Annotated in this window: 116 protein-coding genes, 4 tRNA genes and 1 pseudogene (2 of these 121 running past the window's edge); 97 read left to right on the top strand and 24 right to left on the bottom strand. The window is 71.0% G+C overall.

Features of this window, described 5'->3' with window-relative positions; genetic code table 11:
• On the bottom strand, positions 1-382 hold the 5' portion of the coding sequence (locus JNO44_RS20580; protein ID WP_205365595.1) for a hypothetical protein. It extends 107 nt beyond the left edge of the window; 382 of the gene's 489 nt are visible here — the first part of the coding sequence; its start codon is at positions 380-382; its stop codon lies off the left edge, out of view.
• A 119-nt stretch (positions 383-501) separates the two neighbouring features.
• Positions 502-1,731, bottom strand: coding sequence for a fumarylacetoacetase (fahA, locus tag JNO44_RS20575; protein ID WP_205365594.1), 1,230 nt, complete (start codon positions 1,729-1,731; stop codon positions 502-504).
• A gap of 808 nt (positions 1,732-2,539) precedes the next feature.
• Between fahA and JNO44_RS20570 the strand changes: the two genes are divergently transcribed.
• The 4 genes from JNO44_RS20570 to JNO44_RS20555 all read left to right on the top strand — a co-directional run bounded on the left by JNO44_RS20570 (position 2,540) and on the right by JNO44_RS20555 (position 7,039).
• Complete coding sequence (locus JNO44_RS20570; RefSeq protein WP_039635241.1) at positions 2,540-3,553, top strand: polyprenyl synthetase family protein; 1,014 nt, start codon at positions 2,540-2,542, stop codon at positions 3,551-3,553.
• Positions 3,554-3,811: 258 nt separating this feature from the next.
• The gene (locus JNO44_RS20565; protein WP_205365593.1) at positions 3,812-5,077 is read left to right on the top strand and encodes a LolA family protein; all 1,266 of its coding nucleotides are present in this window, start codon (positions 3,812-3,814) and stop codon (positions 5,075-5,077) included.
• A gap of 134 nt (positions 5,078-5,211) precedes the next feature.
• A complete protein-coding gene (locus JNO44_RS20560; RefSeq protein ID WP_205365592.1) occupies positions 5,212-6,231 on the top strand; it encodes an ABC transporter ATP-binding protein in 1,020 nt (339 codons plus the stop codon).
• Entirely contained in the window at positions 6,218-7,039 is an 822-nt protein-coding gene (locus tag JNO44_RS20555; protein ID WP_205365591.1) for an ABC transporter permease, read from the top strand. Before JNO44_RS20560 ends, JNO44_RS20555 begins: the two co-directional genes overlap by 14 nt.
• Here the strand turns inward: JNO44_RS20555 and rarD are convergent.
• The 6 genes from rarD to JNO44_RS20525 form a co-directional block, all read right to left on the bottom strand.
• Positions 7,029-8,051, bottom strand: a complete 1,023-nt coding sequence (gene rarD, locus JNO44_RS20550) for an EamA family transporter RarD (protein ID WP_205365590.1) — start codon at positions 8,049-8,051, stop codon at positions 7,029-7,031. The two genes, JNO44_RS20555 and rarD, sit on opposite strands and share 11 nt — an antisense overlap.
• Positions 8,052-8,241: 190 nt before the next feature.
• On the bottom strand, positions 8,242-9,336 hold the full coding sequence (locus JNO44_RS20545) for a 2-oxoacid:ferredoxin oxidoreductase subunit beta (protein ID WP_189857168.1): 1,095 nt from the start codon (positions 9,334-9,336) through the stop codon (positions 8,242-8,244).
• Entirely contained in the window at positions 9,329-11,281 is a 1,953-nt protein-coding gene (locus JNO44_RS20540) for a 2-oxoacid:acceptor oxidoreductase subunit alpha (RefSeq protein ID WP_205365589.1), read from the bottom strand. Before JNO44_RS20540 ends, JNO44_RS20545 begins: the two co-directional genes overlap by 8 nt.
• A 307-nt stretch (positions 11,282-11,588) precedes the next feature.
• Entirely contained in the window at positions 11,589-12,248 is a 660-nt protein-coding gene (locus JNO44_RS20535) for a response regulator transcription factor (protein WP_067358626.1), read from the bottom strand.
• 335 nt (positions 12,249-12,583) lie between these two features.
• Positions 12,584-13,912: a sensor histidine kinase gene (locus JNO44_RS20530; protein ID WP_205365588.1), complete on the bottom strand. Its 1,329-nt coding sequence runs from the start codon at positions 13,910-13,912 to the stop codon at positions 12,584-12,586.
• Between the two features lie 184 nt (positions 13,913-14,096).
• Complete coding sequence (locus JNO44_RS20525) at positions 14,097-15,368, bottom strand: sensor histidine kinase (RefSeq protein WP_205365587.1); 1,272 nt, start codon at positions 15,366-15,368, stop codon at positions 14,097-14,099.
• Positions 15,369-15,516: 148 nt separating this feature from the next.
• Between JNO44_RS20525 and JNO44_RS20520 the strand changes: the two genes are divergently transcribed.
• From JNO44_RS20520 to JNO44_RS20455, 14 genes are all read left to right on the top strand, one after another.
• Entirely contained in the window at positions 15,517-16,653 is a 1,137-nt protein-coding gene (locus tag JNO44_RS20520) for a secretion protein snm4 (protein ID WP_205365586.1), read from the top strand.
• Between the two features lie 1,020 nt (positions 16,654-17,673).
• Positions 17,674-18,825, top strand: a complete 1,152-nt coding sequence (locus tag JNO44_RS20515; protein ID WP_235093630.1) for a hypothetical protein — start codon at positions 17,674-17,676, stop codon at positions 18,823-18,825.
• A gap of 262 nt (positions 18,826-19,087) precedes the next feature.
• Entirely contained in the window at positions 19,088-19,489 is a 402-nt protein-coding gene (locus JNO44_RS20510; RefSeq protein ID WP_073442664.1) for an NADH-quinone oxidoreductase subunit A, read from the top strand.
• Positions 19,480-20,145: an NADH-quinone oxidoreductase subunit B gene (locus JNO44_RS20505; protein ID WP_205365585.1), complete on the top strand. Its 666-nt coding sequence runs from the start codon at positions 19,480-19,482 to the stop codon at positions 20,143-20,145. The genes JNO44_RS20510 and JNO44_RS20505 overlap by 10 nt, the downstream gene beginning before the upstream one ends.
• Positions 20,142-21,287, top strand: coding sequence for an NADH-quinone oxidoreductase subunit C (locus JNO44_RS20500; RefSeq protein WP_205365584.1), 1,146 nt, complete (start codon positions 20,142-20,144; stop codon positions 21,285-21,287). The genes JNO44_RS20505 and JNO44_RS20500 overlap by 4 nt, the downstream gene beginning before the upstream one ends.
• Positions 21,284-22,249 carry a complex I subunit 1/NuoH family protein gene (locus JNO44_RS20495; RefSeq protein ID WP_205365583.1) on the top strand — a complete coding sequence of 322 codons (966 nt, stop codon included), beginning with the start codon at positions 21,284-21,286 and terminating at the stop codon, positions 22,247-22,249. Before JNO44_RS20500 ends, JNO44_RS20495 begins: the two co-directional genes overlap by 4 nt.
• A 55-nt stretch (positions 22,250-22,304) precedes the next feature.
• The gene (locus JNO44_RS20490) at positions 22,305-22,841 is read left to right on the top strand and encodes a 4Fe-4S binding protein (RefSeq protein WP_240167597.1); all 537 of its coding nucleotides are present in this window, start codon (positions 22,305-22,307) and stop codon (positions 22,839-22,841) included.
• Positions 22,838-23,428, top strand: a complete 591-nt coding sequence (locus JNO44_RS20485) for an NADH-quinone oxidoreductase subunit J family protein (RefSeq protein ID WP_205365582.1) — start codon at positions 22,838-22,840, stop codon at positions 23,426-23,428. Before JNO44_RS20490 ends, JNO44_RS20485 begins: the two co-directional genes overlap by 4 nt.
• On the top strand, positions 23,428-23,814 hold the full coding sequence (gene nuoK, locus JNO44_RS20480) for an NADH-quinone oxidoreductase subunit NuoK (protein WP_067349927.1): 387 nt from the start codon (positions 23,428-23,430) through the stop codon (positions 23,812-23,814). Before JNO44_RS20485 ends, nuoK begins: the two co-directional genes overlap by 1 nt.
• Positions 23,811-25,862 (top strand): NADH-quinone oxidoreductase subunit 5 family protein, encoded by a 2,052-nt coding sequence (locus JNO44_RS20475; RefSeq protein ID WP_205365581.1) that lies wholly within the window; start codon positions 23,811-23,813, stop codon positions 25,860-25,862. The genes nuoK and JNO44_RS20475 overlap by 4 nt, the downstream gene beginning before the upstream one ends.
• A gap of 113 nt (positions 25,863-25,975) precedes the next feature.
• Positions 25,976-27,619: a complex I subunit 4 family protein gene (locus tag JNO44_RS20470; RefSeq protein ID WP_205370115.1), complete on the top strand. Its 1,644-nt coding sequence runs from the start codon at positions 25,976-25,978 to the stop codon at positions 27,617-27,619.
• Complete coding sequence (locus JNO44_RS20465) at positions 27,619-29,193, top strand: NADH-quinone oxidoreductase subunit N (RefSeq protein ID WP_205365580.1); 1,575 nt, start codon at positions 27,619-27,621, stop codon at positions 29,191-29,193. Before JNO44_RS20470 ends, JNO44_RS20465 begins: the two co-directional genes overlap by 1 nt.
• 200 nt (positions 29,194-29,393) lie before the next feature.
• Positions 29,394-30,263 carry a zinc metalloprotease HtpX gene (htpX, locus tag JNO44_RS20460; protein WP_039635276.1) on the top strand — a complete coding sequence of 290 codons (870 nt, stop codon included), beginning with the start codon at positions 29,394-29,396 and terminating at the stop codon, positions 30,261-30,263.
• 119 nt (positions 30,264-30,382) lie between these two features.
• Complete coding sequence (locus JNO44_RS20455) at positions 30,383-30,775, top strand: YccF domain-containing protein (protein ID WP_205365579.1); 393 nt, start codon at positions 30,383-30,385, stop codon at positions 30,773-30,775.
• Between the two features lie 3 nt (positions 30,776-30,778).
• Here the strand turns inward: JNO44_RS20455 and JNO44_RS20450 are convergent, their stop codons facing one another.
• On the bottom strand, positions 30,779-31,531 hold the full coding sequence (locus JNO44_RS20450; RefSeq protein ID WP_205365578.1) for a hypothetical protein: 753 nt from the start codon (positions 31,529-31,531) through the stop codon (positions 30,779-30,781).
• 129 nt (positions 31,532-31,660) lie between these two features.
• Positions 31,661-32,149 (bottom strand): YajQ family cyclic di-GMP-binding protein, encoded by a 489-nt coding sequence (locus JNO44_RS20445; RefSeq protein WP_039635280.1) that lies wholly within the window; start codon positions 32,147-32,149, stop codon positions 31,661-31,663.
• 188 nt (positions 32,150-32,337) lie between these two features.
• On the opposite strand from JNO44_RS20445, the gene JNO44_RS20440 reads away from it, so the two are divergent.
• Together JNO44_RS20440 and JNO44_RS20435 are read left to right on the top strand one after the other, a co-directional pair.
• Positions 32,338-32,419: transfer RNA gene (locus JNO44_RS20440), tRNA-Tyr, on the top strand.
• A 108-nt stretch (positions 32,420-32,527) separates the two neighbouring features.
• Positions 32,528-32,956 (top strand): annotated as a pseudogene (locus JNO44_RS20435) (zinc-binding dehydrogenase); the annotation flags it as partial.
• A gap of 202 nt (positions 32,957-33,158) precedes the next feature.
• Here the strand turns inward: JNO44_RS20435 and JNO44_RS20430 are convergent.
• Together JNO44_RS20430 and JNO44_RS20425 are read right to left on the bottom strand one after the other, a co-directional pair.
• Positions 33,159-33,821, bottom strand: coding sequence for an NAD(P)H-binding protein (locus JNO44_RS20430; RefSeq protein ID WP_205365577.1), 663 nt, complete (start codon positions 33,819-33,821; stop codon positions 33,159-33,161).
• A gap of 47 nt (positions 33,822-33,868) precedes the next feature.
• Positions 33,869-35,122: an amidohydrolase family protein gene (locus JNO44_RS20425; RefSeq protein ID WP_205365576.1), complete on the bottom strand. Its 1,254-nt coding sequence runs from the start codon at positions 35,120-35,122 to the stop codon at positions 33,869-33,871.
• A 181-nt stretch (positions 35,123-35,303) separates the two neighbouring features.
• On the opposite strand from JNO44_RS20425, the gene JNO44_RS20420 reads away from it, so the two are divergent.
• The 6 genes from JNO44_RS20420 to JNO44_RS20395 all read left to right on the top strand — a co-directional run bounded on the left by JNO44_RS20420 (position 35,304) and on the right by JNO44_RS20395 (position 37,848).
• Positions 35,304-35,376 (top strand) — tRNA-Thr (locus JNO44_RS20420).
• A gap of 47 nt (positions 35,377-35,423) precedes the next feature.
• Positions 35,424-35,496, top strand: a tRNA-Met gene (locus JNO44_RS20415).
• A gap of 89 nt (positions 35,497-35,585) precedes the next feature.
• Positions 35,586-35,750 (top strand): 50S ribosomal protein L33, encoded by a 165-nt coding sequence (gene rpmG, locus JNO44_RS20410; protein ID WP_004571794.1) that lies wholly within the window; start codon positions 35,586-35,588, stop codon positions 35,748-35,750.
• 85 nt (positions 35,751-35,835) lie between these two features.
• Positions 35,836-36,288 carry a MaoC family dehydratase N-terminal domain-containing protein gene (locus tag JNO44_RS20405; protein WP_067349949.1) on the top strand — a complete coding sequence of 151 codons (453 nt, stop codon included), beginning with the start codon at positions 35,836-35,838 and terminating at the stop codon, positions 36,286-36,288.
• 1 nt (position 36,289) lies between these two features.
• The gene (locus JNO44_RS20400; protein ID WP_039635291.1) at positions 36,290-36,724 is read left to right on the top strand and encodes a MaoC family dehydratase; all 435 of its coding nucleotides are present in this window, start codon (positions 36,290-36,292) and stop codon (positions 36,722-36,724) included.
• Positions 36,725-36,783: 59 nt separating this feature from the next.
• Positions 36,784-37,848 (top strand): UDP-N-acetylmuramate dehydrogenase, encoded by a 1,065-nt coding sequence (locus JNO44_RS20395; RefSeq protein WP_205365575.1) that lies wholly within the window; start codon positions 36,784-36,786, stop codon positions 37,846-37,848.
• 27 nt (positions 37,849-37,875) lie between these two features.
• On the opposite strand, the gene JNO44_RS20390 is transcribed toward JNO44_RS20395, so the two are convergent.
• Together JNO44_RS20390 and JNO44_RS20385 are read right to left on the bottom strand one after the other, a co-directional pair.
• Positions 37,876-38,904 (bottom strand): adenosine deaminase, encoded by a 1,029-nt coding sequence (locus tag JNO44_RS20390; protein ID WP_205365574.1) that lies wholly within the window; start codon positions 38,902-38,904, stop codon positions 37,876-37,878.
• A 123-nt stretch (positions 38,905-39,027) separates the two neighbouring features.
• Positions 39,028-40,263: a pyridoxal phosphate-dependent aminotransferase gene (locus tag JNO44_RS20385; protein ID WP_039635299.1), complete on the bottom strand. Its 1,236-nt coding sequence runs from the start codon at positions 40,261-40,263 to the stop codon at positions 39,028-39,030.
• A gap of 181 nt (positions 40,264-40,444) precedes the next feature.
• Between JNO44_RS20385 and JNO44_RS20380 the strand changes: the two genes are divergently transcribed.
• From JNO44_RS20380 to truA, 47 genes are all read left to right on the top strand, one after another.
• Positions 40,445-40,517: transfer RNA gene (locus tag JNO44_RS20380), tRNA-Trp, on the top strand.
• A gap of 107 nt (positions 40,518-40,624) precedes the next feature.
• Positions 40,625-40,921 (top strand): preprotein translocase subunit SecE, encoded by a 297-nt coding sequence (gene secE, locus JNO44_RS20375; RefSeq protein WP_205365573.1) that lies wholly within the window; start codon positions 40,625-40,627, stop codon positions 40,919-40,921.
• A 71-nt stretch (positions 40,922-40,992) separates the two neighbouring features.
• Positions 40,993-41,886, top strand: coding sequence for a transcription termination/antitermination protein NusG (gene nusG / locus JNO44_RS20370; protein WP_205365572.1), 894 nt, complete (start codon positions 40,993-40,995; stop codon positions 41,884-41,886).
• Positions 41,887-42,053: 167 nt separating this feature from the next.
• A complete protein-coding gene (rplK, locus tag JNO44_RS20365) occupies positions 42,054-42,488 on the top strand; it encodes a 50S ribosomal protein L11 (RefSeq protein ID WP_004941595.1) in 435 nt (144 codons plus the stop codon).
• 109 nt (positions 42,489-42,597) lie between these two features.
• Positions 42,598-43,314 carry a 50S ribosomal protein L1 gene (gene rplA / locus JNO44_RS20360; protein ID WP_067349967.1) on the top strand — a complete coding sequence of 239 codons (717 nt, stop codon included), beginning with the start codon at positions 42,598-42,600 and terminating at the stop codon, positions 43,312-43,314.
• 168 nt (positions 43,315-43,482) lie between these two features.
• Positions 43,483-44,340, top strand: coding sequence for an SCO4651 family lipoprotein (locus tag JNO44_RS20355; RefSeq protein ID WP_328285852.1), 858 nt, complete (start codon positions 43,483-43,485; stop codon positions 44,338-44,340).
• Positions 44,341-44,647: 307 nt separating this feature from the next.
• Positions 44,648-45,178, top strand: a complete 531-nt coding sequence (rplJ, locus tag JNO44_RS20350) for a 50S ribosomal protein L10 (RefSeq protein ID WP_039635310.1) — start codon at positions 44,648-44,650, stop codon at positions 45,176-45,178.
• A gap of 107 nt (positions 45,179-45,285) precedes the next feature.
• Complete coding sequence (rplL, locus tag JNO44_RS20345; RefSeq protein WP_039635312.1) at positions 45,286-45,672, top strand: 50S ribosomal protein L7/L12; 387 nt, start codon at positions 45,286-45,288, stop codon at positions 45,670-45,672.
• 629 nt (positions 45,673-46,301) lie between these two features.
• Positions 46,302-49,787 (top strand): DNA-directed RNA polymerase subunit beta, encoded by a 3,486-nt coding sequence (gene rpoB / locus JNO44_RS20340; protein WP_073442700.1) that lies wholly within the window; start codon positions 46,302-46,304, stop codon positions 49,785-49,787.
• A 98-nt stretch (positions 49,788-49,885) separates the two neighbouring features.
• Positions 49,886-53,785, top strand: coding sequence for a DNA-directed RNA polymerase subunit beta' (locus JNO44_RS20335; RefSeq protein ID WP_205365571.1), 3,900 nt, complete (start codon positions 49,886-49,888; stop codon positions 53,783-53,785).
• A 142-nt stretch (positions 53,786-53,927) separates the two neighbouring features.
• Entirely contained in the window at positions 53,928-54,476 is a 549-nt protein-coding gene (locus tag JNO44_RS20330) for a DUF1707 and DUF4190 domain-containing protein (protein WP_420882665.1), read from the top strand.
• 346 nt (positions 54,477-54,822) lie between these two features.
• On the top strand, positions 54,823-55,194 hold the full coding sequence (rpsL, locus tag JNO44_RS20325) for a 30S ribosomal protein S12 (RefSeq protein ID WP_003948652.1): 372 nt from the start codon (positions 54,823-54,825) through the stop codon (positions 55,192-55,194).
• A 2-nt stretch (positions 55,195-55,196) separates the two neighbouring features.
• A complete protein-coding gene (rpsG, locus tag JNO44_RS20320) occupies positions 55,197-55,667 on the top strand; it encodes a 30S ribosomal protein S7 (RefSeq protein WP_018538761.1) in 471 nt (156 codons plus the stop codon).
• A 39-nt stretch (positions 55,668-55,706) separates the two neighbouring features.
• Positions 55,707-57,827: an elongation factor G gene (gene fusA, locus JNO44_RS20315; protein WP_067349975.1), complete on the top strand. Its 2,121-nt coding sequence runs from the start codon at positions 55,707-55,709 to the stop codon at positions 57,825-57,827.
• 157 nt (positions 57,828-57,984) lie between these two features.
• Positions 57,985-59,178 carry an elongation factor Tu gene (gene tuf, locus JNO44_RS20310; protein ID WP_205365570.1) on the top strand — a complete coding sequence of 398 codons (1,194 nt, stop codon included), beginning with the start codon at positions 57,985-57,987 and terminating at the stop codon, positions 59,176-59,178.
• Positions 59,179-59,601: 423 nt separating this feature from the next.
• The gene (rpsJ, locus tag JNO44_RS20305) at positions 59,602-59,910 is read left to right on the top strand and encodes a 30S ribosomal protein S10 (protein ID WP_003948644.1); all 309 of its coding nucleotides are present in this window, start codon (positions 59,602-59,604) and stop codon (positions 59,908-59,910) included.
• Between the two features lie 14 nt (positions 59,911-59,924).
• On the top strand, positions 59,925-60,569 hold the full coding sequence (gene rplC, locus JNO44_RS20300; protein ID WP_067349978.1) for a 50S ribosomal protein L3: 645 nt from the start codon (positions 59,925-59,927) through the stop codon (positions 60,567-60,569).
• 8 nt (positions 60,570-60,577) lie between these two features.
• Positions 60,578-61,228: a 50S ribosomal protein L4 gene (rplD, locus tag JNO44_RS20295; RefSeq protein ID WP_039635352.1), complete on the top strand. Its 651-nt coding sequence runs from the start codon at positions 60,578-60,580 to the stop codon at positions 61,226-61,228.
• Positions 61,228-61,551: a 50S ribosomal protein L23 gene (gene rplW, locus JNO44_RS20290; protein ID WP_039635354.1), complete on the top strand. Its 324-nt coding sequence runs from the start codon at positions 61,228-61,230 to the stop codon at positions 61,549-61,551. Before rplD ends, rplW begins: the two co-directional genes overlap by 1 nt.
• Before the next feature lie 40 nt (positions 61,552-61,591).
• Positions 61,592-62,428, top strand: coding sequence for a 50S ribosomal protein L2 (gene rplB / locus JNO44_RS20285; protein WP_016571056.1), 837 nt, complete (start codon positions 61,592-61,594; stop codon positions 62,426-62,428).
• A gap of 12 nt (positions 62,429-62,440) precedes the next feature.
• Positions 62,441-62,722, top strand: a complete 282-nt coding sequence (gene rpsS / locus JNO44_RS20280; RefSeq protein ID WP_043264896.1) for a 30S ribosomal protein S19 — start codon at positions 62,441-62,443, stop codon at positions 62,720-62,722.
• Between the two features lie 44 nt (positions 62,723-62,766).
• A complete protein-coding gene (gene rplV, locus JNO44_RS20275) occupies positions 62,767-63,114 on the top strand; it encodes a 50S ribosomal protein L22 (protein WP_039635356.1) in 348 nt (115 codons plus the stop codon).
• Entirely contained in the window at positions 63,114-63,938 is an 825-nt protein-coding gene (gene rpsC / locus JNO44_RS20270; RefSeq protein WP_039635358.1) for a 30S ribosomal protein S3, read from the top strand. Before rplV ends, rpsC begins: the two co-directional genes overlap by 1 nt.
• 5 nt (positions 63,939-63,943) lie before the next feature.
• Positions 63,944-64,363: a 50S ribosomal protein L16 gene (gene rplP / locus JNO44_RS20265; protein ID WP_016571059.1), complete on the top strand. Its 420-nt coding sequence runs from the start codon at positions 63,944-63,946 to the stop codon at positions 64,361-64,363.
• Positions 64,363-64,587 carry a 50S ribosomal protein L29 gene (gene rpmC / locus JNO44_RS20260; protein WP_067349986.1) on the top strand — a complete coding sequence of 75 codons (225 nt, stop codon included), beginning with the start codon at positions 64,363-64,365 and terminating at the stop codon, positions 64,585-64,587. The genes rplP and rpmC overlap by 1 nt, the downstream gene beginning before the upstream one ends.
• On the top strand, positions 64,587-64,868 hold the full coding sequence (gene rpsQ, locus JNO44_RS20255) for a 30S ribosomal protein S17 (protein ID WP_006604882.1): 282 nt from the start codon (positions 64,587-64,589) through the stop codon (positions 64,866-64,868). The genes rpmC and rpsQ overlap by 1 nt, the downstream gene beginning before the upstream one ends.
• Before the next feature lie 171 nt (positions 64,869-65,039).
• Positions 65,040-65,408, top strand: a complete 369-nt coding sequence (rplN, locus tag JNO44_RS20250; RefSeq protein ID WP_003998823.1) for a 50S ribosomal protein L14 — start codon at positions 65,040-65,042, stop codon at positions 65,406-65,408.
• Positions 65,409-65,411: 3 nt separating this feature from the next.
• Positions 65,412-65,735 (top strand): 50S ribosomal protein L24, encoded by a 324-nt coding sequence (rplX, locus tag JNO44_RS20245; RefSeq protein ID WP_039635367.1) that lies wholly within the window; start codon positions 65,412-65,414, stop codon positions 65,733-65,735.
• The gene (rplE, locus tag JNO44_RS20240) at positions 65,735-66,295 is read left to right on the top strand and encodes a 50S ribosomal protein L5 (protein WP_018538751.1); all 561 of its coding nucleotides are present in this window, start codon (positions 65,735-65,737) and stop codon (positions 66,293-66,295) included. Before rplX ends, rplE begins: the two co-directional genes overlap by 1 nt.
• 5 nt (positions 66,296-66,300) lie before the next feature.
• On the top strand, positions 66,301-66,486 hold the full coding sequence (locus tag JNO44_RS20235; protein ID WP_003956452.1) for a type Z 30S ribosomal protein S14: 186 nt from the start codon (positions 66,301-66,303) through the stop codon (positions 66,484-66,486).
• A 239-nt stretch (positions 66,487-66,725) separates the two neighbouring features.
• Complete coding sequence (rpsH, locus tag JNO44_RS20230) at positions 66,726-67,124, top strand: 30S ribosomal protein S8 (protein WP_039635369.1); 399 nt, start codon at positions 66,726-66,728, stop codon at positions 67,122-67,124.
• 21 nt (positions 67,125-67,145) lie between these two features.
• Complete coding sequence (rplF, locus tag JNO44_RS20225; protein ID WP_018538749.1) at positions 67,146-67,685, top strand: 50S ribosomal protein L6; 540 nt, start codon at positions 67,146-67,148, stop codon at positions 67,683-67,685.
• A 3-nt stretch (positions 67,686-67,688) separates the two neighbouring features.
• Positions 67,689-68,072: a 50S ribosomal protein L18 gene (gene rplR / locus JNO44_RS20220; protein ID WP_039635373.1), complete on the top strand. Its 384-nt coding sequence runs from the start codon at positions 67,689-67,691 to the stop codon at positions 68,070-68,072.
• Between the two features lie 46 nt (positions 68,073-68,118).
• Positions 68,119-68,721 (top strand): 30S ribosomal protein S5, encoded by a 603-nt coding sequence (gene rpsE, locus JNO44_RS20215; RefSeq protein WP_039635375.1) that lies wholly within the window; start codon positions 68,119-68,121, stop codon positions 68,719-68,721.
• Positions 68,721-68,903: a 50S ribosomal protein L30 gene (gene rpmD, locus JNO44_RS20210; protein WP_039635378.1), complete on the top strand. Its 183-nt coding sequence runs from the start codon at positions 68,721-68,723 to the stop codon at positions 68,901-68,903. The genes rpsE and rpmD overlap by 1 nt, the downstream gene beginning before the upstream one ends.
• Position 68,904: 1 nt before the next feature.
• Positions 68,905-69,360, top strand: coding sequence for a 50S ribosomal protein L15 (gene rplO, locus JNO44_RS20205; RefSeq protein ID WP_073442714.1), 456 nt, complete (start codon positions 68,905-68,907; stop codon positions 69,358-69,360).
• A gap of 228 nt (positions 69,361-69,588) precedes the next feature.
• Complete coding sequence (gene secY / locus JNO44_RS20200) at positions 69,589-70,902, top strand: preprotein translocase subunit SecY (protein ID WP_205365569.1); 1,314 nt, start codon at positions 69,589-69,591, stop codon at positions 70,900-70,902.
• Positions 70,902-71,555, top strand: coding sequence for an adenylate kinase (locus tag JNO44_RS20195; RefSeq protein ID WP_205365568.1), 654 nt, complete (start codon positions 70,902-70,904; stop codon positions 71,553-71,555). Before secY ends, JNO44_RS20195 begins: the two co-directional genes overlap by 1 nt.
• 116 nt (positions 71,556-71,671) lie before the next feature.
• Positions 71,672-72,508 (top strand): type I methionyl aminopeptidase, encoded by an 837-nt coding sequence (map, locus tag JNO44_RS20190; protein WP_205365567.1) that lies wholly within the window; start codon positions 71,672-71,674, stop codon positions 72,506-72,508.
• 186 nt (positions 72,509-72,694) lie between these two features.
• Positions 72,695-72,916, top strand: a complete 222-nt coding sequence (gene infA / locus JNO44_RS20185; protein ID WP_003956442.1) for a translation initiation factor IF-1 — start codon at positions 72,695-72,697, stop codon at positions 72,914-72,916.
• 60 nt (positions 72,917-72,976) lie between these two features.
• Entirely contained in the window at positions 72,977-73,090 is a 114-nt protein-coding gene (gene rpmJ, locus JNO44_RS20180) for a 50S ribosomal protein L36 (RefSeq protein ID WP_003956441.1), read from the top strand.
• A gap of 197 nt (positions 73,091-73,287) precedes the next feature.
• On the top strand, positions 73,288-73,668 hold the full coding sequence (rpsM, locus tag JNO44_RS20175) for a 30S ribosomal protein S13 (protein ID WP_039635397.1): 381 nt from the start codon (positions 73,288-73,290) through the stop codon (positions 73,666-73,668).
• 64 nt (positions 73,669-73,732) lie between these two features.
• On the top strand, positions 73,733-74,137 hold the full coding sequence (rpsK, locus tag JNO44_RS20170; RefSeq protein ID WP_004571845.1) for a 30S ribosomal protein S11: 405 nt from the start codon (positions 73,733-73,735) through the stop codon (positions 74,135-74,137).
• A 27-nt stretch (positions 74,138-74,164) separates the two neighbouring features.
• A complete protein-coding gene (rpsD, locus tag JNO44_RS20165; RefSeq protein WP_073442720.1) occupies positions 74,165-74,791 on the top strand; it encodes a 30S ribosomal protein S4 in 627 nt (208 codons plus the stop codon).
• 116 nt (positions 74,792-74,907) lie between these two features.
• Entirely contained in the window at positions 74,908-75,930 is a 1,023-nt protein-coding gene (locus JNO44_RS20160) for a DNA-directed RNA polymerase subunit alpha (RefSeq protein WP_003956430.1), read from the top strand.
• A 217-nt stretch (positions 75,931-76,147) separates the two neighbouring features.
• Positions 76,148-76,615 (top strand): 50S ribosomal protein L17, encoded by a 468-nt coding sequence (gene rplQ / locus JNO44_RS20155; protein WP_067350007.1) that lies wholly within the window; start codon positions 76,148-76,150, stop codon positions 76,613-76,615.
• A gap of 85 nt (positions 76,616-76,700) precedes the next feature.
• Positions 76,701-77,552, top strand: coding sequence for a tRNA pseudouridine(38-40) synthase TruA (gene truA / locus JNO44_RS20150; protein ID WP_039635404.1), 852 nt, complete (start codon positions 76,701-76,703; stop codon positions 77,550-77,552).
• Positions 77,553-77,607: 55 nt separating this feature from the next.
• Here truA and JNO44_RS20145 read toward each other — a convergent pair whose 3' ends face one another.
• Positions 77,608-78,471: a hypothetical protein gene (locus tag JNO44_RS20145; RefSeq protein ID WP_205365566.1), complete on the bottom strand. Its 864-nt coding sequence runs from the start codon at positions 78,469-78,471 to the stop codon at positions 77,608-77,610.
• 337 nt (positions 78,472-78,808) lie between these two features.
• On the opposite strand from JNO44_RS20145, the gene rplM reads away from it, so the two are divergent.
• The 3 genes from rplM (at position 78,809) to glmM (ending at position 81,306) form a co-directional block, all read left to right on the top strand.
• Positions 78,809-79,252, top strand: coding sequence for a 50S ribosomal protein L13 (gene rplM, locus JNO44_RS20140; protein ID WP_039635408.1), 444 nt, complete (start codon positions 78,809-78,811; stop codon positions 79,250-79,252).
• Positions 79,253-79,294: 42 nt separating this feature from the next.
• Positions 79,295-79,807, top strand: a complete 513-nt coding sequence (gene rpsI, locus JNO44_RS20135; RefSeq protein ID WP_205365565.1) for a 30S ribosomal protein S9 — start codon at positions 79,295-79,297, stop codon at positions 79,805-79,807.
• A gap of 140 nt (positions 79,808-79,947) precedes the next feature.
• Complete coding sequence (gene glmM, locus JNO44_RS20130; protein ID WP_205365564.1) at positions 79,948-81,306, top strand: phosphoglucosamine mutase; 1,359 nt, start codon at positions 79,948-79,950, stop codon at positions 81,304-81,306.
• A 75-nt stretch (positions 81,307-81,381) separates the two neighbouring features.
• Here glmM and coaA read toward each other — a convergent pair whose 3' ends face one another.
• The gene (gene coaA / locus JNO44_RS20125; protein ID WP_205365563.1) at positions 81,382-82,380 is read right to left on the bottom strand and encodes a type I pantothenate kinase; all 999 of its coding nucleotides are present in this window, start codon (positions 82,378-82,380) and stop codon (positions 81,382-81,384) included.
• Between the two features lie 179 nt (positions 82,381-82,559).
• Here coaA and JNO44_RS20120 point away from each other — a divergent pair, with 179 nt between their 5' ends.
• The 8 genes from JNO44_RS20120 (at position 82,560) to JNO44_RS20085 (ending at position 90,485) form a co-directional block, all read left to right on the top strand.
• A complete protein-coding gene (locus JNO44_RS20120) occupies positions 82,560-82,817 on the top strand; it encodes a hypothetical protein (RefSeq protein WP_205365562.1) in 258 nt (85 codons plus the stop codon).
• Between the two features lie 72 nt (positions 82,818-82,889).
• Positions 82,890-84,737, top strand: a complete 1,848-nt coding sequence (glmS, locus tag JNO44_RS20115; protein ID WP_205365561.1) for a glutamine--fructose-6-phosphate transaminase (isomerizing) — start codon at positions 82,890-82,892, stop codon at positions 84,735-84,737.
• A 3-nt stretch (positions 84,738-84,740) separates the two neighbouring features.
• On the top strand, positions 84,741-85,109 hold the full coding sequence (locus JNO44_RS20110; protein WP_205365560.1) for a holo-ACP synthase: 369 nt from the start codon (positions 84,741-84,743) through the stop codon (positions 85,107-85,109).
• A gap of 45 nt (positions 85,110-85,154) precedes the next feature.
• Positions 85,155-86,585: an NAD(P)H-hydrate dehydratase gene (locus JNO44_RS20105; RefSeq protein WP_205365559.1), complete on the top strand. Its 1,431-nt coding sequence runs from the start codon at positions 85,155-85,157 to the stop codon at positions 86,583-86,585.
• A gap of 319 nt (positions 86,586-86,904) precedes the next feature.
• A complete protein-coding gene (gene alr, locus JNO44_RS20100; RefSeq protein WP_205365558.1) occupies positions 86,905-88,092 on the top strand; it encodes an alanine racemase in 1,188 nt (395 codons plus the stop codon).
• Complete coding sequence (locus JNO44_RS20095; protein ID WP_205365557.1) at positions 88,089-89,396, top strand: alpha/beta fold hydrolase; 1,308 nt, start codon at positions 88,089-88,091, stop codon at positions 89,394-89,396. Before alr ends, JNO44_RS20095 begins: the two co-directional genes overlap by 4 nt.
• Before the next feature lie 83 nt (positions 89,397-89,479).
• The gene (tsaE, locus tag JNO44_RS20090; RefSeq protein ID WP_205365556.1) at positions 89,480-90,016 is read left to right on the top strand and encodes a tRNA (adenosine(37)-N6)-threonylcarbamoyltransferase complex ATPase subunit type 1 TsaE; all 537 of its coding nucleotides are present in this window, start codon (positions 89,480-89,482) and stop codon (positions 90,014-90,016) included.
• A gap of 178 nt (positions 90,017-90,194) precedes the next feature.
• Positions 90,195-90,485 (top strand): hypothetical protein, encoded by a 291-nt coding sequence (locus tag JNO44_RS20085; RefSeq protein WP_205365555.1) that lies wholly within the window; start codon positions 90,195-90,197, stop codon positions 90,483-90,485.
• A gap of 33 nt (positions 90,486-90,518) precedes the next feature.
• Here the strand turns inward: JNO44_RS20085 and JNO44_RS20080 are convergent, their stop codons facing one another.
• Positions 90,519-91,097 (bottom strand): hypothetical protein, encoded by a 579-nt coding sequence (locus JNO44_RS20080; protein ID WP_205365554.1) that lies wholly within the window; start codon positions 91,095-91,097, stop codon positions 90,519-90,521.
• A 131-nt stretch (positions 91,098-91,228) separates the two neighbouring features.
• Here JNO44_RS20080 and tsaB point away from each other — a divergent pair, with 131 nt between their 5' ends.
• The 4 genes from tsaB to JNO44_RS20060 all read left to right on the top strand — a co-directional run bounded on the left by tsaB (position 91,229) and on the right by JNO44_RS20060 (position 94,093).
• Positions 91,229-91,906 carry a tRNA (adenosine(37)-N6)-threonylcarbamoyltransferase complex dimerization subunit type 1 TsaB gene (gene tsaB, locus JNO44_RS20075; RefSeq protein ID WP_205365553.1) on the top strand — a complete coding sequence of 226 codons (678 nt, stop codon included), beginning with the start codon at positions 91,229-91,231 and terminating at the stop codon, positions 91,904-91,906.
• A gap of 44 nt (positions 91,907-91,950) precedes the next feature.
• Complete coding sequence (locus tag JNO44_RS20070) at positions 91,951-92,478, top strand: GNAT family N-acetyltransferase (protein WP_240167981.1); 528 nt, start codon at positions 91,951-91,953, stop codon at positions 92,476-92,478.
• A 2-nt stretch (positions 92,479-92,480) separates the two neighbouring features.
• The gene (tsaD, locus tag JNO44_RS20065; RefSeq protein ID WP_189857238.1) at positions 92,481-93,608 is read left to right on the top strand and encodes a tRNA (adenosine(37)-N6)-threonylcarbamoyltransferase complex transferase subunit TsaD; all 1,128 of its coding nucleotides are present in this window, start codon (positions 92,481-92,483) and stop codon (positions 93,606-93,608) included.
• Between the two features lie 116 nt (positions 93,609-93,724).
• Positions 93,725-94,093, top strand: coding sequence for a hypothetical protein (locus tag JNO44_RS20060; RefSeq protein ID WP_205365551.1), 369 nt, complete (start codon positions 93,725-93,727; stop codon positions 94,091-94,093).
• Positions 94,094-94,145: 52 nt separating this feature from the next.
• Here JNO44_RS20060 and JNO44_RS20055 read toward each other — a convergent pair whose 3' ends face one another.
• A complete protein-coding gene (locus JNO44_RS20055) occupies positions 94,146-95,342 on the bottom strand; it encodes a class I SAM-dependent methyltransferase (RefSeq protein ID WP_205365550.1) in 1,197 nt (398 codons plus the stop codon).
• Positions 95,343-95,406: 64 nt separating this feature from the next.
• Positions 95,407-96,843, bottom strand: coding sequence for an FtsW/RodA/SpoVE family cell cycle protein (locus JNO44_RS20050; RefSeq protein WP_205370109.1), 1,437 nt, complete (start codon positions 96,841-96,843; stop codon positions 95,407-95,409).
• A gap of 408 nt (positions 96,844-97,251) precedes the next feature.
• Between JNO44_RS20050 and groES the strand changes: the two genes are divergently transcribed.
• Both groES and groL read left to right on the top strand, forming a co-directional pair.
• Positions 97,252-97,560, top strand: coding sequence for a co-chaperone GroES (gene groES / locus JNO44_RS20045; protein WP_016571324.1), 309 nt, complete (start codon positions 97,252-97,254; stop codon positions 97,558-97,560).
• A 135-nt stretch (positions 97,561-97,695) separates the two neighbouring features.
• A complete protein-coding gene (groL, locus tag JNO44_RS20040) occupies positions 97,696-99,321 on the top strand; it encodes a chaperonin GroEL (RefSeq protein WP_205365549.1) in 1,626 nt (541 codons plus the stop codon).
• Positions 99,322-99,415: 94 nt separating this feature from the next.
• Here groL and JNO44_RS20035 read toward each other — a convergent pair whose 3' ends face one another.
• Positions 99,416-100,426, bottom strand: a complete 1,011-nt coding sequence (locus JNO44_RS20035) for a hydroxyacid dehydrogenase (protein WP_205365548.1) — start codon at positions 100,424-100,426, stop codon at positions 99,416-99,418.
• A gap of 230 nt (positions 100,427-100,656) precedes the next feature.
• Here JNO44_RS20035 and JNO44_RS20030 point away from each other — a divergent pair, with 230 nt between their 5' ends.
• The gene (locus tag JNO44_RS20030; RefSeq protein WP_205365547.1) at positions 100,657-101,430 is read left to right on the top strand and encodes an SDR family NAD(P)-dependent oxidoreductase; all 774 of its coding nucleotides are present in this window, start codon (positions 100,657-100,659) and stop codon (positions 101,428-101,430) included.
• 70 nt (positions 101,431-101,500) lie between these two features.
• On the opposite strand, the gene JNO44_RS20025 is transcribed toward JNO44_RS20030, so the two are convergent.
• Positions 101,501-102,172, bottom strand: coding sequence for an MOSC domain-containing protein (locus JNO44_RS20025; protein WP_240167596.1), 672 nt, complete (start codon positions 102,170-102,172; stop codon positions 101,501-101,503).
• Between the two features lie 78 nt (positions 102,173-102,250).
• Here JNO44_RS20025 and JNO44_RS20020 point away from each other — a divergent pair, with 78 nt between their 5' ends.
• On the top strand, positions 102,251-103,162 hold the full coding sequence (locus JNO44_RS20020; RefSeq protein ID WP_205365545.1) for a LysR family transcriptional regulator: 912 nt from the start codon (positions 102,251-102,253) through the stop codon (positions 103,160-103,162).
• Positions 103,163-103,230: 68 nt separating this feature from the next.
• Here JNO44_RS20020 and JNO44_RS20015 read toward each other — a convergent pair whose 3' ends face one another.
• The gene (locus JNO44_RS20015) at positions 103,231-103,563 is read right to left on the bottom strand and encodes a WhiB family transcriptional regulator (RefSeq protein ID WP_018538710.1); all 333 of its coding nucleotides are present in this window, start codon (positions 103,561-103,563) and stop codon (positions 103,231-103,233) included.
• Positions 103,564-103,945: 382 nt separating this feature from the next.
• On the opposite strand from JNO44_RS20015, the gene JNO44_RS20010 reads away from it, so the two are divergent.
• The 4 genes from JNO44_RS20010 to JNO44_RS19995 all read left to right on the top strand — a co-directional run bounded on the left by JNO44_RS20010 (position 103,946) and on the right by JNO44_RS19995 (position 108,300).
• Entirely contained in the window at positions 103,946-104,557 is a 612-nt protein-coding gene (locus JNO44_RS20010; RefSeq protein ID WP_003948568.1) for a response regulator transcription factor, read from the top strand.
• A 279-nt stretch (positions 104,558-104,836) separates the two neighbouring features.
• Positions 104,837-105,412: a sigma-70 family RNA polymerase sigma factor gene (locus JNO44_RS20005; RefSeq protein ID WP_018538709.1), complete on the top strand. Its 576-nt coding sequence runs from the start codon at positions 104,837-104,839 to the stop codon at positions 105,410-105,412.
• 170 nt (positions 105,413-105,582) lie between these two features.
• Entirely contained in the window at positions 105,583-107,085 is a 1,503-nt protein-coding gene (gene guaB / locus JNO44_RS20000) for an IMP dehydrogenase (protein WP_205365544.1), read from the top strand.
• 99 nt (positions 107,086-107,184) lie between these two features.
• On the top strand, positions 107,185-108,300 hold the full coding sequence (locus JNO44_RS19995) for a GuaB3 family IMP dehydrogenase-related protein (protein WP_205365543.1): 1,116 nt from the start codon (positions 107,185-107,187) through the stop codon (positions 108,298-108,300).
• Between the two features lie 60 nt (positions 108,301-108,360).
• Here JNO44_RS19995 and JNO44_RS19990 read toward each other — a convergent pair whose 3' ends face one another.
• On the bottom strand, positions 108,361-109,608 hold the full coding sequence (locus JNO44_RS19990) for a nucleotide sugar dehydrogenase (RefSeq protein ID WP_205365542.1): 1,248 nt from the start codon (positions 109,606-109,608) through the stop codon (positions 108,361-108,363).
• 246 nt (positions 109,609-109,854) lie between these two features.
• Here JNO44_RS19990 and JNO44_RS19985 point away from each other — a divergent pair, with 246 nt between their 5' ends.
• Entirely contained in the window at positions 109,855-111,564 is a 1,710-nt protein-coding gene (locus tag JNO44_RS19985; protein ID WP_205365541.1) for a glycerol-3-phosphate dehydrogenase/oxidase, read from the top strand.
• Positions 111,565-111,600: 36 nt separating this feature from the next.
• Here the strand turns inward: JNO44_RS19985 and JNO44_RS19980 are convergent, their stop codons facing one another.
• Positions 111,601-112,709: the 3' portion of a serine hydrolase domain-containing protein gene (locus tag JNO44_RS19980; RefSeq protein WP_205365540.1), read on the bottom strand. Its footprint extends 157 nt past the window's final position; 1,109 of the gene's 1,266 nt are visible here — the last part of the coding sequence; its start codon lies off the right edge, out of view; it ends in the stop codon at positions 111,601-111,603.

The raw sequence follows: 112,709 nt of genomic DNA, 5'->3' as shown, positions 1-112,709 counted from the left end.
GCGTCTTGCCGTCCGCGCCCGGCTTGAGGGTGCCCATGGTGCGGGTGGTGTCGCCGTCGGTGCACTTGAGGACGGCCATGGTCATCCCGGCCATCTTCTCGACCTTGCCCATGCAGGCGGACTTGTGTCCGTTGCTGAACGCGACGGTGCCCTTGGCGACCACCAGGACCAGCGGGCTGGCCGGCGTGCCGCCCTTCCAGGCGCCCTCGACCGCGGTGGGGTCCGCGGCCTTGCCGTCGCCGCCGCCCGCGGTCGACGGGGCGTCCTGTGGCGCCTTGCTCGGGGTGGTCGCGTCCTTGCCGCTGTCGCCGCTGCTTCCGCAACCGCTGAGCAGCAGTGCGGCGATGGCGGCCGCCCCGGCGAACTGCGCTGCCTTGCGCACGTACGTCTCCTCCGTTGTGGGACAGGTGACGCGAGGCTAGCAGCGGGCCGGGGCGGACGGCGGCCGAGCGGCGCGGGGCGGACGGCGTCCGGCGCCGCCTTGAGGGGCCGGGCGGTCGGTCAGGCCGGGCGGCCGGCGGGCAGTTCCGCGGCGGGCAGCACCCGTCCGGTGACCTCGCCGAGCCCGATCCGGGCGCCGTCCGGGCCGGGTGCCCAGGCGGTGAGGGTGATCTCGTCGCCGTCCTGGAGGTAGGGGCCCTTGCCCTGGGTGAGCTCCAGCAGGCAGCCGAGCTGGTCGGGTTCGGGCCCGGAGACGGTGCCGGAGGCGTAGAGGTCGCCGGTGCGCAACGACGCGCCGTTGACGGTCATGTGGGCCAGCTGCTGGGCGGCCGTCCAGTACATCGCGGCGAACGGCGGGCGGGAGATCACCTCGCCGTTGAGCCGCACCTCGATGCGCAGGTCGAGGCCGCCCGGCTCGGCGGCGGCGTCGTTCAGGTACGGCAGCGGTGCCACGTCCCGGGCGGGCGGCGCCGTCCGGGACGCGTCGAAGGCGTCCAGCGGGGTGATCCAGGCCGAGACGGAGGTCGCGAAGGACTTGCCGAGGAACGGGCCGAGCGGCACGTACTCCCACGCCTGGATGTCGCGCGCGGACCAGTCGTTGACCAGGCAGACGCCGAAGACGTGCTCCCGGAAGGCGTCCAGGCCCACCGGCGCGTGCAGCGCGGAGGGTGTGCCGACGACGAAGCCGACCTCGGCCTCGATGTCCAGGCGGGTGGACGGGCCGAAGACCGGCGCGGGATCGGCCGGGGCCTTGCGCTGGCCGTGCGGTCGCACCACGGGGGTGCCGGAGACCACGACGGTGCCGGCCCGGCCGTGGTAACCGATCGGCAGGTGCTTCCAGTTGGGCGGCAGCGCGGCGCCGTCGGGGCGGAAGATCCGGCCGACGTTGGTGGCGTGGTGCTCGCTGGAGTAGAAGTCGACGTAGTCCGCGACCTCGAAGGGCAGGTGCAGGGTGACGTCGTCGAGCGGGCGCAGCAGCGGGGCCACCGCGGTGCGGTGCGCGGGGTCGGTCAGCGCGGCGCGGACGGCCGCGTGGACCGCCTGCCAGACGGGACGGCCCGCGGCCAGCAGGGGGTTGAGGGAGGCGGCGGTGAGCAGGGCGGCGTGCGGCGCGGGGACGGTGCCGGGCAGGGCGTCCGGCAGGGCGGCCAGGTCCAGGACGTGGCGGCCGTAGCGGACGCCGAGCCGGCGCAGGTCGGGCGCGTCGGCGGTGCTGAACACGCCGTAGGGGAGGGTGTGCGGGCCGAAGGGGTCGCCTTCGGGCAGGTCGAACGGGCTCTGCTCGGGCATGGACACTGCTCCTCGCGTTCGTCGTCGCCGGTGGGCGGCCGGCCGGGGGCTCCCCGCGCGAACCGGGTGGAGAGCGGGGACGGGCGCCCCGTGGACCGGTGGGTCCGTCGATCAGGGTACGACCGGTGGCGATCAACGGGGCGGCCCGCGGCCGGGAACGGACGGTCGCGGGCCGGGAAGCGCCGGGAAGCGCAGGGCGGGCCGGCAGGGTGGGGCACGTCGGTTCGCCGAAGAGGGGAAATGCCTTGCTGCACCGCTCAATTCAGGCTTGCGGGGGTTTGTTGGGTTCGTTGGGTCTGCGGGGCTGGTGGGGGTCTCCTCTGCCTCCTCTGCCTCCTCTGCCTTCTCTGGCCTCTCTGTCCTCTCTGTTGTGTCTTCTCTGCCTTCTCCGGTTTCCGGGGTTTGCGGTCGAAGCGGGCGGCGCGGGGGCGGACGCGGCTACCGGACTCGGAAGGGGAGTCCGGGGCCCAGAAGGGAGTAGCTCCCTCCGCTTGTTACTGGAGAGAGTGAACGGCGCGGCCCGCCCGACGGCGCGTGGTGGCCTCCACCAGGGGCAGTTCGCCCGATACTGCTGTGACATCAGAGGCTCTTGAGGCACCTCACGCCCCTGCCGCCCTATTTCTCCCGGAGAAATGCCGCACCGGGCGGTGGATCAAGAACGTACCTTCGGGGCGGCTTCTGTGCTGGCCGAGTGGTTCGGGGGGCGGGCGCTCGTGGTGATCCAACCGTGACCGGATACGCTGGCCAATGGTGGAGACAGCGACAGATCGACATTCAGTTTGATCGTCAGCAGACAGGAGTATCCCTCGTGACCGTCGTCGGGCCCATTGGGCTGAGCGTGCGGGACAAGGCTCTCGAAGCCGATGTCCAGGCCGGATTGGCGGCTGTCGAGGAGGGCCTGCTGGAGGCCACCAAGAGCGACGTGCCGTTCATCACCGAGGCCGCACAGCACCTGGTGCGCGCCGGGGGCAAGCGGTTCCGACCCCTGCTGGCGATGCTGGCCGCCCAGTTCGGCGACCCCTTCAGCCCCGGTGTGGTCCCCGCGGCCGTCGTCGTGGAGCTGACGCACCTGGCGACGCTCTACCACGACGACGTGATGGACGAGGCCGAGGTGCGCCGCGGAGTGGCCAGCGCCAACGCCCGCTGGGGCAACTCCGTCGCGGTGCTGACCGGCGACTTCCTCTTCTCCCGCGCCTCGCACATCCTCGCCGACCTCGGCCCGGAGGCGGTCCGGATCCAGGCCCAGGCGTTCGAGCGCCTGGTGACCGGCCAGATCCTGGAGACTGCGGGGCCGCGCGACGGCCGCGACCCGGTCGAGCACTACCTCGACGTCATCGCGGGCAAGACCGGCTCGCTGATCGCGGTCGCCGGCCGCTTCGGCGCGATGATGTCCGGCGCCGACGAGACCACCGTCAACATCCTCACCCAGTACGGCGAGCGGCTGGGCACCGCCTTCCAGCTGGCCGACGACGTCCTGGACATCGCCAGCGACTCCCACGAGTCCGGCAAGACGCCCGGCACGGACCTGCGCGAGGGCATCCCGACGCTGCCGGTCCTGCGGCTGCGGGAGCTCGCCGAGAGCAGCGCCGGCACCGCCGAGGACCGCGCCCTGTGCGAGCTGCTGGCCGGCGACCTCACCGACGACGCCCGGCACGCCGAGGCGCTGGCCGGGCTGCGCGCCCACCCGGCGCTGGAGCAGGCCCGCCGGGACACCGTGCGCTACGCCGAGGACGCCCGCGCGACGCTGGCGCCGCTGCCGGAGTGCATGGCGAAGACGGCCCTGGAAGAGCTGTGCGACACGGTGGTGCACCGCGCGGGCTGAGCCCGACGGCAGCCGCCGACGCGGCGTCCCCTAGGGCTTTCCCTCGGGACGGTGCGACCGGCGGTGTACGAGGCCGGGTTGTTCGTGGCCGGGTGTCATCCCTCAGCAGTACGTGGAGTTGGCCCTGCGGGTTGACGCCGGGATCCGCGGTTTTTGGTGGGATGGAGAACACCACGAAGCGGCGGGGCGGGCCATCATGGTCCGGCGGGTGGACGAGTGGACGACACAGCACCGCCGCACACGACGGAGGTAGGCCAGATGCCACGGAACGAACCGACTGAGGTCACCGGGGAATGGGACGGGGAGCGCTCCTCGAAGCGCCGTAAGGCGATGCGGTACGCCGTACCGGTCGCGGTGGCGGGGGTGACGGCCGCGACGATCGGGCTGGTCCCGGCGTTCGCCGGATCCGGGTCTCCGGACCTGCCGAAGATCTCCGCCCAGGACCTGATAGCGAAGATCGCCAAGTCCGATGTCCAGCAGCTGTCCGGCACGGTCCAGGTCACCACGGACCTCGGCCTGCCCGCCCTGCCGGCTGGCATGGGCGCCGGCGGCTTCGGCGGCGGGCAGGGCCGGGACGGCGCGGGCGGTGCCGCCTCGCCGCAGAGCAAGCTGACCGAGCTGGCCTCGGGCACGCACACCCTGCGGGTCGCCGTCGACGGCCCCGACAAGCAGCGGGTGTCGATCGTCGGCAACTCCGCCGACTACACCCTCATCCACAACGGCAAGGACGTCTGGGCGTACGACAGCGGCAGCAACAGCGCCGTGCACCACACCGCCCCCCGGGACGCCCACCACGGTGCGCACCGCGGCGCCCCCGAGGGCCTCTCCAAGGGCCTGCAGAACGCCACCCCGCAGGACCTGGCCAAGGAGGCCCTGAAGGCCGCCGGGGACACCACCTCGGTGACGGTCGGCGACACCGCCAAGGTCGCCGGGCGGGACGCCTACCAGCTCGTCATCAAGCCCAAGCAGGCCGCCTCCACGGTCGGCTCGATCCGGGTCGCGGTGGACGCCGCCAACGGCGTCCCGCTGAAGTTCACCCTCACCCCCAAGAGCGGTGGCCCGGCCGCGATCGACGTCGGCTACACCCGCGTCGACTTCGCCCGCCCGGCCGCGGACACCTTCGCCTTCACCCCGCCCAAGGGCGCCAAGGTGGTCAACGGCGACCGGGCCGCGGAGCAGGCCGCCCGCGAGCACGGGAAGGAGCTCAAGGGCCTCAAGGACCACAAGGGCCTCGACGGCCACAAGGGCCCGAAGGGCGGCGGCTTCCAGGTCATCGGCAAGGGCTGGACGTCCATCGCCACGCTCAAGACCCCCGCCGGGCCCGGCGGCAAGGACCAGCTCGCCAAGGGCGACGCCGGCAAGTTCCTGGACAGTCTGGGCAGCAAGGTGACCGGCTCCTTCGGCTCCGGCCACCTCTTCAGCACCCGTCTGGTCAACGCCCTGATGACCGACGACGGCACGGTCTACGTCGGCGCCGTCGACAAGCAGGCCCTGATAGCCGCTGCCGACGCCGCGAAGAAGTAGGGGGCCCACGGCGGCGGCCGGGCCGCGCCGCACCTCCCGACGGGGGGAGCGGCGCGGCCCGGCCGCGGTCCGCGCGCTCCGCCGCACGGCCCCGAGGGGCCGCCGTACGCCAGGAGTTGGGGGGGGGGGAGACCGTGCCAGCACCACCCGCCGCGGACCAGGGGCGCGCGACGCCGGACGCCGAGCACCGGGTGATCGAGACCCGTGGGCTGACCAAGACCTACCGAGGCGGCCGGCCCGCCGTCGACGGGCTGGACCTCGCCGTGCCGCGCGGCAGCGTCTTCGGCTTCCTCGGCCCCAACGGCTCGGGCAAGACCACCACCATCCGGATGTTGATGGGCCTGATCGAGCCGACCGCCGGCACCGCCCGGGTGCTCGGCCAGCCGATGCCCGGCGCGGTCCGCCAGGTGCTCCCCCGGGTCGGCGCGCTCATCGAGGGCCCGGCGCTCTACGGCTTCCTCAGCGGACGGGACAACCTACGGCGGTTCGACGCCGCCGACCCGGCCGCCGATCCCCGCACCCGCAGCGAGCGGGTCGGTCGGGCGCTGGACCGGGTGGGCCTGGCCGCCGCGGCCGGCAAGAAGGCGCGCGCCTACTCCCTGGGCATGAAGCAACGCCTGGGGCTGGCCGCCGCCCTGCTCCAGCCCCGCGAGCTGCTGGTACTGGACGAGCCGACCAACGGCCTGGACCCGCAGGGCATGCGGGAGATCCGCGCCCTGGTGCGGGAGCTGGCGGCGGACGGCACCACCGTCTTCCTCTCCTCCCACCTCCTCGACGAGATCGAGCAGGTCTGCACCCACGCCGCGGTGATGGCCCGGGGTCGGCTGGTCACCCAGGGGCCGGTCGCCGGTCTGACCGCGGCCGTCCTCGGCCCGGGCGGCCACGGCCGCCTGGCGGTGACCACCCCCGATCCGGCCGATGCCGTCCGGGTCCTCAAGGAGCACGGCCTGACCGGTCTGCGGGCCGACGGGGACCGGGTCACCGGCGAACTGCCCGAGGCGCCGCCGGACGGCCCGGCGCCCCCGGACCCGGCGGAGCTGAACGCCGCGCTGGTCCGCGCCGGCGTCCGGGTCCGGGCCTTCGGCACCCAACGGCCCTCCCTGGAGGACGCCTTCGTCCGACTGACCGGGGAGGGATTCGATGTTGCGGGCTGACCTGCTGCGCAGTGAGATCGCCACGACCTTCCGGCGCTGGCGCACCCTGGTGCTGCTGGCCGTGCTGGCGGGCGTCCCCGTGCTGGTGGGCGTCGCCGTGCGGATCCAGACCGGGCGGCACGCTGGGGGCGGCGGCGGTCCGGCGTTCCTCGCCGGGATCGCAGGCAACGGCCTCTTCCTGGTCTTCACCGCCCTCGCGGTGACGCTGCCGGTGTTCCTGCCGATGGCCGTCGGGGTGGTGGCCGGCGACGCCCTCGCCGGCGAGGCGCACACCGGGACGCTGCGCTACCTCCTGGTCGCCCCCGCCGGCCGTACCCGCCTGCTGTGCGCCAAGCTCGTCACGGTCGTGGCGTTCTGCCTGGCGGGCACCCTCGTCGTGGCGCTGTCCGCGCTGGCCACCGGGGCGCTGCTGTTCCCCCTGGGCAAGGTGACGCTGCTCTCGGGGACGTCCATATCCTTCGGCGAGGGGCTGCTGCGGGCGCTGGCCATCGCGGGCGTCGTGGCGCTCTCCCTGCTCGGGGTGGCGGCCCTCGGCCTGTTCGTCTCCACGCTCACCGACAGCGGCGTCGCCGCCATGGCGACGACCGTCGGCCTGGTGCTCACCGCCCAGATCCTGGACGGCATACCGCAGCTCCAGGCCATCCAGCCGTACCTCTTCCCGCACTACTGGCTGTCCTTCGCGGACCTGCTCCGCGACCCGGTCTATCTGGACGGGATCCTGCGGAACCTCGGCCTCCAGGCGCTCTACGCGGCGGTGTTCGGCTCGGCGGCCTGGGCGCGGTTCACCACCCGCGACATCACGGCCTGACGGATCCCGGCGCGTCCGGCTCCGGGGCGGTCCGGTCCGCGGCGGCGGGCCCGGCCTGCGTGGCCTGCGCCGCCTGCGCCGCGACCGCTTCGCCGGCCCGCGCGCCCGCGGCGGCCAGCTCGGATCGCGCCCGCCGGGCGGTCCGCAGCGCGTCCCAGGTCAGCACCACCAGTGCCGCCCACACCAGCGCGAAGCCGGCCCAGCGCTCCGGCGGCATCTCCTCGTGGAAGACCGTCAGGCCCAGCAGGAACTGGAAGGTCGGCGCCAGGTACTGGAGCATCCCGACGGTGGTCAGCGGCAGCCGCACCGCCGAGGCGCCGAAGCAGATCAGCGGCACCGCGGTCGCGATCCCGCACCCCGCGAGCAGCAGCGCCTGCCCCGTCCCGCCGGTGACGAAGGAGGACTCGCCGTGCACCCCGAGGTAGATCAGGAAGCCCAGCGCCGGCAGCGCCTGGAGGGCGGTCTCGGCGCTGAAGCCCTCGATCCCGTCGAGCTTGATGCCCTTCTTCACCAGCCCGTACGTCGCGAACGACAGGGCCAGCCCGAGCGCGATCCAGGGCATCCGGCCGTAGGCGATGGTCATCACCACGACGGCGACGGCGCCGACGCCCACCGCGGCCCACTGCAGCGGCCGCAGCCGCTCGCGCAGCACCAGCACCCCGAACGCGATGCTCACCAGCGGGTTGATGAAGTATCCGAGCGAGGCTTCGAGGACGTGCCCGGCGTTGACCGCCCAGATGTAGAGGTACCAGTTCAGCGAGATCACCACGGCGCAGACCAGGACCAGCCCGAGCCTCTTGGGCTGCCGCAGCAGCGGGCGTATCCAGGACCAGCGGCGCAGCGCGGCCAGGATGACCAGGGCGACCGGCAGCGACCACAGCATCCGGTGGGCGAGGATCTCGGACGGCGCGGCGGCGCCCAACAGGTGCCAGTAGAGCGGCAGCAGACCCCACATGGTGTAGGCGGCGAGGCCGTATGCGAGGCCGGCTCGCTGGTCGGTTCGAGGCGGCAAGGGGCCCTCCTGGTCGTGCGCGGTCGATGCTGTGCAAGGTAGCGCCGTCCGCCGTTCCTGTCATGTCCGTTTCGTAAGACGGTCATGACAGGAGTGTGAAGGGCTCGGAACGCACGCGCGGGTGCCCGCGGAGAACGCCGCAAGGCGCTCCCCACGGACACCCGCGGGAGGGGTCCGGCCGGTGCGTCGGCTAGCCGACGACCGTCCAGGTGTCGTTGCCGGTCAGCAGGGCACCCAGGTCGCCCTTGCCCTTCTGCTCGACGGCGGTGTCCAACTGCTCGGCCATCAGCGTGTCGTAGACCGGCCGCTCGACGTCGCGCAGCACACCGATCGGGGTGCGGTACAGGGTGTCGGGGTCGGCCAGCCGGGAGAGGGCGAACGCCGTGGTGGGGGAGGAGCTGTGCGCGTCGTGCACCAGGACCCCGTCGGTGCCCTCCTCGGTGACGTCGATGACCTTGAGGTCGCCGGTGGCCGCATCGCGGACCACGCCCTTGGAACCGAGGCCGTCCGGGGCCGGGGTGCCGAACCGGATCGGCTGCCCGTGCTCCAGCCGGATCACCGCCTCCTGGGCCTGCTCCTTGTCCTTGAGGGCCTCGAAGGCGCCGTCGTTGAAGATGTTGCAGTTCTGGTAGATCTCCACCAGCGCCGCGCCGGGGTGCGCGGCGGCCGCGCGCAGCACCGAGGTGAGGTGCTTGCGGTCGGAGTCGACGGTGCGGGCCACGAAGGTCGCCTCGGCGCCCAGCGCCAGGGAGACCGGGTTGAACGGTGCGTCCAGCGACCCCATCGGCGTCGACTTGGTGATCTTGCCGACCTCGGAGGTGGGGCTGTACTGGCCCTTGGTCAGCCCGTAGATCCGGTTGTTGAACAGCAGGATCTTGAGGTTGACGTTGCGCCGCAGGGCGTGGATGAGGTGGTTGCCGCCGATGGACAGCGCGTCGCCGTCACCGGTGACCACCCAGACCGACAGGTCGCGGCGCGAGGACGCGAGCCCGGTGGCGATGGCCGGGGCGCGGCCGTGGATGGAGTGCATCCCGAAGGTGTCCATGTAGTACGGGAAGCGGGAGGAGCAGCCGATGCCGGAGACGAAGACGATGTTCTCCTTGGCCAGGCCCAGCTCCGGCATGAAGCCCTGGACGGCGGCGAGGACGGCGTAGTCGCCGCAGCCGGGGCACCAGCGCACTTCCTGGTCCGACTTGAAGTCCTTCATGGACTGCTTCGCCGTGGCCTTGGGCACCAGGGAGAGCGCCTCGATCTGCGCGGGCTTCTCCGAGACCGTGTCAGTCATTGATGGCCTCCTTAAGGACCTCCGCGAGTTGCTCCGCCTTGAACGGCATCCCGCTGACCTGGGTGTGCGAGCGCGCATCGACGAGGTACTTGGCGCGCAGCAGAGTGGCGAGCTGACCGAGGTTCATCTCCGGCACGACCACCTTGTCGTAACGCGCCAGGACCTCGCCCAGATTCCCCGGGAAGGGGTTGAGGTGGCGCAGGTGCGCCTGGGCGATCCGCTGCCCCGCGCCGCGGACCCGCCGGACCGCCGCGGTGATAGGCCCGTAGGTCGACCCCCAGCCCAGGACGAGGGTGCTCGCGCCCTGTCCGGTCTCGTCCACCGGGTCGTCCACCTCGACGTCGGGGACGGTGACGCCGTCCACCTTCGCCTGGCGGGTGCGGACCATGAAGTCGTGGTTGGCCGGGTCGTAGGAGATGTTGCCGGTGCCGTCCTGCTTCTCGATGCCGCCGATGCGGTGCTCCAGGCCGGGCGTGCCGGGGACGGCCCAGGGCCGGGCGAGGGTCTCCGGGTCGCGCTTGTACGGCCAGAACACCTCGGTGCCGTCCGCCAGCTCGTGGTTGGGGCCGGTGGCGAACTGCACCCGCAGGTCGGGGAGTTCGTCGACCTCGGGGATCCGCCAGGGCTCCGAGCCGTTGGCCAGGTAGCCGTCGGAGAGCAGGAAGACCGGGGTGCGGTAGGTGAGCGCGATCCGGGCCGCGTCCAGTGCCGCGTCGAAGCAGTCGGCGGGCGTCTTCGGGGCCACGATCGGCACCGGGGCCTCGCCGTTGCGCCCGTACATCGCCTGGAGCAGGTCGGCCTGCTCGGTCTTGGTGGGCAGGCCGGTGGAGGGCCCGCCGCGCTGGATGTCCACGATCAGCAGCGGGAGCTCCAGGCTCACCGCGAGGCCGATGGTCTCGGACTTCAGCGCCACGCCCGGGCCGGAGGTCGTGGTGACCGCCAGCGAGCCGCCGAACGCCGCGCCCAGCGCCGCGCCGATGCCCGCGATCTCGTCCTCCGCCTGGAACGTCCGCACACCGAAGTTCTTGTGCTTGGACAGCTCGTGCAGGATGTCGGAGGCCGGGGTGATCGGGTACGAGCCCAGGTACAGCGGCAGGTCGGCCTGGCGCGCGGCGGCGATCAGGCCGTACGACAGCGCGAGGTTGCCGGAGATGTTGCGGTAGGTGCCGGTCGGGAAGGCGGCGGTGGCCGGCGCGACCTCGTAGGAGGTGGCGAAGTCCTCGGTGGTCTCGCCGAAGTTCCAGCCCGCCCGGAAGGCGGTGACGTTCGCCTCGGCGATGTTCGGCTTCTTGGCGAACTTCGCCCGCAGGAACTTCTCGGTGCCCTCGGTCGGCCGGTGGTACATCCACGACAGCAGGCCCAGCGCGAACATGTTCTTGCTGCGCTCGGCCTCCTTGCGGGAGAGCCCGAAGTCCTTGAGCGCCTCGATGGTCAGCGTCGTCAGCGGCACCGGGTGGACGTTGTACGCCGACAGCGAGCCGTCCTCCAACGGGTTGGAGTCGTAGCCGACCTTCGCCATCGGGCGCTTGGTGAACTCGTCGGTGTTGACGATGATCTCCGCGCCGCGCGGCACGTCGCCGATGTTGGCCTTCAGCGCGGCCGGGTTCATGGCCACCAGGACGTTCGGCGCGTCACCGGGGGTGAGGATGTCGTGGTCGGCGAAGTGCAGCTGGAAGCTGGAGACGCCCGGGAGGGTTCCGGCAGGGGCCCGGATCTCGGCGGGGAAGTTGGGCAGCGTCGACAGGTCGTTGCCGAACGACGCCGTCTCGGAGGTGAAACGGTCACCGGTGAGCTGCATACCGTCACCGGAGTCGCCGGCGAACCGGATGATCACCCGGTCCAGGCGCCGGACTTCCTTGCCCGGGCCGCCGTCGCCGGACGTGCGCTGTTCCCCGACTAGCGCTCCGTCGGCCTGTTCGGCTGTGCTACTGACCTGGCTGGTCACTGCTTCGGACCTCCCTCAAGGGGTGCGGCGTCCCCGCCGGACGCAGGGCGTGGGACGGGTCGTACCGACCGGTTGTCCCATAACCATCGTACTTGGGTAAGGGTGCCCTTCCCTGGTCCGGCCATATCGTGGACGTCAGGATGAGACACCGTTCTGTCATGGTTTGTCATCGAATCACTGCCCTCGTCGCCCCCGCCCCCGTGACGCACCGACCTCGTCCATTGGTGCTAGGACCATCGTTCTACGTCCTGCCCCTCAGCTGCTGGTGGATCGGTACATCGCGGATATCTGACAGGGTGTCAGGTCGCTAGGAATTGAGGTAGGTGAGGACCGCGAGCACCCTACGGTGATCCCCGTCACTCGGCGTCAGCCCCAGCTTCAGGAAGATGTTGCTGACGTGCTTCTCGACCGCGCCGTCGCTGACCACCAGCTGCCGGGCGATCGCCGCGTTGGTCCGCCCCTCGGCCATCAGCCCCAGCACCTCGCGCTCCCGCGGCGTCAGGTGCGCCAGCACGTCCTGCTTGCGGCTGCGGCCCAGCAGCTGCGCCACCACCTCCGGATCCAGCGCGGTGCCGCCGCGGGCCACCCGGACCACCGCGTCCACGAACTCCCGCACCTCGGCGACCCGGTCCTTGAGCAGATAACCGATGCCCCGGCTCGACCCGGCCAGCAGCTCGGTCGCGTACTGCTCCTCCACATACTGCGACAGCACCAGCACGGCGACCCCGGGGTGGTCCCGCCGCAGCCGGAGCGCGGCCCGCACGCCCTCGTCGGTGTGGGTCGGCGGCATCCGCACGTCCGCCACCACCACGTCCGGCGGGGCGCCCGCGGCGGCCAGCTCGGCGACCGTCTTCACCAGCGCCTCGCCGTCGCCCACGCCCGCCACGACCTCGTGCCCGCGGTCGGTCAGCAACCGCGTCAGCCCCTCCCGCAACAGCACCGAGTCCTCGGCGATGACCACCCGCACCCTGTCCTCCACGACCGACACGTCCCCCACGACCTCGTTTCCCCACGTTTCCTACGGTCCAGCCTGCCGTCCCCCAGCATTCCAGCATCCGGAACGCGGCGGGCGGGTGAGGGGGAGAAGAGGAACGACGCGGGGCGGCGCGGAAAACGGGGGAGGAAAAGGAGAGGAAGGGGAGGGGAGAGGAGAGGACGGGGGTGGGGCGGTGGCCGGGGAAAGGCGGGTGGGGCCGGACCCCCGTCCCGGCCCCACCCCGATCGTGTCCTCCGATCGTTCTCCCTGGTCGCTCCCCGTTGGTCGTCCGCCGGTCGTCCGGTGATTCGGTCGCCGGTCGCCGATCAGCCGCGCCAGGGCAGCTCGGCGGTGACCGTGGTCGGGCCGCCCGCCGGGGAGTCCACGACCAGCAGGCCGTCGACGGAGCCCAACCGCTCGGCGAGCCCGGCCAGCCCGCCGCCGGCCTCGGTGCTCGCCCCGCCCCGGCCGTTGTCCGACACCATCAGCATCAGCTGGTCCGCGGTGTGCCAGACGTCCACCGCCGCACGGTCCGCCCCGCTGTGCTTGGCGACGTTCTGGAGCAGTTCGGAGACGGTGAAGTAGGCGATCCCCTCGATGGCCGGGGCCGGGCGGCGGTCCAGGTCCACCTCGACGGTGACCGGCACCGTGCACCGGCCGGCCAGCGCGGACAGCGCCGGGCCCAGGCCGCGGTCGGTGAGGATCGCCGGGTGGATGCCGCGGGCCAGGTCGCGCAGCTCCTGGAGCGCGACCTTCACCTCGCCGTGCGCCTCGTCCACCATCCGCGCCGCCGCCTGCGGGTCCGCGGCCAGCTTCTCCTTGGCCAGCCCGAGGTCCATCGCCAGCGCCACCAGCCGGGCCTGCGCCCCGTCGTGCAGGTCGCGCTCGATGCGCCGCAGGTCGGCGGCGGCGGTGTCCACCACCACCCCGCGGTCCGACTCCAGCTCGATGACCCGGGTGGCCAGCGGCGACGGCCCCAGCAGCCCGCGCACCAGCAGCCGGTCCACCTGCGTCAGCCCGCGGAACACCCACGGCCCGGCCAGCACCATCAGCAGCCCGAACACCCCGCTCACCATGGCCGCCACCGTCGGGCTCACATACAGGACGGTGGTCCCGTCCCCCCACAGCTGGATCCCCGGCAGGGAGGCGTACGAGGGGGCGAGCCAGTACCAGAACGGGAAGCTCAGCAGCGCCCAGCCCACCGACCAGAACGTCACCGAGCCGACGAACGCGAACAGCGCCCACGGGAAGTGCACGAACGCATAGAGCAGGTGCCGCCAGGACGCCCCGCTCTTGAGGACCGCCCCGACCCACGCCATCAGGCCGGGCTTCGAGGGGCGCAGCGGCTCCGGGGCGGCCACGTCCAGCCCCAGCAGCGCCCGGGCCCGGGCCCGCTCCAGGGCGCCCAGCCCACGGGCGCCGGCCAGCCCGCCGGCCAGCACCGGGATGCCCAGGAACGTGATCAGCAGGCCGGCGCTCGTCGAGACCACGGCGACCGCGTAGCCGAACATCACGCTGGCCACCGGGAGGCTCAGGCAGAGGTGGAGGAACTCCCGCCAGGTGCGCCCGGCGAAGGGGGCGCGCAGCCCCACCGGCACCCGGTGGCCGCGGGGCCGCGGTGGGCGGGTGGGGTGCGCGGAGTACGCGGTGTCCATGTCTGTCTCGTCCGTCCGTTCTGCCGTGGCGTCCGTGCCGGCGATTCCGGCGGTTCCGGCGGTTCCCGACCGGCCCTGGCCGGCTCCCTCCAGGGTCGGCGACGGGCGCCGCCCGGGCCATGAGGGTGCTCGCAGTCTTCCGCCGGGGGTTTTCCCCACCCCGGCGGAAGGGGCCGCGCCCCGCTCAGCGTCGGCCCGCGCCCGGTGCCGCCCCCGTCTCCGGCCGCGGGCGCCACGGCACCTCCGCCGTCACCCGGGTCGGCCCGCCCGCCGGCGAATCCAGCACGAACAGCCCGTCCACCGACCCCAGTCGGTCCGCGAGTCCGGCCATCCCGCTGCCGCCGTCGAGCCGCGCGCCGCCCCTCCCGTCGTCCTGCACCTGGAGCAGCAGCTTTCCCTCCCGTCGCCCACCACCGCCCTTGCCCGAGGGCCCTGCGGGCCCGCCCCCCTCCACCCGCCACACCTCCACCGACGCCTGCCGTGCGCCGCTGTGCTTGGAGACGTTCTGCAGCAGTTCGGAGACGGTGAAGTAGACGATCCCCTCGATGGCCGGCGCGGGGCGTTCGGCCAGGTCCACGGAGACGGTGACCGGCACCGTGCAGCGCCCGGCCAGCGACGTCAGCGCCGGGCCCAGGCCGCGGTCGGTGAGGATCGCCGGGTGGATGCCGCGGGCCAGGTCGCGCAGTTCCTGGAGCGCCAGCTTCACCTCGCCGTGCGCCTCGTCCACCATCGCCGCCACGCTCTCGTCGGCCTGTCCCTCGGCGAGCTTCTCCTTCGCCAGGCCGAGGCCCATGGCGAGCGCCACCAGCCGGGCCTGCGCGCCGTCGTGCAGATCCCGTTCGATCCGCCGCAGGTCGGCGGCGGCGGTGTCGGTGACCGTCATCCGGTCCGACTCCAGCTCCGCGATCCGCCGCTCCAGCTCGTCGGAGGGCGGCAGCAGCCCGCGCACCATCGCCCGGTCCACGTTGGACAGCCAGCGGGCCAGCCACGGCAGCACCGGCCAGCCCACGAACAGCGAGACCAGGACGAGGGAGAAGGTGAGGATGCCCCACGGCAGCCGGATCACCGTGAACAGCGCGTGCCGCCAGGCCACCGGGTCCTTCAGCCGCGCCCACAGCCACCCGAAGAACCCGTGCTGGCTCAGTCGCAGCGGGCTCGGTTCGGCCACCGCCACCCCGAGCCAGGCCCGCGCCCGGGCCCGTTCCAGCTTCCCGTAGAACCGACAGGCCGTCAGGCCCAGGGCCAGCAGCGGCAGTCCGACGACCGTGACGGAGAGCCCGAGCCCCAGCACCAACCAGACCACCAGCACCACGAACGCCGTCACGCTCAGGGGGAGGTTGGCCAGCAGATATCCGATCTCCCGCCAGGTCCAGCGGTCGAGCGGCGCCCGCGGGGGTGGGAGCGGCGCCCCGTCGGCGGCGTCGGTGTCGGCAGCGAGCTGGGAACTTTCCGTCATACGCCCCAGCTTGCCGGGCCCGGCACCGCTCTGCCATGGGGGCCGTCGGGTGGCGGGCGGGGGGTTTCCCCCACCCTCCGCCCGGGCGGCCCGGGTTGGCGCGCGACGCTGTGGACAGGGCGCGGCACCGGGACCGTATGGTGTTGCGGTGCAGAACGGCCGCGTGGACATGACGAGTGCGACGCCGGGTGCGGACGCGGGCCCCGGACAGCGCGGCGGCAGCGGCCGGACCGCGGCCCCGACGGCGCCCGCCGCGGCGCCCACCGGCCCGGCCGGCCCCCAGGACGGCCCGCGTTGGGACGACCGCGGCCGGACCCGGACCGCGGTCACCGCGAGCGTGCTGCTCGCCGCCGTCGCCGGGATCGCGGCGGGCACCTGGTACGGCGCCGGCGCCGCCCTCTGGCTGGGCGGCACGGCCGTCCTGGCCGCGGGCGGCGGCGCGGCGCTCACCGCGGCGCCCGCCCGGCGCGCCGCCGGCACCGCCCTGCTGCTCATCGGCGGCACCCTCGGCATCGTCGCCGCCTGGCAGGCGGCCCCCGGCGGCGCCGCCCGGCTCGCCGCCACCGGACTCGTCGCCGCGGTCGCGCTGGCCCTGCTCGGCCTCCGCACCGGCCTCGGCCGCGGCGGCCTCACCGGCGCGGCCACGCTCGCGCTCACGGTGGGCACCTGGGAGCTGCTGCTGGCCCTGACCGACCCGGTCCGCACCGGCGTCGCCCTCGGATTCCTCTCCGTCCTCGCCCTCGGGTCGCTGCCCTGGCTGGCGCTGCGCGCGGCCGGGCTGACCGGGTTGGACGACCGGCACGCCGGCACCACCACGGTCGGCCGTCACCGGGCGGCCGCCGCGCTGGCCGCCGCCCACCGGGGACTGGCCCCGGCCACCGTGGTGCTGGCGGCCTCGGCCGGCGCGGCCGGTGTGCTCGCGGCGGGCGCGCCCGGACTCTGGACGGTGCTCACCGCCCTGTTGCTGGCCGTCGTCCTGTTCTCCCGGGCCCGCGCCTACCCCCTGGCCGTGGAGGTGGTCGCGCTGCTCGCCGCCGGAACGGCCGTCTGCGTGCGGCTGGTCCTGCTCTGCGCGACGGACGGCGGCGCCCCGGCGCTCGCGCTCGCCGCGCTGTGCCTGCTGGTCGCCCTGCCGGTGGCGGCGCTCGCCGTCCGGCTGCCGGAACCGCTGCGGAACCGGCTGCGACGCTGGCTGGATCTGGTGGAGTCGGTGAGCATGGTGGCGCTGATCCCCGTGGGCCTCGGCGCGTTCGGGCTCTACGGGCTGCTGCTGGGCGGTTCCTGACGGGAGCGGGGCAACGGGCGAGGAGGCACGGAGCGGGCAGCGACCGGAGCGGTCGGGAGCAGTGGGGAACGGCCGGACGCGGTCGGGAGCGGTCGGGAGCGACTGAAAGTGGCCGGAAGTGATCGGAAGCGGTCGCGGGAGGGGAGGGTCGGTGCCGGCGGAGACGATGAGGTCGGCGGGGGCGACGCGGACGGCGGGGATGGCGGGGACGACGGGGACATCCTGTGAAGACCCGGCGGCGGTGGAACGTTCCGGCCGGCCCGGGGAGTTCGGAACGCAGGGCGAAGACCGGGAGGAGGTGAGGGCCGGATGACGACGGAGAGCACGGCACAGCCGGCGGCTGTGGCGGGTACGCCGGCAGTGGGCGGTGTTGCCGAGCCGGGTGGTCCTGTCGGTTCGGGTGGTTCTGTAGGCGCTGGTGGTGCGGTGGTGGCCGGCGGGGCGCCGGGCGCGCTGCCCGCGGCCGTACCGATGCCGCCGGCTGCGCCGCCCCCGCCCCCGCCCCCGCCCCCGACGCCGACCCAGCCCCAGCCCCTGACCCCGATGTCGACCCCGGCCCCGGCCCCGCCCTCGATGTCGCCGCCCCGGACGATGCCCGCGGCGGCCGAACCGTCCCCGTTCGACCCCGCGCCGACGACCGCGCCCGCGTCGGAGCCCGCGCCCGCAACGGCGCCCGCTCCGGTTGCCTCCGCGCCGGCTCCCGCCGCCGCTGCCCCGGCCGTGCCGCCGGCGTCCCCGCCCCCGCCGGCCCCTCAGGTCGCCTTGACCGGTCAGATCATCCAGGCCGGCCAGGTCATCCAGACCCCATCGGCCCCATCAGCACTATCAGCTCCATCGGGCACATCAGTTCCTCCGGCACCTCCGGCCGCCCCGGTCCCGCCGGCTGTCGCCCCGATCCCGCCGGCCGTTGCCCCGCTGCCGTCGGTCGCGCCCGCCCCTGGGGCCGCCCCGGGCCCCGGAGCCGCGCCCGCCCCCGGGCACTACGGGCGCTCCGGGCTGCCCGCGCGGACGCCGGTCTCCGTGCCGCTGCTGCCGCCCGAGTTGGCCGACGGACAGCCCCGGCCGCGCCGCGGCGACCCAGTGGCCCGGCGCGCGGGCCGGGCCCTGCGCCGGGTGTTCGCGTCCTCGCCCGCCGCCGAGACCGCCGCCCTGACCCGGGCCGCGCACGCCATCCAGCAACCGGTCTCCAGCGGTCGGCAGATCGCGGTGTCCAGCATCCGCGGCGGTGCCGGCAAGTCCACCGTCGCCGCCCTGCTCGCCCTGACCTTCGCGCACTACCGCCCCGACCCGGTGCTCGCCGTCGAGGCCGACCCGGCGCTGGGCACGCTCCCGCACCGGCTCGGCGCCCGCGAGGTCCGCTGGTCGGGCAGCGACCTCGCGCAGATCCTCGATCCGTCGATGCTGATCACGGACCTGACGGGCTATCTCCTCCCGTTCGCCGGCGGCGGTTGGCTGCTGCCCGGCAGCCAGGGCGCCATCGGCACCCGGCTGGACCTCGACACCTACCGCGTGGTGATGACCTCGCTGCGCCGCCACTTCGCCGCCACGGTGGTGGACTGCGAGACGCTGCCCGCCGAGGTGGCCCGCACCGCGCTGGTGACGACCCAGGCCCGGGTCCTGGTCACCCCGGCGACCCCGGAGGGCGTGGCCGCCACCCGTTCGGTACTGGACTGGGTCGGCGGTCTGCACCCCGGTCTGCTGCCGACCACGGTCGTGGTGCTCACCCACTCCTCGCCGGACAGCGGCGTCGACGCCCGCAAGGCCGCCGGGCATCTGGGCGCCGGCGGCGCGGCGGTGCTGCCGCTGCCCTACGACCGCCATCTGGCGGCGGGCGGCGCCATCCGCAGCGAGCTGCTGGGCGCCCGCACGCAGGAGGCGGCGGCGCGGATCGCGGCCGAGGTCATGGACCGTGCGGTCTCCCGGGACCCGGCCCGGCGCCGGCCGCCGCACCCGGTCCCCGCGCAGCAGCCGCACGCGGCACCGGCCGTGCCCCGTCACGCCCCGCCCCCGGCAGCGGCCCAGCCCCCGACCGCACCGCCGCCCCAACCCCCGGTGCACCAGCAGCACCCACAGCACCAGCCCCCACACCCGTCCCCGTACCAGCCCCACCCCCAGGCGCCCCCGCCGTCCGCCGACCCGCGCGCCGCGTACGGCGGCGGCACCCCGCGCTGACCGACGGGCCGCCGACGCACGGCGGCGCCCGCCCACCCGGTCCGCCGACCGGACGCCGGCCGTCCGATTCGTGAGACACCTGGTGAGACAACCTGGCCCGCCGTCTACGCTGCCGGCCACCCAGGAAGGGCGAAGCGGGGCCACCCCCACCGTCAGCGATGACACGGCTGCCCTACGCGGCCGGGGCAGGGCCTAGACTCCCGTCCGTACAGATCGTGTAAAAGTCGTTTCAAGAAGCGCAGTCAGGGAGCGAGGGGCGGACGTGCCGGACACGACCGTACGCACCACCGTCGCCGCGGACTATTTCCTGGGCTATTCGGCCGTCGGGATCATCGCCGTGGTCGGGGTGCTGTTCGTCGCCGTGGCCTTCGGGGCCGGGCGGCTGCTGCGTCCCGTGGTGCCCACGCCCGAGAAACTGCTGACGTACGAGTGCGGCGTGGATCCGGTCGGTGAGGGCTGGGCGCACACCCAGGTCCGCTACTACGTCTACGCCTTCCTCTACGTCGTCTTCGCCGTCGACTCGATCTTCCTGTTCCCCTGGGCGACGGTCTTCGCCGCGCCCGGATACGGCGGTGTGACGCTGGTGGAGATGTTCGTCTTCCTCGGCTTCCTCGCCGTCGGCCTGCTCTACGCGTACAAGAAGGGCGTCCTGGAATGGACGTGACCCCCGCTTCCGCCGGCTCCGAGACCGCGCCCGGGAGCGTCGCCCCCGAGTTCCTGCCGGAGCCGCGGCGCCTCGGCGCCCTGGCCCGGCTGGCCCCCGAACCCATGAAGGTGGTCCTCAACTGGGGCCGCCGCTACAGCCTGTGGGTCTTCAACTTCGGCCTGGCCTGCTGCGCCATCGAGTTCATCGCCGCGTCCATGGCCCGGCACGACTTCATCCGTCTCGGCGTGATCCCGTTCGCGCCCGGACCGCGCCAGGCGGACCTGATGGTCGTCTCCGGCACCGTCACCGACAAGATGGCGCCCGCGGTCAAGCGGCTCTACGAGCAGATGCCCGAGCCGAAGTACGTCATCTCCTTCGGCGCCTGCTCCAACTGCGGCGGCCCCTACTGGGATTCGTACGCGGTCACCAAGGGCGTCGACCAGATCATCCCGGTGGACGTCTACGTGCCCGGTTGCCCGCCCCGTCCGGAGGCGCTGCTCCAGGGCATCCTCAAGCTCCAGGAGAAGATCGCCCGCGAGTCGCTCGGCGAGCGCTACCAGCGTGCCGCCCGGCCGTCCGCCGCGGCCCTCCGCAGCGGCCTGGTGACCCCGCCGGCCGCCCCGGCGCCGGACGCGTCCGGTACCGCCGGTACCGCGGGGGAGGGACTCCAATGACCGAGCAGCCCCAGCAGCCGGCCGACCCGGCCGAGCCGCCCGCCGAGGAGCAGCAGACGGTCGGCTGGCTGCCGCGCCCTGCCGGCGCCCTCTTCGGCGCCGGTGCCACCGCGGAGCTGGCCTACGACCTGCTGACCGTCGACGTCCCGGCGGACGCCTGGATCGGCGCGCTGACCGTCGCCCGCGACGAGCTCGGCTGCACCTACTTCGACTGGCTGAGCGCCGTCGACGAGCCCGGCACCGGCTTCCGGATCTGCGCCCATCTCGCCGATGTCGCCCGCCCGGGCGCCGTCCGCCGGCTGATCGTCCGCACCACCGTGCCGCACGACACGCCCGTGCTGCCCACCGCCGTGGGCGTGTTCGCGGGCGCCGGCTGGCACGAGCGCGAGACCCACGAGATGTTCGGCGTGGACTTCACCGGCCACCCGCACCTGGTGCCGCTGCTCCTGCCGGACACGTTCGAGGGCCATCCGCTGCGCAAGGACTTCGTCCTGGCGGCCCGGGTCGCGAAGGCGTGGCCGGGGGCCAAGGAGCCGGGGGAGCCTGCGGCGGGCGCAGCGCACGGCGGGCCCAAGCGGCGGCAGATGCTGCCGCCGGGGGTGCCCGACCCCAACGAGTGGGGCCCGCTCAAGGGCCAGTTGCCGCCCGCCCCGGCGCGGCCGGCCCGCGGTGCCCGGGCGGCGGGGGCCGCAGGCGAGCGCCCGGCCCGGCGCACCCGTTCCGCGAGCGCGGGCTCGGCGAGCCAGCAGGCGGCGGCGACCGAGGCGCCAACCACCGAGGCGCCAACCACCGAGGCGGCGGCCGGCGCCCCGGCCGAACGCCCGGCCCGCGCCGCGCGCCCGGACCGGCCGCCCCGTCGCAACCGGTCGGTGAGCCAGGGCTCGGCCAGCCAGCAGGCGGCCGCCGCGCCCGAGCCCACCGCGCCCCCGGACGCCGCGCCCAAGGACGCCGCAGCCGAGGGCACCCCGGCCGCCCGGCGCCCCGCCGCGCCACCGCGCTCCGCCGACGCGCCCTGGCACCACGCCCGCCCGGCCTTCGAGGAAGCGGAGGCCGCCGGGAAGCCCGCGCCGGCCCCCGAGCCCGGACCGGCCGACGCACCGCCCGCCCAACGGCCCGAAGAGGAAGGAGGCGACACCCCGTGAGCGACACCCTCGCGCTGGTGCTGCGCCTGCTCGCCGTCTTCGTCGTCTTCCTGGTCTTCCCGCTGGTCATCGGCCAGACCGAGCACAAGGTCATGGCCCACATGCAGGGCCGCCTCGGCCCCATGTACGCCGGTGGCTTCCACGGCTGGGCACAGCTGGTCGCCGACGGCGTGAAGTTCGCGCAGAAGGAGGACGTCGTCCCGACCGGCGCCGACCGGCGGATCTTCCAGCTCGCGCCCGCGGTCGCCCTGCTGCCCTACCTCCTGGTCATGATCGCCATCCCGATCGGGCCGGGAAACGCCGTCGGGCAGGCGCTCGATGCCGGCGTCTTCTACGTGCTCGCCGTGATGGGCGTCGGCGTGCTCGGCTCCCTGATGGCGGGCTGGGCCTCGGCCAACAAGTTCTCGCTGCTCGGCGGTCTGCGGACGGCCGCGCAGCTGCTCGCCTACGAACTGCCGATGCTGCTGGCCGCCGCGTCCGTCGCGATGGCCGCCGGCACCCTGGCGCTGCCCGGCATCCTCGACGCCTTCCACTGGTGGTGGGTGCCGTGGCAGATCATCGGCGGCGTGGTGTTCTTCACCGCCGGGCTCGCCGAGCTCCAGCGACCGCCGTTCGACATGCCGGTCGCCGACTCGGAGATCATCTTCGGCGCGTACACCGAGTACACCGGACTGCGCTTCGCGCTCTTCCTGCTCGCCGAGTACGCCGGCATCGTCGTGCTCAGTGCGCTGACCGCGGTCCTCTTCCTGGGCGGCTGGCACGGTCCGTTCGGCGCCGACGGCCTGGGCTGGCTGTGGACGCTGGTCAAGACCGTGGCGCTCTGCTTCGTCGTCATCTGGCTGCGGGTCACCTACCCGCGGCTGCGCGAGGACCAGCTGCAAAAGCTCGCCTGGACGGTCCTGATCCCGCTGGCGCTCGTCCAGATCGCCCTCACCGGCGTCGTCAAGGTGGTGATCTCCTAAAGTGGGTATCCCCGGTTCCGGCCTCGCCAAGGGTCTGGCCGTCACGCTCCGCACGATGACGCGGAAGTCCGTCACCGCGCAGTACCCGGACGTCCAGCCCGACCTCCCGCCGCGCACCCGCGGCGTCATCGGGCTGTTCGAGGAGAACTGCACGGTCTGCATGCTGTGCGCCCGCGAGTGCCCCGACTGGTGCATCTACATCGACTCCCACAAGGAGACGGTGCCGCCGGCCGCCCCCGGGGGCCGGGAGCGCAGCCGCAACGTCCTGGACCGCTTCGCGATCGACTTCGCGCTGTGCATGTACTGCGGCATCTGCATCGAGGTCTGCCCCTTCGACGCGCTGTTCTGGTCGCCGGAGTTCGAGTACGCCGAGACCGACATCCGCGAGCTCACCCACGAGCGCGACAAGCTGCGCGAGTGGATGTGGACGGTGCCCGAGCCGCCCGCGCTGGACCCGGCGGCCGAGGAGCCCAAGGAGATCGCCGCCGCCCGCAAGGCCGCGGACAAGCTCGCCGCCCAGCAGGCCGCCGCCGCCCCGCAACCGCCCCCGGTCAGCACCGCTGACCCGACCGACACCCAGGAGGGAACGTGACGCTCGCCGCCGCAAGCCACGGCTTCCTCTCGCCCACCGGCGTCGAGATCGCCTTCGTCCTCGTCGGCATCGCCACCCTCGGCGCCGCCCTGATGACCGTCGGCTCCCGGCAGTTGGTGCACGCCGCGCTGTGGCTGGTGGTCGCCCTCGGCGGGATCGCCGTGGAATACCTCCTGCTCACCGCCGAGTTCATCGCCTGGGTGCAGGTGCTGATCTACGTCGGGTCGGTGGTCGTGCTGCTGCTGTTCGGGCTGATGCTCACCAAGGCGCCCATCGGCCCGTCCCCGGACGCCGATTCCGGCAACCGCTGGGTCGCGCTGACGGTGGCCGGAGCCGCGGCCGCGGCCCTGGTCTGGGTCGTCGTCGACGCCTTCCGCGCCACCTGGATCGACCTCGACGGGGCCGCTCAGGGCTCCGCAGAGGCCGCCGGGCGCAGCCTGTTCCGCTTCTGGGTGCTGCCCTTCGAGGCGCTCTCCGTCCTGCTGCTCGCCGCGCTGGTCGGGGCGGTCGCGCTGTCCCGCCGGGGCGGCGGCGCGAAGGGCGCCGCCGAGACCTTGGCGCCCGCCGCGCGGGAGGGGCGGCTCTGATGCATCTCGCGTACCCGGCGGTCCTCGCCGTCCTCCTCTTCTGCACCGGCCTGTACGGCGTGCTCGCACGCCGCAACGCGATCCTGGTGCTGATGTCCGTCGAGCTGATGCTCAACGCCGTCAACCTCAACCTCGTCGCCTTCGACGTCTGGCTGCGCGACACCCTGCACGCCGGCCAGGCGCTCACCCTCTTCACCATCGCCGTCGCCGCCGCCGAGATCGGCATCGGGCTGGCGATCGTGCTGCTCGTCTACCGCAACCGCGGCAGCTCCGACATCGACCGGCTCCGCGACCTCGCCGAGCGGCCGTCCGGGCCGGACGGCGCGGGCAGCGCGGACGCACCACGGCAGCCGCAGCCGGACACCGGGGCGGAGGCCACCGCGTGACTCTCACGACCACCGCCGTACTCGCCCCCCTCCTGCCCTTCCTCGGGGCCGTCGTCGGCCTCCTCCTGGGGCGCCGCTCGCCCGGCTTCGTCCGGCCGCTGGCCGTCCTGCCGACGCTGGCCGCGGCGGTGCTGACCGTCGCCGTCGCCGTCGGCCAGGGCGGCGGCCCGGCCACCGACGTCGCCACCCGGCTCACCCCGACCGGCTCGCTCCCCATCGACCTGGCGCTGCACATCGACGGCTTCGCCGCGCTGATCGGCGTCCTCGTCGGCGTGGTGGCGACCTGCGTGCAGATCTACTCCACGGCGTACCTGCGCGACGATCCGCGCTACCCCTCCTACGCCGCCCTGGTCTCGCTCTTCACCTCCGCGATGCTGCTGGTCGTCTACACCGGCGACCTGATGGTGCTGCTGGTCGGCTGGGAAGTCATGGGCATCTGCTCGTACTTCCTCGTCGGCCACTACTGGGAGACCGAGGCCGCCCGCGCCGCCTCCCTGAAGGCGTTCCTCGTCACCAAGCTCGGCGACGTGCCCTTCCTCTTCGGCATCTTCGCGCTGGCCGCCGACGCCGGGACCTTCCGGATCACCGGCATCCTGGGCCACGTCGCCCGCGACGGCCTGCACCACCCGACGCTGATCGCGCTGCTGCTGCTGGCCGGCGTCGCCGGCAAGTCGGCGCAGTTCCCGCTGCACACCTGGCTCCCGGACGCGATGGCCGGCCCGACGCCGGTCTCCGCGCTCATCCACGCCGCGACGATGGTCGCCGCCGGCGTCTACGTCGTCGCCCGCCTGCTGCCGGTCTTCGCCGCCTCCGCCGCTGCGCTGGTCGTGCTCGCCGTGATGGCCGCGGTGACCATGGTCGGCTCCGCCCTGGCCGCGCTCGCCCAGGACGACATCAAGCGCGTGCTGGCCTATTCGACCGTCGGCCAGCTCGGCTACATGACCGGCGCGCTGGCCGTCGGCGACCGCGGCGCGGCCGTCTTCCACCTCCTGTCGCACGGTGCGTTCAAGGCCCTCCTCTTCCTCGGCGCGGGCGTGATCATCCACGCCGCTGGCACCAACTCGCTGGCCGCCATGTCCCGGATGGGCGGCCTGGCCCGGCGCATCCCGGACGCCTTCTGGACGGTCACCGTCGCGCTGCTCGCGCTCGCCGCCATCCCGCCGTTCGCCGGCTTCTTCTCCAAGGAAGCCGTCCTGGGTGCCGCCGAGCACGCCGCTACCGGCCACGCGGCCGGCATCCCCGGCGCCGCCGGCTGGACCGTCCTGCTCTCCGGACTGCTCACCGCCCTCCTCACCGCCGCCTACGCCACCCGGCTGTGGCTGCTGACGTTCTGCGGGACCGGCCCCGAGGCCCCCGATCACGGCCCGCAGCCGCGCGCGATGACCGCCGTGCTGTGGGTGCTCTTCCTCCCCACCGTCGGCTTCGGCCTGACCGCCACCTTCCTGCCCGCCTGGTTCGACGGGCGCTCGCTCACCCCGACCCTCACCACCTCCGTGCTGGGCACCGGTGTCGCCCTCGTCGGCGGCCTGATCACCTACGCCGCCTGGCGCCACGCCCACCCGTCGCCCGGCCACCGCCCCTCACCGAGCCGCTCCGCGGCGCCCCCTTCGCCTGCCCTCGCCACCCGCACCCCGCTCGGCGCGGTGGCCGTGGCGGAGGACGCCACCCCCGCGCTCGCCGAGGAACTGGCCATCGTCACCCACCCCCCGGCCTACGGCGACGCCGCCGGCGCCCCGGACCCGGCCGACCCCGGTCGGCTCCTGCTGGGCCCGCTGCACCGCCATGCGGCCGCCGGCTTCCACCTCGACGCGGTCTACTCCGCGCTGTTCGTCCGGCCCGTCCGCGCCGCCGCGGAGCTGGTCCGCTTCCTGGACCGCGCCGTCGTCGACACCTACGTCAGCGGCGCGGGCACCGCCCCCCGCTGGCTGGGCGCCGCCGTCCGCCGTGCCCAGACCGGCAACGTGCAGACCTACCTCGGGGCGCTGTTGGCCGGCGCGCTCGTCCTGGGCGTCGCCGCCGTCCTCGTCGCCACGGGCACGGGAGCCTGACCGTGCCGCCATCCCCCGGGGGCCGACCCCCGCACCCCCAGCCGACAGTCCTCGCGGCCTGCCTCGCCGGAGCCGAACCCCGCAGGAGGGCCTGACCCGTGAACCACACCGCCCTGCAGATCCTCCTCGCGGGCTCCGTCGTGCTCCCCCTGATCGGCGCGCTCGCGGCGCTGCTGCCGGCCCCGCCCGGCCTGAAGGGGAAGAACCCCGACCAGGCCGTGCTGCGCCACGGCGTGACCGTCACCGGCGTGGTGTTCGCCGCGACCCTCGCGCTGGCCGTCGGCTTCGACCGCGGTCACCCGGCGCGTATGCAGGCCACCACCGACCTCAGCTGGATCCCGGCGCTGGGCATCCGTGTCCACCTCGGCGTCGACGGCATCTCGCTCCCCCTCGTCGTCCTGACCGCGCTGCTGACCTTCCTCTGCGCCCTCTACAGCTACTTCAACATGCCAACGGGCCCGTCCCCCAAGGCATTCGTCGCGCTGATCCTCGTCCTGGAATCCGGCACCCTCGCGACCTTCGCCGTCCTGGACCTGATGCTCTTCTTCCTCGCCTTCGAGATGGTCCTCATCCCGATGTACTTCCTCATCGCCCGCTGGGGCGGCGCCGGAAGGCAGGCGGCGGCCTGGAAGTTCATCCTCTACACGCTGCTCGGCTCCGTCGTCATGCTGCTGGGCCTCCTCCTCATCGGCGTGAAATCCGGCACCTTCGACATGGTCGCACTGGCCACTGACAACGGCCCGAAAGCCCAGCTCAGCCATACCGTGCAGCTCGTCGCGGTGCTCGCCGTCGGCATCGGACTGGCCGTCAAGTCCCCGATGTGGCCGCTGCACAGCTGGCTGCCGGACGCGCACACCGCCGCCCCCACCGTCGGCTCGGTGCTGCTGGCCGGCGTCCTGCTGAAGATGGGCACCTACGGCTTCGTCCGGATCGCGCTGCCGATCACGCCCGACGGCATGCACACCTTCGCGCCCTACCTCGCCGCGCTGGCCGCCGTCGGCATCGTCTACGGCTCGCTGGCCTGCCTCGCCCTCGTCCGCACCGGCGCCAAGGGAGACCTCAAGCGCCTGATCGCCTACAGCTCCGTCGGCCACATGGGCTTCGTCCTGCTCGGCATCGCCAGCATGACCCCCACCGGCGTCAACGGCGCGCTGTTCGCCAACATCGCCCACGGCCTGATCACCGGCCTGCTCTTCTTCCTCGTCGGCGGCCTCAAGGACCGCCTGGGCAGCACCGACCTGGACACCCTGTCCCGCCCGTCGCCCGGCCACCGCCCCTCAACGAGCGGCTCTGCCGCGCCCCTTCCCGTCGCCACCGGCGCCGCCCTCTACGGCCGCGCGCCCCGCTTCGGCGGCCTGCTCGCCTTCGCCGCCGTCGCCTCCCTGGGCCTGCCCGGACTGGCCGGCTTCTGGGGCGAGATGCTGGCGATGTTCGGCGCCTTCCGCCCGGCCGCCGGCCTCAGCCGCCCCGCGTTCCTGACGTTCATGGCGCTGGCCGGCCTCGGCACGCTGCTGACCGCCGCGTACCTGCTGCTGGTCGTCCGCCGGGTCTGCATGGGCGGCACCCTGAAGGCCCCGACCTCCCCGCAGGACACCGGCGGGCCGGCCGCCGCCCCCGCCCTCCCCGACCTCGCGCGCTACGAATACGCGGCCTGGAGCCCCCTGGCCGTCCTCACCGTCCTCGCCGGACTGTGGCCCGCGGCCCTCCTCGGCCTCACCAACCCGGCCGTCCAGCAGCTCCTCGGAGGCGGTAAGTGATGAGTCAGGTCACCTCGCTGGTCCAGTCCGTCGACTGGCTCGCCATCGCCCCGCCCACCCTCACCGCCGCCGTCGCCCTGGTGGTGCTGGTCGCCGACCTCTTCCTGCCGACCGCCCGGAAGCCCCTGTTGGGCTGGCTCGCCACCGCCGGCCTGGCCGCCTCCGCGCTCCTGCTGCTGCCCCTCCTGGACGGCCGCCGCCGCACCTTCTGCCTCGCCCACCCGTCGCCCGCCACCACCCCGGGCGGAGAGCGCTCCGCGCTCGCAGCGACCATGCCCGACGCGTGCAGCTACGTGGCCGACCACTTCACCCTGATCGTCCAGTTCCTGGTGCTCGGTGGCGCGCTCCTGACGGCGCTGCTGTCCATCGACACCCTCAAGGACCACGACCTGCCCGCCGGGGAGTACTGGTTCCTGCTGCTCTCCTCCGCGGCCGGCGCCGCCCTGCTGCCCGCCTCCCGGGACCTGGCCACCCTGGTCATCGCCCTGGAGGTCGCGTCGCTGCCCGCCTTCGCCCTGGTCGGTCTGCGCCGTGGCGACCGGCTCTCCTCCGAGGCGGCACTGAAGTTCTTCCTCTCCTCGGTGGCCGCCACCGCCGTGATGCTCCTCGGTGTCAGCTTCGTCTACGCAGCCACCGGGAGCCTCCACCTCTCCCGGGTGGCGCACGCCCTGGCCGCCCTCCCCGACCCCCGCCTGGCCACCCTGGCCAGCGCCGGCGTCGCGCTCACCCTCGTCGGCTTCGCCTTCAAGACCGCCGCCGCCCCGTTCCACTTCTGGGTGCCCGACACCTACGTCGGCGCGCCGCTGCCGATCGCCGCGTACCTCTCCGTGGTCGGCAAGGCCGTCGGCTTCTCCGGCCTGATCCTGGTCACCGTCCAGGGCTTCCCCGCCTACGCGGACGTCTGGGGCCCGGCGCTGGCCGTGCTGGCCGCGCTCACCATGACCGTCGGCAACGCCGCCGCCCTCCGCCAGGACCCGGACCGCGCCCACAGCGCGGTCCGCCTGCTCGCCTGGTCCTCGGTCGGCCAGGCCGGCTACCTGCTGGTCCCGATCGCCGCGGCCGGCTACACCCACGCCCCCGCGCACGCCATCGGCGCAACCGTCGCCTACGCCCTGATGTACGCCGCGGTGAACCTCGGCGCCTTCGCTGTCGCCGCCCTGGTGGCCCGCACCAGTCCCGCCAACCGCCTCGCCGACTACCGGGGCCTCTACCACCGCCGCCCCCTGGTGGCGCTCGCCCTCGGCTTCTTCCTGCTGTGCCTCGCGGGCCTGCCGCCGGGCATCATCGGCCTGTTCGCCAAGGTGACGGTCTTCTCCGCGGCGGTCGACGCCGGGCTCGGCTGGCTCGCCGTCGTCATGGCCGTGAACGTCGTGATCGCGCTCTACTACTACCTCCAGTGGACGGCGGTCCTCTTCCGGCCCGCCGAGACCCCGGCCGGCGAGCCCGCCGGAGCGCCCCGCGCCCCGATCCCGGCTGCCCTCACCACCGCCCTGGCCCTCGCCACCGTGCTGGGCGTCGCCCTCTCCGGCGCCCCCCAGCTCGTCCTCCGGTTCGCCGCCGGCGCCCTCCTCTAGGGCCTGTCCCGCCGTACGGCGGACGGCAGCCCCGTCCGCCCACCGGCCACCCCTCCGGCCGCGCCCCGCCCGCCCTCCGACCAGGCACGGGCCGGGGAACCACCCCCGCCCCTCTCGCGTTGACCAGTGAGTAAGGGTCCACTGGAGAGTGGAGAAACGAAGCAAAGGGTTCCCCTGCCGCACCACTTGGAGGGCGTACCGTGCACCGCCGGCACAACGGGCTCAGGACCGCCGTACTCCTCGGGGGACTGTCCGCACTCATCATCGTCATCGGCAGTCTTTTCGGCCGTACGGGCCTGATCGTCGCGGTCCTGGTCGCCGTGGGCACCAACGCCTACGCGTACTGGAACAGCGACAAGCTCGCCCTGCGCGCGATGCGGGCCCGCCCGGTCAGCGAGTTCGAGGCGCCCCAGCTCTACCGCATGGTCCGCGAGCTCTCGACCGCCGCCCGCCAGCCCATGCCGCGGCTGTACATCTCCCCGACCCAGGCCCCCAACGCCTTCGCCACCGGCCGCAATCCGCGCAACGCCGCGGTCTGCTGCACCGACGGCATCCTGCGGATCCTCGACGAGCGCGAGCTGCGCGGCGTGATCGGCCACGAGCTCAGCCACGTCTACAACCGCGACATCCTGATCTCCTCCGTCGCCGGCGCGCTGGCCTCGGTCGTGATGTTCCTGGTCAACTTCGCCTGGCTGATCCCCGTGGGCCGCTCCGACGATGACGACGAGGGCCCGGGCCTCCTGGGCACGCTGCTGATCATGATCCTCGGCCCGGTGGCGGCCTCGCTGATCCAGCTCGCCGTCAGCCGCTCCCGCGAGTACCAGGCCGACGCCTCCGGCGCCCAGCTCACCGGCGACCCGCTCGCCCTGGCCTCCGCGCTCCGCAAGCTGGAGATCGGCACCCAGCAGCTCCCGCTGCCCCCCGAGCCCCGATTGGAGACCGCCGGCCACATGATGATCGCCAATCCGTTCCGCCGCGGTGAGGGCCTCTCCCGCCTCTTCTCCACCCACCCGCCGATGCGCGAGCGCATCGCCCGGCTGGAGCAGATGGCCGGCCACCACCGCCCCTGAGGCCGATCGCCGACCGCCCCTTGGGGGACAGGTGCGCGAAACACGCAACGTTTCCCGCGGCCGGCGGCGTCTAGGACGGCGGAACCACTCCCCGACCTGCCCCTGGAAGGCTGCCGATCATGAAGTTCATCCTCAACATCCTCTGGCTGGTCCTCAGCGGCTTCTGGATGGCGGTCGGCTACGTCATCGCCGGAATCATCTGCTGCGTCCTCATTGTCACGATTCCATTCGGGATTGCGTCGTTCCGCATCGCGGGCTACGCCCTGTGGCCGTTCGGCCGGACGGCGGTGGAGCGTCGCGACGCCGGCGCCGGTTCGGCGATCGGCAACCTGATCTGGATCATCTTCGCCGGGTGGTGGCTGGCCCTCGGCCACATCGTCACCGGCGTCGTCCAGTGCGTGACGATCATCGGGATCCCGCTCGGCATCGCCAACTTCAAGATGATCCCGCTCTCCCTGCTGCCGCTGGGCCGCGAGATCGTCCCCACCGACCAGCCGTTCGCCACCCGCTGACCCTCAGGCCGGCAGGGCGCGCACCAGCCCCCTCGGGGCCGTGAACCGCCGGAAGCCCAGCGGCTGCACGCCGTCCAGCCCGCCGAGGAAGCGCATCATCGGCCCGCCGTCCCGCAGCCGGGTGTCCACCACCCGCTGGTGGGACTGCGGGTCGGCCCATTCGCTGTAGTCGACGACCCGGGTGCCGTCCTCGGAGAGGTGGAAGTACGAGGCGATCGCGCCGTCCCCGGCCCGCCGCCCGTCGGCCCGCTCCAGCAGCCCGTCGACCAGCCGTCGCGCCGTGTCCTCCCCGGCCGTCCGGAACGCCGTCCGCACCACGCACCCGGGCGCCGGTGGCTCCCCGCCCGGCGGCAGGCTCGCGTAGAGCCGGAACGTCCCCGGCCCGCCGGTGCCGACGCCCCCGACGCCGTCCAGCAGCGCGGCCAGCCGGTCCGTCAGCCCCGCGGCCCCGGTCCGCAGGAACTCCCGGCGCGCCGCATGGCTGGTCCACTGGCCGTAGTTGAGCACGCTCCGCCCGTCCGTCCCGGCGAACAGCACCCGGGACAGCAGCCCGTCCGGCAGCGGCGCCTCCGCCCAGAGGCGGGCCACCCCGTCCATCACCGCCCGCTGCCGCTCCGGGCCGCCCGTGTCCCACTCGCCGATCAGCACCGCCCCGGCGTCCGGCCGTCGGACCTCGGGAAACACATCGCCCCGGAACCCGGCCGGCGACGACGCGGGCGCGGAAGGAGGCGTGGGGAAAGGCGTGTCGGCAGTCATGCGACCACCCTGCGACCTCAACCAGGCTTGAGGTCAACCCCCGTGTCCCGCAACGCCGTTGGGGCGGCGCGCTCCCGTGTCGCGCCGCCCCAACGGCTCCCGCCCGTCACCCGCCCTCGGCGGGGATGCTCAGCGGTAGTTGACGAACTGGATCGCGAAGTCCAGGTCCTTGCCGCGCAGCAGCTGCTGGACGGCCTGCAGGTCGTCCCGGCTCTTGGAGGTGACGCGCAGTTCGTCGCCCTGCACCTGCGCCTTGACGCCCTTCGGCCCCTCGTCGCGGATGATCTTGGCGACCTTCTTCGCGTTCTCCTGGGAGATGCCCTCCTCCATCGAGGCGGAGATCCTGTACTCCTTGCCCGACGCCTGCGGCTCGCCGGCGTCCAGCGCCTTGAGCGAGATGCCGCGCTTGATCAGCTTGGACTGAAAGATGTCCAGGACGGCCTTCACCCGCTCCTCGGCGCTGGCCCGCATCTCGATCTTCTCGCCCGACCACTGGATCGACGCGTCCACGCCCTTGAAGTCGTAGCGCTGCGAGATCTCCTTGGCGGCTTGGTTGAGGGCGTTGTCGACCTCCTGCCGCTCGACCTTCGAGACGATGTCGAAACTGGAGTCGGCCATGGTGGATTGGCTCCTCGTAGGTAGATCCATCAGAGATGCGGCCCTTCCCGGACCGCCTGCCAAGCCTAGCCACCCGGCCAAGATCCAGCGCTCCCGAATCGAGTGGCAAAGCACCCCCTGTCATCGGGTATGGTTTACGTCGTTGCCAGGGAACACCGCCCCACAGCGGGATCCCGGACGACACCCCCGGCGGTGTGCCCGAGCGGCCAAAGGGAGCAGACTGTAAATCTGCCGGCTTCGCCTTCCCAGGTTCGAATCCTGGCGCCGCCACAGCCATGAAGAACCCCTGAATCGTAGGAATACGGTTCAGGGGTTCTTTGCGTTGCCTCCCCCCGGTCCCGTCTTTCGGGTGGCGGCGCGGCCCGCAGGACGCGGCGGGTGAATTTTCCGCGTCCGGTGCGGCGCGCCGCCGGCCAGGTCTTACGGCCTCCCGGGCGCGCTTTCGTCGGCTCGTTCGGCGCCGACGCCGCCGTCGACTACTCGGCCGACGACTGGCCGGAGCGGGTCCGCGAGGTCGCGCCCGGGGGAGTGGACCTGGTCCTGGACTCCGTCGGCGGCGAGATCCTGCGGCAGAGCCTCGACCTGTTGGCGCCGTTCGGTCGCGTCGTGGTCTACGGGGCCGCCGGCAGCGAACTGCTCGACGTCCCCGTGACCAGCCTCTTCGCGCTCCGGACGGTCGTCGGGTTCTCCCTGCTGGCCTGGCGCGCGGCGGCCCCGGAACGGGCCCGCGCGGAGATGACCGAACTGGCCTGCCACGCGGCGTCCGGACGGCTGCGCACCGCCGTCCATGCCCGGTTCCCGCTCGCCGACGCGCCCGCCGTGCACCGGCTCATCGAGGAGCGGTCGCACCTCGGCCGGATCCTGGTCCTGCCGCAGCGGGGCCGGCCGCGGGCGCCGGACGCCGCTGGGGCGCCGCCCGCCGCCACCGGGTCCCCGGACGGCCCGGTGGCCGCCACGGGGCGGCGGAGACGCCCTCAGGCCCGCGCGGGGACATCCGCCGCCGCGGGCCTCAGTGCGACGCCACGTTCCGCACCGCGTCCGCCACCGGCACGTCCCCGCCGATCAGTTCCAGCGTCCGGCCGGCCGTGTCCGGCTCCTCCAGCAGCGCCGCCAGCACGACCGCCACGTCGTCCCGCGACACCGCCCCGCGCCCGGTCGCGTCGGCCAGCGTCACCTGGCCGGTACCGGGATCGTCGGTGAGCCGGCCCGGACGCAGGATCGTCCAGTCCAGCCCGGCCCGGGCCCGTACATCGGCGTCCGCGGCGCCCTTGGCCCGCAGATAGGCCGCGAAGACCGGATCGGTGCCCTCCGGGGGCTCCCGGTCCGCGCCCATCGCCGAGACGACCACGAAGCGCCGTACGCCGGCCGCCTCGGCGGCGTCCGCGAACAGCGTCGCCGCGCCGCGGTCCACCGTGTCCTTGCGCGCGGCGCCGCTGCCCGGCCCGGCGCCCGCCGCGAAGACGGCCGCGTCCGCCCCCTCCAGATGCCGGGCGACATCGCCCACCGACGCCGACTCCAGGTCGCAGACCACCGGTTCGGCACCCGCGGCCAGCAGATCGCCGGCCTGTTCCGGCCGCCGGACGATCCCCGCGACCTCGTCCCCGCGCGCATGCAGCAACCGCTCCAGCCGCAGCGCGATCTGACCATGTCCACCTGCGATGACAATGCGCATGCTGCCGACCGTACGCCCAACCGCCCCGCCACACCCGGGGACAGGGCCTAGCGCTGCGACTGGCGGGGCAACTCCAGTGCCACGTCCACCGAATCGCAGTACTCGCGCACCGCACTGGTGCGCGCCACCACGCGCCCCCGGTGCACCACGATCCGGCTGTACGCCAACGAGAGCACCCCGGCGATCCGCTCCCCGCGCACCGCCAGCAACTCCGCCGGGAAGCCTGCCTCGACGCGCACCTCCGGCAGCCCCAACGTGGCCCGCGCCGCCGAACTCACCGTCTCGTACGCCGCCTCGGGGGTGGCCTCCCCCAAGGACGCCAGCAGGTACGCGGCCTCCAACGGGTCGCCCCGGCCCACCGGATTGGCCGCGTCCCGCAGCGCCCCGCTGCCCGCCGCCACCCGCACCCCGGCCGCCCGCAGCAGCCGCACCGGCGCCGGCCGCGACACCCGGGTGCCGTTGCGCTCCAGGCCCGTGCAGTCGCCCTGCGGCAGACAGACGACGGTGACGTCGGCGGCCGCCAACTGCTCCGCGACCCGGGCCGCCACGCTCCGCGGCATCCGTGCCATCCCGGCACACGGCCCGATCGCCACCCCCGGCCGCAGCCCGCCGCACATCGTCGCGACGCGCGCCAACCGCGCCGGGTCGTCGCCGTCGGTGTGCAGGTCCACCGGGCAGCCGTGCTCGCCGGCCACCTCCAGGACGGCCTCCACGTACCCGGTCGGGTCGGGGTCCAGGTCCGGGCAGCCGCCGATGACCGTGGCGCCCATCTTGACCGCGTCCCGCAGCATCGCCAGCCCGTTCGCGCCGGCCACTCCCGTCAGTACCCGCGGCACCGCCACCGCCGCCAGGTCCGCCAGCCCGCGCAGCGCCCGGCGGGCCTGGAGCACCGCCTGCAGCGCCCCCAGTCCCTGGACGCCGCCGATCCGCACATGGCTGCGGGAGGCCGTGGCCCCGTGCCCGAGCTGCAGCAGCGCCGCCTCGGTGGTCCGGCGCTGGACGTCCTCGGTGGAGTCGGAGGCCGGCCCGTCGGCGTCCGCGGTCAGTGCGGTGTCGCAGTGCGCGTGCGGCTCGGCCGGGGCCGGCAGCAGCAGATAGCCGGCGAGGTCCACCCGGGCGCCCTGCGAAGCGAGGCTGCCGGCCGTGCCGACCGCTTCGATGCGCCCGCCGCCGAGCCGGACGTCCACGGTGCGGCCGTCGGCGAGCCGGGCGCCGCACAGGACCAGCGCACCGGAATCCGGCCGGCTGTACCGGCCGGCACCCCCAGGCTTCCCCGGCTGCGGTGAACTGCTGTCGGACATCGCGCTCCTCGAAGCCACGGCGTGCAAGATCACGCGGTGTGGATCCGAGCCTAGGGCGCCCCCCGGAGAGCTTCGCGCAGGCGCGGAATAGTCGTACTGACGTGGTGCGGGGGGCTGCTGGGGCGCGACGCGGATTCGGATTTCACGTTTGGCGGCGGGCCGTGTAATGTCTTCATCGCTCGCCCCAATAGCTCAGTCGGCAGAGCGTCTCCATGGTAAGGAGAAGGTCTACGGTTCGATTCCGTATTGGGGCTCTGGTGTGTGAGGTACCTCGTCCTCGGACGGGTGACTCGCGCATCGCAGCGGTGTAGCTCAGTCGGTAGAGCAAGCGGCTCATAATCGCTGTGTCACCGGTTCAAGTCCGGTCACCGCTACTAACAGTAGCCGATTGTGGGGTCGGTCCTCCGGTCGGCTACTCTTCTATGCGTTCAAATCGACTATCCGTCCGTCAAGGAGCACTCACGTGGCTGCCACCGACGTCCGCCCGAAGATCACGCTGGCCTGCGTGGAGTGCAAGGAGCGGAACTACATCACCAAGAAGAACCGGCGCAACGACCCGGACCGCCTTGAGATGAAGAAGCACTGCCCGCGCTGCAACGCGCACACCGCGCACCGCGAGACGCGATAACTCAGGCTCGTCTGTGAGGCCGTCCCCATTCCCTGGGGGCGGCCTCGCGGCATTAGCACCGTCAGTTCAGGGAGGTTGCGAGCCCATGGCGCTCGACCAGTCATTCGTCGGACGCACGTACCCGCCCACCGACCCGTACGAGGTCGGGCGGGAAAAGATCCGCGAATTCGCCGAGGCGATCGGTGACACCAACCCCGCCTACACGGACACCGAAGCCGCCAAGGCCCTCGGTCACCCCGATGTGATCGCGCCGCCGACTTTTGTGTTTGCCATCACATTCAAGGCTGCCGGGCTGGTCGTCGCGGATCCGCAACTCGGCCTGGACTACAGCCGGGTGGTCCACGGCGACCAGAAGTTCGCCTACCGGCGTCCGGTGCGCGCCGGCGACCGGCTGACTGTGACCTCCACCATCGAAGCGATCCGGTCCATGGCCGGCAACGAGGTCATCGACATCCGTGGCGAGGTGCACGACGAGGCCGGCGAACACGTTGTGACCGCCCTCACCAAGCTCGTCGCCCGGCCCGCTGAGGAGTCCTGAGATGACCGCGAAGATTGCCTACGACGACGTCGAGGTCGGCACCGAACTCCCCGCGCAGACCTTCCCTGTGACCCGCGCCACGCTCGTCCAGTACGCCGGCGCCTCCGGGGACTTCAACCCGATCCACTGGAACGAGAAGTTCGCCAAGGAGGTCGGACTGCCGGACGTCATCGCACACGGCATGTTCACCATGGCCTCGGCGGTCCGGGTGGTCACCGACTGGGTCGGCGACCCGGGCGCGGTCGCCGAGTACGGCGTGCGCTTCACCAAGCCCGTCGTGGTGCCCAACGACGGGACCGGTGCGCTGATCGAGGTCAGCGGCACGGTCGCGGCCAAGCTCGACGACGCGGAGCGGACCGTCCGCGTCGACCTCACCGCCAAGAGCGCCGGCCAGAAGGTGCTGGGCATGTCCCGCGCCGTGGTCCGGCTCGCCTGACGCAGCCGCGTGGGGCGGCCGGCCCGATGCCGCCGGACCGCCCCCGTACCCTTGGGCGCGTGCAGGAACTCCACGTAGAGCACGGTGCTCCCCTCGCCCCGCTGACCACCTTCCGCCTCGGCGGCCCCGCGACCCGGCTCGTCACGGCCACCACCGACGACGAGGTGGTCGCGGCCGTCCGCGAAGCCGACGAGGCAGGCAGCCCGCTGCTGATCATCGGCGGCGGCAGCAATCTCGTCATCGGCGACAAGGGCTTCGACGGCACCGCCCTGCGCATCGCCACCCGCGGTGTCGCCGTCGACGGCACGTCCCTGGAACTCGCCGCGGGCGAGAACTGGTCCGACGCCGTCGCCCGCACCGTCGAGGCCGGACTGGCCGGCGTCGAGTGCCTGGCCGGCATCCCCGGCTCGGCCGGCGCCACCCCGATCCAGAACGTCGGCGCCTACGGCCAGGACGTCTCCGAGACCCTCACCGAGGTCGTCGCCTACGACCGCCGCACCGGCGAGACGGTCACCCTCGCCAACGAGGAGTGCGGCTTCTCGTACCGCCACAGCCGCTTCAAGCAGCACCCCGACCGGTACGTCGTGCTGCGGGTCCGCTTCGCCCTGGAGGACGCGGACGGACTCTCCGCGCCCCTGAAGTACGACCAGACGGCCCGCGCCCTCGGGGTCGGCACCGGGGACCGGGTGCCGCTCGCCGTCGCCCGCAAGACCGTCCTGGCGCTCCGGGCCGGCAAGGGCATGGTGCTGGACGCCGAGGACCACGACACCTGGTCGGCCGGCTCCTTCTTCACCAACCCCGTCCTCAGCGAGGCCGAGCACGCCGACCTCGTCCGGCGGGTCCACGACCGTCTCGGCCCCGACGCCGCGCCGCCCGCCTTCCCGGACGGCGACGGCCGGGTGAAGACCTCCGCGGCCTGGCTGATCGACCGCGCCGGCTTCACCAAGGGCTACGGCAGCGGCCCGGCCCGGATCTCCACCAAGCACACCCTCGCCCTCACCAACCGTGGCCGGGCCACCACCGAGGACCTGCTCGCGCTGGCCCGCGAGGTCCGCGACGGCGTCCACGACGCCTTCGGGGTCACCCTGGTCAACGAACCGGTGACGGTCGGCGTCAGCCTGTAGGGGCCGCGGAGGGCCGCCGGCGGCCCGCTACGGCGCCGGGGCGGCCAGCCAGGCGTCGATGTCCGCCAGCACCGCCCGCCGCACCTCCTGGGGCGCCCGGGAGGCCCGCACGGACTGCCGGGCCAGCTCGGCCAGCTCGGCGTCGTCGAAGGCGTGCGAGGTGCGGGCGATCTCGTACTGGGCGGCCAGCCGCGAGCCGAACAGCAGCGGGTCGTCGGCGCCCAGCGCCATCGGGACGCCCGCCTCGTAGAACGTCCGCAGCGGCACGTCCTCCGGTTTGCCGTAGACGCCCAGCGCGACGTTCGACGCCGGGCACACCTCGCAGGTCACCCCGCGGGACGCCAGCCGGCGCAGCAGCACCGGGTCCTCCGCGGCCCGCACCCCGTGCCCGATCCGGGTGGCGTGCAGATCGTCCAGGCAGTCCCGGACACTGGCCGGCCCGGACAGCTCGCCGCCGTGCGGCGCCGACAGCAGGCCGCCGTCCCGGGCGATGGCGAAGGCCCGGTCGAAGTCCCGGGCCAGCCCCCGGCGTTCGTCGTTGGAGAGCCCGAAGCCGACCACGCCGTGGTCGGCGTAGCGCACCGCCAGCCGGGCCAGCGTGCGGGCGTCCAGCGGGTGCTTCATGCGGTTCGCGGCGACCAGCACCCGGATGCCCAGCCCGGTGTGCCGGGAGGCCAGCTCCACCGCGTCCAGGATGACCTCCAGCGCCGGGATCAGCCCGCCCAGCCGCGGCGCGTACGAGGTCGGGTCGACCTGGATCTCCAGCCAGCGGGAGCCGTCCTTGACGTCCTCCTCCGCCGCCTCCCGCACCAGCCGCTGGATGTCCTCGGGCGAGCGCAGACACGACCGGGCGATGTCGTAGAGCCGCTGGAAGCGGAACCAGCCGCGCTCGTCGGTGGCGCTCAGCCGGGGCGGCGTACCGCTGGTCAGCGCGTCCGGCAGGTGGACGCCGTACTTGTCGGCGAGGTCCAGCAGCGTCGCCGGCCGCATCGAGCCGGTGAAGTGCAGGTGCAGATGGGCCTTCGGCAGTTGACGCAGATCACGAACACGCTCCATCCGCAGATACTGCCGCACCCGCGCGCCCCGGCATAGGCCCCGCCCCGAACGAAGGGACCACCGGAAAGGCGTGCGGGGCCGGACGCCCGTCCGACCCCGCACGCCTCGGCGGCCACCGCCCCGCTACTTGGCCTCGGCCAGCAGCTTCTGGATCCGGGAGACGCCCTCGACCAGGTCCTCGTCGCCCAGCGCGTACGAAAGCCGCAGGTAGCCGGGGGTGCCGAACGCCTCGCCCGGGACGACGGCGACCTCCGCCTCCTCCAGGATCAGCTCGGCCAGCTCGACGCTGGACTGCGGGCGCTTGCCGCGGATCTCCTTGCCCAGCAGCCCCTTCACCGACGGGTAGGCGTAGAACGCGCCCTCCGGCTCCGGGCACAGCACGCCGTCGATCTCGTTGAGCATCTGCACGATCTTGCGGCGGCGCCGGTCGAAGGCGACCTTCATCTCCTCGACGGCCGTCAGGTCGCCGCTGACGGCGGCGATGGCCGCGGCCTGCGCCACGTTGGAGACGTTGGAGGTGGCGTGCGACTGGAGGTTGGTGGCCGCCTTGATGACGTCCTTGGGGCCGATCGCCCAGCCCACCCGCCAGCCGGTCATCGCGTACGTCTTCGCCACGCCGTTGACGACGATGCACTTGTCGCGCAGCTCCGGCACCACGACCGGCAGTGACGAGAACTCCGCGTCGCCGTAGACCAGGTGCTCGTAGATCTCGTCGGTCAGCACCCACAGGCCGTGCTCGGCGGCCCAGCGGCCGACCGCCTCGACCTGCTCGCGGGAGTAGACCGCGCCGGTCGGGTTCGACGGCGAGACGAACAGCAGCACCTTGGTGCGCTCGGTGCGGGCCGCCTCCAACTGCTCGACGGACACGCGGTAACCCGTGGTCTCGTCGGCGACCACGTCGACCGGCACGCCGCCGGCGAGCCGGATCGACTCCGGGTACGTCGTCCAGTACGGCGCCGGCACGATGACCTCGTCGCCCGGGTCCAGGATGGCGGCGAACGCCTCGTAGATGGCCTGCTTGCCACCGTTGGTCACCAGGACGTTCGCGGCCTCGATCTCGAAACCGGAGTCGCGCAGGGTCTTCGCGACGATCGCGGACTTCAGCTCGGGGAGGCCGCCGGCGGGGGTGTAGCGGTGGAACTTCGGGTTGCGGCACGCCTCGACCGCCGCCTCGACGATGTAGCCGGGCGTGGGGAAGTCGGGCTCACCGGCGCCGAAGCCGATCACCGGGCGCCCGGCGGCCTTGAGGGCCTTGGCCTTGGCGTCGACGGCGAGGGTGGCGGACTCGGAGATCGAACCGACCCGGGCGGAGACCCGGCGGTCGGTGGGGGACGATGCGGAGGGAGTGGCAGCGCTCATAGAGGCATCGTCGCAGACCGCCGTCGGGCCCGATACACGGGTTTGTGGGGCGGTGGGCGAGGTTCCTGTTCGACGCCCGGCCCCGAAGCACGTACACTCGCTGACCGTTGGCTCCCATCGGGTCACCGCAGTGCACGACGTAATGCAGTCGTCCGCATGCGGTAAGTTGGGGGAACCACAAAGGGTCGTAGCTCAATTGGTAGAGCACTGGTCTCCAAAACCAGCGGTTGGGGGTTCAAGTCCCTCCGGCCCTGCTACACGCACTTCATCACCGAGTGCGTGCATGCGTACGTACGAAATGCACCGCCGTGCGGCCGGGCCGGACGCGGCACGGCCACGACCCGGATTCAGGTGAGGACGAGTGACGGACGCCCTGGGCTCCATCGACATGCCTGAGCGCGGTCGTTCCGAAGACGACACCACGGAATCCCAGAAGAAGCCCCGCCGCGGCGGTAAGCGCGGCAAGAAGGGGCCTTTTGCGCGTCTCGCGCTCTTCTACCGCCAGGTCATCGCGGAACTGCGCAAGGTCGTCTGGCCCACGCGCAGCCAGCTGTCGTCGTACACCACCGTGGTGATCATCTTCGTAGCCATCATCATTGGTCTCGTAACCGTGATTGACTTGGGAATCAACCGAGTCGTCGGGTACGTCTTCGGCTGATCCCGCGGAGGGTGCCTCTGCGGGCGGCCCTTCGCACGTTCAACCCCTTGAAGCAAGGAAGAAGCAGCCACGTGTCTGACCCGAACCTGAACGACGCCGCCAAGCCCGTCGCGGCTGCAGAGGCCGAGGTTGACGAGGCCGTCTCGGCCGAGGTCGAGGGGGAGGCTGCGGCCATCGCTGACGAGGAAGCCGCCGCGGAGATCGTCGCGGGCGCGGACGACGTCGACGAGCTGGACGCCGAGGACGCCGACGCCGGCGAGCCCGCCGAGTCGGCCGCCGTGCACGTCGAATCCGCCGACGAAGAGGAGGCCGACGAGGCTTCCGAGGACGTGGAGGAGCAGGAGCCGGTCGACCCGGTGGCCGCCCTCCGTGACGAGCTGCGCGGGCTCCCCGGCGAGTGGTACGTCATCCACACCTACGCGGGCTACGAGAACCGCGTGAAGACCAACCTCGAACAGCGCGCCGTCTCGCTGAACGTCGAGGACTACATCTTCCAGGCCGAGGTGCCGCAGGAAGAGGTCGTTCAGATCAAGAACGGCGACCGTCGCACCGTCCGCCAGAACAAGCTTCCGGGCTACGTTCTGGTGCGCATGGACCTGACGAACGAGTCCTGGGGCGTCGTCCGCAACACCCCGGGTGTCACCGGCTTCGTCGGCAACGCCTACGACCCGTACCCGCTGACCCTCGACGAGATCGTCAAGATGCTCGCCCCGGAGGCCGAGGAGAAGGCCGCCAAGGAGGCCGCCGCGGCCGAGGGCAGGCCGGCGCCGTCCCGCAAGGTCGAGGTCCAGGTCCTGGACTTCGAGGTGGGCGACTCCGTCACCGTCACCGACGGTCCGTTCGCGACGCTGCAGGCCACGATCAACGAGATCAACGCCGACTCGAAGAAGGTCAAGGGCCTGGTCGAGATCTTCGGTCGCGAGACCCCGGTCGAGCTGAGCTTCGACCAGATCCAGAAGAACTAGGTTCTTCCGGACCACCAGCCACCGACCAGGTCAGACCGGCGTAGAGCCGGTCTGACCTGCGCGGTTTTTGGCCGCACGACAGTACCCGTTATCGTGGTGCGGTATGCCTCCATCCGGATGATCCGGATTGTGGGGCGAACCACCTCTCACTAGGACCCGGAGAGAGCATGCCTCCCAAGAAGAAGAAGGTCACGGGGCTGATCAAGCTCCAGATCCAGGCCGGTGCCGCGAACCCGGCTCCGCCGGTCGGCCCCGCGCTGGGTCAGCACGGCGTCAACATCATGGAGTTCTGCAAGGCCTACAACGCCGCGACCGAGTCGCAGCGTGGCATGGTCGTGCCGGTGGAGATCACGGTCTACGAGGACCGTTCCTTCACCTTCGTCACCAAGACTCCGCCGGCCGCGAAGCTCATCCTGAAGGCCGCGGGCGTGGACAAGGGCTCCGGCGAGCCGCACAAGACCAAGGTCGCCAAGATCACCCGCGACCAGGTCCGCGACATCGCCACCACCAAGATGCCCGACCTGAACGCCAACGACCTGGACGCCGCCGAGAAGATCATCGCCGGCACCGCCCGTTCCATGGGCATCACGGTCGAGGGCTGATCCTCAGCCCCGCACGGCCGTGCGGCGCACGCCGCACGTTGGCTCAGCCCGTGGCAGGACCAGGCGCTGGTCCGTACCACGACTCCACCCCACTGCATCAGGAGCAGAAGTGAAGCGCAGCAAGACTCTTCGCAACGCGGACGCGAAGATCGACCGGGAGCGTCTGTACGCCCCGCTCGAGGCCGTCCGTCTCGCCAAGGACACCTCCTCGGCCAAGTTCGACTCGACCGTCGAGGTCGCCATGCGTCTGGGCGTCGACCCGCGCAAGGCCGACCAGATGGTCCGCGGCACCGTGAACCTCCCGCACGGCACCGGTAAGACCGCCCGGGTCCTGGTCTTCGCGACCGGTGACCGTGCTGCGGCCGCGGAAGCCGCCGGCGCCGACATCGTCGGCTCGGACGAACTGATCGACGAGGTCTCCAAGGGCCGTCTGGACTTCGACGCCGTCGTCGCCACCCCGGACCTCATGGGCAAGGTCGGTCGCCTCGGCCGCGTGCTCGGTCCCCGTGGTCTGATGCCGAACCCGAAGACCGGCACCGTCACCCCGGACGTCGCCAAGGCCGTCACCGACATCAAGGGCGGCAAGATCGAGTTCCGGGTCGACAAGCACTCCAACCTCCACTTCATCATCGGCAAGGTGTCCTTCGACGACGCCAAGCTGGTGGAGAACTACGCCGCGGCGCTGGAGGAGATCACCCGTCTGAAGCCGTCCGCCGCCAAGGGCCGCTACATCAAGAAGGCGACGATCACCACCACCATGGGCCCCGGCGTCCCGGTGGACCCCAACCGCACCCGCAACCTCCTCGTCGAGGACGAGGCTGTCTGATCGTTTCGATCGATGCCTCATAGCGCGTGACGCGTGACGTCAGGCCCCGCCTTCCGTACGGAGAGCGGGGCCTGACGCGTTCATAACAGGGCCGCCAGGCGCGCTGTCGGCGGCCTGCACTACAGTCCCCTGCGAGGTCCGTAGAGGAGATCAAAGGGGGAGCCTCACGTGCGCAGTACGCGTATAGCCGCCGCCGTCGCGGCGGGAGTTGTCATGATGGCCGGTCTGACCGCTTGCAACAGCGGTGGCGACAAGAGCAACGGCACCGGCGGTGGCAGCGCCAGCGGTGGCAGCAACGACGCGGCGGGGGCGAAGTCCCCGCTGGAGGCCGCGCTGGCCTCGCTGAAGACGGCGTCGCAGCAGACGGGCGACAAGAAGTCCGCGCAGATCGACGGCACGCAGAAGATGGGTCCGATCACGCGCACGATGAAGGGCGCGATGGACTGGTCGAACGGGACCAACATGACCCTCGACATCACCACGACCGGTGGGCCGATGGCGACCGGCAAGCCCATGAAGGCGCTGTACACGCCCCAGGCGATGTACGTGAACATGGGCATGCCGATGGGCGGCAAGAGCTGGATCAAGTACGACTACGCAGCCCTGGCCAAGCAGGGTCCGGCCGGCGCCCTGATGAAGGACGCCCTGCAGAACAACGACCCGGTCAAGTCGGTGAACATGCTCATCGCCTCCGGCAAGGTCCAGGAGGCCGGCAAGGAGGACGTCCGCGGCGTTCAGGCGACCCACTACACCGGCAAGGTCGCCGTGGCCGAGATGGCCAAGATGCAGTCCAAGAGCCTCAGTGAGGCCGACCTGAAGGCGCTGGAGGAGCAGCTCAAGAAGGCCGAGGCGACGACGGAGACCATCGACCTGTGGATCGGCCCGGACAACACGCTCGTGAAGAAGCGTGAGCAGATGGACGGCAAGCAGCCCCAGGACTCCACCGTCTTCTACTCGAACTACGGCACCAAGGTCACCGTGACCCCGCCGCCGGCCAGCGACACCATGGCGGCTCCCGGCACCTGAGTCGCCCGGCCGCGGCGGGGTGTCCCGGACGCCCGCCGCGGCCCCGCACGGGCCGATTTGCCTGCGCATAGGCCCTTCCCGTACGGTGTCCCGGAAGCCAAAGACCGCTGGTTGTCTCTGCGCGTCCGATTCCGGGCGTGTGGTGGCCGAAGGATCCGCTAGCTGCGGACGGCCTGCGCAGGTTGTGTGGAGAGACTCCCGAGCATTTTCTGTTCGGTCGAGTAACGCCCCGTGCCCTGCGCCGGGGCGTTTGTTTTGCCCAGCCCCTTCTGCGCGGTCCTCATCACCCGGAAGGAGGCCGAGGCTCATGGCGAGGCCCGACAAGGTCACAGCCGTCGACGAGATTGCCGACAAGTTCCGCAACTCGAACGCCGCTGTTGTGACGGCGTACACCGGTCTTACCGTCGCGCAGATCCGGAATCTGCGCCGTTCGCTCGGTGACAACGCTCAGTACCGTGTGGTGAAGAACACGCTGACCAAGATCGCGGCCAAGGAGGCCGGGATCTCTGCGCTGGACGAGCACCTCAGTGGCTCGACGGCCGTCGCCTTCGTTACCGGTGACCCGGTCGAGGCGGCGAAGGGTCTTCGTGACTTCGCCAAGGAGAACCAGAACCTCGTCATCAAGGGCGGCGTCCTTGACGGCAAGGCGCTCTCCGCCGACGAGATCAAGAAGCTTGCGGACCTTGAGTCCCGCGAGGTTCTGCTCAGCAAGCTGGCCGGTGCCTTCAAGGCGAAGCAGTCCCAGGCTGCCTCCGTCTTCCAGGCGCTGCCGTCGAAGCTCGTCCGCACCGTGGACGCGCTGCGCGCCAAGCAGGCCGAGCAGGGCGGTGCCGAGTAATTCGGCTCGCGTCATGATCCGCGCCGTCCCGGCGCGGGTTACAGCGGGCCGCACGCCCGCCGAAATGTACATCCGGCACCAGCCGATTTAGTGGAAGGACCGCCACCATGGCGAAGCTCACCCAGGACGAGCTGCTCGAGCAGTTCGAAGGCATGACCCTCATCGAGCTCTCCGAGTTCGTGAAGGCCTTCGAGGAGAAGTTCGACGTCACCGCTGCCGCCGCTGCCCCGGTCGTCGTCGCCGGTGCCGCCGGTGGCGCCGAGGCCGAGGCCGAGGAGGAGAAGGACGAGTTCGACGTCATCCTCACCGGCGCCGGCGACAAGAAGATCCAGGTCATCAAGGTCGTGCGTGAGCTGACCTCCCTGGGCCTGAAGGAGGCCAAGGACCTCGTCGACGGCACCCCGAAGCCGGTCCTCGAGAAGGTCGCCAAGGACGCCGCGGAGAAGGCCGCCGAGGCCCTCAAGGGCGCCGGCGCCTCCGTCGAGGTCAAGTGACCTTGGTGAGTCTCTGACTCCCGTCCGCCGCGCCCGAGGGCGTAACGCGGACACCGCGAAGGGCGATCACCCATACGGGTGGTCGCCCTTCCGCATACCCGCCCCGGCTGCGTTGCCCCGCGTCGGAGTGCGAGTATGGTGATCTTCGTTGTCCGGACGCACCTCCATGTGACGATCTCCCAGAGGCGGGGGGCCTTGACGAACCGGACGCGGCGCGCAATTCTCGGGACGCGACGCAGAAGCGGTCCAGGGTTCGAGGCATGGATCGCCGACGAAGAGGGAAGCATCGGTGTGCGCCACTGGCGCAGGGCTTTCGGCAGGCGCAGGGCATTGGGCGGAGAGAAGAACAACGAGGGGCTCCTCCGTTGCGGAGGGGATGACCTCCCGGAGGGAGAAGATCGGGACGCGGTGCGATACCGGTCTTCGGAAACTCGCTCTGGACATCAGTGGGCCATGTGGCTACACTGACCCTTTGCGCTGCCTGTTAGCTGCTCCCTGCCCGTCACCAGGGGCATACCCGAGCCCGAGCAAAGCTAAATGGACCGCCCTGACCTGGGCTTCTCGACCGCTCTGCTCGATTCGGGACCGGTACGCGCGTAGTGAGTCCGAGCCCTCGGAAGGACCCCCTCTTGGCCGCCTCGCGCAACGCCTCGACTGCCAATACGAACAACGGCGACAGCACCGCCCCGCTGCGCATCTCTTTTGCGAAGATCAAGGAGCCCCTCGGGGTTCCTAACCTCCTTGCGCTGCAGACCGAAAGCTTCGACTGGCTGCTCGGCAATGCCGCATGGAAGGGTCGCGTCGAGGCTGCGCTGGAGAGTGGGCAGGAAGTTCCCACCAAGTCCGGTCTGGAAGAGATCTTCGAAGAGATCTCCCCGATCGAGGACTTCTCCGGGTCGATGTCGCTGACGTTCCGTGACCACCGCTTCGAGCCTCCGAAGAACTCCATCGACGAGTGCAAGGAGCGTGACTTCACGTACGCGGCTCCGCTGTTCGTCACCGCGGAGTTCACCAACAACGAGACCGGCGAGATCAAGTCCCAGACGGTCTTCATGGGCGACTTCCCGCTCATGACCAACAAGGGCACCTTCGTCATCAACGGCACCGAGCGTGTCGTGGTGTCGCAGCTGGTCCGCTCGCCGGGTGTGTACTTCGACAGCTCGATCGACAAGACGTCCGACAAGGACATCTTCTCCGCCAAGATCATCCCGTCCCGGGGTGCCTGGCTGGAGATGGAGATCGACAAGCGCGACATGGTCGGTGTGCGTATCGACCGCAAGCGCAAGCAGTCCGTGACCGTCCTGCTCAAGGCGCTCGGTTGGACCACCGAGCAGATCCTCGAGGAGTTCGGCGAGTACGAGTCGATGCGCGCCACCCTGGAGAAGGACCACACCCAGGGCCAGGACGACGCGCTGCTCGACATCTACCGCAAGCTGCGCCCGGGCGAGCCGCCGACCCGCGAGGCCGCGCAGACGCTGCTGGAGAACCTCTACTTCAACCCCAAGCGCTACGACCTCGCCAAGGTCGGCCGCTACAAGGTCAACAAGAAGCTCGGCGGCGACGAGCCGCTGGACGCCGGTGTGCTGACCACCGATGACGTCATCGCCACGATCAAGTACCTGGTCAAGCTGCACGCCGGCGAGACCGAGACGATCGGCGAGAACGGCAACAGCATCGTTGTCGAGACCGACGACATCGACCACTTCGGCAACCGTCGTCTGCGCAACGTCGGCGAGCTGATCCAGAACCAGGTCCGTACGGGTCTTGCCCGTATGGAGCGCGTCGTGCGCGAGCGCATGACCACCCAGGACGTCGAGGCGATCACGCCGCAGACCCTGATCAACATCCGGCCGGTCGTCGCCTCCATCAAGGAGTTCTTCGGCACCAGCCAGCTGTCCCAGTTCATGGACCAGACCAACCCGCTGTCGGGTCTGACCCACAAGCGTCGTCTGTCGGCGCTGGGCCCGGGTGGTCTCTCCCGTGAGCGGGCCGGTCTGGACGTCCGTGACGTGCACCCCTCGCACTACGGCCGCATGTGCCCGATCGAGACCCCAGAAGGCCCGAACATCGGTCTGATCGGCTCGCTCGCGTCCTACGGCCGCGTCAACGTCTTCGGCTTCATCGAGACGCCGTACCGCAAGGTCGTCGACGGCCAGGTCACGGAGGAGGTGGACTACCTCACCGCAGATGAGGAGGACCGCTTCCTCATCGCCCAGGCCAACGCCAAGCTCACCGACGACCTGCGCTTCGCCGAGCAGCGTGTGCTGGTCCGTCGCCGTGGCGGCGAGGTCGACCTCGTCCCCGCCGACGAGGTGCACTACATGGACGTCTCGCCGCGCCAGATGGTGTCGGCCGCGACCGCCATGATCCCGTTCCTCGAGCACGACGACGCCAACCGCGCGCTCATGGGATCGAACATGATGCGCCAGGCCGTTCCGCTGATCAAGGCGGAGTCGCCGCTGGTCGGCACCGGCATGGAGTACCGCTGCGCGGTCGACGCCGGCGACGTCATCAAGGCCGAGAAGAACGGTGTGGTCCAGGAGGTCTCCGCGGACTACATCACCGTCGCCAACGACGACGGCACGTACACCACGTACCGCGTCGCCAAGTTCACCCGTTCCAACCAGGGCACCTCCTTCAACCAGAAGGTCGTCGTGGACGAGGGCGCGCGGGTGATCGAGGGCCAGGTCCTCGCCGACGGTCCGTCCACGGACGAGGGCGAGATGGCGCTCGGCAAGAACCTGCTCGTGGCGTTCATGCCGTGGGAGGGTCACAACTACGAGGACGCGATCATCCTGTCGCAGCGCCTCGTGCAGGACGACGTCCTCTCCTCGATCCACATCGAGGAGCACGAGGTCGACGCCCGTGACACCAAGCTCGGCCCCGAGGAGATCACCCGGGACATCCCGAACGTCTCCGAGGAGGTCCTCTCCGACCTCGACGAGCGCGGCATCATCCGCATCGGTGCCGAGGTCGTCGCCGGCGACATCCTCGTCGGCAAGGTCACGCCCAAGGGCGAGACCGAGCTGACCCCGGAGGAGCGCCTGCTCCGCGCGATCTTCGGTGAGAAGGCGCGCGAGGTCCGCGACACCTCGCTGAAGGTCCCGCACGGCGAGATCGGCAAGGTCATCGGCGTCCGCGTCTTCGACCGCGAAGAGGGCGACGAGCTGCCGCCGGGCGTGAACCAGCTGGTCCGCGTCTACGTCGCGCAGAAGCGTAAGATCACCGACGGTGACAAGCTCGCCGGCCGCCACGGCAACAAGGGCGTCATCTCGAAGATCCTGCCGGTCGAGGACATGCCGTTCATGGAGGACGGCACCCCGGTCGACATCATCCTCAACCCGCTGGGTGTCCCGTCCCGAATGAACCCGGGACAGGTCCTGGAGATCCACCTCGGCTGGCTCGCCAGCCAGGGCTGGGACGTCTCCAGCCTCGGTGAGGAGTGGGCCCAGCGCCTGCAGTCCATCGGCGCCGACCAGGTCGAGGCGCGCACCAACGTCGCGACCCCGGTCTTCGACGGTGCCCGCGAGGACGAGCTGGCCGGTCTGCTGGAGAACACCATCCCCAACCGCGACGGCGACCGCATGGTCCTCCCGTCCGGCAAGGCGCGGATGTTCGACGGCCGTTCCGGTGAGCCGTTCCCGGACCCGATCTCGGTCGGGTACATGTACATCCTCAAGCTGCACCACCTGGTCGACGACAAGCTGCACGCCCGCTCGACCGGTCCGTACTCGATGATCACCCAGCAGCCGCTGGGTGGTAAGGCTCAGTTCGGTGGTCAGCGCTTCGGTGAGATGGAGGTGTGGGCGCTGGAGGCTTACGGCGCCGCATACGCCCTCCAGGAGCTGCTGACGATCAAGTCCGACGACGTCACTGGTCGCGTGAAGGTCTACGAGGCCATCGTCAAGGGCGAGAACATCCCCGAGCCCGGCATCCCCGAGTCCTTCAAGGTGCTCATCAAGGAGATGCAGTCCCTGTGCCTCAACGTGGAGGTGCTGTCCTCGGACGGCATGTCCATCGAGATGCGCGACACCGACGAGGACGTCTTCCGCGCTGCGGAGGAGCTCGGCATCGACCTGTCCCGGCGCGAGCCGAGCAGCGTCGAAGAGGTCTGACGGGTCTGGCCGGGAGCTCCAAGCACCACAGAGCTCCCGGCCCCGCCCCGGACCCCGACAGACCATAGAGACACGACCCTGAGAGGGATTGACGCATAGTGCTCGACGTCAACTTCTTCGACGAGCTCCGGATCGGCCTGGCCACCGCTGACGACATCCGTCAGTGGAGCCACGGCGAGGTCAAGAAGCCCGAGACCATCAACTACCGCACCCTCAAGCCCGAAAAGGACGGACTCTTCTGCGAGAAGATCTTCGGTCCGACCCGGGACTGGGAGTGCTACTGCGGTAAGTACAAGCGCGTCCGCTTCAAGGGCATCATCTGCGAGCGCTGCGGCGTCGAGGTCACTCGCGCCAAGGTGCGTCGTGAGCGGATGGGCCACATCGAGCTGGCCGCTCCTGTGACCCACATCTGGTACTTCAAGGGTGTGCCGAGCCGGCTGGGCTACCTGCTGGACCTCGCGCCCAAGGACCTTGAGAAGGTCATCTACTTCGCCGCGTACATGATCACGTTCGTGGACGAGGAGCGCCGCACCCGCGACCTGCCTTCGCTGGAGGCCCATGTCTCCGTCGAGCGCCAGCAGATCGAGCAGCGTCGCGACTCCGACCTGGAGGCCCGCGCCAAGAAGCTCGAGACCGACCTGGCCGAGCTTGAGGCCGAGGGCGCCAAGGCCGATGCCCGCCGCAAGGTGCGCGAGGGTGCCGAGCGTGAGATGAAGCAGCTGCGCGACCGTGCGCAGCGCGAGATCGACCGTCTCGACGAGGTCTGGAACCGCTTCAAGAACCTCAAGGTCCAGGACCTGGAGGGCGACGAGCTCCTCTACCGCGAGCTGCGTGACCGCTTCGGCACGTACTTCGACGGCTCGATGGGCGCCGCCGCGCTGCAGAAGCGCCTGGAGACCTTCGACCTGGACGAGGAGGCCGAGCGCCTCCGCGAGATCATCCGGACCGGCAAGGGCCAGAAGAAGACCCGTGCGCTCAAGCGCCTCAAGGTCGTCTCCGCCTTCCTGCAGACCCGCAACAGCCCCAAGGGCATGGTGCTGGACTGCATCCCGGTGATCCCGCCGGACCTGCGTCCGATGGTGCAGCTGGACGGTGGCCGCTTCGCGACCTCCGACCTGAACGACCTGTACCGCCGCGTCATCAACCGCAACAACCGCCTGAAGCGGCTTCTCGACCTCGGCGCGCCCGAGATCATCGTGAACAACGAGAAGCGCATGCTCCAGGAGGCCGTCGACGCGCTCTTCGACAACGGCCGTCGTGGTCGCCCGGTCACGGGCCCCGGCAACCGTCCGCTGAAGTCGCTGTCCGACATGCTCAAGGGCAAGCAGGGTCGCTTCCGTCAGAACCTGCTCGGTAAGCGTGTGGACTACTCCGCGCGCTCCGTCATCGTCGTCGGCCCGCAGCTGAAGCTGCACCAGTGTGGTCTGCCCAAGGCCATGGCGCTGGAGCTCTTCAAGCCGTTCGTGATGAAGCGCCTGGTGGACCTCAACCACGCGCAGAACATCAAGTCGGCCAAGCGCATGGTCGAGCGCGGCCGCACCGTGGTGTACGACGTCCTCGAAGAGGTCATCGCCGAGCACCCGGTGCTGCTGAACCGTGCGCCCACCCTGCACCGCCTCGGCATCCAGGCCTTCGAGCCGCAGCTGGTCGAGGGCAAGGCCATCCAGATCCACCCGCTCGTCTGCACCGCGTTCAACGCGGACTTCGACGGTGACCAGATGGCCGTCCACCTGCCGCTCTCCGCGGAGGCGCAGGCCGAGGCCCGCATCCTGATGCTGTCCTCGAACAACATCCTCAAGCCGGCCGACGGCCGTCCGGTCACCATGCCGACCCAGGACATGGTGCTGGGCCTCTTCTTCCTCACCACGGACGAGGAGGAGCGCGAGGTCAAGGGTGAGGGCCGCTCGTTCTCCTCGGTCTCCGAGGCGATCATGGCCTTCGACGCCCGCGAGCTCTCGCTCCAGGCGAAGGTCGACATCCGCTTCCCGATCGGCACGGTGCCGCCGCGCGGCTGGACCCCGCCGGCCCCGGTCGAGGGCGAGCCGGAGTGGCAGCAGGGCGACAGCTTCCGGCTGCGGACGACCCTGGGTCGCGCGCTCTTCAACGAGCTGCTGCCCGAGGACTACCCGTTCGTCGACTACTCGGTGGGCAAGAAGCAGCTCTCCGCGATCGTCAACGACCTGGCCGAGCGCTACCCGAAGGTCATCGTGGCGGCGACGCTCGACAACCTGAAGGCGTCCGGCTTCTACTGGGCCACCCGTTCCGGCGTCACCGTCGCCGTCTCCGACATCGTCGTGCCGGAGGCCAAGAAGGCGATCGTCTCCGGTTACGAGGCGCAGGACGAGAAGGTCCAGAAGCAGTACGAGCGCGGTCTGATCACCAAGGACGAGCGCACGCAGGAGCTCATCAACATCTGGACCAAGGCGACCAACGAGGTTGCCGAGGCGATGAATGAGAACTTCCCGAAGACCAACCCCATCTTCATGATGGTGGACTCGGGTGCGCGCGGAAACATGATGCAGATGCGTCAGATCGCGGGTATGCGTGGTCTGGTGTCGAACGCCAAGAACGAGACGATCCCGCGTCCGATCAAGGCGTCGTTCCGCGAGGGTCTGTCCGTGCTGGAGTACTTCATCTCCACCCACGGTGCCCGTAAGGGTCTGGCGGACACCGCCCTGCGTACCGCCGACTCCGGTTACCTCACCCGTCGTCTGGTCGACGTCTCCCAGGACGTCATCATTCGCGAGGAGGACTGCGGCACCGAGCGCGGCCTGAAGCTGCGGATCGGTTCGAAGGGCGCCGACGGCGTCCTGCGCAAGGCGGACGACGTCGAGTCCTCCGTGTACGCGCGGATGCTGGCCGAGGACGTCGTGGTGGACGGCAAGGTCGTCGCCCCGGCCAACGTCGACCTCGGTGACGTGCTGATCGACCAGCTGATCATGCACGGCGTCGAAGAGGTCAAGACCCGCTCGGTCCTGACCTGTGAGTCCGCGGTCGGCACCTGTGCCTTCTGCTACGGCCGCTCGCTGGCCACCGGCAAGCTGGTCGACATCGGTGAGGCGGTCGGCATCATCGCCGCCCAGTCCATCGGTGAGCCCGGCACCCAGCTGACCATGCGTACCTTCCACACCGGTGGTGTGGCCGGTGACGACATCACCCTGGGTCTGCCGCGTGTCGTCGAGCTCTTCGAGGCCCGTACGCCCAAGGGTGTCGCCCCGATCTCGGAGGCGGCCGGCCGCGTCCGCATCGAGGAGACCGAGAAGACCAAGAAGGTCATCGTCACCCCGGACGACGGTAGCGACGAGATGCCGTACGGCGTCTCCAAGCGTGCCCGTCTGCTGGTCGGCGAGGGCGACCACGTGGTGGTCGGCCAGCCGCTGACCGTCGGTGCCATCAACCCGCACGACGTGCTGCGGATCCTCGGTCAGCGTGCGGTCCAGGTCCACCTGGTCGGCGAAGTCCAGAAGGTCTACAACTCGCAGGGCGTGGCGATCCACGACAAGCACATCGAGATCATCATCCGGCAGATGCTGCGCCGCGTGACGATCATCGAGTCCGGCGACGCGGAGCTGCTGCCGGGCGAGCTCGTGGAGCGTTCGAAGTTCGAGGGCGAGAACCGTCGCGTGGTGGCGGAAGGCGGCCACCCGGCCTCCGGCCGTCCGCAGCTGATGGGTATCACCAAGGCTTCGCTGGCGACGGAATCCTGGCTGTCGGCCGCCTCCTTCCAGGAGACGACCCGAGTGCTGACGGACGCGGCGATCAACGCCAAGTCCGACAGCCTCATCGGCCTCAAGGAGAACGTCATCATCGGTAAGCTCATCCCGGCCGGTACGGGCCTGTCCCGTTACCGCAACATCCGGGTCGAGCCCACCGAGGAGGCCAAGGCCGCGATGTACTCGGCCGTCGGTTACGACGACATCGACTACTCGCCCTTCGGCACCGGCTCCGGCCAGGCGGTCCCGCTGGAGGACTACGACTACGGTCCGTACAACCAGTAAGGCCATATGCGCGTCAGCAGGGCGGTCACCCCACGGGGTGGCCGCCCTGCGGCGTTCGAGGCGCCGTGGGAACTCGTCCTCCCATTGCTGCGTCTGTGATGAGAGGATGGGGACAACTGTTGAGCGGGGGGAGGTTCGCGACATGGCATTCCAGCCGTGGCAGGGTGGGCAGCCTGCGCAGAACCCGTATCAGGCGCCTGCCATGCGGGCCTCGCACGCGGATCGCGAGCGGGCGGTCGACGTGCTGAAGGCGGGGTTCGCCGAGGGGCGGCTGGCGCAGTCCGAGTACGAGCAGCGGATGTCCCGGGCCTATCAGGCGCAGACCCACACCGAGCTCCAGATGCTGGTCGCCGACCTGCCGCAGGGACCGGTGCCGCAGGCGCAGTTCGCGCCGCGACCGATGATGCCCGCGGTGCCCGCCACGTTCCTCCCGATGCAGATGCCGATGCCGCAGCCGACCAACGGTGCGGCGACGGGCTCGCTGGTGTGCGGGCTGATAGCGCCGTTCACCTGGGGGCTGACGTCGATCCCCGCGGTGATCCTGGGACACAAGGCGCGGGCCGAGATCCGGCGCACGGGTCAGCGGGGCGACGGCCAGGCGGTCGCCGGCCTGGTGCTCGGCTGGCTCGGGATCGGCGCCTGGGCACTGTTCTTCCTGGTGATGGCGTTGCTCGCGGTGTCCCGCGGCTGAGGGCCGCGTGCCTTCTTCCGTAGCGCAGTCGATCGCACTACCGTGGCGGCAGCGCAGGGGGAGTCCGGCGTGTCCTTCGCGTGTGCATTTGTTTTGACCGCAGCCAATGCGCTAGGTACGCTCTGACCTTGTGCCTGGGGTGTCCCTGGGCTGCCGTGCGCGCCTTCTCCCGCCAGTTCCGGCCGGAGAGTCCCGGCAGCACGGAAGCCGGGTTTTGACACCGCAATCTGCCGCCGCCCTCGTTCCAGCGAGGCAGGTCTGCAGTATTCGACACACCCGACCGCGTGGGTCGGGGAATGTTCCAGGTTAGCTTTACCGAGACTGGCACACAGAAACCGGAGAAGTAGTGCCTACGATCCAGCAGCTGGTCCGTAAGGGCCGGCAGGACAAGGTCGAGAAGAACAAGACGCCCGCACTTGAGGGTTCGCCCCAGCGCCGTGGCGTCTGCACGCGTGTGTTCACGACCACCCCGAAGAAGCCGAACTCGGCCCTGCGTAAGGTCGCGCGTGTGCGTCTGACCAGTGGGATCGAGGTCACCGCTTACATTCCGGGTGAGGGCCACAACCTGCAGGAGCACTCGATCGTGCTCGTGCGTGGCGGCCGTGTGAAGGACCTGCCGGGTGTTCGGTACAAGATCATCCGCGGCTCCCTCGACACGCAGGGCGTCAAGAACCGCAAGCAGGCTCGCAGCCGCTACGGCGCCAAGAAGGAGAAGTAAGAATGCCTCGTAAGGGCCCCGCCCCGAAGCGCCCGGTCATCATCGACCCGGTCTACGGCTCTCCTCTGGTGACCTCCCTCATCAACAAGGTGCTGCTGAACGGCAAGCGCTCCACCGCCGAGCGCATCGTCTACGGCGCCATGGAGGGTCTGCGTGAGAAGACCGGCACCGACCCGGTCATCACGCTGAAGCGCGCGCTGGAGAACATCAAGCCGACCCTTGAGGTCAAGTCCCGCCGTGTCGGTGGCGCGACCTACCAGGTCCCGGTCGAGGTCAAGCCCGGCCGCGCCGCCACCCTCTCGCTCCGCTGGCTCGTGGGCTACTCCCGCGCCCGCCGCGAGAAGACCATGACCGAGCGCCTCATGAACGAACTGCTGGACGCCTCCAACGGCCTCGGCGCTTCGGTCAAGAAGCGTGAGGACACGCACAAGATGGCCGAGTCCAACAAGGCCTTCGCGCACTACCGCTGGTAGTCGCAACCCCCATCGAGACCGAGAGAAGATTGAGCCACTATGGCCACCACTTCGCTTGACCTGGCCAAGGTCCGCAACATCGGGATCATGGCCCACATCGACGCGGGCAAGACGACCACCACCGAGCGGATCCTGTTCTACACCGGTGTTTCTTACAAGATCGGTGAGGTCCACGACGGCGCTGCCACGATGGACTGGATGGAGCAGGAGCAGGAGCGCGGCATCACGATCACGTCTGCCGCGACGACCTGCCACTGGCCGCTGGACAACGTCGACAACACCATCAACATCATCGACACCCCGGGCCACGTCGACTTCACCGTCGAGGTGGAGCGCTCGCTGCGCGTGCTCGACGGTGCGGTGACGGTGTTCGACGGCGTTGCCGGTGTCGAGCCCCAGTCCGAGACCGTTTGGCGTCAGGCGGACCGCTACGGCGTTCCGCGTATCTGCTTCGTCAACAAGCTCGACCGTACGGGTGCCGAGTTCCACCGCTGCGTCGACATGATCTCGGATCGCCTGGGTGCGACCCCGATCGTGATGCAGCTGCCGATCGGCACCGAGATGGACTTCAAGGGCGTCGTCGACCTCGTGACGATGAAGGCCCTGGTCTGGTCGGCCGAGGCCGCCAAGGGCGAGATGTACGACACCGTCGACATCCCGGACACGCACATCGAGGCTGCCGACGAATGGCGCGGCAAGCTCCTCGAGACCGTGGCCGAGAACGACGAAGAGGTCATGGAGCTGTACCTGGAGGGCCAGGAGCCCACCGTGGAGCAGCTCTACGCCGCGATCCGTCGTATCACCATCGCCTCCGGCAAGGCTGACGTCGTCACCGTCACCCCGGTGTTCTGCGGTACCGCGTTCAAGAACAAGGGCGTGCAGCCCCTGCTCGACGCGGTCGTGCGCTACCTCCCCTCCCCGCTGGACGTCGAGGCCATCGAGGGCCACGCGGTCAACGACCCGGAGGAGATCGTCAAGCGCAAGCCGTCCGACGACGAGCCGCTGGCCGCCCTTGCGTTCAAGATTGCGAGCGACCCCCACCTGGGCAAGCTCACCTTCATCCGGGTGTACTCGGGCCGCCTTGAGGCCGGCACGCAGGTGCAGAACTCGGTGAAGGGCAAGAAGGAGCGCATCGGCAAGATCTACCGGATGCACGCGAACAAGCGTGAGGAGATCGACGCGGTGGGTGCCGGCGACATCGTCGCCGTCATGGGTCTGAAGCAGACCACCACCGGCGAGACCCTCTGCGACGCGGGCTCCCCGGTGATCCTGGAGTCGATGGAGTTCCCGGCCCCGGTCATCCAGGTCGCCATCGAGCCCAAGTCCAAGGGCGACCAGGAGAAGCTGGGTGTCGCCATCCAGCGCCTGGCCGAAGAGGACCCCTCGTTCCAGGTGCACACCGACGAGGAGACCGGCCAGACCATCATCGCGGGTATGGGCGAGCTGCACCTCGACGTGCTGGTCGACCGTATGAAGCGTGAGTTCCGGGTCGAGGCCAACGTCGGCAAGCCGCAGGTCGCCTACCGCGAGACCCTGCGCAAGCCGGTCGAGCGTCTCGACTACACGCACAAGAAGCAGACTGGTGGTTCCGGCCAGTTCGCTAAGGTGCAGATCGCCATCGAGCCGCTTGAGGGCGACGGGTACGAGTTCGAGAACAAGGTCACCGGTGGCCGCATCCCGCGGGAGTACATCCCGTCCGTGGACGCGGGCTGCCAGGAGGCCATGGAGTTCGGTGTTCTCGCCGGCTACCCGCTGACCGGTGTCAAGGTCACGCTCCTCGACGGCGCGTTCCACGAGGTCGACTCGTCGGAAATGGCGTTCAAGATCGCCGGTTCGATGGCCTTCAAGGAGGCCGCCCGCAAGGCCAGCCCGGCCCTGCTCGAGCCGATGATGAAGGTCGAGGTCACCACGCCCGAGGACTACATGGGCGACGTGATCGGCGACATCAACTCCCGCCGTGGTCAGATCGAGGCCATGGAGGACCGCGCCGGCGCCAAGCTCGTCACGGGCCTGGTTCCGCTCTCGGAGATGTTCGGCTACGTCGGAGACCTCCGCAGCAAGACGTCGGGTCGCGCCAGCTACTCGATGCAGTTCGACTCCTACGCCGAGGTTCCCCGGAACGTCGCCGAGGAGATCATCGCGAAGGCCAAGGGCGAGTAACTCACCCGTCGAGTTCACGCTCTAGGCTTGACTCCGGAACCCGTAGGGGCCGTTCCGCCGCAACAGCGGAGGAACGCCCCTCGGGCCCGGCTATCCAGCAAAGATCACCTGGCGCCGATGAGTAAGGCGTACAGAACCACTCCACAGGAGGACCCCAGTGGCGAAGGCGAAGTTCGAGCGGACTAAGCCGCACGTCAACATCGGCACCATCGGTCACATTGACCACGGTAAGACGACCCTCACGGCCGCCATTACCAAGGTGCTGCACGACGCGTACCCGGACCTGAACGAGGCCTCGGCCTTCGACCAGATCGACAAGGCTCCTGAGGAGCGCCAGCGCGGTATCACCATCTCGATCGCGCACGTCGAGTACCAGACCGAGACGCGTCACTACGCCCACGTCGACTGCCCCGGTCACGCGGACTACATCAAGAACATGATCACGGGTGCCGCGCAGATGGACGGCGCCATCCTCGTGGTCGCCGCCACCGACGGCCCGATGCCGCAGACCAAGGAGCACGTGCTCCTGGCCCGCCAGGTCGGCGTTCCGTACATCGTTGTCGCCCTGAACAAGGCCGACATGGTGGACGACGAGGAGATCCTGGAGCTCGTCGAGCTCGAGGTCCGTGAGCTCCTCTCCGAGTACGAGTTCCCGGGCGACGACGTTCCGGTCGTCAAGGTCTCCGCTCTGAAGGCCCTCGAGGGCGACAAGGAGTGGGGCAACTCCGTCCTCGAGCTGATGAAGGCCGTCGACGAGTCGATCCCGCAGCCCGAGCGCGACGTCGACAAGCCGTTCCTGATGCCGATCGAGGACGTCTTCACGATCACCGGTCGTGGCACCGTCGTCACCGGTCGTATCGAGCGTGGTGTCCTCAAGGTCAACGAGACCGTCGACATCATCGGCATCAAGACCGAGAAGACCTCCACCACGGTCACCGGTATCGAGATGTTCCGCAAGCTGCTCGACGAGGGCCAGGCCGGTGAGAACGTCGGTCTGCTGCTCCGCGGCATCAAGCGCGAGGACGTCGAGCGCGGCCAGGTCATCATCAAGCCGGGCTCGGTCACCCCGCACACCGAGTTCGAGGCGCAGGCCTACATCCTCTCCAAGGACGAGGGTGGCCGCCACACGCCGTTCTTCAACAACTACCGTCCGCAGTTCTACTTCCGTACGACTGACGTGACCGGTGTTGTGACCCTCCCCGAGGGCACCGAGATGGTCATGCCGGGTGACAACACCGAGATGAAGGTGGACCTCATCCAGCCTGTCGCCATGGAGGAGGGCCTGAAGTTCGCCATCCGTGAGGGTGGTCGGACCGTCGGCGCCGGCCAGGTCACCAAGATCGTCAAGTAAGGCGATCCGGTTGATCCGGTAGCTCTCCGGAGCATCCAAGAGGCCCCGCTCGCCATCAGGTGGGCGGGGCTTCTTGACAGTCGGGGCTCGATTGGCCTTACGCAACCCGCGTATGGCACACTGTCCAGGTTGCTCGGTTGAGTGCCGATGCTGCGCGCCTCCCGCCGGGAGGACTGGAAGCGAGTCCCAGGTATTCGTCGCCCCTTCTCAGGGGCGGAAGTACGGGAATCTTCCGGGAAGTGTCAGCGGGGTGCCTCTTCCAGGCGCCCGGTGGGTGTTCTTCCCCCATGTTCTCCTCCTCGAGGGATCTTCCATGTGGAGATTTACGAGAAGGGGCGCGACACGCCCGACCGCGTGGGTCGGAGAAGAACGGTGACCTCCCGGGTCCCAGAGCGTTACGAGAGACAGGACTACGAAGTAGCCATGGCGGGACAGAAGATCCGCATCCGGCTCAAGGCCTACGACCACGAGGTCATCGACTCTTCGGCGAAGAAGATCGTCGAGACGGTGACTCGCACTGGTGCGTCGGTCGCGGGCCCGGTGCCGCTGCCCACTGAGAAGAACGTGTACTGCGTCATCAAGTCGCCGCACAAGTACAAGGACTCGCGCGAGCACTTCGAGATGCGCACGCACAAGCGCCTGATCGACATCCTCGACCCGACGCCCAAGACCGTTGACTCGCTGATGCGCCTGGACCTTCCGGCCGGCGTTGACATCGAGATCAAGCTCTGAGAGGCGCGGAAGAGATGGCTAAGCAGATCAAGGGGCTCCTGGGCGAGAAGCTCGGCATGACCCAGGTCTGGGACGAGAACAACCGTGTCGTCCCGGTGACCGTGGTGAAGGCCGGCCCCTGCGTCGTTACCCAGGTGCGCACCAATGACCAGGACGGCTACGACTCCGTCCAGATCGCCTTCGGCGAGATCGACCCGCGCAAGGTGAACAAGCCCCTCAAGGGCCACTTCGCGAAGGCCGACGTCACCCCCCGTCGCCACCTCGTCGAGGTCCGTACCGCCGACGCGAGCGAGTACAGCCTCGGCCAGGAGCTCAGCGCCGACGTCTTCGAGGCGGGCGTGAAGGTGGACGTGACCGGCAAGAGCAAGGGCAAGGGCTTCGCCGGTGTCATGAAGCGTCACGGCTTCGGCGGTGGCAAGGCTTCGCACGGTGCCCACCGCGTGCACCGCAAGCCGGGCTCCATCGGTGGCTGCGCCACCCCGGGCCGCGTGTTCAAGGGCATGCGGATGGCCGGCCGTATGGGCAATGAGCGGGTCACCACCCAGAACCTGACCGTCCACGCCGTTGACGCGGAGAAGGGTCTGCTGCTCATCAAGGGCGCAGTTCCTGGTCCGAACGGCGGCCTCGTCCTGGTCCGTACCGCGGCCAAGGGGGCCTGAGGTAACCGATGAGCACCATTGACATCCTTTCGCCGGCAGGCGACAAGGCCGGGACCGTCGAGCTCCCCACGGAGATCTTCGACGCCAAGGTCAGCATCCCGCTGATCCACCAGGTCGTCGTCGCGCAGCTGGCCGCTGCCCGTCAGGGCACGCACAAGACCAAGACCCGCGGCGAGGTCCGTGGCGGTGGCAAGAAGCCGTACCGTCAGAAGGGCACCGGCCGTGCGCGCCAGGGTTCGACCCGTGCGCCGCAGTTCGCCGGCGGTGGCGTCGTCCACGGCCCGCAGCCGCGTGACTACTCGCAGCGGACGCCCAAGAAGATGAAGGCCGCCGCGCTGCGCGGTGCCCTCTCCGACCGGGCCCGCCACAGCCGCATCCACGTCGTCTCCGGCGTGGTCGAGGGCGCGGTGTCCACCAAGGCCGCCAAGGGCCTGTTCGGCAAGATCAGCGAGCGGAAGAACCTGCTCCTGGTCGCCGAGCGCTCCGACGAGGCCGCGTGGCTGTCCGCCCGTAACCTGCCCCAGGTCCACATCCTGGAGCCGGGCCAGCTGAACACGTACGACGTGCTCGTCTCCGACGACGTGGTCTTCACCAAGGCCGCCTTCGAGTCCTTCGTGTCTGGCCCCAAGGCCGTTGAGACCGAAGGGAGCGACGCCTGATGACTGAGGCCGTCGTCACCAGCAAGACCTTCACGGACCCGCGCGACGTCCTCGTCAAGCCGGTTGTTTCCGAGAAGAGCTACGCGCTGCTGGACGAGAACAAGTACACGTTCATCGTCGACCCGCGCGCCAACAAGACCCAGATCAAGCAGGCCGTCCAGGCGGTCTTCTCGGTCAAGGTCACCGGGGTCAACACGATCAACCGGCAGGGCAAGCGCAAGCGCACCCGCACCGGTTTCGGGAAGCGCGCCAACACCAAGCGCGCCATCGTGACCCTCGCCGAGGGCGACCGTATCGACATCTTCGGCGGTCCGACCGCCTAACGGCGGTCCGGATCGTCCGAAATCGGACGAGGACTGAGAAATGGGTATCCGCAAGTACAAGCCGACGACCCCGGGCCGTCGTGGCTCCAGCGTCGCCGACTTTGTCGAGATCACGCGGTCCACGCCGGAGAAGTCGCTGGTCCGCCCGCTGCACAGCAAGGGCGGCCGTAACAACGCCGGTCGTGTGACCGTTCGCCACCAGGGCGGTGGCCACAAGCGCGCCTACCGTGTGATCGACTTCCGTCGTCACGACAAGGACGGCGTGCCGGCCAAGGTCGCGCACATCGAGTACGACCCCAACCGCACCGCGCGCATCGCGCTCCTGCACTACGCGGACGGCGAGAAGCGCTACATCATCGCCCCGCGCGGCCTGCAGCAGGGTGACCGGATTGAGAACGGCGCTGGCGCCGACATCAAGCCGGGCAACAACCTGCCGCTGCGCAACATCCCGGTCGGTACGACCATCCACGCGATCGAGCTGCGGCCCGGCGGTGGCGCGAAGTTTGCCCGTTCCGCGGGTGCCTCCGTGCAGCTGCTGGCGCGGGAGGGCTCCATGGCCCACCTGCGTATGCCGTCCGGCGAGATCCGCCTGGTCGACGTCCGCTGCCGCGCCACTGTCGGCGAGGTCGGCAACGCCGAGCAGTCGAACATCAACTGGGGTAAGGCCGGCCGCATGCGCTGGAAGGGCGTCCGCCCGACCGTGCGTGGTGTCGTGATGAACCCGGTTGACCACCCGCACGGTGGTGGTGAGGGCAAGACTTCCGGTGGTCGCCACCCGGTCTCGCCCTGGGGCAAGAAGGAGGGTCGTACTCGCTCGCCGAAGAAGGCCAGCAACAAGTACATCGTCCGCCGCCGCAAGACGAACAAGAAGCGCTAGGAGCGGGTTTAGATGCCGCGCAGTCTCAAGAAGGGGCCCTTCGTCGACGACCACCTTGCCAAGAAGGTGGACACGCAGAACGAAGCCGGCACCAAGAACGTCATCAAGACCTGGTCCCGCCGCTCCATGATCGTCCCGGCCATGCTCGGCCACACGATCGCGGTGCATGACGGCCGCAAGCACGTCCCGGTGTTCGTCACCGAGTCGATGGTCGGCCACAAGCTCGGCGAGTTTGCGCCGACCCGCACCTTCCGTGGCCACGAGAAGGACGACCGCAAGTCGCGTCGTCGCTGATCGACCGGAGTGCGAAGACTATGACTGACACCGAAGGGACAACCATGGAAGCCAGGGCCCAGGCGCGGTACATCCGCGTCACGCCCATGAAGGCCCGCCGCGTGGTGGACCTTATCCGTGGCATGGACGCCACGGAGGCTCAGGCGGTCCTGCGTTTCGCCCCGCAGGCCGCGAGCGTGCCCGTGGGCAAGGTGCTGGACAGCGCCATTGCCAATGCCGCGCACAACTACGACCACTCGGACGCCTCCACGCTGTACGTCAGCGCGGCGTACGTGGATGAGGGCCCGACCCTGAAGCGGATCCGTCCGGGCGGCCAGGGCCGTGTCTACCGGATCCTCAAGCGGACCAGCCACATCACCGTGGTCGTCAGCAGCAAGGAAGGAACCCGGTAATGGGCCAGAAGGTAAACCCGCACGGGTTCCGGCTCGGCGTGACGACGGACTTCAAGTCCCGCTGGTACGCCGACAAGCTGTACAAGGACTACGTCAAGGAAGACGTCGCCATTCGTCGCATGATGACGAAGGGCATGGAGCGCGCCGGTATCTCCAAGGTGGAGATCGAGCGCACCCGTGAGCGCGTCCGCGTTGACATCCACACCGCTCGCCCGGGCATCGTCATCGGCCGCCGCGGCGCCGAGGCCGACCGCATCCGCGGTGAGCTGGAGAAGCTGACCGGCAAGCAGGTCCAGCTGAACATCCTCGAGGTCAAGAACCCCGAGACCGATGCTCAGCTCGTGGCCCAGGCCGTCGCCGAGCAGCTCTCGTCCCGCGTCTCCTTCCGTCGCGCCATGCGTAAGAGCATGCAGTCGACGATGAAGGCCGGCGCCAAGGGCATCAAGATCCAGTGTGGTGGCCGTCTCGGCGGCGCCGAGATGTCCCGCTCGGAGTTCTACCGCGAGGGCCGTGTGCCCCTGCACACGCTCCGCGCGAACGTCGACTACGGCTTCTTCGAGGCCAAGACCACCTTCGGCCGCATCGGCGTGAAGGTCTGGATCTACAAGGGCGACGTCAAGAACATCGCCGAGGTGCGTGCCGAGAACGCCGCCGCCCGTGCGGGCAACCGCCCGGCCCGTGGTGGTGGCGACCAGCGCCCGCGCCGCGGTGGCGAGCGTGGCGGTCGCGGCCGCAAGCCGCAGCAGCAGGCTCCCGCTGCCGAGGCCCCCAAGGCCGAGGCCGCTGCCTCTGCTCCGGCGGAGAACCCTGGAACGGAGGGCTGACCGACATGCTGATCCCTCGCAGGGTCAAGCACCGCAAGCAGCACCACCCGAAGCGGAACGGTATGGCCAAGGGCGGTACCGAGCTGGCCTTCGGTGAGTACGGCATTCAGGCCGTGACCGCGGCCTACGTGACGAACCGGCAGATCGAGTCCGCTCGTATCGCCATGACCCGTCACATCAAGCGCGGCGGCAAGGTGTGGATCAACATCTACCCCGACCGTCCGCTGACGAAGAAGCCGGCCGAGACCCGCATGGGTTCCGGTAAGGGTTCTCCGGAGTGGTGGATCGCGAACGTCAAGCCCGGTCGGGTGATGTTCGAGCTTTCCTTCCCGAACGAAAAGGTTGCCAAGGAGGCGCTGACCCGCGCCGCCCACAAGCTTCCGATGAAGTGCCGCATCGTTCGGCGCGAGGCAGGTGAATCGTGATGTCGGCCGTTACCAAGGCGTCCGAGCTGCGCGAGCTGAACAACGAGGACCTCGTTGGCAAGCTGCGTGAGGCCAAGGAGGAGCTGTTCAACCTCCGCTTCCAGGCGGCGACCGGACAGCTTGAGAACCACGGCCGGCTGAAGGCCGTCCGGAAGGACATCGCCCGGATCTACACCCTGATGCGTGAGCGCGAGCTCGGCATCGAGACGGTGGAGAGCGCCTGATGAGCGAGAAGAATGTGACTGAGACGAACGAGCGCGGTTTCCGCAAGACCCGTGAGGGTCTGGTCGTCAGCGACAAGATGGACAAGACCGTCGTCGTCGCCGTCGAGGACCGTGTCAAGCACGCGCTGTACGGCAAGGTCATCCGCCGTACCAACAAGCTCAAGGCACACGACGAGCAGAACGCTGCCGGTGTCGGCGACCGCGTCCTCCTGATGGAGACCCGGCCGCTGTCCGCCACCAAGCGCTGGCGCATCGTCGAGATCCTCGAGAAGGCCAAGTAATTCCCGGTAGGGAATTCCCCGTGAGGGGGATTCCCGCGCGGGGATTTCGACAGGCAAGCACATCCCTCCTGGGGGGACCCCCTAGGAACAGTTCCGCCAGGCTCGGCAGGGGCTGACGTCTCGTAAGGGACGCGCCCCTGCCGGGAACCGGCAGACATTCAGGAGATAGACGTGATCCAGCAGGAGTCGCGACTGCGCGTCGCCGACAACACTGGTGCGAAGGAAATCCTTTGCATCCGTGTTCTCGGTGGTTCCGGTCGCCGCTACGCGGGCATCGGTGACGTCATCGTCGCCACCGTCAAGGACGCGATCCCCGGTGGCAACGTGAAGAAGGGTGACGTCGTCAAGGCCGTCATCGTTCGCACCGTCAAGGAGCGCCGCCGTCCGGACGGCTCGTACATCCGCTTCGACGAGAACGCGGCCGTCATCCTCAAGAACGATGGCGACCCCCGCGGCACCCGTATCTTCGGCCCCGTGGGCCGTGAGCTGCGCGAGAAGAAGTTCATGAAGATCATCTCGCTCGCGCCGGAGGTGCTGTAACCGATGAAGATCAAGAAGGGCGACCTGGTCCAGGTCATCACCGGTAAGGACAAGGGCAAGCAGGGCAAGGTCATCGCGGCCTACCCCCGCGAGGACCGTGTCCTGGTCGAGGGTGTCAACCGGGTCAAGAAGCACACCAAGGCCGGACAGACCGCTCGTGGTTCGCAGACCGGCGGCATCGTGACGACCGAGGCCCCCATCCACATCAGCAACGTTCAGCTGGTCGTGGAGAAGGACGGCAAGAAGGTCGTCACCCGCGTCGGGTACCGCTTCGACGACGAGGGCAACAAGATCCGCGTTGCCAAGCGGACCGGTGAGGACATCTGATGACTGCCACCACCAACGCGCCGCGTCTGAAGACGCGTTACCGCGAAGAGATCGCCGGCAAGCTGAAGGACGAGTTCTCGTACGAGAACGTCATGCAGATTCCCGGCCTCGTCAAGATCGTGGTCAACATGGGTGTGGGCGACGCCGCCCGCGACTCCAAGCTGATCGAGGGCGCCGTGCGCGACCTCACCACGATCACCGGACAGAAGCCGGCCGTCACCAAGGCCCGTAAGTCCATCGCGCAGTTCAAGCTGCGTGAGGGCCAGCCGATCGGTGCCCACGTCACCCTGCGTGGTGACCGCATGTGGGAGTTCCTGGACCGCCTGCTGTCGCTGGCGCTGCCGCGCATCCGCGACTTCCGTGGTCTGTCCCCGAAGCAGTTCGACGGTCGGGGCAACTACACCTTCGGTCTCACGGAGCAGGTCATGTTCCACGAGATCGACCAGGACAAGATCGACCGTACCCGGGGTATGGACATCACCGTGGTCACCACGGCGACCAACGACGACGAGGGCCGCGCCCTGCTTCGTCACCTCGGCTTCCCGTTCAAGGAGGCGTGAGCGAGATGGCGAAGAAGGCTCTGATTGCCAAGGCTGCTCGCAAGCCCAAGTTCGGTGTGCGCGCGTACACCCGCTGCCAGCGCTGCGGCCGTCCGCACTCCGTCTACCGCAAGTTCGGCCTCTGCCGCGTGTGCCTTCGTGAGATGGCTCACCGTGGCGAGCTGCCGGGCGTGACCAAGAGCTCCTGGTAATCCCCTAGTTGGGTATTACCGGAGGCTCTCGGTAAGCATTCGGTCGGCGGGCGCCCGGACCCTTTTCCCTTAGGGTAGAAGAGTTTGGGCGCCCCGCCGCCCGAGACCGACCGCGGGCACCGCCCGCATAACGTCGCTTACTACGCCGTAGGTCCCCGCGCCGCACCCGTCCCGACCAAGATCGGGGAGAGGGATGGCGCAGATAGGAAACCCCGGCGAGAGAGGCCGAAGGCCAATTCATGACCATGACTGATCCCATCGCAGACATGCTGACCCGTCTGCGGAACGCGAACTCGGCATACCACGACACCGTGGCGATGCCGCACAGCAAGATCAAGTCGCACATCGCGGAGATCCTCCAGCAGGAGGGTTACATCACCGGCTGGAGCGTCGAGGACGCAGAGGTTGGCAAGAACCTCGTCCTGGAGCTGAAGTTCGGGCCGAACCGCGAGCGCTCGATCGCCGGCATCAAGCGAATCTCGAAGCCGGGTCTGCGGGTCTACGCAAAGTCCACCAACCTGCCGAAGGTCCTCGGCGGCCTGGGCGTGGCGATCATCTCCACGTCCCACGGTCTCCTGACCGGCCAGCAGGCCAGCAAGAAGGGCGTGGGTGGGGAAGTCCTCGCCTACGTCTGGTAATCGGGAACGGAGGAATAGCTAATGTCGCGTATTGGCAAGCTGCCCATCCAGGTTCCCGCTGGTGTGGACGTCACCATCGAGGGCCGCACGGTCAACGTGAAGGGTCCCAAGGGTTCCCTTTCGCACACCGTCGCGGCGCCCATCGAGGTCGCCAAGGGTGAGGACGGCGTCATCGCCGTCTCCCGTCCGAACGACGAGCGTCAGAACAAGGCCCTGCACGGCCTGTCCCGCACGCTGGTGGCGAACATGATCACCGGCGTGACCCAGGGCTACGTGAAGAAGCTCGAGATCAGCGGTGTTGGTTACCGCGTCCAGGCCAAGGGTTCCAACCTGGAGTTCTCCCTGGGCTACAGCCACCCGATCCTGATCGAGGCGCCCGAGGGCATCTCGTTCAAGGTCGAGTCGCCGACGAAGTTCAGCGTCGAGGGCATCGACAAGCAGAAGGTCGGCGAGGTCGCCGCGAACATCCGCAAGCTGCGGAAGCCCGACCCGTACAAGGCCAAGGGCGTCAAGTACGAGGGCGAAGTCATCCGCCGCAAGGTCGGAAAGGCGGGTAAGTAAGCCATGGCATACGGTGTGAAGATCGCTAAGGGCAACGCCTACAAGCGCGCTGCTGCCAAGCGTCGCCACATCCGCATCCGTAAGCGGATTTCGGGTACTTCGGAGCGTCCGCGTCTGGTCGTGACGCGGTCCAACCGCGGCATCTTCGCTCAGGTGATCGACGACATCGCGGGCCACACGCTGGCCTCGGCGTCGACCCTGGACGCGTCGATCCGTGGTGGCGAGGGCGACAAGAGCGCCCAGGCCCAGAAGGTGGGCGCCCTGGTCGCCGAGCGTGCCAAGGCCGCCGGTGTCGAGGCCGTCGTGTTCGACCGCGGTGGCAAGCAGTACGCCGGGCGGATTGCCGCTCTGGCCGACGCCGCCCGCGAAGCCGGGCTGAAGTTCTAAGCCCCGGTTCCGGAGCTAGCGGACGTAACAGAGAGAGGTAAATCCAATGGCTGGACCCCAGCGCCGCGGCAGCGGTGCCGGTGGCGGCGAGCGGCGGGACCGGAAGGGTCGCGACGGTGGCGCTGCCGCCGAGAAGACCGCGTACGTTGAGCGCGTTGTCGCGATCAACCGCGTCGCCAAGGTTGTCAAGGGTGGTCGTCGCTTCAGCTTCACCGCGCTGGTCGTGGTGGGCGACGGTGACGGCACCGTAGGTGTCGGTTACGGCAAGGCCAAGGAAGTTCCGGCTGCCATCGCCAAGGGCGTGGAAGAGGCCAAGAAGAACTTCTTCAAGGTCCCCCGTATCGCCGGTACCGTCCCGCACCCCATCCAGGGCGAGAAGGCTGCGGGCGTCGTCCTGCTCAAGCCGGCTTCCCCCGGTACCGGTGTGATCGCCGGTGGCCCGGTGCGCGCCGTCCTGGAGTGCGCGGGCATCCACGACGTGCTGAGCAAGTCGCTCGGCTCGTCCAACCCGATCAACATCGTGCACGCCACGGTGACGGCGCTCAAGGGCCTGCAGCGGCCCGAGGAGATCGCCGCCCGTCGTGGCCTGCCGCTGGAGGACGTGGCTCCCGCCGCTCTGCTGCGGGCGCGTGCCGGGGTGGGTGCGTAATGGCCCGTCTCGAGATCACGCAGGTCAAGTCCCTGATCGGCAGCAAGCAGAACCACCGCGAAACGCTGCGTTCGCTTGGTCTGAAGCGGATCAACGACGTGGTTGTCAAGGACGACCGCCCCGAGTACCGCGGCATGGTGCACACCGTCCGCCACCTCGTGTCGGTCAAGGAGGTCGACTGACATGGCGGAGACCAACCCGCTGAAGGTCCACAACCTCCGGCCCGCCCCGGGTGCCAAGACCCCCAAGACCCGTGTCGGTCGTGGTGAGGCGTCCAAGGGTAAGACCGCTGGTCGTGGTACCAAGGGCACCAAGGCCCGTTACCAGGTTCCGGAGCGCTTCGAGGGTGGGCAGATGCCCCTCCACATGCGCCTCCCGAAGCTGAAGGGCTTCAAGAACCCCGCCCACAAGCAGTTCCAGGTCGTGAACCTGGACAAGCTGGCCGCGCTCTACCCGCAGGGTGGCGAGGTCACGGTGGCCGACCTGGTCGCCAAGGGCGCGGTGCGCAAGAACGAGCTCGTCAAGGTCCTGGGCCAGGGCGAGATCTCCGTGGCGCTGACGGTGACGGTTGACTCCGTTTCCGGCTCCGCCAAGGAGAAGATTGCCGCCGCCGGCGGCACCGTCACCGAACTCCTCTGAGTTCGTTGGTTCAACTGACCGGGGATGCCCATTGATTGGGGCATCCCCGGTTGGTCGTTCCACGGGGGTACGGTCGCCGGTAAGGTGGCCTGCACTGTTTGATTTGTCCGGGGTCCGCCCCGGATCACGCCGTGCGGGCGGTGTCCGCGCGGTACAGCCGCTACGTATTCGTCGATCCTCAAGACCGTCACCTCCCGGCCGTTGAAGGCGGGAGGCGCAGGAGGCACCGTGCTCACCGCGTTCGCCCGAGCGTTCAAGACGCCCGACCTGCGCAAGAAGCTGCTGTTCACGTTGGGCATCATCGTGCTCTACCGGATCGGAGCGCACGTCCCGGTCCCAGGGGTGAACTACGCGAACGTCGAGACCTGCATGAAGCAGGCCGGCGGCAACAGCGGGTTGTTCGCCCTGGTGAACATGTTCAGTGGTGGAGCGCTGCTGCAGATCACGATCTTCGTGCTGGGGATCATGCCGTACATCACGGCGAGCATCATCCTCCAGCTGCTGACTGTGGTGATCCCTCGGCTGGAGGCCCTCAAGAAGGAGGGACAGTCCGGCCAGACGAAGATCACCCAGTACACCCGCTATCTGACCGTGGCGCTGGCCGTGCTGCAGGGCACCGGCCTGGTCGCCACCGCCCGCAGCGGTGCGCTCTTCCAGAGCTGCCCGGTCGCCAGCCAGATCGTGCCCAACGACTCGATCTTCACCACCATCACGATGGTGATCACGATGACCGCCGGCACCTGCCTCATCATGTGGCTCGGTGAGCTGGTGACCGACCGCGGCATCGGCAACGGCATGTCGATCCTGATGTTCATCTCGATCGCCGCCGGCTTCCCGGGCGCGCTGTGGCAGATCAAGCTGCAGGGCAAGCTGGCCGACGGCTGGATCGAGTTCTTCTCGGTGATCGCGGTGGGCCTGGCGATGGTCGCTCTGGTGGTCTTCGTCGAGCAGGCGCAGCGGCGGATTCCGGTGCAGTACGCGAAGCGCATGATCGGGCGCCGTTCCTACGGCGGTACGTCCACCTACATCCCGCTCAAGGTGAATCAGGCAGGTGTGATTCCTGTCATCTTCGCGTCGTCGCTGCTCTACATCCCCGCGCTCATCGCTCAGTTCAGCGGGTCCAACGCGGGGTGGGCGAGGTGGATCGCCAGCAACTTCACCAAGGGAAATCACCCCGTTTACATCATTACGTACTTCTTGTTGATCGTTTTCTTCGCCTTCTTCTACGTGGCCATCAGCTTCAACCCCGAAGAAGTTGCCGACAACATGAAGAAGTATGGTGGCTTCATCCCGGGTATCCGGGCTGGTCGCCCGACGGCCGAGTACCTCAGCTACGTGCTCAACCGGATCACGTGGCCGGGCTCGCTGTACCTGGGGCTGATCGCGCTCGTGCCAACAGTGGCGTTGGTGCTGTTCAACGCGAACCAGAACTTCCCGTTCGGCGGGACGAGCATCCTGATCATCGTGGGTGTGGGTCTGGAGACCGTGAAGCAGATTGAGAGCCAGCTTCAGCAGCGCAACTACGAAGGGTTCCTCCGCTGATGCGAATCGTCCTCGTCGGACCCCCGGGGGCCGGTAAGGGTACGCAGGCTGCGTACCTGGCCAAGAACCTCGCGATCCCGCACATCTCCACGGGGGACCTGTTCCGGGCCAACATCTCCCAGGGCACCCCCCTGGGCGTCGAGGCCAAGTCCTACATGGACGCCGGCAACCTCGTGCCGGACTCGGTCACCATCGGGATGGCCGAGGACCGTATGGAACAGCCCGACGCGGTCGAGGGTTTCCTGCTCGACGGCTTCCCGCGCAACCTCGGCCAGGCCGAGGCGCTCGACGCCTTCCTGCAGACCAAGGGTCTGAAGCTGGACGCCGTCCTGGACCTGGAGGTCCCCGAGGACGAGGTGGTCAAGCGGATCGCCGGCCGGCGGATCTGCCGCAAGGACTCCAGCCACGTCTTCCACGTCGAGTACAACAAGCCGCAGACGGAGGGCGTCTGCGACGCCTGCGGCGGCGAGCTGTACCAGCGCGAGGACGACCGCGAGGACACCGTGCGCAAGCGGCTGGAGGTCTACCACTCGGAGACCGAGCCGATCATCGACTACTACAAGGCCCAGGACCTGGTCGTGACGATCCCGGCCCTCGGCAAGGTCGCGGAGGTCACCCAGCGCGCGATGGACGCACTGGAGCGCGGCGAGTAAAGCCATGGCTCGGTATGGCCGCGGTGCCCAGCACGGGTGCCGCGGCCGTACTGTTGGGTGGGTGGGAAATCCCCCCGACAGAACCTCGTGCGAGAACGAAGGCGGTAGGCACCGGCATGCTGGAGATCAAGAACCCCGCGCAGATCGCGAAGATGCGCGAGGCGGGTCTGGTGGTCGCCGCCATCCACGCGGCCACCCGTGAGACCGCGGTGCCGGGCGCCACCACCAAGGACCTGGACGACGTGGCGCGCAAGGTGCTCGCCGAGCACGGCGCGAAGTCGAACTTCCTCGGGTACGGCGGTTTCCCCGCCACCATCTGTACTTCCGTGAACGACGTGGTCGTGCACGGCATCCCGTCCGCCGACACGGTGCTCCAGGACGGCGACATCATCTCCATCGACTGCGGCGCGATCATCGACGGCTGGCACGGGGACGCCGCGTACACCGCCTTCGTCGGGTCCGGTCACTCCGCGGAGCTGGTCGAGCTCAGCCGGGTCACCGAGGAGTCGATGTGGGCGGGGATCGCCGCGGTCGCCAAGGGCAACCGGCTGGTGGACATCTCCCGGGCGATCGAGGGCTACATCCGTCGCCAACCCCGTCCGGCCAGCGGCAAGTACGGCATCGTCGAGGACTACGGCGGCCACGGCATCGGCTCGCAGATGCACATGGACCCGCACCTGCTGAACTACGTCGAGCGCAAGCGCGGCCGGGGCCCGAAGCTGGTGCCCGGCTTCTGCATCGCCATCGAGCCGATGATCAATCTCGGCACCGCCAAGACCCATGTCCTTGAGGACGACTGGACGGTCAAGTCCAACGACGGCAGCTGGTCCTCGCACTGGGAGCACTCGGTCGCGCTGACCGAGGACGGCCCGTTGGTGCTCACCGCTCCCGACGGGGGCAAGGCCAAGCTCGCGAGCCTCGGCATCACCGCGGCGCCGGACCCCCTGGCGTAGTGCGCAGCACGCTGTCACCGGCCCCCGCGCGTAATGATCTCCGCGGTTGGGCAATACTCCTGGATTCGTCTTTTCTCAGGCACTGACGTAGACTGACGCGTCGGCTCTCGTGCACCCGTGTGCCCGCACGTCGGGTGCGGACAGTGCAAGTGAGTCGATCAAGGTAGCCGATCCGAAAGGCGAAGCGTGGCCAAGAAGCAAGGTGCCATCGAGATCGAGGGCACCGTGATCGAGTCTCTGCCGAACGCAATGTTCAAGGTAGAGCTCCAGAACGGTCACAAGGTCCTCGCGCACATCAGCGGCAAGATGCGGATGCACTACATCCGCATCCTCCCGGATGACCGGGTCGTCGTGGAGCTCTCTCCTTACGACCTGACGCGTGGCCGTATCGTCTACCGGTACAAGTAGATCTTGCCGAAGCCCCGCTCCCGTGGGGCGGCGGCACTGACCCGGAGAACCTCACATCCCATGAAGGTCAAGCCGAGCGTCAAGAAGATCTGCGACAAGTGCAAGGTGATCCGCCGCCACGGCCGGGTCATGGTCATCTGCGACAACCTGCGCCACAAGCAGCGCCAGGGCTGACGCACGCCGACCACCTGCAATTTCGCAGTTCGCGCGACGCAAGCACAAAACGTACATATGCAGTCACCCGACCCCCGCGCCGCGCGCGAGGGACGACACCCCCGGCTCGGAGGCCGGGGACCCGGCTCGTAATGCCGCAGAGTCTTACGGGAACGGTGCTGCGGAAGACCTCCGAATAGCCATCAGGAGCCACATCAATGGCACGCCTCGCAGGCGTTGATCTCCCGCGCGAAAAGCGTGTGGAGGTCGCCCTCACCTACGTCTTCGGTATCGGGCGCACGCTGTCGCAGCAGACCCTCGCCGCCACCGGCGTGAACCCGGACACCCGGGTCCGCGACCTGGTCGAGGAAGACCTCGTCAAGATCCGCGAGTACGTGGACAACAACCTCAAGACCGAGGGTGACCTCCGTCGCGAGATCCAGGCCGACATCCGCCGCAAGGTCGAGATCGGCTGCTACCAGGGTCTGCGTCACCGCCGCGGTCTGCCGGTGCACGGTCAGCGCACCAGCACGAACGCCCGTACCCGCAAGGGTCCGCGTCGCGCGATCGCCGGCAAGAAGAAGCCGGGCAAGAAGTAGTCCTCAGCAGGACCCCACTAGCGGTCTTCGCTGTAGGACCGATCACCTCCACGGGAGAATTTGAATGCCTCCGAAGGGCCGTACGGCCGGCGCCAAGAAGGTGCGCCGCAAGGAGAAGAAGAACGTCGCCCACGGGCACGCTCACATCAAGAGCACGTTCAACAACACGATCGTCTCGATCACCGACCCGACCGGGAACGTGATCTCTTGGGCCTCTGCCGGCCACGTCGGCTTCAAGGGCTCGCGCAAGTCCACTCCGTTCGCCGCGCAGATGGCCGCCGAGTCGGCCGCCCGCCGCGCGCAGGAGCACGGCATGCGCAAGGTCGACGTCTTCGTCAAGGGTCCGGGTTCGGGCCGCGAGACCGCCATCCGTTCGCTGCAGGCGACCGGTCTTGAGGTGGGCTCGATCCAGGACGTCACCCCGACCCCGCACAACGGATGCCGCCCGCCCAAGCGTCGCCGCGTCTGACCCACTGAAGTAGGAGACAACTAGACAATGGCGCGTTACACCGGGGCCGACTGCAAGCGTTGCCGTCGGGAGAAGCAGAAGCTCTTCCTCAAGGGGAGCAAGTGCGAGAGCGCGAAGTGCCCGATCGAGATCCGTCCTTACCCCCCGGGTGAGCACGGTCGCGGGCGCACCAAGGACAGCGAGTACCTGCTCCAGCTTCGTGAGAAGCAGAAGTGCAGCCGTATCTACGGTGTCCTTGAGAAGCAGTTCGTGGGCTACTACAAGGAAGCGAACCAGAAGACCGGCAAGACCGGTGAGAACCTTCTGCGCATCCTTGAGACCCGCCTCGACAACGTGGTCTACCGGGCCGGCTTCGCCAAGTCCCGTGACCACGCCCGTCAGCTGGTCCGCCACGGGCACATCCAGGTCAACGGCCGCAAGACCGACATCCCGTCGGCCCGCGTCGCCGTGAACGACATCATCGAGGTCCGCACGGGCTCCAAGAACCTGACCCCCTTCGAGGTGGCCAAGGCGGAGGCCGGCGAGAAGACCGTCCCGGCGTGGCTGGAGGCGATCCCCTCGCAGCTGCGGATCCTCGTGCACAGCCTGCCCGAGCGCCAGGTGATCGACACCCAGGTGCAGGAGCAGCTGATCGTGGAGCTCTACTCCAAGTAAGAGCCCCCAGCGGAACAGGTCAGGGCGGTACGGCGCCATCGGTGTCGTACCGCCCGTACCCTTTGAAGTACAGCGGACGTCAAATAGCGGGCGTCCACGACTGAAGGACACACATCATGCTGATCGCTCAGCGCCCCTCGCTGACCGAAGAGGTCGTCGACGAGTACCGCTCCCGGTTCGTCATCGAGCCGCTGGAGCCGGGCTTCGGCTACACCCTCGGCAACTCCCTCCGCCGGACCCTGCTCTCCTCGATCCCGGGTGCGGCGGTCACGTCCATCCGCATCGACGGCGTGCTGCACGAGTTCACCACCGTGCCGGGTGTCAAGGAGGACGTCACCGACCTGATCCTCAACATCAAGCAGCTGGTCGTCTCCTCGGAGCACGACGAGCCGGTCGTGATGTACCTGCGCAAGCAGGGCCCGGGTCTGGTCACCGCCGCCGACATCGCGCCGCCGGCCGGTGTCGAGGTGCACAACCCCGACCTCGTCCTCGCCACGCTGAACGGCAAGGGCAAGCTGGAGATGGAGCTGACCGTCGAGCGCGGTCGCGGCTACGTCTCCGCCGTGCAGAACAAGCAGGTCGGCCAGGAGATCGGCCGGATCCCGGTCGACTCCATCTACAGCCCCGTGCTGAAGGTCACCTACAAGGTCGAGGCGACCCGTGTCGAGCAGCGCACCGACTTCGACAAGCTGATCGTCGACGTCGAGACCAAGCAGGCGATGCGCCCGCGCGACGCCATGGCCTCGGCCGGCAAGACCCTGGTGGAGCTGTTCGGTCTCGCCCGCGAGCTGAACATCGACGCCGAGGGCATCGACATGGGCCCGTCCCCGACGGACGCCGCCCTGGCCGCCGACCTGGCGCTGCCGATCGAGGAGCTGGAGCTCACCGTCCGCTCCTACAACTGCCTCAAGCGTGAGGGCATCCACTCCGTGGGCGAGCTCGTCGCGCGCTCTGAGGCGGACCTGCTCGACATCCGCAACTTCGGTGCGAAGTCGATCGACGAGGTCAAGGCGAAGCTGGCCGGGATGGGTCTCGCGCTGAAGGACTCGCCCCCCGGGTTCGACCCGACTGCCGCTGCCGACGCGTTCGGCGCGGACGACGACGCGGACGCCGGTTTCGTGGAGACCGAGCAGTACTGATCCGCCTGACGGCGGGGTGGTCGACGTTCTCGGCTGTCCCGCCGTTTCGGCTGGGGCCCTGTCCTCGAACGCCGGACGGGCTGATGCATAAACCCCCTGCTGGGGGCCCGGGGGTTGTCCCCCGGGCGAAAGCAGTGTGACTTCCGCGGGGCGGCCGCCTCGTGGGAACTGACACCGGTACCTGATACGGCCGGTGCAGCAATGAAGGAGATACACCATGCCGAAGCCCACCAAGGGCGCCCGTCTGGGCGGCAGCGCTTCGCACGAGAAGGCGCTCCTGCGCAACCTGGCGACCAACCTCTTCGAGCACGGCCGCATCACGACGACCGAGGCCAAGGCCCGTCGTCTGCGTCCGTTCGCGGAGCGTCTGGTGACCAAGGCGAAGAAGGGCGACCTTCACAACCGCCGCCAGGTCATGGAGCTGATCACGGACAAGAGCGTCGTGCACACGCTCTTCACCGAGATCGCGCCGCGGTTCGCGGAGCGTCCGGGTGGCTACACCCGTATCACCAAGATCGGCAACCGTCGTGGCGACAACGCCCCGATGGCCGTCATCGAGCTGGTCGAGGGCGAGATCGCCAAGAAGGCGACCGTCGCCGAGGCCGAGGCCGCTGCCAAGCGCGCGGTCAAGGAGGCCGACGAGGCCAAGGCTGCCGAGGCCGCCGAGGAGTCGAAGGACGCCTGAGTCCGTCGTCGCTGAGCGGTGAGCGGGTCCGCCCCCCTGGGGGCGGGCCCGCTTTCGTCTGTGGTGGGCCTGAGAGGATTGCGGTGTGAGTGACGAAGTGGAGCCCGGGTTCGTCCGGGTGCGGCTGGACCTGTCGTATGACGGCTCGGAGTTCTCCGGGTGGGCCAAGCAGCGGGAGCGGCGCACGGTCCAGGGGGAGCTGGAGGACGCGATCCGGACCGTGACGCGGTCGGGCGAGACCTATGAGCTCACCGTCGCGGGCCGGACCGACGCCGGGGTGCACGCGCGAGGACAGGTCGCGCAGGTCGATCTGCCCGAGCAGGTGTGGCGCGAGCACCACGACAAGCTGCTCAAGCGGCTCGCCGGGCGCCTGCCCAAGGACGTACGGGTGTGGGCCCTGCGGGAGGCGCCCAGCGGCTTCAACGCGCGCTTCTCGGCGATCTGGCGGCGCTACGCCTACCGCGTCACCGACAACCCGGGCGGGGTGGACCCGCTGCTGCGGGGGCACGTCCTGTGGCACGACTGGCCGCTCGACGTGGACGCCATGAACGAGGCCGCGCAGCGGCTGCTCGGGGAACACGACTTCGCCGCGTACTGCAAGAAGCGGGAGGGCGCGACCACGATCCGCACGCTCCAGGAGCTGAGCCTGGTCAAGGGCGCGGACGGGATCATCACCGCGACGGTCCGGGCGGACGCCTTCTGTCACAACATGGTGCGGTCGCTGATCGGCGCGCTGCTCTTCGTCGGCGACGGCCACCGGGGTCCGGAGTGGCCCGGGAAGGTGCTGGCCGCGGGGGTGCGGGACTCCGCCGTGCACGTCGTACGACCCCATGGGCTGACCCTGGAAGAGGTCGGCTATCCCGCCGACGAGCTGCTGGCCGCCCGGAGCAGGGAAGCCCGCAACAAGCGGTCGCTGCCGTCGGCCGGCTGCTGCTGAGGCCGCGCCCGCCCCGTGCCCGCCACGGGGCGCGGGGCCGGCACCGCCGGTGGTGTCAGGAGGTCTTGCCGGCCTTCCGCCGGGCCTCCTTGAGCTGCTGCTCGGCGGCCTTGGCGGCCTGGTCCTTGCCGCGCTGGGCGATCTGGGTGAAGGCGTAGGCGCCGCCGTCCCGGCCGATCTGCAGGGCCTGGGTCTCGTTGCCGGTGACGTCCTTGCCGTTGGTGTAGCCGGCGATGGTGAAGTACGCGTAGCGGCCGGTGGCGTTGGTGGTCATCCGGCACTTGCTGCCCTGGCAGAAGTCGGCCGGGACACCGCTGCCGGACAGCGGCATGAGGTTGGGCTTGTTCTCGTTCATCACCGCGGCGGCCTTGGCGGGCGAGTCGAAGACCGCGACGCCGATGGTGACCGCGACCCCGCCGCTGGAGTAGGTGGCGCGCAGCAGCTGCGTGCAGCCGTTGTGGCTGAGCGAGGAGACCAGGGGGCCCTGGGCGCCGGCGGTGCAGTCGGTGGTGCTGGCGGTGCCGGTCTGCGGGTAGCTGTGCTCGCCGACGACCATGCTCTTCTGCGGGAAGAGGGTGGCGGGGGTGAGCGGCGCGGTGTCCTTCTTGGGGTCGGAGATGTAGTCCTGCGGGTTGGGCGGGGGCGGGACCGAGACGTCGGGGAAGGACGGCTTGTCGTCCGGCACGGCGGTCTGGCCGGAGGCGGTGGGGTGGGCCGAGGGGTTGTCGTCGGACGGGCCGCCGCTGTTGATCACGGCGGTGGCGACGATGCCGGCCACCGCGAGCACGGCGACCGCGCCGCCGCCGATCATCAGCCAGCGCTTGCGCCGCGTGCGTGCCTCGCTCTCGTCGGCCAGCGCGGACCAGTCCGGAGTGGAACCCCCCGGGCCGTCGAACGGCCCCCCTTGCCCAAAACTCATGCCGCGCATCCTAGTGCGCGCGGGTGAGCGTGTGGCGGGGGGAGCGGAACCGCTTCGGGACGGTGCGCGGGGGACGCGACCGCACGCCTGTCCGGGCCACGTTTTGACCCGTCCGGGGTTGGGTCAGTATCCTGCTGGTTCGTTATGCGTATGGGCTTGCTCTATCTCACGTGAGGGGCCTTACGCCGGCTAGCCAGGCCGCTGACCGGCGGTGGACGATCGGGTTGCGTCGCCCGTAGTGCCATCCCGCTGTGTGAGCAGTCACGGTGCCAGTACAGGACCCTTCCCCTGGGTTTCGCCCAGGGGATAACCCGACTCACGAAGCGAAGGCTAAGACGTGCGTACGTTCAGCCCCAAGCCCGGCGATGTTCAGCGCCAGTGGCACATCATTGACGCGCAGGACGTTGTCCTGGGCCGTCTGGCCAGCCAGGCCGCGTCCCTCCTCCGGGGTAAGCACAAGCCGATTTACGCCCCTCACGTTGACACCGGTGACTTCGTCATCATCATCAACGCCGACAAGGTGCACCTCTCCGGCAACAAGCGCACCCAGAAGATGGCCTACCGCCACTCCGGTTTCCCGGGTGGTCTGCGCTCCGTCCGTTACGACGAGCTGCTGGCCAAGAACCCCGAGAAGGCCGTCGAGAAGGCCATCAAGGGCATGCTCCCCAAGAACACCCTCGGCCGTCAGATGCTCTCGAAGCTGAAGGTCTACGCGGGCGCCGAGCACCCGCACGCTGCTCAGCAGCCGGTCCCGTTCGAGATCACCCAGGTCGCGCAGTAAGTCCCGGCCACCCCAAGACGACAGAGAATCTGAGGAAGCATCGTGGCTGAGACCACCCCCGAGACCCCGCTGGACGAGGTCGAGGTCGAGCAGTACACCACCGAGACCGAGGTTCCGCTGGAGGGTGAGTACACCTCCGAGTCCCTCGCGTCCCGCTTCGGCGAGCCGCAGCCGGCCGCCGGCCTGGGCCGTCGCAAGAACGCCATCGCCCGCGTGCGGATCATCCCCGGCTCCGGCAAGTGGAAGATCAACGGCCGCACCCTTGAGGACTACTTCCCCAACAAGGTGCACCAGCAGGAAGTCAACGAGCCCTTCAAGGTGCTCGAGCTGGACAACCGCTACGACGTCGTGGCCCGCATCTCCGGCGGCGGCATCTCCGGCCAGGCCGGTGCGCTGCGCCTGGGTGTGGCCCGTGCGCTGAACGAGGCGGACGTGGACGCCAACCGTCCCGCCCTGAAGAAGGCCGGGTTCCTCAAGCGTGACGACCGTGCGGTCGAGCGCAAGAAGGCCGGTCTGAAGAAGGCCCGCAAGGCGCCGCAGTACAGCAAGCGCTAATCACGCGCTGCATGCAGGCAGCCCTTGGCGAACGCCCCGGTGGCACTTCCGTGCTGCCGGGGCGTTCGGCTTCCGACAGACCGCGGCGTATACCTGGAATCCAAGCCCCGGTCACAGCTCATCTACTTCGGAGGACACCAGTGGGACGACTCTTCGGCACGGACGGTGTGCGCGGCGTCGCCAACGCGGACCTGACGGCGGAGCTGGCGCTCGGCCTGTCGGTCGCGGCGGCGCATGTGCTGGCCGAGGCGGGCACGTTTGAAGGCCATCGGCCGATGGCCGTGGTCGGTCGCGATCCGCGGGCGTCGGGGGAGTTCCTGGAGGCCGCGGTGGTCGCCGGTCTGGCGAGCGCCGGGGTGGACGTGCTGCGGGTGGGGGTGCTGCCGACCCCTGCGGTCGCCTATCTGACCGGGGTGCTGGGTGCGGATCTGGGTGTGATGCTCTCCGCCAGCCACAATCCGATGCCCGACAACGGCATCAAGTTCTTCGCCCGCGGCGGTCACAAGCTCGCCGACGAGCTGGAGGACCGCATCGAGGAGACCTACCGCGGGCACAGCGCCGGTGAGCCGTGGGAGCGGCCGACCGGCGCCGGTGTGGGCCGGGTCACCGACTACGACGAGGGCTTCGACAAGTACGTCGCGCACCTGGTCGGCGTGCTGCCCAACCGCCTGGACGGGCTCAAGATCGTCATCGACGGGGCGCACGGTGCCGCGGCCCGGGTCTCGCCGGAGGCGTTCGCGCGGGCCGGCGCCGAGGTCGTCACCATCGGCACCGAGCCGGACGGGCTGAACATCAACGACGCCTGCGGCTCCACCCACCTCGACAAGCTCCGGTCCGCCGTCCTGGAGCACGGCGCCGCGCTCGGTGTCGCCCACGACGGCGACGCGGACCGCTGCCTGGCCGTGGACCACGCCGGCAACGAGGTCGACGGCGACCAGATCCTCGCCGTCCTGGCGCTCGGCATGCGCGACGCCGGCACGCTGCGCAAGAACACCGTCGTCGCCACCGTCATGTCCAACCTGGGCTTCAAGCTGGCCATGGAGGGCGCGGGCATCGACCTCGTGCAGACCGCGGTCGGCGACCGGTACGTCCTGGAGGAGATGAAGGCCCACGGCTACGCGCTGGGCGGCGAGCAGTCCGGGCACGTCATCGTGCTGGACCACGCCACCACCGGCGACGGCACGCTGACCGGCCTGATGCTGGCGGCCCGGGTCGCGGCGACCGGCCGGTCGCTGGCCGACCTGGCGGGCGCGATGGAGCGGCTGCCGCAGATCCTCATCAACGTCCGCGACGTCGACAAGTCGCGGGTGGCCAGCTCCGCCGAGCTGGCCGCCGCGGTCGCCGAGGCGGAGCGGGAGCTGGGCGCCACCGGACGGGTGCTGCTGCGGCCCTCCGGCACCGAGCCGCTGGTCCGGGTGATGGTCGAGGCGGCCGACATCGAGCAGGCGCGGGCCGTCGCCCAGCGCCTGGCCGACGCGGTCAAGTCCGCGCTGGGATAACGGAGTTCCGTCCGGGCGGGGTCGCCCTCGTACGGCAGCGATGCTGCCGGGTCGAGGGCGGCCCCGCTTCGGTGTCTACAGCTTCCGCAGCGACAGCCGCTGTACCTTGTGGTCCGGGCCCTTGCGGAGGACCAGGTTGGCGCGGCCCCGGGTGGGGGCCACGTTCTGCTCCAGGTTGGGCCGGTTGATGGTGCGCCACATCAGGCGGGCGTAGTCCAGCGCCTCGTCCTCGGAGACCTGGGTGTACTTGCGGAAGTACGAGAACGGGTTCTGGAACGCGGTCTCGCGCAGCTTGCGGAAGCGGCCGAGGTACCACCGTTCGATGTCCTCGGTGCGGGCGTCCACGTAGACGGAGAAGTCGAAGAAGTCGGCGAGGCCCAGCCGGGTGCGGCCGTCCCCGCCGGGCAGTGCCGGCTGGAGGACGTTGAGGCCCTCGACGATGAGGATGTCGGGCCGGTGCACGGTCAGCCGCTCGCCGGGCACGATGTCGTAGATCAGGTGCGAGTAGACGGGCGCGGTGACCTCCGCCTTGCCGGACTTCACGTCCGCCACGAAGCGGGTCAGCGCCCGGCGGTCGTAGGACTCCGGGAAGCCCTTGCGGGACATCAGCCCCCGCCGGTGCAGCTCGGCGTTGGGGAAGAGGAAGCCGTCGGTGGTGACCAGCTCGACGCGCGGGTGCTCCGGCCAGCGGGCCAGCAGTGCCTGGAGCAGCCGGGCGGTGGTGGACTTGCCGACCGCGACGCTGCCGGCGACGCCTATGACGAAGGGTGTGCCGGGCTGCGAGCCGTGGCCGTTGCCGGTGTCGTCCAGGAAGGTGTTGAGCGCGCCGCGGAGGTTGCTGGTGGCGCCGACGTACAGGTTGAGCAGCCGGGACAGCGGGAGGTAGACGTCGCGCACCTCGTCGAGGTCGATGACGTCGCCCAGGCCGCGGAGACGTTCGACCTCCTCGGCGGTCAGTGGCAGCGGGGTCTTCTCCCGCAGGGCGCTCCACTCCGCGCGCGTCAGGTCGACGTACGGTGAGCTGTCGGTGCGGCGTCGTTGCGGCGAATCCGTCGTCTGGGGCACGGGCCCCATTGTCCGCGGCGGGCCCCGGCGCCGGGCGGCGGGGTGGCGGTGCCGTGCCCGGTACGGCCGGACCAGCGTTTCTGTACCCGCCGGCGCGGCGCCCGGTACGGTCGGGGACGGGGACGGGGACGGGGACGGGGACGGGGACGGCGCCAGGGGAGCGCGCCGTGGCGACACAGGGGGGTGGCGTGCGAGCACGCCTGGTGGAACTGCTGCGCGAGCGGGCCAGGGAACGCCGGATCAGGGCGGCCGGCGCGCGGGCCGCGGCGGACGCCTTCGCGGCCCGCGTGCACGCCGAGCTGGCCGAGGAACTGCCGGAGGAGGATCTCGGCGAGGACCTGACGGACTTCCTGGAGCGCCGTGAGCCGGGCGCCGACCCGGAGGCCGACGAGGAACTCCTCGCACGGGTCCGGGAGGCACAGGAGCGGATAGCCCGCGGGTACTGAGCGGACTCGGACGCCGCACGGCCGTCCTCCGGGCGACGACGGTGAGGCGACGACAGGCCCTAGGCTGCCTCCATGTGCGGAATCGTGGGATACGTGGGCGGGCAGAGCGCCCTTGAGGTGGTGCTGGCCGGGCTGAAGCGGCTGGAGTACCGGGGCTACGACTCGGCCGGGGTGGCGGTGCTGGCCGACGGCGGGCTGGCGGCGGCGAAGAAGGCCGGCAAGCTGGCCAACCTGGAGAAGGAGCTGGCCGACCGGCCGCTGCCCACGGGCGCGGTGGGCATCGGCCACACCCGGTGGGCGACGCACGGCGGCCCGACGGACGCCAACGCCCACCCGCACCTGGACAACGCCGGGCGGGTCTCCGTCGTGCACAACGGCATCATCGAGAACTTCGCCGCGCTGCGTGCCGAACTCGCCGACCGCGGCCATGAGTTGGCGTCCGAGACGGACACCGAGGTGGTCGCGCACCTGCTGGCCGAGGAGTACTCCTCGTGCGGCGAGCTGACCGAGGCGATGCGGCAGGTGTGCCGGCGGCTGGAGGGGGCGTTCACCCTCGTCGCGGTGCACGCCGACGCGCCGGACGTGGTCGTCGGGGCGCGCCGCAACTCCCCGCTGGTGGTGGGCCTCGGCGAGGACGAGGCGTTCCTGGCCTCGGACGTGGCGGCGTTCATCGCGTACACCCGGGAGGCCATCGAGCTCGGCCAGGACCAGGTCGTCGAGCTGCGCCGGGACGGGGTGACGGTCACCGACTTCGGCGGTGCGCCCGCGGAGGTCCGCCACTACCACGTCGACTGGGACGCGTCGGCCGCCGAGAAGGGCGGCTACGACTACTTCATGCTCAAGGAGATCGCCGAGCAGCCGAAGGCGGTCGCGGACACCCTGCTGGGCCGGGTCGACGCGGCCGGGGTGCTCTCGCTGGACGAGGTGCGGATCCCGCCGGCGGTGCTGCGGGAGGTCAGCAAGGTCGTCATCGTGGCGTGCGGCACCGCCTACCACGCCGGGATGATCGCCAAGTACGCCATCGAGCACTGGACGCGGATCCCCTGCGAGACGGAGCTGGCCAGCGAGTTCCGCTACCGCGACCCGATCCTGGACCACCGCACGCTGGTGATCGCGATCAGCCAGTCCGGCGAGACCATGGACACCCTGATGGCGCTGCGGCACGCCCGTGAGCAGGGCGCGCGGGTGCTCGCCATCTGCAACACCAACGGCTCGACGATCCCCCGCGAGTCCGACGCGGTGCTCTACACGCACGCCGGGCCGGAGGTCGCGGTGGCGTCCACCAAGGCGTTCCTGACCCAGCTCGTCGCGGTCTACCTCGTCGCGCTCTACCTCGGGCAGGTGCGCGGCACCAAGTGGGGCGACGAGATCCGGGACGTGGTGCGCGAACTCGCCGCCATCGGCACGCAGGTGCAGCAGGTCCTGGGCACCATGGAGCCGGTCCGCGAGCTGGCCCGCTCGCTCGTGGACAAGAACACCGTGCTGTTCCTGGGCCGCCACGTGGGCTACCCGGTGGCGCTGGAGGGCGCGCTCAAGCTCAAGGAGCTGGCGTACATGCACGCCGAGGGGTTCGCCGCCGGCGAGCTCAAGCACGGCCCGATCGCGCTGATCGAGGAGGACCTCCCGGTCGTCGTGGTCGTCCCCTCGCCGCGCGGCCGGTCGGTCCTGCACGACAAGATCGTCTCCAACATCCAGGAGATCCGGGCCCGCGGCGCCCGCACCATCGTGATCGCCGAGGAGGGCGACGAGGCGGTGGTCCCGTACGCCGACCACCTCGTCCGGATCCCGCGGACGCCGGTGCTGCTGCAACCGCTGGTGTCCTCGGTGCCGCTCCAGGTGTTCGCGTGCGAGCTGGCCACCGCCCGCGGCAACGAGGTCGACCAGCCGCGCAACCTCGCCAAGTCCGTCACGGTGGAGTGACCGGTGATCATCGGGGTCGGGATCGACGTCGCGGAGATCGACCGGTTCGAGGCGGCGCTGCGGCGGACGCCGGAGCTGGCGCACCGGCTGTTCAACGGGACGGAGTTGACGCTGCCGAGCGGTGAGCGGCGGGGCATCGCCTCCCTGGCCGCCCGGTTCGCCGCCAAGGAGGCGGTGGCCAAGGCGCTGGGCGCGCCGGGCGGCCTGCACTGGACGGATGCCGAGGTGTACGTCGAGGACAGCGGCCAGCCGCGGCTGCGGGTGCGCGGCACGGTCGCCGCCCGCGCCGCGGAACTCGGCGTGCAGAACTGGCATGTGTCGCTCAGTCATGACGCGGGCGTCGCCTCGGCGGTGGTGATCGCCGAGGGGTAGGGCGGGTCCGGGACGGGCGCCCCGTCCCGGTGTGACACTGGCCGCATGAGGACTGCCTACAGCGTTCAGACCGTGCGGGCCGCCGAGCAGGAACTGATGGCCCGTTTGCCCGAGGGGGCCCTGATGCAGCGGGCGGCGGCCGGACTCGCCGTCGCCTGCGCCGAGTTGCTGGGCCGGGTGTACGGCTCCCGGGTGGTGCTGCTGGTGGGCAGCGGCGACAACGGCGGGGACGCGCTCCATGCCGGCGCCCGGCTGGCCCGCCGCGGCGCCGGGGTGGTCGCCGTACTGCTCTCGCCCGAACGGGCCCACGCCGGCGGCCTGGCGGCCCTGTGCGCGGCCGGTGGCCGGGTCTCGGCCGATCCGCTCCGCGACATCGGGCGGGCCGACCTGGTGGTGGACGGCATCGTCGGCATCGGCGGCCGGGGCGGGCTGCGCCCGGAGGCGGCCCGGCTCGCCGGCGCGGCGCGGGAGGCGGCGATCGTGGTGGCCGTCGATCTGCCGAGCGGGGTGGACGCCGACACCGGCGAGGTGCCCGGTGACGCCGTACGGGCGGACGCGACCGTCACGTTCGGCGCGTACAAGCCGGGCCTGCTGATCGACCCGGCGCGCGAACGGGCCGGCGCGCTCCGCCTGGTGGACATCGGCCTGCGCCCGCCGGCCACCGCCGACGTGGAGGCGCTGCAGCACGCGGACGTGGCGGAGCTGCTGCCGCGGCCGGCCGCGGAGAGCGACAAGTACCGGCGCGGGGTGGTCGGGGTGGTCGCCGGGTCGGCGCGCTATCCGGGGGCGGCGGTGCTGGCGGTGGCCGGCGCGCTGCGGGGCGGCGCCGGGGCGGTGCGGTACGTGGGGCCGGCGGCCGACGCGGTGCTGGCGCGGTTTCCGGAGACCCTGGTGCACAGCGGGCCGCCGGGGAAGGCGGGCCGGGTCCAGTCGTGGGTCATCGGGCCCGGTCTCGGTGACGAGTCGGAGGGGCTGGACGACGTGCTGACGGCGGACGTCCCGGTGCTGGTGGACGCGGACGGGCTCCGCTTCCTGACGCCCGATCAGGTGCGGCGGCGGGCGGCCGGGACCCTGCTGACGCCGCACGCGGGGGAGGCGGCGGCGCTGCTGGGGCGGGGGCGCGAGGAGGTCGAGGCGGCGCGGCTGGACTCCGTGCGGGAGTTGGCGGGGCGGTACGGGGCGACGGTGCTGCTGAAGGGCTCGACGACGTTGGTGGCGGATCCGGCTGCCGGGGTTCCGGTGCGGGTCAACCCCACCGGGACGGGGTGGTTGGCGACGGCCGGCAGCGGGGACGTGCTCTCCGGCCTCACCGGGGCGCTGTTGGCCGCGGGCCTCGCGCCGCGGGACGCCGGTTCGGTGGGCGCCTACCTCCACGGGCTCGCGGGCCGGCACGCGGCGGGGCCGCGGGGCGAGCCGATCGTGGCGTCGGAGGTGGCCGGGGCGTTGGGGGCGGCCTGGGAGAACGTGGTGTCGTAGCGGCTGTTGATGCCGCCGGACCCGGACGGATGCGGATCGCCCGCGCCGCCGTGGCAGCGCGGGCGATTTGTTACCGTTCCGCACTTTTGTCTGTCCTTCGTGGGGGCTGGTGGTCCGTCTACCGCCCCGCTGGGGGCGGGTGTCACGCGTGCCGGTGTGCGGCCCGGGCCCGTCGGCGGATGCCCATCGATGGGGCAGGTGAGAGCGGTCGCGGCGGCGCGCACGCCGGGGCGTCGGGGCCCGGTGGAATACGAACCCCACCCTCACCACAACGTGGGAAGGCGGCCGGCGCGGCGCCTCGCCTGCGACACTGAGGGGGATGAACGAGACAGCGAAGCGAGCCCGTGCCGTCATTGACCTCGCCGCCGTGCGGTCGAACGTCCGTGCATTGCGGAGCCTCGCCCCCGGGGCGCAGCTGATGGCCGTCGTCAAGTCCGACGCCTACGGACACGGCGCGATCCGCTGTGCCCGCGCCGCTCGCGAGGCCGGTGCGCCCTGGCTGGGCGTGGCGCTCCCCGAGGAGGCGTTGGCGCTGCGTGCGGCCGGGGACACCGGCCGTCTGCTGTGTTGGCTGTGGACGCCGGGCGGGCCCTGGGGCCGAGCGATCGAGCAGGACGTCGATGTCTCGGTGAGCGGCATGTGGGCGCTGCGGGAGGTGGTGGCCGCGGCGCGCGACCGTGGCCGGGCCGCCCGCGTCCAGCTCAAGATCGACACCGGTCTGGGGCGCAACGGCTGCCCGCCGGAGGACTGGACGGAGCTGACCGCCGCCGCTCGCGCCGCCGAGGCGGAGGGCGTGCTCGCGGTCACCGGTGTCTGGTCGCACTTCGCCTGCGCCGACGAGCCCGGGCACCCGTCGATCGCCGCCCAGCTGGCGGAGTTCCGCCGGGCGCTGGCGGTCGCCGAGGCGGCCGGGCTGCGGCCGGAGGTGCGGCACATCGCCAACACCCCGGCGCTGCTCACCCTCCCCGAGACCCACTTCGACCTGGTGCGGACGGGGATCGGGATCTACGGCGTGTCGCCCAGCCCCGAGGTGGGGACGCCGGAGGACTTCGGGCTGCGGCAGGCGATGACGCTTCAGGCTTCGCTGGCGTCGGTCAAGCGGGTACCGGGCGGGCACGGGGTGTCGTACGGGCACCACTACACGACGCCGGGGGAGACGACCCTGGCGCTGGTCCCGCTGGGGTACGCCGACGGGATCCCGCGGCACGCGTCGGGAACGGGACCGGTGCTGGTCGCCGGGAAGTGGCGGACGATCGCGGGGCGGGTCGCGATGGACCAGTTCGTCGTCGATCTGGGCGGGGACCACGCCGAGGCCGGCGAGCCGGCGGTGCTGTTCGGGCCCGGCGACCAGGGCGAGCCGAGCGCGGAGGACTGGGCGCGGGCGGCCGGGACGATCGGGTACGAGATCGTCACCCGGATCGGGAAGCGGGTGCCGCGCGTCTATGTGGACAGCGAGGCGCCGGACCGGTCCGGCGAGGACACGGCGCTGACGGGGGGTGTGGCATGACCGACGGCACGGAGGCCGCGGCGCAGGCCGTGGAGACGGCCGCGGAGGCGGCCGGCAACTGGGCCCGGGCGGGCCGCCACGCGGGCGTCGCGGGCCTGGCGATCGGCGTGGTCGCGGCGGGCGCGGCGGCCGGGGTGGCCATAGAGCGGCTGACGGTCGGCCGCGGGATGCGCCGCCGGGCCCGGCTGGCGCTGGACGCGGCCGGCCCGTACGGCACGCTGCGCGGCACCCCGGGCGCGGCGATCGCCGAGGACGGGACCGAGCTGTACTACGAGGTCGACGAGGTGGTGGACGGCCCGGCCGGCAAGCGGACCAAGGGCGGCAGGACGGCCGTGAACGGCACCGCGGGCGGCCGCGCGGGCAAGGAGGTGCGGGCCGCCCAGGACACCCGGAGCGGGCTGCACAAGCGGCTCACGGCGGCCCTGGGGCGGCGCTCCCCGGCGCCCACGGTCGTCTTCAGCCACGGCTACTGCCTCAGCCAGGACTCCTGGCACTTCCAGCGGGCCGCGCTGCGCGGCGCGCTCCGTACCGTCCACTGGGACCAGCGCAGCCACGGCCGCTCGGCCCGCGGCCACGGACAGGTCGACGGGACCGAGCCGGTCACCATCGACCTGCTGGGCCGGGATCTGAAGGCGGTGCTGGACGCCGCGGTGCCCGAGGGGCCGATCGTGCTGGTCGGGCACTCCATGGGCGGGATGACGGTGATGGCGCTGGCCGACCAGTTCCCCGAGTACGTCGCGGAGCGGGTGGTCGGCGTGGCGCTGATCGGGACGTCGGCGGGCCGGCTGAGCGAGGTCGGGTTCGGGCTGCCGTCGATGGGCTCCAAGGCGTTCCACTGGCTGGCGCCGGGGGTGCTCAAGGCGCTGGGCCGGCAGAGCGAGATCGTCGAGCGCGGGCGGCGGGCCACCGCCGATCTGTTCGCGGGGCTGATCAAGCGCTATTCGTTCGGGTCCGATGACGTGGATCCGGCGATCGCGCGGTTCGGGGAGCGGCTGATCGAGGCGACCCCGATCGATGTGGTCGCCGAGTTCTTCCCGGCGTTCGCGGTCCATGACAAGACCGAGGCGCTGGTGGCGTACGACGCGGTGCCCGCGCTGGTGCTCGCCGGCGAGGAGGACCTGATCACCCCGGCCGAGCACAGCCGGACCATCGCCGAGGTGCTGCCGGACGCCGAGCTGGTGTGCGTGCCGGGCGCCGGGCACCTGGTGATGCTGGAGCGGCCCGAGCTGGTCAACGACCACCTGGTGGCGCTGGTGGAACGGGCGGGCGCGGCGGCCCGCCGGTCGCGCACCGCGCGGGCCTGAGCCGGTCCCGGACGGCGGTCCCGGACGGCGGTCCCGGGCTCGGTGCGGGACCATCGCCCCGTCCGGGCCGTACCATTTGCGGCATGAGCACCACTGGCGCGACTGCCCGCGTAACCGTCAAGTCCCCCGATCAGATGCAGGAGTTGGGCCGCCGGTTGGCGCCGCTGCTGCGCCCCGGCGACCTGGTGCTGCTCAGCGGTGAGCTGGGCGCGGGGAAGACCACGCTGACCCGCGGTCTGGGCGAGGCCCTGGGCGTGCGGGGCGCCGTGACCTCGCCGACCTTCGTCATCGCCCGGGTGCACCCGTCGCTGACCGGTGGCCCGGCGCTGGTGCACGTCGACGCGTACCGGCTCGACGGCGGCCTGGACGAGATGGAGGACCTGGACCTCGACGTCTCGCTGCCGGAGTCGGTGGTGGTCGTCGAGTGGGGCGACGGCAAGGTCGAGGAGCTGGCGGAGGACCGGCTGCACGTCGTCATCGGCCGGGCCGTGGGCGCTGACGCCCCCAGTGGCGCGGACGGACACCCGGAGGAGGACGTGGACGACGTCCGCGAGGTGACGGTCACCGGGATCGGTGGGCGCTGGGCGGACGCCGGGCTCCCGGAACTGGAGATCTGCTGACGAAAGGGTGCAAAAGGGCCCTTGTTGGGCGGTGTGGGGCGGTAGTTTCCGACAAGCCGTCGGCAAGATGTTGCGTCGGCGGTGTCAGGCGTGGTCACATGGGTGGGAGAGCCCTGGTTAGGTGTACCTAAGTAGACCCTAACCCCTGTCGCTTGCCCCAGGAGCCCGGGAGGCGTCCATGTCCCCCCACCAGCCCACGACCGAACGGCGCGGGGCCACCCCCGTCGCGGCGGCCGGGCGCGCCGAACAGGACGCGCGGAAGGCGCCGCCGACGATGAACGAACTCCTTGCGGCCTGCGCCGCGGCCAGCGCCGTCTCCACACCGCCGGACGCCGCGGCGGAACCCCGCGCACAGCAGCGCAACGGCGCGCAGGAGCGGGCCGAGGACACCGAAGCCGGGCGAACGGGCGGGTCGGGCGGCGACGGACCCGAGGGGCGGGCGTCCACTCCGGGGCGCGACGCCGCGTAACCCACAGGGGCGAAGCGGCCGGGCCCGGCGGGCTCAGGGGACGACGACGACCTTCACACCGCGCACCGCGAAGTCCCACAGTGCCGCGCCGTCCTCGCGCGACTCCCGGATGCCGCCGGTCTTCTTTCCGCTCGCCCCGCTCGGCGTGGGCGTGGAGCCGTCGACCGCCGCGCTGAAGCCGATGGCCACCCCGTCGACGCCGGCGAACCGCACCACGTGCTCGATCGCCACCCCGTCCGAGCCGGTCACGCTCACCGACCGCGAGCTGACCGGGTACGTCCCCGGCGCCGGGTGCACCGTGCTCGGCGTCACCGTGAACGTCCGCTGCGCCGTGCCGTTCGCGCCCACCAGCCAGACCCGCTTGGCGCCCAGCGCGTAGACCACGCGCTTGCCGGTGCCGGACTGCGCCGGGACCGGCACCGGGGCCGGCGGCTTGTCCTTCTTGTCGTGCTGGTCGTGGGCGTCCGGCTGCTTGTCGGCCGCCCGGGCGTCGCCCCGGACCGGGGCGAGCGGACCGGAGGCGGAGGCGGACGCCTGGAAGCCCAGCACACCGATCGCGATCAGGGCGGCCGCGGTGAGACCGGTGACGATCGTGCTGCTCTTAGCGGGCACCGCGGTGCCACCTTTCCGTACGCTCCTCGCCCGTGGGCGGGAGGCTGCTGGCTGTTGTGCTGACCGGGCTGGCTGCGGATCGACGGTAGCACCGCGACGGGCACCGCCGGCCGCGCCGTAGTCTTAAAGGCGTGCTGCTGCTAGCTCTTGACACCGCCACCCCCGCCGTCACCGTCGCGCTCCACGACGGCTCCCGCGCCCTCGCCGCCGCCGGGGAAGTGGACGCGCGCCGGCACGGCGAACTGCTGCTGCCCGCCGTCGACCGGGTGCTGACCGAGGCCGGGCACAAGCTCGCCGAGGTCACCGACATCGTGGTCGGCGTCGGACCCGGCCCGTACACCGGGCTGCGGGTGGGGCTGGTGACGGCCACCACCTTCGGGGCGGCGCTCGGCGTCCCGGTCCACGGCCTGTGCTCGCTGGACGGCATCGCCCACGCCTCCGGTCTGACCGAACCCTTCGTCGTGGCCACCGACGCCCGCCGCAAGGAGGTCTACTGGGCGCGCTACGCGGCCCGCCCGTCGCCCGACCTCCCCCCGGCCCGGCTGACCGAGCCGGCCGTGGACCGCCCCGCCGAGATCGCCGACGAGGTCGCCGGGGTCCCCGCCGTGGGCGCCGGCGCGCTGCTGTACGACACCGTCTTCACCGGCGTCCGGCGGGACGGGCCCGAGCACCAGTCCGCCGCCGCGCTGGCCGAGCTCGCCGCGCGGAAGCTGGCCGCCGGCGAGGAGCTGCTGCCGCCGCGACCGCTGTACCTGCGCCGCCCCGACGCCCAGGTACCGGCCAACTACAAGGTGGTCACTCCCCAGTGAGTGGCCGACCCGAGGCGACCGGGCCGTCCGTCGTGCTGCGGGAGATGCGCTGGTGGGACCTGGACCCGGTGCTGGAGCTGGAGCGTGACCTCTTCCCCGAGGACGCCTGGTCGCCGGGGATGTTCTGGTCCGAACTCGCGCACGCCCGCGGCCCGCTGGCCACCCGCCGCTACCTCGTCGCCGAGTTGCAGGTGCCGCCGCGCAGAGGTGCCGCTGAGGAGCAGCCGTCGGGCGACCGGCGGGCAGGCCGGATCGTCGGCTACGGCGGGCTGGCCGCGATCGACGGCACCGGCGACGTACAGACCATCGCCACCGCCCGCGACCAGTGGGGCAGCGGCCTCGGCGCCCGGCTGCTGTCCGCGCTGCTCGCCACCGCCACCGACTTCGAATGCCACGAGGTGCTGTTGGAGGTGCGGGTCGACAACACCCGCGCGCAGCGCCTCTACGAGCGCTTCGGCTTCGAGCCGATCGGCTTCCGCCGCGGCTACTACCAGCCCGGCAACGTCGACGCACTGGTGATGCGCCGCCCCTCCCAGACCTCCTCCGAAGCACCCTCCGTACAAGGAACGTGAACATGGCTGACTCCCGCGGTGGACCGCTCGTCCTCGGTATCGAGACCTCCTGCGACGAGACCGGTGTCGGCGTCGTCCGCGGCCACACCCTCCTGGCCGACGCGGTCGCCTCCAGCGTCGACGAGCACGCCCGCTTCGGCGGGGTGGTGCCCGAGGTGGCCTCCCGCGCCCATCTGGAGGCGATGGTCCCCACCATCCAGCGCGCGCTGAAGGACGCCGGGGTCGCCGCCTCCGACCTGGACGGCATCGCGGTCACCGCGGGCCCCGGCCTGGCGGGCGCCCTGCTGGTGGGCGTCTCGGCCGCCAAGGCGTACGCCTACGCCCTCGGCAAGCCGCTCTACGGCGTCAACCACCTCGCCTCGCACATCTGCGTGGACCAGCTGGAGCACGGTCCGCTGCCGGAGCCGACGATGGCGCTGCTGGTCAGCGGCGGTCACTCGTCGCTGCTGCTGGCCCCGGACATCACCTCCGACGTCCGTCCGCTCGGCGCGACCATCGACGACGCCGCCGGCGAGGCGTTCGACAAGGTGGCGCGGGTGCTCCACCTCGGCTTCCCCGGCGGCCCGGTCATCGACCGGATGGCCCGCGAGGGCGACCCGGACGCGATCCGCTTCCCGCGCGGGCTGACCGGCCCCCGCGACCCCCTCTACGACTTCTCCTTCTCCGGACTGAAGACCGCGGTGGCCCGCTGGATCGAGGCCAAGCGGGCGGCCGGCGAGGAGGTGCCGGTCGCGGACGTCTCGGCGTCCTTCCAGGAGGCGGTCGTCGACGTCCTGACCCGCAAGGCCGTGCGGGCCTGCAAGGACAACGGCGTGGACCATCTGATGATCGGCGGCGGGGTGGCGGCCAACTCCCGGCTGCGGGCGATGGCCGAGCGCCGCTGCGAGGACGCCGGCATCCGGCTGCGGGTGCCGCGCCCCAAGCTGTGCACCGACAACGGGGCGATGGTGGCGGCTCTGGGCGCCGAGATGGTGGCCCGCAACCGCCCGGCGTCCGCCTGGGACCTCTCCGCGGACTCCTCGTTGCCGGTCACCGAGACCCACGTCCCGGACCCGCACGCCCACACCCACGGGCATGCGCACGACCACGACCACTTCCACGAGCTGAGCAAGGACAACCTCTACTCGTAGGCGTTCCGGCCGTCGGCGTTCCGGCTGGTGGGAGGCGTCGCGCGACGCTCTATCCTGGTGGCCGGGGCGTGGGCCGACCGCCCCGGCCGCACACGGGGGACGACGGGGGACGCGCGATGGACTGGTGGTATCTCTTCTTCCTGGCCGGGCCGGCCATCTACGCCGGCACCGCGGTGCGCGGCACGGTCCGCAAGGCGCTCAAGACGCGCCACAAGCGCAAGCTCGCCCTCATCGAGGCCCGCCGCGAGGAGCGCCTGGCCCTGGAGGCGGCGGACCGGCCGCCGGCCGCCGTCTGCGGCTGCGAGCACCACCTCGCCAAGCATGACAAACAGGGCAAGTGCCATGAGCTGGTGCGGACCGCCGTCGCCTGGGACGCGGACCAGCGGCCCGCCCGTTACGAGGCCCGGCCGTGCGCCTGCCAGCAGTACGTGGGCCCGCAGCCGCTCTCCCAGGTCTACGCCGAGGATCTGACCGACCTGGCCTAGGCCGACGGGCCGGGCCGCCCGCACCCGCCCGCACGCCCGCACCCGCCCGCCGTCAGGCGCCCTGCCCCGCGGGGTGGCCCAGCAGCATCGTGGGCGCCCCCGCGACCCGGGTGAGGAAGACCGTGCAGGTGTGCGGCCCGGCGAGCTTGAGCTTGCGGCGCAGCTCCTCGGGCTCCACCGCGGACCCGCGCTTCTTGATCACCGCGACGCCCACCTCGCGCTCCCGTAGCAGCGCCTTCAGCTTCTTGACGTTGAAGGGCAGCACGTCGGTGATCGCGTAGGCGGTGGCGTACGGCGTCGGCGTCAGCCGGTCCGCCGTCACATACGCGATGGTCGGGTCGATCAGCCGTCCGTCGACCTGCTCCGCGACGTCGGCGACCAGATGGGCGCGGATCACCGCGCCGTCGGGCTCGTAGAGCCAGTCGCCCACCGGCCCCGGCTCGGGGTCCGGGAGGCCGGCGCCGACCAGGGAGTCGCCGGCCGGCAGCAGCGTGGCCCGGCGGGCGCCGCCCCGGCCGGTGCCGAACCACAGCACGGCCTCCTTCACGTCCCCGCCGTCGGAGATCCACTCCGTCTCGGCGTCCTCGGGCAGCGCCTCGTGCGGCACCCCGGGTGCGATCTTCAACGCCGCGCACGGTGCCGAACGGGCCGCCCCGACCGCCCAGGACAGCGGCGGCGCATACGCCTCCGGATCGAAAATCCGGCCACCGCGAACTCCCTTGCGCCGCGCCGGATCCACGAACACCGCGTCGTACCCGGCGGTGTCGACCTCGGTGACGTCCGCGCACCGCACCTCGATGAGGTCGGCCAGCCCCAGCGCCTCGGCGTTGGCCCGGGCCGCCGCGCAGGCCAGCGGGTCGCGGTCCACGGCCAGTACCCGGATCCCGGCCCGGGCCAGCGCGAGCGCGTCGCCGCCGATCCCGCAGCACAGGTCGGCCAGGGTCCGCACGCCGGCCGCGGCGAGCCGGGCGGCGCGGTGGGCGGCGACCGAGGTGCGGGTGGACTGCTCGACGCCGTTGGGGGTGAAGTACATCCGCGCGGCGTCCGCGCCGAACTTCGCGGCGGCCCGCTGGCGCAGCCGGGCCTGCCCGAGGGCGGCGGAGACCAGCAGTGCGGGATGGTCGCGGCGGAGGCGGGTGGCGGTCGCCAGCTCGTCCGCCGGGTCGTGGTCCCGTAGGAGGGCCAGCAGTTCCTGGCCCTCGGGGGCGAGCAGCGCGGAGAAGGTGTCGAGGTCGGTCACCCGCACCATTGTGGGCCAGCCGGTGGGCCGGCCCGCGGACGGTCCCGCGGGCCGGTCGGCGGAAGCGTCTCCGTCAGGCCCCGGGCGCGGGCGGCCCGCTGATCCGCGGCACCCGCTGGGTCGCGTCGGCGTCCGGCCGCTCCGGGGACGGGCGGACCGGCTCCCGGCGCCGCTGGGCGCTGTCGCTGACCCGCAGCAGCACCGCCACCATCACCCAGTTCGCGACCATCGACGAGCCGCCCGCCGCGAGGAACGGCAGCGCCTTGCCGGTCAGCGGGATCAGGCCGGTGACGCCGCCGGTGACGACGAAGACCTGGAGCAGCAGCGCGCCGGAGAGCCCGACCGCCAGCAGCTTGCCGAACGGGTCGCGGGCGGTCAGCCCTGCCCGCATCCCGCGCTGGGCCAGCAGCGCGTAGAACAGCAGGACGGCCATCACGCCGGCCAGCCCCAGTTCCTCGCCGACGGTGGTGAGGATGAAGTCGCTGTTGCCGGCGAATCCGATCAGCTCGGGGTGGCCCTGGCCGAGCCCGGAGCCGCCTATCCCGCCGCTGCCGAAGCTGAACAGCGCCTGTGCCGCCTGGTCGGAGATCAGGCCCGGCGGCCGCTTGTTCTCCGGCAGGAAGATGTCCATCGGGTGCAGCCAGGCCATCACACGGCCCTTGACGTGCGGTTCGGTCGAGCCGACGACGCCGGCGCCGACCACGGCCATGAGCAGGCCGCAGACCACCCAGCTGGTGCGCTCGGTGGCCATGTAGAGCATGATCACGAAGACGCCGAAGAAGATCAGCGAGGTGCCCAGGTCGCGCTCGAAGACCAGCACCAGCAGGCTGATCACCCAGATCGTGGCGATCGGCCCGAGCTGCCGCCCCGGCGGCAGCTGCATGCCCATCACCCGGCGCCCGGACAGCGCCAGCGCATCGCGGTTGACCGTGAGATAGCCCGCGAAGAACACCACGATCATGATCTTCACGAACTCGCCGGGCTGGAGCGACAGCGGCCCGAGCATGATCCAGCGCTTGGCGCCGAACTTGTCCGCGCCGAAGAACGCCGGCGCCATCAGCATCACCAGCGCGACTGCCATCGTCAGGTAGATGTAGCGCTGGAGCAGCCGGTGGTCGCGCAGGATCATCAGGATCGCGATGCAGACCGCCACTCCGATGACCGTCCACACCAGCTGCCCGGTCGCCGCCTGGGCGATGTGCAGCCGCGGTTTCTCCGCGTAGGTGATGTCCAGCCGATGCAGTAGCACCAGCCCGATCCCGGTCAGCAGTGTCGCCAACGGCAGGATCAGCGGATCGGCGCGCGGCGCGAACCGGCGGACGACCAGGTGCGGCACCAGCGCGATGAAGAAGACGCTCACCGCGAAGCCGGCCAGCCCGCCGGGGAGCTGCCCCTTCATCGACAGCTCGGTGTAGGCGTAGCCGAAGACGGTGATGAAGACGACGAACCCGAGCAGCCAGGCTTCGGTGCGCCGACGGTTCGGCGCGTGGGCCAGCGCGGCGAACGTCATGGTGCGCTCGGCATCGCTCTCCGGTCCCCCGGGATTCCGGGAAGCGCTGGTCAGTCCGCGCACTGTTCCTCCGCGATCGATGGGTCAGGGCCGCGGGGCGGCCGGGTCGTGGCCCGGTGGCCAGCGGTCCCAGGGGCAAGACGGGCCGGTCGCGGGCGCGGTTGCCGTCGGCCGGCAGGATGTGTCCGACTCCACCCCGGCCACCGGCAGCAGACACGGTACGCGTATACGGCGCGCTGGCACTCCGCTTGACCGAGTGCTAACCGCGTCATAGTCTCAGCGTTGGCACTCTCCCTCGGGGAGTGCCAACACAGCGACGGGCAGGTCCGGCACCCGCGACGACGGATCCACCTGGTCGCCACCTCAGACAGTTAACCCCGTGAGATCTCCGAAGGGGGAGGTCGGATCGTGACGACCGCCAGCTCCAAGGTTGCCATCAAGCCGCTTGAGGACCGCATCGTGGTCCAGCCGCTCGACGCCGAGCAGACCACGGCCTCTGGCCTGGTCATTCCGGACACCGCGAAGGAGAAGCCCCAGGAGGGCGTCGTCCTGGCGATCGGTCCGGGTCGCTTCGAGGACGGCAAGCGCGTCGAGCTCGACGTCAAGGTCGGTGACGTCGTGCTCTACAGCAAGTACGGCGGCACCGAGGTGAAGTACAGCGGCGAGGAGTACCTCGTCCTCTCGGCTCGCGACGTGCTCGCGATCGTCGAGAAGTAAGTCACCCGGATTTGCCCTGATCTGCGCCCCTGGTTCCCGTGTTCTCATCGACCCGGGGCAGGGGCGCAGTTCGTTTGAGCGAGAGCGGTCACGGCGGCGAGGCCGACGATCGCAACGAGAGGACTTGAAGCAGCCATGGCGAAGATCCTGAAGTTCGACGAGGACGCCCGTCGCGCCCTTGAGCGCGGCGTTAACAAGCTGGCCGACACCGTCAAGGTCACCATCGGCCCCAAGGGCCGCAACGTCGTCATCGACAAGAAGTTCGGTGCCCCGACCATCACCAACGACGGTGTCACCATCGCCCGCGAGGTCGAGATCGAGGACCCGTACGAGAACCTGGGCGCCCAGCTCGTCAAGGAGGTGGCGACCAAGACCAACGACATCGCGGGTGACGGCACCACCACCGCCACCGTGCTGGCCCAGGCGCTGGTCCGCGAGGGCCTGCGCAACGTCGCCGCAGGTGCCTCCCCGGCCGCCCTGAAGAAGGGCATCGACGCCGCCGTCAAGGCCGTCTCCGACGAGCTGCTGGCGACCGCCCGCCCGATCGACGACAAGTCCGACATCGCCGCCGTCGCCGCGCTGTCCGCCCAGGACCCGCAGGTCGGCGAGCTGATCGCCGAGGCCATGGACAAGGTCGGCAAGGACGGTGTGATCACCGTCGAGGAGTCCAACACCTTCGGCCTGGAGCTGGACTTCACCGAGGGCATGGCCTTCGACAAGGGCTACCTCTCGCCGTACATGGTCACCGACCAGGAGCGTATGGAGGCCGTCCTCGATGACCCCTACATCCTGATCCACCAGGGCAAGATCTCCTCCATCCAGGACCTTCTGCCGCTGCTCGAGAAGATCATCCAGGCGAACGCCTCCAAGCCGCTGCTGATCATCGCCGAGGACGTCGAGGGCGAGGCCCTCTCCACCCTCGTCGTCAACAAGATCCGCGGCACCTTCAACGCGGTGGCCGTCAAGGCCCCCGGCTTCGGTGACCGCCGCAAGGCGATGCTCGGCGACATGGCCACCCTCACCGGCGGCACCGTCGTCGCCGAGGAGGTCGGCCTCAAGCTCGACCAGGTCGGCCTGGACGTGCTGGGCACCGCCCGCCGCGTGACCATCACCAAGGACGACACCACCCTCGTCGACGGCGGTGGCAACTCCGAGGACGTCCAGGGCCGCGTCGCCCAGATCAAGGCCGAGATCGAGAGCACCGACTCCGACTGGGACCGCGAGAAGCTCCAGGAGCGCCTCGCCAAGCTCGCCGGCGGCGTCTGCGTGATCCGCGTCGGCGCGGCCACCGAGGTCGAGCTCAAGGAGAAGAAGCACCGTCTGGAGGACGCCATCTCCGCGACCCGCGCCGCGGTCGAGGAGGGCATCGTCTCCGGTGGTGGCTCCGCGCTGGTCCACGCCGTCAAGGTCCTGGAGGGCAACCTCGACAAGGACGGCGACGAGGCCACCGGTGTCGCCGTGGTCCGCCGCGCCGCCGTCGAGCCGCTGCGCTGGATCGCCGAGAACGCCGGCCTGGAGGGCTACGTGATCACCTCCAAGGTGGCCGAGCTCGACAAGGGCAACGGCTTCAACGCCGCCACCGGCGAGTACGGCGACCTGGTCAAGGCCGGCGTCATCGACCCGGTCAAGGTCACCCGCTCCGCCCTGGAGAACGCCGCCTCCATCGCCTCCCTCCTGCTCACGACCGAGACCCTGGTCGTCGAGAAGAAGGAAGAGGAAGAGGCTGCCGCCGCCGGTCACGGCCACGGCCACGCGCACTGACCCCTGCGCAACCGCCGGCCGCGTCCGCGCCGGCACCCCACGAGGCCCGGCCCCGCACCCCAGCGGGCCGGGCCTCGCCCGTACCCGGAACCCGTCAGGCCGAGTGCCCCAGCCCCTCCCGCCGCACCGGATCCGCGAACGGCAGGCCCCGCGCATACCGCTCCACCTCGTCGAGGGCATGGTCGGCCATCCGCCGCAGCTCGGTGCCCATGGACCCGGCGACATGCGGTGTGAGCAGCACGTTCGGCAGGTCGTACAACGGTGAGCCGGCGAGCGGGAGTTCGGGCTCGGTGACGTCGAGCACGGCCGAGATCCGCCCGCTGCGCAACTCCGCGACCAGCGCCGCCTCGTCCACCAGCGACCCGCGGGAGGTGTTGACGAGCGTCGCCCCGTCCGGCATCAGCGCCAACTCGCGGGCGCCGATCAGATGCCGGGTGGCGGCCACCTCCGGCGCGTGCACGCTGACCACGTCGCTGCGCGCGCACAACTCCGCCAACGCCACCGGCTCGACCCCCAGCCGCCCCGCCTCCTCCTCGTCCACGTACGGGTCGTGGAGCAGCACCCGCAGGTCGAACGGGCGCAGCAACGCCAGGACACGGCGGCCGATCCGGGAGGCGCCGACGATGCCGACGGTGCGGCCGTGGTTGCCGGCGCCGTCCAGTTCGCCCAGCCAGTCGTGGGGCGCGCGCAGGGTGCGGTAGCGGTGGGCGGCGTGCAGTACGCGCTTGTTGGCGAACAGGATCGCGGCCAGCGTGTACTCCGCGACCGGCTGCGCATTGACCGCGGCGGCCGAACTGACGGCGACGCCCCGGTCCCAACAGGCGTCGGTGACGAGCTGCTTGACGGACCCGGCCGCATGCACGACGGCCCGCAGCCGGGGCGCCGCCGCGAGCACCTCCGCGGTCAGCGGTGGGGCGCCCCAGCAGGTGAGCAGCACCTCGGCCCCGTCGAGGGCGGCGGCCACCGCGGGCCCCGGCGCGGCCAACTCGTGTGCGACGAGCCGGCAGTCCGTCCGGGCCAGCCGTTCGAGCCGGACCCGCTGCGGCTCCCCGAACAGCCGCTCGGCGATACCCGGCCCCATGGCCAGAAGCAGTGCTGGGCGCATCTCTCGACTCCTCCTGCGTCGCGGCGGGGCGGACGCTCGGCTTCCGCCGCCCCTGGCGGTCGGTGCCTACCCGCCGGCGGCCCCGACCGTTCACGGCCCGCCGGCCGGTACGGCGGGGCGGCCGACGACGCGGGGGGCCATGGCCTCCCGAATCCGCCGCGGACCGACGGAAGCCAAACGCCACCCCGGCCGCACCGTGGGAAGCGCCGGCCCCCCGCTACCGTTCCGGTATGACGACTGCATTGATCACAGGAGCAACGGCCGGCATCGGCGCCGCATTCGCCCGCCGACTCGCGGGCGACGGGCACAGCGTGGTGCTGGTGGCCCGCGACGAGAAGCGTCTCCGGGAGCAGGCCACCGAACTGCACGACCGGCACGGGATCGAGGCGGAGGTGCTCAGCGCCGACCTGGCGACGGAGGACGGCATCGCCGCCGTCGAGGCGCGCCTGGCCGACACCAGGCGCCCGGTGGACCTGCTGGTCAACAACGCCGGCTTCGGCAACAAGGGCGAGTACCTCGAGGTCACGATGGCCGACGAGTTGGCGATGCTGAAGGTGCACTGCGAGGCGGTGCTGCGGCTGACCACGGCCGGGGTGCGCGGGATGCGCGAGCGCCGGCGCGGCGCCGTGGTCAATGTGGCGTCGGTCGCGGCGTTCGTCCCGCGCGGCACGTACGGCGCGAGCAAGGCGTGGGTCGTGCAGTTCACCCAGGGCGCGGCGCGCGACCTGGCGGGCAGCGGGGTGCGCCTGATGGCGCTGTGCCCGGGCTTCGTGCGGACCGAGTTCCACCAGCGGGCCGGGATGGGCACGGACAACATCCCGGGCTGGATGTGGCTGGACGCGGACAAGCTCGTGGACGCGGCCATGAAGGATCTGGCGCGCGGCAAGTCGCTGTCCATTCCGGACCCGCGCTACAAGGCCCTGATGGGCGTCGTGAAGCTGGCGCCGCGCGGCGTGCTGGGCGGCCTGACCTCGCGCACCGGCCGGAAGTACGGCCCGGAGTAGAGCCGGGACCGACCGCGCGGTGCGAGGCGGCATCGCGTCGCCGGGGCCCGGTCGCCCGGGCCCCGCGGGGTCAGTTCGCGCTCTGCGCCGCGTACTTCGTCGCCGTCGCCCGGGCCTCTTCGTGCAGGGCGTCGCCCGCCGCCAGCAGTCGCGGCAGCAGTTCGCGCCGGGTGGTGAGGGCACGGAACATCAGCGCGACGGTGACGTCGTGGTCGGGCCGGTGCTCGACCGTCACGGTGTCGCCGGCGCGGATCTCGCCGGCTTCCAGGACCCGCAGGTACGCGCCGGGCACCGCCGCCTGGGTGAACCGCTTGATCCAGCCGCGTTCGTCCAGCCAGCCCTGGAACGTCCGGCAGGGGATCCGCGGCGAGGTGACCTCCAGCAGCACCTCCTGGCCGATGCGCCAGCGTTCGCCGATCCGGGCGTTGGTGACGTCCAGGCCGGCGGTGGTGAGGTTCTCGCCGAAGACGCCGTTGGCCAACTCGCGGTCCAGTTGCCGCTGCCAGTCGTCGAGGTCCTCGCGGGCGTAGGCGTAGACGGCCTGGTCGTCGCCGCCGTGGTGGCGCCGGTCGACCACCGCGTCGCCCGCGAGGCCGCTGCCGGCGGTGCCCTTGGGGCCGGGGGCGGCCACCGCCACGGGCCCGTCCACCGGGCGCTTGTCGATGCCCGTTCCGCCCTCGGCGGAGCTGTGGGCGGACGGGGCGGCCCGCCCGATGTTCACGGTCAGCAACGTCGCGTTCATGTGCGCACGGTAGGACATCCGGCAAAAGACTTCACGCTATTTTTCATGTTCTGTCCAAGAATCGCTTATGCTCGAAGGGTGATCGAAGCCCGTCATCTCCGCGTGCTGCGCGCCGTCGCCCGGACCGGTTCCTTCTCCGCCGCCGCGCGGGAGTTGGGCTGCACCCAGCCCGCGGTCAGCCAGCAGATGAAGGCCCTGGAGCAGTCCGCCGGCACCCCGCTGCTGGTGCGCACCGGGCGCGAGATGCGGCTGACGCAGGCCGGCGGGGCGCTGGTCCGGCACGCGGCCGGCATCCTGGCGGGGCTCAGCGCGGCCGAGGACGAGGTCGCGGCCATCGCGGGGCTGCGCTCGGGGCGGGTGCGGCTGGTGTCGTTCCCGTCGGGCAGCTCGACGCTGGTGCCGACGGCGCTGGCCAGGATGCGGGCCGCGCACCCGGGGGTCCGGGTGTCGCTGGACGAGGCCGAGCCGCCGCGCTCGATCGAGCTGCTGCGCAACGGCGAGTGCGAGATCGCGCTGGCGTTCCGCTACCCCGAGGCGCCCGGCGCGGACCCGTCCGCCGGGGCGGAGTGGGAGGACCTGGTGGTCCGGCCGGTGCTGTCGGACCGGTTGGTCGGGCTGGTGCCGGACGGCCACCGGCTGGCGAAGGTCGGTGCCGCGTGCTTCGCGGACCTGGCCGACGAGCCGTGGATCGCGGGCTGCCCGCGCTGCCGCACGCATCTGGTCGAGGTGTGCGAGCGCGCCGGGTTCACCCCGCGCATCGACTTCGCCACCGACGACTATCCGGCGGTGATCGGGCTGGTCGGGGCGGGGCTGGGGGTCGCGGCGCTGCCCGAGCTGACGCTGGAGTCGGTGCGTCCCAAGGGGGCGTCGACGGTGCGGATGGAGCCTCCGGTGCACCGCGAGATCGTCGCGCTCACGCTGCCGGACCTGGCGCACGTGCCCGCGGTCGGGGCGATGCTGGATCAGCTGGCGGACGCCGCGGGACGCTGACCGCCGCGAGCGGTGCCGTCCGTCAGGCGTGCAGGAACGTTTCTTCGAATGGTGCGGGGTGCTGTCGGTCAGGCGCCCGGCATGGTCGCGTGTCCGGGCAGCGAGCTGGCCGGGACCATCCGGTGCCGGGCCCGCCCCATGAGCTCCTCGCGTTCGTCCTCCGTGAGGCCGCCCCAGACGCCGTAGGGCTCGCGGACGGCCAGCGCATGCGCCGCGCACTGGGCCCGCACCGGGCAGCGCATGCAGACCTCCTTCGCCGACGCCTCCCGCGCGCTGCGGGCCGCCCCCCGCTCGCCCTCGGGATGGAAGAAGAGCGAGCTGTCGACGCCGCGGCAGGCGGCCAGCAGCTGCCAGTCCCAGAGGTCTGCGTTCGGGCCCGGGAGGCGGGAGAAATCTGCCATTGCTTGTCCCCTCGGAGGCGATGCGTATCGGGCTCGGTGCTCACGACGTTACATCTACTGTCGAAGTAGATGTAAATATGACTCATTGCGAATCTAGCCGCAGTCAACGCGAAAATGGAAGAAACAGAGCCAAATAGGGCATAGGGTGCACGCGCGGATGCCGGCAGCTCGGTGAGTCGTCTGCGTATCCGGCTCCTCACGGAGCGTGCTGAACTCGGTCGCCGAAGCCGTAACTCTTTCGAGTGACCGTCGTTGAGTGTGCGGAGGTGGTTGGCAGAGGTAGTCCTCGGGCAGGTGTCCGAGGGGTGCGCCAACCGCCCAGGTGACGATACGTACCAGCCTGGAGGCTCAAGGTGACGCGCATCAGCTGCGGAGGGCGGTCATGACATCCGTCCTCGTCTGCGACGACTCCCCGCTTGCCCGAGAGGCGCTCCGACGGGCGGTTGCAACCGTGCCCGGCGTCGAGCGCGTGACCACCGCGGCCAATGGCGAGGAGGTCCTCCGCCGCTGGGGGGCCGACCGCTCGGACCTGATTCTGATGGACGTACGGATGCCCGGCCTCGGCGGTGTCGAGACCGTGCGCCGGCTGCTGTCCGCCGACCCCGGTGCCCGGATCATCATGCTCACGGTGGCCGAGGACCTGGACGGGGTCGCGCTGGCGGTCGCCGCCGGCGCCCGCGGCTATCTGCACAAGGACGCCTCGCGCGCCGAGCTGCGCGCGACGGTGACGCAGGCCCTGGCCGATCCGACGTGGCGGCTCGCCCCGCGCCGGCTGCGGTCGGCCGAGATGGGCGCCGCGCCGACGCTCACCGCCCGCGAGATCCAGGTGCTGGAGGGCATGAGCCACGGCCGCTCCAACGCCGAGATCGGACGTGAGCTGTTTCTCTCCGAAGACACCGTCAAGACGCACGCGCGGCGGCTTTTCAAGAAGCTCGGCGCCTCCGACCGGGCGCATGCGGTGGCACTCGGTTTCCGCTGGGGCCTGGTCCGCTGAACCGTCGTGACGTGCAGCGATGCGGGGTAATGAAGATCCCCGCCCGCCCTCTGGCGGGCGGGGCGACATGGTGCCCCGCACGCTGCCCGGTGCCACGGCGGCCCGATTCCCCGCGCGGTGCCGCATGCTTGAGGCATGGAGTTCCTCGGGGACGGGCCGGTCGGGCAGGAGGGGAGGGCGCACGAGATGACAGCCGGCGCACCTGCCGCGCATAACGCTTCAGTGCACAAGTGTGGACCTGATGCCGCGGATCGTTCGGCGTCAAGGCACCATGGACCGATGCGCGATGACGGGAAGCAGGAGATCGGCGCTCTCGTCGCACGCGCCGTCGAAGGAGACCGGCAGGCCACCCACGACCTGCTGGCCCACGTCCACCCCCTCGCTCTGCGCTACTGCCGCACCCGGCTCTCCCGGCTGCCCGGCGACGCCCGGCACTTCGTCGAGGATCTGGCGCAGGAGGTCTGTGTCGCGGTGCTGTGCGCGCTGCCGCGCTACCGCGACACCGGGAAGCCCTTCGAGGCGTTCGTCTTCGCCATCGCCGGCCACAAGGTCGCCGATCTTCAGCGGGCCGCGATGCGGCATCCGGGCAGTACGGCCGTGCCGTCGGACGAGATGCCCGAGCAGCCGGACGATTCGTTGGGTCCCGAGGAGCGGGCGCTGCTGAGCAGCGACGCGGAGTGGGCCAAGAAGCTGCTGGCGAATCTGCCGGAGAACCAGCGGGAACTGGTTCTGCTGCGGGTGGCGGTGGGGCTGACGGCCGAGGAGACCGGGCAGATGCTGGGCATGTCGCCCGGTGCGGTGCGGGTCGCCCAGCACCGGGCCCTGAGCAGGCTGCGGGCGCTGGCCGAGCAGTAGCCCCCCGGACAGCGCGGCGTCCGATGGATCGCCGTCCCGCTCGCCCTACGACGGGAAGTAGACGTAGGAAAGTACAAGTGACGAGGCCCTCATTGCTCGTGGAATGAGACACCGTACAAGGCCGTTAGCATGGGAGTCCGCGCTGAGGCAAGAGCATTGGGGAAGGTGTCATGAGTGACAACGTCGAGGGTATGCCCGCCAAATTCGCCATGCTCGGGCTGACATACGACGACGTGCTGCTGCTGCCCGGCGCGTCGGAGGTGCTGCCCAACGCCGTCGACACCGCGTCCCGCGTCTCGCGGAACGTCCGGGTCAACATCCCGCTGCTCTCGGCCGCGATGGACAAGGTCACCGAGGCGCGGATGGCGATCGCCATGGCGCGACAGGGCGGCGCGGGCGTGCTGCACCGCAACCTGTCGATCGAGGACCAGGCCAACCAGGTCGACCTGGTCAAGCGCTCCGAGTCCGGGATGGTCACCGACCCGATCACGGTCCGGCCGGACGCGCCGCTGGCCGAGGCGGACGCGCTGTGCGCCAAGTTCCGGATCAGCGGGGTGCCGGTCACCGACGCCGCGGGCAAGCTGCTGGGCATCGTGACCAACCGCGACATGGCCTTCGAGATGGACCGCAGCCGCCAGGTGCGCGAGGTCATGACGCCGATGCCGCTGGTCACCGGCAAGGTCGGCATCTCCGGCGAGGACGCCATCGAGCTGCTGCGCCGCCACAAGATCGAGAAGCTGCCGCTGGTCGACGACGCGGGCCTGCTCAAGGGCCTGATCACCGTCAAGGACTTCGTCAAGGCGGAGAAGTACCCGAACGCCGCCAAGGACGCCGAGGGCCGGCTGATCGTCGGTGCCGCGGTGGGCGTCGGCGACTCGGCCTACGACCGGGCGCAGGCGCTGGTCGAGGCCGGTGCGGACTTCCTGGTCGTGGACAGCGCGCACGGGCACAGCCGCGGCATCCTCGACATGATCGCCAAGATCAAGTCCAACATCAGCGTCGACGTCGTCGGCGGCAACGTCGCCACCCGTGACGGCGCCCAGGCGCTGATCGACGCCGGCGTGGACGGCGTGAAGGTCGGCGTGGGCCCGGGCTCGATCTGCACCACGCGGGTGGTCGCCGGCATCGGCGTCCCGCAGGTCACCGCGATCTACGAGGCCGCGCAGGCGTGCCACGCGGCGAACGTGCCGCTGATCGGCGACGGCGGCCTGCAGTACTCCGGCGACATCGCCAAGGCGATCGCGGCCGGTGCGGACACCGTCATGCTGGGCTCGCTGCTGGCCGGCTGCGAGGAGTCGCCGGGCGAGATGGTCTTCGTCAACGGCAAGCAGTTCAAGTCCTACCGGGGCATGGGCTCGCTGGGTGCGATGCAGTCGCGCGGCCAGGCGCGGTCGTTCTCCAAGGACCGCTACTTCCAGGACAACGTCCTCTCCGAGGACAAGTTGGTGCCGGAGGGCATCGAGGGCCAGGTGCCCTACCGCGGCCCGCTGGCCTCGGTCGCGCACCAGCTCGTCGGTGGTCTGCGCGCCTCCATGGGCTACGTCGGCTCCGCCGACATCCCCGAGCTCAAGGAGAAGGGCCGGTTCGTGCGGATCACCGCCGCCGGTCTGAAGGAGAGCCACCCGCACGACGTGCAGATGGTCACCGAGGCGCCCAACTACGCGCGCAGCTGACGGCCTCCTCGACGCCCGCTTCGCCGAGTGGCGGCCGGATGCGCCCCCAGTCTTCCCCGTCGGGGATACTGGGGGCGTATCCGTAGGAGGGCAGAACCAGTGACTGAGATCGAGATCGGGCGCGGCAAGCGCGGCCGCCGGGCATACGCGTTCGACGACATCGCCGTGGTACCCAGTCGGCGCACCCGCGACCCGAAGGAGGTCTCGATCGCCTGGCAGATCGACGCCTACCGCTTCGAGCTGCCGTTCCTGGCGGCCCCGATGGACTCGGTGGTCTCCCCGCAGACCGCGATCCGCATCGGCGAGCTGGGCGGCCTCGGCGTGCTCAACCTCGAAGGGCTGTGGACCCGCTACGAGGACCCCGAGCCGCTGCTGGCGGAGATCGCGGAGCTGGACGGTCCCACCGCCACCAAGCGGCTCCAGGAGATCTACGCCGCGCCGATCAAGGAGGAGCTGATCGGGCAGCGCATCAAGGAGGTGCGCGAGGCCGGTGTGGTCACCGCCGCCGCGCTCTCCCCGCAGCGCACCGCGCAGTTCTCCAAGGCGGTCGTGGACGCGGGCGTGGACATCTTCGTGATCCGCGGGACGACGGTCTCCGCCGAGCACGTCTCCAGCGCCGCCGAGCCGCTGAACCTCAAGCAGTTCATCTACGAGCTGGACGTGCCGGTGATCGTCGGCGGTTGCGCGACGTACACCGCGGCGCTGCACCTGATGCGGACCGGCGCGGCGGGCGTGCTGGTCGGCTTCGGCGGCGGGGCGGCGCACACCACCCGCAACGTCCTGGGCATCCAGGTGCCGATGGCGACCGCGGTGGCCGATGTCGCCGCCGCCCGCCGGGACTACATGGACGAGTCCGGCGGCCGGTACGTGCACGTGATCGCCGACGGCGGCGTGGGCTACTCCGGCGACCTGCCCAAGGCGATCGCCTGTGGCGCGGACGCGGTGATGATGGGCTCGCCGCTGGCGCGGGCGACGGACGCGCCGGGCCGCGGCCACCACTGGGGCATGGAGGCGGTCCACGAGGACGTGCCGCGCGGCAAGCGGGTCGACCTCGGTGCGGTCGGCACGACGGAGGAGATCCTGTGCGGTCCGTCGACCACGCCGGACGGGACGATGAACTTCTTCGGCGCGCTGCGGCGGGCGATGGCCACCACGGGCTACTCCGAGCTGAAGGAGTTCCAGCGGGTCGAGGTGACGGTCGCACCGCGGCGGTAGACCCCGCCTGAGGACGTGTGAAGGCCCGGCTGCGCGTTGGCGCGGCCGGGCCTTCACGCGTTACAGGCGGTGGGCCGCGCCGGTGGGGGTGGCGCCGCGGGTGTCGAGGAGGAGTTGCGCCTTGACCGCCAGGCCCTGGAGGTCGTAGGTGCGGTGCGGCTGGAGGAGCACCGTCAGGTCGGCGGTGGCGGCGGCCTCGTAGAGGGAGTCGGCGCGGGGGACGGGGCGGCCGTGGACCTCCCAGTGGGGGACGTAGGGGTCGTGGTAGGTGAGGTGGGCGCCCAGGTCGCGCAGGCGGGCGGCGACCTCGTGGGCGGGGGTGCCGGCCAGGTCGGCGAGGTCGGGCTTGTAGGTGACGCCGAGCAGCAGGATGCGGGCGCCGCGGGCGGACTTGCCGTGCTCGTTCAGGAGCGTGGTGCAGCGCTGGATGACGTAGGTCGGCATCCGGCCGTTGATCTCCTGGGCGAGTTCCACCATGCGCAGCGGTGCGCCGGGTGAACCACCGTGCGGGGCACGGTGGTTGGGGTCGATGGGGGCGGCGTGGCCGCCGACGCCGGGGCCGGGGCGGAAGGACTGGAAGCCGAACGGCTTGGTCTCGGCGCAGCGGATGACGTCCCACAGGTCCACGCCGATCTCGTGGCAGTAGACCGCCATCTCGTTCATCAGGGCGATGTTGATGTGGCGGTAGTTGGTCTCCAGCAGGTTGGCGGTCTCGGCCTCGCGGGGGCCGCGGGCGCGGACGACCTTGTCGGTGAGCCGGCCGTAGAAGGCGGCGGCGGCCTCGGTGCAGGCGGGGGTGAGGCCGCCGATGACCTTGGGGGTGTTGCGGTAGCGGTGGGTGCGGTTGCCGGGGTCGTGGCGGGTGGGGGAGCAGGCGAGGTGGAAGTCGCGGCCGGCGGTGAGGCCGGAGCCGGCTTCCAGGAGGGGGCGGAGGAACTTCTCGGTGGTGCCCGGGTAACCGGCCGATTCGAGGATGACGGTGGTGTGCGGGCGCAGGCGGGTGGCCAGGGTGCGGGCGGCGTCGGCGAGAGCGGACAGGTCCAGGGTGCCGTCCGTGCCGAGCGGGGTGGGTGCGCACAGGACGGCCGTGCGGACCCGGCCCAGGGCGGCGGGGTCGGCCGTGGTGCGGAAGCCGGCGGCCAGCAGCCGGCGGACCTCGGTGGGGGAGAGGGGGCCGCCGGTGCCGGGGAGGGCGGCCACCTGGGGATCGGGGTCGTAGCCGATGGTGGTGAGGCCGGCGGTGGTGGCGGCCTGGGCGAGGGGGAGACCCAGGTGACCGAGTCCGATGACGGCGAGATCTGCGGGCATGCTGCGGCCGTCCTTCCCGAGCGAGTGTGTGGGCCCTGCGCGGTGTCCTGGTGGTGGCCGTCGGCACGCGGGCCCCAACCACTAAAAGGACATAAATAGACTAAGCGGATATTTGACCCAGAATGGGTATTGGCGGATCGAGGTGGCCGGGTGTTGCCGCCCTGAGCGGAAGGTGGTCGCCGGAACCAACCGCGGAGAGAATCGACGGACGGGGGGTCCGGCTCCGAATCACAGCGGGAGGCAGTGGTGAAGACAGCGACACTCGGACCGGCGCAGCGCGCCAAGGCACTCACCCAGATGGCGGAGCGGGAACTGGACTTGCTGGTGGTCGGCGGCGGCGTCGTCGGCGCCGGTACCGCGCTGGACGCCGCGACCCGCGGGCTGGACACCGGGCTGGTCGAGGCCCGTGACTGGGCGTCGGGCACCTCCAGCCGGTCGAGCAAGCTCATCCACGGCGGCCTGCGGTATCTGGAGATGCTGGACTTCGCGCTGGTGCGGGAGGCGCTGAAGGAGCGCGGGCTGCTGCTCCAGCGGCTGGCGCCGCATCTGGTCAAGCCGGTGCCGTTCCTCTATCCGCTCCGGCACAAGGGCTGGGAGCGCTGGTACGCGGGCTCCGGCGTGGCGCTCTACGACGGGATGTCGGTCTCCTCCGGCCACGGCCGGGGGCTGCCCGTCCACCGCCACCTCTCGCACCGCCGCGCGCTGCGGGTGGCGCCCTGCCTGCGGAGGGACGCGCTGGTCGGCGCGTTGCAGTACTACGACGCGCAGATGGACGACGCCCGGTACGTCACCACCCTGGTGCGGACCGCGGCGGCCTACGGCGCGCACGTCGCCAACCGGGCGCGGGTGGTGGGTTTTCTGCGCGAGGGCGAGCGGGTGGTCGGCGCGCGGGTGCAGGACGTCGAGGGCGGTGTGGAGCACAAGATCCGGGCCCGCCAGATCGTCAACGCGACGGGCGTCTGGACCGACGACACCCAGGCGCTGATCGGGGAGCGCGGACAGTTCCACGTCCGCGCCTCCAAGGGCATCCACCTGGTCGTCCCCAAGGACCGGATCCACTCCACGACCGGGCTGATCCTGCGGACGGAGAAGAGCGTGCTCTTCGTCATCCCCTGGGGGCGGCACTGGATCATCGGCACCACGGACACCGACTGGGACCTGGACAAGGCGCACCCGGCGGCCTCCAGCGCCGACATCGACTATCTGCTGGAGCACGTGAACTCGGTGCTGGCCACCCCGCTCACCCGGGACGACGTGGAGGGCGTCTACGCCGGTCTGCGCCCGCTGCTGGCCGGCGAGTCGGACGCCACCAGCAAGCTGTCCCGGGAGCACACGGTCGCCCACCCGGTACCGGGCCTGGTGGTCGTCGCGGGCGGCAAGTACACCACCTACCGGGTGATGGCCAAGGACGCGGTGGACGAGGCGGTGCACGGGCTGGACGCCCGGGTCGCCGAGTGCGTCACCGAGGACGTGCCGCTGGCCGGCGCCGAGGGCTACCGGGCGCTGTGGAACGCGCGGGCCCGGGTCGCCGCCCGGACCGGTCTGCACGTGGCCCGGGTGGAGCACCTGTTGAACCGTTACGGCTCGTTGTCCGAGGAGCTGTTGGAGATGGTGGTGGCCGACCCCTCGCTGGGCCGGCCGCTCGCCGCCGCCGACGACTACCTGCGCGCCGAGGTCGTCTACGCCTGCACGCACGAGGGAGCCCGGCACCTCGACGACGTGCTGACCCGGCGCACCCGGATCTCCATCGAGACCTTCGACCGCGGCACCCGCAGCGCCCGGGAGGCCGCCGAGCTGATGGCGCCGGCGCTGGGCTGGGACAGCGCGCAGATCGAGAAGGAGATCGCGCACTACGAGAAGCGGGTGGAGGCGGAGCGCGAATCCCAGCGCCAGCCCGACGACCTGACGGCGGACGCGGCCCGGCTGGGCGCGCCGGACATCGTGCCGCTGACGTAGTCCGTGGCACCGCCGGGTCGGCCCGGCTGCGCCGGCTCAGTCCGGCCGGTCGCGGGACGGGCAGAACTCGGCGGTCAGCACGGCGGTGCCGTCGCCCTGGTCGGTCGGGTCGTCGGTGTTGACCCGGTAGCTGACCAGGTGCCGGCCGTCGGCGGTGCCGGCGGTCTGCGCGTACGAGCCGTTGATGTCGCCGTTGTGGCCCCAGACCGTCACGCCGCAGGGCAGATGGGTGGCGTAGACACCCAGGCCGTACGCGCCGTGGGTGGCCTTCTCGCTGCGCAGCTGCGCCATCTGGCGGGGCGCCAGGAGCTTGCCGCCCAGCAGCGCGGCGAAGAACCGGTTGAGGTCGACGAGGGTGGTGATCATCTCGCCGGCGGCGCCGGCCCGGCTGGGGTTGAGGGCGGTGCTGTCCACCTGGTGGCCGTCGATCAGGGAGTAGCCGCGGCCGTGCGGCGCGGGCAGCGTCGGGCTGTCGCCGGGGAAGGAGGTGCCGCGCAGGTCGAACGGGGCCAGGATGCGGCGGCGCAGCTCCTCGGCGTACGGGTGCCCGGTGACGCCCTGGATGACCAGGCCGAGGACCAGGTAGTTGGTGTTGGAGTAGGCGAAGGGGGCGCGCCCCCAGCTGCCGTCGGGGGCACCCCCACCCGTGCCCCTGTGGCGGGGGGAGCGGGTGCGGACGCCGGTCGGCGGGTGGGCGAGGGCGATCCGCAGCAGTTCGGTGGGGGTGTGGCGGTCGTAGCGGTGGGCCACGAAGCCCGCGCCGTAGAGCTGTTCGGCGAGGTGGGGGTCCTCGGTGTAGTTGAACAGGCCGCTGGTGTGGTCCAGGAGCTGGCGGATCGTCACCCGGCGCAGATCGTTCGCGCCGCCCGCGCCGGTGAGCGGCACGCCGGGCGGGAGGTGCTCCGCGGCGGGGTCGTCCAAGGCGAGCCGGCCCTCGCCGACGAGTTGCAGGACCACCGTCGCGACCAGGGTCTTGGTGAGGCTGCCCGCCCGGAAGCGGTCCAGGCGGCCCATCTTCCGGCCGCTGCGCAGATCGGCGACGCCGACCACGGTGAACCGCGAGGCCGCCAGGCGGCCGTCCCGGGTGGCCAGCGCGGCCGCGCCGGGGGCGCCGTCGGTCACCAGGCGGTGCAGCGCGGCAGCGG

Source organism: Streptomyces noursei (genome assembly GCF_016917755.1).
Taxonomy (GTDB): Bacteria; Actinomycetota; Actinomycetes; order Streptomycetales; family Streptomycetaceae; genus Streptomyces; species Streptomyces yunnanensis.
This window is presented reverse-complemented; position numbering and strand designations above follow the sequence as displayed.

Coding starts and splice junctions, on each gene's coding strand:
- rplR (WP_039635373.1), top strand. CDS start 67,689: ATGGCATACGGTGTGAAGATCGCTAAGGGCAACGCCTACAAGCGCGCT.
- map (WP_205365567.1), top strand. CDS start 71,672: ATGCTGGAGATCAAGAACCCCGCGCAGATCGCGAAGATGCGCGAGGCG.
- JNO44_RS20085 (WP_205365555.1), top strand. CDS start 90,195: ATGTCCCCCCACCAGCCCACGACCGAACGGCGCGGGGCCACCCCCGTC.
- JNO44_RS20545 (WP_189857168.1), bottom strand. CDS start 9,336: ATGACTGACACGGTCTCGGAGAAGCCCGCGCAGATCGAGGCGCTCTCC.
- JNO44_RS20105 (WP_205365559.1), top strand. CDS start 85,155: ATGAGGACTGCCTACAGCGTTCAGACCGTGCGGGCCGCCGAGCAGGAA.
- JNO44_RS20095 (WP_205365557.1), top strand. CDS start 88,089: ATGACCGACGGCACGGAGGCCGCGGCGCAGGCCGTGGAGACGGCCGCG.
- JNO44_RS20390 (WP_205365574.1), bottom strand. CDS start 38,904: ATGGAGCGTGTTCGTGATCTGCGTCAACTGCCGAAGGCCCATCTGCAC.
- JNO44_RS20530 (WP_205365588.1), bottom strand. CDS start 13,912: ATGGACACCGCGTACTCCGCGCACCCCACCCGCCCACCGCGGCCCCGC.
- fusA (WP_067349975.1), top strand. CDS start 55,707: ATGGCCACCACTTCGCTTGACCTGGCCAAGGTCCGCAACATCGGGATC.
- rpsC (WP_039635358.1), top strand. CDS start 63,114: ATGGGCCAGAAGGTAAACCCGCACGGGTTCCGGCTCGGCGTGACGACG.
- rplB (WP_016571056.1), top strand. CDS start 61,592: ATGGGTATCCGCAAGTACAAGCCGACGACCCCGGGCCGTCGTGGCTCC.
- JNO44_RS20445 (WP_039635280.1), bottom strand. CDS start 32,149: ATGGCCGACTCCAGTTTCGACATCGTCTCGAAGGTCGAGCGGCAGGAG.
- rplO (WP_073442714.1), top strand. CDS start 68,905: ATGGCGGAGACCAACCCGCTGAAGGTCCACAACCTCCGGCCCGCCCCG.
- rpsH (WP_039635369.1), top strand. CDS start 66,726: ATGACCATGACTGATCCCATCGCAGACATGCTGACCCGTCTGCGGAAC.
- JNO44_RS20490 (WP_240167597.1), top strand. CDS start 22,305: ATGACGCGGAAGTCCGTCACCGCGCAGTACCCGGACGTCCAGCCCGAC.
- JNO44_RS20465 (WP_205365580.1), top strand. CDS start 27,619: ATGAGTCAGGTCACCTCGCTGGTCCAGTCCGTCGACTGGCTCGCCATC.
- JNO44_RS20330 (WP_420882665.1), top strand. CDS start 53,928: ATGGCATTCCAGCCGTGGCAGGGTGGGCAGCCTGCGCAGAACCCGTAT.
- tsaD (WP_189857238.1), top strand. CDS start 92,481: ATGGCTGACTCCCGCGGTGGACCGCTCGTCCTCGGTATCGAGACCTCC.
- JNO44_RS20555 (WP_205365591.1), top strand. CDS start 6,218: ATGTTGCGGGCTGACCTGCTGCGCAGTGAGATCGCCACGACCTTCCGG.
- JNO44_RS20450 (WP_205365578.1), bottom strand. CDS start 31,531: ATGACTGCCGACACGCCTTTCCCCACGCCTCCTTCCGCGCCCGCGTCG.
- rpmJ (WP_003956441.1), top strand. CDS start 72,977: ATGAAGGTCAAGCCGAGCGTCAAGAAGATCTGCGACAAGTGCAAGGTG.
- rplF (WP_018538749.1), top strand. CDS start 67,146: ATGTCGCGTATTGGCAAGCTGCCCATCCAGGTTCCCGCTGGTGTGGAC.
- JNO44_RS20505 (WP_205365585.1), top strand. CDS start 19,480: ATGGACGTGACCCCCGCTTCCGCCGGCTCCGAGACCGCGCCCGGGAGC.
- coaA (WP_205365563.1), bottom strand. CDS start 82,380: ATGGGGCCCGTGCCCCAGACGACGGATTCGCCGCAACGACGCCGCACC.
- rplC (WP_067349978.1), top strand. CDS start 59,925: ATGGCTAAGCAGATCAAGGGGCTCCTGGGCGAGAAGCTCGGCATGACC.
- glmS (WP_205365561.1), top strand. CDS start 82,890: ATGTGCGGAATCGTGGGATACGTGGGCGGGCAGAGCGCCCTTGAGGTG.
- groL (WP_205365549.1), top strand. CDS start 97,696: ATGGCGAAGATCCTGAAGTTCGACGAGGACGCCCGTCGCGCCCTTGAG.
- rpsK (WP_004571845.1), top strand. CDS start 73,733: ATGCCTCCGAAGGGCCGTACGGCCGGCGCCAAGAAGGTGCGCCGCAAG.
- rplD (WP_039635352.1), top strand. CDS start 60,578: ATGAGCACCATTGACATCCTTTCGCCGGCAGGCGACAAGGCCGGGACC.
- JNO44_RS20160 (WP_003956430.1), top strand. CDS start 74,908: ATGCTGATCGCTCAGCGCCCCTCGCTGACCGAAGAGGTCGTCGACGAG.
- rplV (WP_039635356.1), top strand. CDS start 62,767: ATGGAAGCCAGGGCCCAGGCGCGGTACATCCGCGTCACGCCCATGAAG.
- rpsG (WP_018538761.1), top strand. CDS start 55,197: ATGCCTCGTAAGGGCCCCGCCCCGAAGCGCCCGGTCATCATCGACCCG.
- JNO44_RS20405 (WP_067349949.1), top strand. CDS start 35,836: ATGGCGCTCGACCAGTCATTCGTCGGACGCACGTACCCGCCCACCGAC.
- JNO44_RS20010 (WP_003948568.1), top strand. CDS start 103,946: ATGACATCCGTCCTCGTCTGCGACGACTCCCCGCTTGCCCGAGAGGCG.
- nuoK (WP_067349927.1), top strand. CDS start 23,428: ATGCATCTCGCGTACCCGGCGGTCCTCGCCGTCCTCCTCTTCTGCACC.
- rplW (WP_039635354.1), top strand. CDS start 61,228: ATGACTGAGGCCGTCGTCACCAGCAAGACCTTCACGGACCCGCGCGAC.
- JNO44_RS20050 (WP_205370109.1), bottom strand. CDS start 96,843: ATGACGTTCGCCGCGCTGGCCCACGCGCCGAACCGTCGGCGCACCGAA.
- JNO44_RS20455 (WP_205365579.1), top strand. CDS start 30,383: ATGAAGTTCATCCTCAACATCCTCTGGCTGGTCCTCAGCGGCTTCTGG.
- JNO44_RS20525 (WP_205365587.1), bottom strand. CDS start 15,368: ATGACGGAAAGTTCCCAGCTCGCTGCCGACACCGACGCCGCCGACGGG.
- rplL (WP_039635312.1), top strand. CDS start 45,286: ATGGCGAAGCTCACCCAGGACGAGCTGCTCGAGCAGTTCGAAGGCATG.
- rplP (WP_016571059.1), top strand. CDS start 63,944: ATGCTGATCCCTCGCAGGGTCAAGCACCGCAAGCAGCACCACCCGAAG.
- rpsE (WP_039635375.1), top strand. CDS start 68,119: ATGGCTGGACCCCAGCGCCGCGGCAGCGGTGCCGGTGGCGGCGAGCGG.
- rpmC (WP_067349986.1), top strand. CDS start 64,363: ATGTCGGCCGTTACCAAGGCGTCCGAGCTGCGCGAGCTGAACAACGAG.
- JNO44_RS20430 (WP_205365577.1), bottom strand. CDS start 33,821: ATGCGCATTGTCATCGCAGGTGGACATGGTCAGATCGCGCTGCGGCTG.
- JNO44_RS20005 (WP_018538709.1), top strand. CDS start 104,837: ATGCGCGATGACGGGAAGCAGGAGATCGGCGCTCTCGTCGCACGCGCC.
- rplJ (WP_039635310.1), top strand. CDS start 44,648: ATGGCGAGGCCCGACAAGGTCACAGCCGTCGACGAGATTGCCGACAAG.
- JNO44_RS20195 (WP_205365568.1), top strand. CDS start 70,902: ATGCGAATCGTCCTCGTCGGACCCCCGGGGGCCGGTAAGGGTACGCAG.
- JNO44_RS20235 (WP_003956452.1), top strand. CDS start 66,301: ATGGCGAAGAAGGCTCTGATTGCCAAGGCTGCTCGCAAGCCCAAGTTC.
- rplQ (WP_067350007.1), top strand. CDS start 76,148: ATGCCGAAGCCCACCAAGGGCGCCCGTCTGGGCGGCAGCGCTTCGCAC.
- rpsQ (WP_006604882.1), top strand. CDS start 64,587: ATGAGCGAGAAGAATGTGACTGAGACGAACGAGCGCGGTTTCCGCAAG.
- JNO44_RS20400 (WP_039635291.1), top strand. CDS start 36,290: ATGACCGCGAAGATTGCCTACGACGACGTCGAGGTCGGCACCGAACTC.
- tsaE (WP_205365556.1), top strand. CDS start 89,480: ATGAGCACCACTGGCGCGACTGCCCGCGTAACCGTCAAGTCCCCCGAT.
- fahA (WP_205365594.1), bottom strand. CDS start 1,731: ATGCCCGAGCAGAGCCCGTTCGACCTGCCCGAAGGCGACCCCTTCGGC.
- rpsS (WP_043264896.1), top strand. CDS start 62,441: ATGCCGCGCAGTCTCAAGAAGGGGCCCTTCGTCGACGACCACCTTGCC.
- JNO44_RS20565 (WP_205365593.1), top strand. CDS start 3,812: ATGCCACGGAACGAACCGACTGAGGTCACCGGGGAATGGGACGGGGAG.
- JNO44_RS19990 (WP_205365542.1), bottom strand. CDS start 109,608: ATGCCCGCAGATCTCGCCGTCATCGGACTCGGTCACCTGGGTCTCCCC.
- JNO44_RS20060 (WP_205365551.1), top strand. CDS start 93,725: ATGGACTGGTGGTATCTCTTCTTCCTGGCCGGGCCGGCCATCTACGCC.
- rpsM (WP_039635397.1), top strand. CDS start 73,288: ATGGCACGCCTCGCAGGCGTTGATCTCCCGCGCGAAAAGCGTGTGGAG.
- rpmD (WP_039635378.1), top strand. CDS start 68,721: ATGGCCCGTCTCGAGATCACGCAGGTCAAGTCCCTGATCGGCAGCAAG.
- JNO44_RS20025 (WP_240167596.1), bottom strand. CDS start 102,172: ATGAACGCGACGTTGCTGACCGTGAACATCGGGCGGGCCGCCCCGTCC.
- alr (WP_205365558.1), top strand. CDS start 86,905: ATGAACGAGACAGCGAAGCGAGCCCGTGCCGTCATTGACCTCGCCGCC.
- JNO44_RS20425 (WP_205365576.1), bottom strand. CDS start 35,122: ATGTCCGACAGCAGTTCACCGCAGCCGGGGAAGCCTGGGGGTGCCGGC.
- rplK (WP_004941595.1), top strand. CDS start 42,054: ATGCCTCCCAAGAAGAAGAAGGTCACGGGGCTGATCAAGCTCCAGATC.
- JNO44_RS20055 (WP_205365550.1), bottom strand. CDS start 95,342: ATGGTGCGGGTGACCGACCTCGACACCTTCTCCGCGCTGCTCGCCCCC.
- guaB (WP_205365544.1), top strand. CDS start 105,583: ATGAGTGACAACGTCGAGGGTATGCCCGCCAAATTCGCCATGCTCGGG.
- rpsJ (WP_003948644.1), top strand. CDS start 59,602: ATGGCGGGACAGAAGATCCGCATCCGGCTCAAGGCCTACGACCACGAG.
- rpsD (WP_073442720.1), top strand. CDS start 74,165: ATGGCGCGTTACACCGGGGCCGACTGCAAGCGTTGCCGTCGGGAGAAG.
- JNO44_RS20070 (WP_240167981.1), top strand. CDS start 91,951: ATGCGCTGGTGGGACCTGGACCCGGTGCTGGAGCTGGAGCGTGACCTC.
- JNO44_RS20035 (WP_205365548.1), bottom strand. CDS start 100,426: ATGCGCCCAGCACTGCTTCTGGCCATGGGGCCGGGTATCGCCGAGCGG.
- rplE (WP_018538751.1), top strand. CDS start 65,735: ATGACTGCCACCACCAACGCGCCGCGTCTGAAGACGCGTTACCGCGAA.
- JNO44_RS20145 (WP_205365566.1), bottom strand. CDS start 78,471: ATGAGTTTTGGGCAAGGGGGGCCGTTCGACGGCCCGGGGGGTTCCACT.
- JNO44_RS20385 (WP_039635299.1), bottom strand. CDS start 40,263: ATGAGCGCTGCCACTCCCTCCGCATCGTCCCCCACCGACCGCCGGGTC.
- JNO44_RS20500 (WP_205365584.1), top strand. CDS start 20,142: ATGACCGAGCAGCCCCAGCAGCCGGCCGACCCGGCCGAGCCGCCCGCC.
- JNO44_RS20030 (WP_205365547.1), top strand. CDS start 100,657: ATGACGACTGCATTGATCACAGGAGCAACGGCCGGCATCGGCGCCGCA.
- JNO44_RS20015 (WP_018538710.1), bottom strand. CDS start 103,563: ATGGCAGATTTCTCCCGCCTCCCGGGCCCGAACGCAGACCTCTGGGAC.
- rplX (WP_039635367.1), top strand. CDS start 65,412: ATGAAGATCAAGAAGGGCGACCTGGTCCAGGTCATCACCGGTAAGGAC.